The following is a 115,343-nucleotide window of genomic DNA, read 5'->3' as shown; positions in this document are numbered from 1 at the left end:
CGATCTCGGTGATGCCAGCCGGCGGCTGTCGCAGTACCCCGCCGATTTCCTCGGCGAGACCGAGATCGGCCGGCTCGAGATCGGTTGCCGTGCCGATGTCGTGGTCATGAATGCTCGACTCGAGATCGATGCCGTCTATGTCGGGGGCGAGCTCGCCCACCAGGCATCGGCAACGTCACGAGAACAGACGACAACACGGGCGGCCGGCGCGCCGCGGGAGAGCCACTGATGTCACTGATGCTGGAAGAGGCGCAGAGCGCCCCGGAATGCCTGCGAGCCCAATGGCAAGCCAACGCTGGCACGCTGGCCGAGTTCGGCCAGATTCTGCGCGAGGCGGATCTGCATGGCGCGCTGACGGTGGCGCGTGGCAGTTCCGACCATGCCGCTGCCTATTTCGGCTATCTCGGGATGAAGCATCTCGGGCTGCCGGTGGCGTCGGTGCCGCCCTCTCTGACGACCGTTGCCAATGCGCCATGGCGTGTTCAGGGGCAGTTGTCGGTGGCCATTTCGCAGTCCGGCGCCAGCCCCGACCTGGTCGCGACACAGAAGGCGCTGGCCGTGGGCGGGGCGCGTAGCCTGGCACTGGTCAACACGCCCGGTTCGCCGCTAGGGCAGGCTTCCGAGCGTGAAATCGCCCTGCATGCCGGAGTCGAGAAGAGCGTGGCGGCAACCAAGAGCTATCTCGCCACGCTTGCCGCCGGCGCGCATCTGGTGGGCGCCTGGGCCGATGACGAGGCGCTGCTGTCGGCACTGGAGGCGCTGCCGTCGAGACTCGAATCGGCAGCACGACAGGACTGGCAGCCGGCGATAGATGCACTGGTCGGCGTCGACAAACTGCTGGTGATCGGTCGCGGCGTAGGGCTCGCCATCGCTCAGGAAGCGGCGCTCAAGTTCAAGGAGACCTGCGCCATCCAGGCCGAGCCGTTCAGTGCTGCCGAGGTTCGCCACGGGCCGATGGCGCTGATCGGGCCGGGCTATCCGGTGCTGGTCTTCGCCCCGCCGGGGCCGGACCAGCCCGGTCTGCTGGAGTTGGCGAAATGGCTGGAGAGCATCGGCGCCAGGGTGCTGCTGGCGGCCGATGACAGTGTCGCCGAGCGTCATCTGCCGTTGATCGACGCCGGTCATGACGATCTGCAGCCGCTATCGGTGATCCAGAGCTTCTACGTGATGGCCGCGAAGCTGGCGGTGGCACGCGGTGGTGACCCGGATCAGCCGCGCCACCTGCAGAAGGTGACGCGCACGCTCTGAATCGCCAGCGGTTCGCTGGTCTCGGGTAGCAACTCAATACCGGGCGTTCGGCGAGTGCCGGATCGAAACAGGATCGAAATCGAAACAACAACAAGTCGGGAGTCTTCATGTCATCCACGTTACGGTTTCTCGGTGCCCCGATGCGCGGGGTCGTGGTCCCGCTGTCGGAAGTACCCGACCCGGTCTTTGGCGAAGGCGTCATGGGGCCGGGTATCGCGATCGACCCGCTGGGGGAAACGTTGCATGCCCCCTGCAACGGCGAGGTCATCCAGTGCGCCCGGACCGCCCATGCGATCACGCTGCGAGACGATGGCAACCACGAATGGCTACTGCACATCGGGCTCGATACCGTCGATCTGGGTGGCGAGGGGTTCGAACTGCTGGTCTCGGCCGGCGAGCGCGTCTCGGCCGGTGATCCGCTGTGCCGGTTCGACGCCGACCGGCTGGCGCAGCGCGCCACGGCGCTGGTCAGCCCCATCGTTCTGACCAATGGCGCCGAGATCCAGCTGGAAGCGCTGGTCACGCCGGGAACGGTCGTCGAGATGGGCGAAGCGCTTCTTCGCTGGCAGGTAGCCGTCGAGGCAGCAAGCGCAGGCCACGACGAGCCCGGGCGCGAGGAAACCGCGCATGACGAGGCAACGATCACTTCGGCCAGCGGCTTGCATGCCCGTCCGGCGGCACGGCTGCGAGCCATCGCCCAGACGCACGCGGTCGAGCTGACGCTGTCACGGGCTGGCGGTAGCCGCGTCGGCGAACCCCCTGTGGGGGAAGCCAGCGCTGCCAGCCTGAGCGCCCTGCTCAACCTGGGGCTGGCTCGGGGGGATCGGGTCCGGATCATGGCGCGAGGGGCGAGCGCGCAGGCCGCTGTCGAGGCGGCGGTGGCGCTGCTCGAAACACCCGAAGCCGCCGATGATGGTGGCCAGAATGAGCCGCTTCAGGCACGGCCTGGCGGGCAGCAACGGGCACCACAGGCAGCTGCCATCGAGTCCGCGCCAGGCGTTCTGACCGGTCTGGCGGCGAGCGCCGGCCTGGTGGTGGGGCCGCTGGTTCGTTACACGGTCGCGCTACCGCATGTGCCTGACATAGGGGAGAACCCCGAGCGGGAGCGCCAAGCGCTGTCGCAGGCCGTGGCCGATGCCGACGCTTCGCTGGCTCGAGCGATGGAAGTCGCCCGGGCGCGGGGCCGGGAAGACGAGACGGAAATCTTCGAAGCCCACCGCGCCTGGCTGGACGATCCCGATCTGCGCGCAGCGGCCGAGGCGGAAATCGCCAGCGGGCACAGCGCCGGGCGGGCCTGGTTCTTGGCGCTGGAGCGCGAGATCCAACGTCTGCAGACCGGCGATAATCCCTTGCTGGCGGCGCGGGCCGACGATCTGCGCGACCTGCAGCGCCGGGTCATGCAGCCTCTCGCGACCGAGGCGGCGACAACCGTTTCGGGAATCGACGGCGCGATCCTGACGGCACGGGAGCTCACGCCCTCGCAGTTCGTCGAGGTGGCGGATCGGATTGCCGGACTGTGTCTGGCAGCCGGCGGTTTGACCTCCCACGTCTCGATTCTGGCGCGAGCGCGGGGTCTGCCATGCCTGGTGGCAATGGGCGAGGCGCTGCTGGAAGCGGACAGCGACGAGGCCTGCCTGGATGTCCGTCGCGACAGACATCATGGCGTGCTCGAGCTCGCGCCCGACGAAAGCCGCCTGGCGGCGGTCGACGCCGAACTGGCCGGTCAGCGGCGGCAGGCGTCAGCGGAGCGCGCGGCTGCCTTCGACCCGGTATCGACCCGAGACGGGCGGCGCCTTCATGTCGCGGCGAATATCGCCTCCCCTATGGAAGCGCGGGAGGCTGCCGGGGCGGGCGCCGATGGCGCCGGGCTGATGCGCAGCGAATTCCTGTTTCTGGAGCGGCAGGCTGCGCCCACGCTGGCCGAGCAGCAGGCCGAGTATCGCGCCGCCGTCGAGGCGATGGGTGGCAAACCGGTCGTCGTACGGTTGCTGGATATCGGTGCCGACAAGCAGCTTCCCTATCTCCCGCTATCGGCGACGCCCAACCCGGCGCTGGGTGAGCGGGGCGTCAGACTCTGGCAGACACATCCCGATCTCTTCGAGACTCAGCTCGACGCGCTGCTCGAAGCGGGGCGCGGCCTGCCGCTTTGCGAAGATGGACTGCCGACGCTGCGGCTGATGGTGCCGATGGTGGCCGATGTCGGCGAATTGCGCTGGGTGCGGGAACGACTCGTATCACGGGCGACGGAGCTGGGCATCGAGCGGCTGCCGGCGCTGGGGGCGATGATCGAGGTGCCGACCGCGGCGCTGTGTGCGGCCAGTCTGGCTCGCGAAGCCGATTTTCTCTCCATCGGTACCAACGACCTGACCCAGTACGCCCTGGCCATGGATCGCGAGGTCGCGTCGCTGGCGCTGCGCAACGATGTGCTCCATCCCGGGGTGTTGCGACTCATCGCGCTGTGTCTCGAAGGGGCGGCGGGCCAATGCCCGGTCGCTGTCTGTGGCGCGGCGGCGGGGGACCCGCTGGCGGGAGCCTTGCTCGCGGCGATGGGCGTCGACGAGCTTTCCGTCGAACCCGGGCGTATCGCCGCGGTCAAGGCCGCGCTGCGTCGGCTGGACGCCGGCGCCCTGGCCAGCCGGCTCCCCTCGCTGTTGGCGCTGGAAGATGGCGCCGCCGTGAGACAGGCGCTGGGCGACCTGCCGAAAGCGATGCTCGACGCGGACGACGACGTACCAGACGACGGCACCCAGGGTATCGACGGCGTGTCCTCGAGCGTCGGCGAGGTCAAGTCCGGCATCGGCAACGCGACAGCAAAAGATAACGCGACAAGAGATAACACGACAACAAGAGATTGAGGAGCGCGTCATGACCACGACCTTCGGTTCCCGGCTCATGGCCGGTCTGCAGAAACTCGGGCGCTCGCTGATGCTGCCCATCGCGGTATTGCCGGTGGCGGGTTTGCTGCTGCGCCTGGGCCAGCCGGATCTGCTCGATATTGCCTTCATCGCCAATGCCGGCAATGCGATCTTTTCCAACCTGGCGCTGATCTTCGCTATCGGCGTGGCGGTCGGCTTTGCCGACGACGACAACGGTGCCGCCGGGCTGGCGGGGGTGATCGGCTATCTGGTGCTCAACGCGGTACTGGAAACGCTGAATCCCGATATCAACATGGGGGTGCTCTCGGGCATCATCATCGGCAGCGTGGCCGGGTTGCTCTACAACCGTTACAAGGCGATCAAGCTACCGGACTACCTGGCGTTCTTCGGCGGGCGGCGCTTCATTCCCATCGTCACCGGGCTTTCGGCGGTGGTGCTCGGCGGCATCTTCGGCCTGGTCTGGCCACCGGTCCAGCAGGGCATCGATCAACTGGGGCAGTGGCTGATCGACGCCGGCGATCTGGGGTTGTTCGTCTATGGCGTGCTCAACCGCATCTTGATCGTGACCGGGCTGCATCACGTGCTCAACAGCTTCGTGTGGTTCGTGTTCGGCAGCTTCGACGGCGCCACCGGCGATCTCAACCGCTTCTTCGCCGGTGATCCGACCGCGGGGAGCTTCATGGCGGGCTTCTTCCCGGTGATGATGTTCGGCCTGCCCGCGGCGGCGCTGGCGATGTATCACGCTGCACCGCGATCGCGTCGCGCCCAGGTCGGCGGCTTGTTGCTGTCGCTGGCGCTGACCGCTTTCCTGACTGGCGTCACCGAGCCGATCGAGTTCTCGTTCATGTTCCTGGCGCCTGCGCTGTATGCGATGCATGCGGTTCTCACCGGCATCTCGATGGCGCTGATGAACATGCTCGGCGTCAAGCTGGGCTTCACCTTCTCCGCCGGGGCCTTCGACTACGCGCTCTCCTACGGCTTGTCGACCAACGGCTGGATGATGATTCCGGTGGGGCTCTGCTACTTCGTGCTCTACTACGGCATCTTCCATTGGGCCATCGTGCGCTTCGATCTGCCTACGCCGGGCCGCGAGCCGGAAACCGCTGGGGCTGCCGGTGCCCCGGTCGAGGCCGGCGAACGGGGCCCGGCGTTCGTGCGCGCCTTGGGCGGCGCGGCCAATCTGACCAGCGTGGGGGCCTGTACGACGCGCCTGCGGCTGGTGCTGGCCGACGACAAGGCCATCGACGAGCCGGCCCTCAAGCAGCTCGGCGCGCGTGGCGTATTGCATCTGCGCGGTGGCGGGCTTCAGGTGATCCTGGGGCCGATCGCCGATGGTGTCGCCGACGAGATCCGTGCGGCGATGCGGGATCACGGCAAGACGCCGGACGTACCGGCGGCGTTGGAGAGCGACACGGCACTGGACGATGCCGAGCTGGATGCGGATTCGCGACGAGCGTGGCTGGCGGCGTTGGGCGGCGCGGAGAATATTCGCACCGTCGCGGCCGTGGCAACGACCCGGCTGCGGGTGGAACTGGGGGATTGCGAACGCATCGATGAATCTGCGCTCCTGGCGCTGGGAACTGCCGGCATGCAGAAAATCGGTCACGGCGTTCTGCATCTGGTGATGGGCCGGCAGGCCCGCGCGGTGGCCAATAGTCTCGAGGCCAGATGACAGACCGGAGTCGAGGGCTGCGATTCTGGGAGAGTGTAGAGAGCGGGAGAGAAGGAGAGTGAGAGAGCAGCGGGAGAGCGTACGGCGGCCAGCGGGCAATTGACGCCCGCCGGCCGGCCGTCGACACTGAATGCCCCGAGTTCGAAAACCGTGGCTGACATTTGGCCGCTGAAGTTCGACGCCGTCCATTCAAGGAAGACTCCATGGCCCAGCATCTGATCGCCAGCGATCTCGATAATACCCTGTTGAATGCCGAGCATCGCGTCGACGCCTTGACGCGAGACACCCTGCGGGCGTTGTCGGCGCAGGGGCATGTGATCGCGTTGGCCTCAGGGCGGCACTATCACGATATCGCGGCGATTCGACGACAGCTGGAGATCCCGGCCTGGATCATCAGCAGCAACGGCGCCCACGTTCACGATGCCGACGATCGGCTCGTCAACGAAACGCTGGTGCCGACCGAGCTGGTTCAGGCACTGGTGGCGCTGCCGCGTCCGGAGACGGTGCGGCTCAATCTCTACACCCATGACCGCTGGCTGATCGACGCCGAAGCGCCGGAACTGTTGCCGCTTCATGCGATGACAGGGTTCACCTATCAGGTCGACGACATGCGCGACCTGAAAGATGAACACGTCGGCAAGGTACTTTACATCGGCGAGCCGGCACTGCTCGAACCGCTGGAGCGCACCCTGCGGGAGGCGTACGGGGAAGCGCTGCATATCACCTACTCGGCGGCCAATTCACTGGAGGTCATGCATCGGGGCGTGAACAAGGCGACCGCGCTGAGTCGCGCGCTCAAGGCGCTCGATCTTCCCATCGAGCGGGCGCTGGCGTTCGGCGACAACTTCAACGACGTCGAAATGCTGACGCTGGTGGGCAATGCCTATGTCGTCTCCAACGCCCATCCCGAGGTCATCGATCAACTGCCACGGGCCAAGAGGATTGGTGCGCATCACGAATCTGCGGTGGCCCACACGCTGCGAGCGTTCTTTTCGCTCGATTGATGTCACGGTGTCGCTTCACCGCTCTCGATCGATGCGGCGGCTGACTTCCGTTCGCCGAGTCAACCCTTCCCCGCAGTGTCATCCAGCCGGCGCAGTTGCTGCCACACTTCACGCCGCAGGTCGGCGAGGCGCGGCTGTTCGCCGGACTCGAAGGCGATCGGCCGGGTAGTTCGCATGGCGCGCAGGCCCAGACGTGCCGTCAGCAGCCCGGCGCCCAGGCCCTGACCGGCGCGACTCGATAGCTTGGCTGCCAGGTTCATCGACAGCAGATCCATGCCGGCGTCGGTGATCATCTCGCTGGCACCGGCGAAGGCCATGTTGCGCAGCACTTCCCTGAACAGCCTGAGGCGGCTGGCGTAGCCGAGCTGCAGCCCATAGAGCGCGGCGATGCGATCGAGCATGGCAATGTTGCGCCAGGCCATCAGCGACATGTCCACCAGGGTCAACGGGCTGACGGCGACCATGACGGCGGTTTCTCCCGACATTCGCGTCACCAGCCGCCGTGCCGCCTGGTCGCGCGGCGCGAGGATGTGGTATGCGATCAGTTCGCGGGTCTCGTGCGCCGTATGATGCGACTGGTGGGCGCGCAGGAAGGATTGCCAGTGCGGATGATCCCGGGAGAGCCCCATCTGGCGACGGAGCTCGTCGGCCAGCGTGGCGGGATCCGTACGGGCATTGTCGGTGTCGTCGATCCACTCGTCATCCAGCTGCTGCCGCAGGCGCGCATGCCGACGCAACTTGCGTAGCCGCCACACCTCGCCAGCGAGCGCCTTGGCAGCCAGCCCGACGGCAAGCAGGCCGAGCATGCTCCAGGCGCCTGATAGCCAGTCGCCGCCGAGGGCCGAAGTATAGAGCGACTGCGCGGCCTCGATCGTGCCGAGCGCGAGCGTGCCGCCGAAGATGGCCAACAGCCCCCAGCGGCGCTTGCGCGGCGGTTCGATGGCGGCATCGAGCGCGGGCGAGTCGTCGTCCGCGGAGTAGGGATCGCTGGCCTGTGTGGGGGCGTAGACTTGCGCGCCGTTCAACGAGGCGTCGTCGGCAGGCTTCGGCGGTTCATCGAACGTGAAGCGCTGCCCGGGGCGGGGGTCGCTCATCGCAGTTTATCTCCCATCAGCCATTCCAGAGTCGCGTCCATGCGAATATGGGGTAGTGCGGCTGGCGTGAACGGTGGCGGCCGGAAGGCCGTGAAGGCAAATCCCTGGCGCTGCCAGAATTCTGGCTCCGGGAGCCGGGTCGGGACGTCGCCGGGATAGACCAGCAGCGGCTCGCCGTCGAGGCCATGTCCCCGCAGCGCCGGTTGACGTCTGCCGTCGCTTTCGACTTCGCGGGTCTCGGTGGCCCGAATCGAGGCCAGCGAGAAAGCCCGAACCGGGACATCGGCGTAGCGTAGATCCTTGATCGGTTCGGCCAGCAGTGATTCGAGCAGCGTGACCAGATTGGCATGCTGGTCCGGCGTGACGTGGTCCGCCTTGGTAGCGGCGATGGCGAGCCGGTCGATACGCGGCGAGAACAGCCGGTTCAGCAGGCTGCGTTTGCCGTAGTCGAAACTTCGCATCAAGGTCGTGAGCGCACGCGACAGATCCTCGAAGCGTTCGGGGCCGGCGTTGAGCGCGCCGAGTACGTCGACCAGCACGATCTGGCGGTCGAAGCGGCGGAAGTGCTCACGATAGAAAGGCTTGACCACATGCTGCTGATAGAAGCGAAATCGCTTTTTCAGCGTCTGGTAAAGGCTGGAGGCGGGCAGGGCTTCCAGCGTCTGACGATCCTTCTCGGTGACGCCCGGCAGCGGGAAGAACTGCAGCACCGGTGCGCCTTGCAAATCCCCGGGCAGCAGGAAGCGGCCCGGCTGCAGGTGAGAAAAGCCGGCTTCCCGGGCCTGGCGCAACGAGGCAGCGTAATGCTCGGCGAGCTCGGCCAGACGCGACTCGTCCACCGTCTCGTCGGCTGCATGGGTCGCAGCGGCGTCTTGCCAGGTCCTGGCGTAGCGTCCACGCTCCGGGCCCATGCTTTCGAGCTGGGCCTGGCTCCAGCTGAGGAAGTCATGCTCGAGCAACGGCAGGTCCAGCAGCCATTCGCCGGGGTAGTCGATCAGATCCAGCGTCAGCGTCGCCGTGTCACCCAGCAGGCCACGAGCGCGTCGCGTCTTGTAGCGTAGTTGCAGACGCAGCTCGCTGATACCACGAGTCGGCTCGGGCCAGTGGGGCGGTGTCGACTTGAGGGAGGCCATCGCTTCGTCGTAGGGGAAGCGCGGGATCCCGAGATCGGGCTGGGAGACGCGCTGCGCACCGAGCAGGCGCTCTTCACGGGCGGACTTGAGCAGGTCGAGACGGGCATCGATACCCGCATGGCGCAGCTGGTTGACCAGCGAGGTCAGGAACGCCGTCTTGCCGGCGCGGGAAAGCCCGGTCACCGCCAGGCGCAGCTGGCGATCCCGGCTGCGATCGATCAGGTTCTGAAATTCATGAGTCAGTTGTCGGCGCATCGCCTCGTTTCCGAAGAAAACCTGCCTGCATGGTAAACGATCTGAGCGGATATGCGGGCGTGGCGGCGAGGCCATGAAAGGATTTTGCCCCGAAAAGAGGCTGAAACGACGACGCCTCTCACGGTGGCGAGGCGTCGTCGGTGTTGTGCCGGGTATCTGTCGTCGCGATCAGCCGGCAAAGGCGAAGTAGATCGCGAAGACCAGGACCAGCAGTACGATGCCCACCGGCACGGCACCTTTCCAGGGCGTCAGGTCGACGGCCTTGACGTCTTCATGGACCCAGGCTTCGCGGCGCGGCGCGATCTTGCCGATCAGCAGCATCACGACGATGAGCAGCACGAAGACGCCGGCGACGAAGTGGTACTGATTGGTGATCTCGAGGATGCCGTTGAACGGCGGCACGAAGTAGCCCGCAGCGATCAGTATGATGCCCCCGACCAGGCCAAAGATGGCGGCCGACTCCGGCACTCGCTTGGTCAGCAGGCCAACGATCACCACCGCGAGGATCGGAATGAAATAGATGGCGTTCATGGTCTGCAGGTAGTCGAACAGGCTGTCCTGGCCGGCCAGCAGCGGGGCGATGGCCATCGACGCGACGGCCATGATCCAGCCAAAGACCTTGCCGGAGTTGACGACTTGCTGCTCGCTGGCGTCCTTCTTGAGCACGCCCTTGTAGATACCCAGGCTGAAGAGCGTCGTGGTGCTGTTCAGCGCCGAATTGAACGACGACAGGATGGCGCCGACCATGACGGCCGCGAAGAAGCCTGTCAGCCACGGTGGCAGCAGGTGGAAAACCAGGTAGCCGTAGGCCTGGTCGCCAGCGATGCCTTCATCGGCATAGAGCTGGTAGGCGATGATGCCCGGCAGCACCAGATAGAGTGGCCCGAGCAGCTTGAGGAAGCCGGTCAGCAGCACGCCTTTCTGACCCTCGGAAAGGCTCCTTGCCGCAAAGGTGCGCTGGATGATCTGCTGGTTGGTCGACCAGTAGAACAGGTTGATCAGGAAGACCCCGGTGAACAAGGTCGGCCAGGGCACTTGCTGGTCCGGGCGCCCTAGCGAGTTGAGACGCTCGGGCTGGGCCTCCTGGATTGCCTGCCAGCCGGCCGCGATGCCGTTGCCGTCTCCTACGGCATCGAGACCGAGATAGACGATGACGAACCCGCCGACCAGCAGCCCGATGGCATTGATGCTGTCGGAAACCGCGACCGTGCGCAGGCCGCCGAACAGGGCATAGACAGCGCCGATGATGCCGACGCCCCAGACCGTCAGCCACAGCAGCGTCGTGCTGGAATCGATGCCTGTCAGTACTGGCAAGTCCAGCATGCCCTGCAGGCCGACGGCGCCGGAGTAGAGGATGATCGGCAGCAGAATGACGGCGTAAGCGACCAGGAAGATGACGTTGCAGATCAATTGCGTCGTCGGGCCGAAGCGTTCCTGCAGCAGTTGCGGAACGGTGGCGATGCCGCTGCGCAGGAAACGCGGCAGGAAGAATAGCGCCAGCAATACCAGGGCGACGACGGCGACGACCTCCCAGGCCATGACGCTCAGCCCGTCCGAGAAGGCCGAGCCGTTCAATCCGACCATCTGCTCCGTCGAGAGGTTGGTCATCAGCAGGGAGCCGGCGATCAGCGGGAAACTGAGACTGCGTCCTGCGAGAAAGTAGCCGCGCGTGTTACTGAGATCGTCACGGTGAGTGATGCGCCAGGTAATCAAGGCGACCAACCCCGTGAAGAACAGAAACGAGATTAAAGTCCACGCATGCATAGGGGTATCCTTGTTGAATGCATCCCGAGGGTCGCACCAACGTAATTAACGTTGAGTTGCGCCACGTTACCCTGCGAATTGTTGGTCAACTAGCTGTAAACCGCCATTCGCCATTTGTCTGACATAACCAGCCCAATGTGTAGGTGTTTATTGAACGCCGGTTCACGAGGCAATGACAGAAAGCGTGGCAGAGCGCGGTCAGCAGCGGGAAGAGGCATGCCGGATCGGCTCAGTCATCGATCGGAAGTTCGGTCGTGGTCAATGCGTGATGGCACTTGCGATCGAAAGACACCACGTAATGCCCCTCGAACTGGTAGAGCGTATACCAGGCGCGCTGGGATAGCGGTGTCAGATGGTGGCACTGCGCCTCGAAACGTCGGCGTAGCGGTGGGTCGTCACCGAGTTCGAAGGCAGAGGAAAGCCCGCGACGGTAGAGATCCTGATAGCCCCACCAGTAGCCATCGTCGAGATAGGGATGGATCAGCTCGCCAATCAAGGGATGCACGGCGATCGCGTTACGTGTCGCACGCGTGAAGGGCAGCGTTCCATCGATGACCAACGGCGCGGCTGATGGCTGTATGGCGAGATCGTCGATCAGTTGCATCGACACCTCATCGGCGAAGAGCGCCTGTTGACGCTGTGCGTTGCCGTAGGCGTAAGCCAGGGTCAGTGGCGTGCCGAGTGCCAAGACGATCAGTGGCCAACCCAGCAGGGACCAGCCCTTGGACTGGCGTGGACGTCCCAGCCAATGAAGAACGCAGAACAGCAGGCCGGCATACAGCGCGCCGAAACCCATCATCACCCTGGGTTGCCAGATCGGATGGGCCAGGGCCGAGAGGAATCCCAGCCCGCCGAAGGGCAAGCAGACCAGCACCAGCACCATTACCGGCAGCCCGGGGACGCTGCGGCGACGACACGCGGCGACCAGCAAGCCTGTCGGTGTCACGATGGCCAGCGCCGTGAATAGCCACCAGGTGGGCGTGTCCACCATCGTTGCCGCGTAATGCCAGAATTGCCCGGTCTGGTCGAGCAGGTGGCCGGGCAACTGCCCGAGCGGCGCCAGCCTGCTGTGCTGCTCGCTGTAGTCGCCCTCGATCAATGCCGCGGAGACGAGCTTCGATATCACCAGTGCCAACACGCCCACCGCCAGTGCCCCCAGGTGCCGGTTCCAGTCCGGGCGGCCATGGTGCGAGATGGTCAAGGCAATATGAAATGCCAGCAGGATGAAGTAGACGTTGGCCGCCGGCTGGTAGAACAGCAGCGAAGCCAGTACGCCGGCCCCGCCCGTCAGCCAGCGAAACCGCGCTTTCCAGAGATGATTTTCGCGCGGGTCCAGGGCGCAGGCGATACCGGCAATGGCGCAGGCCAGGGCGAGCGCCATGGGCAACGCATCGAAGTGATAGGAGAGGTTTTGTAGGAAAAATGGCTGTACGACCAGTATCAGCATCGCGAGCCAGGCATAACCCGTGTCAAATGCAAGCAGGCGACGGCGCCACAGCAGAATCGCCGCGGTGATGGCAGCCAGCCCCAGCCATAGCGGCAGTGGCGCGAGATCGGCAAGACGTGGGCCACCATTGACAAGGAAGGCGATCAGGCTGGAGAGCGGACGCCCGTTGGAGACCCACCCCATTTCGCCATGGAAGCTGCGCCAGATATCGTCACGGTAGAGGTGGTCGGCGTGGACGAGGGGGTAGCTGAAAATGACCAGATACGCCATTATGCCCAGCCAGCGGCGTAATCCGGTTGTCATGTTCACCTGGTTGGGGTGCGAGTCGATACGCATTCATCGGCCTCATCCGTCGGTGAACCGGGGCGCGGGCTAATAAAGTGTGTGTGAATAGAACATGAGTCAAATAGCGCGGTCGCAGACCGGTATCGAGGTCTTTCCGTGTCCGCAGTGTAGCGTATGCTAGACTTCGGCCATACGAAGCACGGAGGCTTCGCTATCTCGTCGTCCTTCATCGTGAGTTGCGTCCGCGTCCTGAATACCGGCAGTGCGGCTACCGGCTGGGCTGACCGTTTACGATATGGCTATGTGCGGTCTTGAACATTTCGAGCTCGTTGATATCGGCCAAGATAGTTATGACAGGAGTATGAGTGTGAGTGCATCGATCCGGCGGAGTAACCTTGAAAAACGCAAGGCGCTTCTTCCGGTGGTAGCCCTGACAGGGTTGCTACTCAGCGGTATCGCCCAAAATGTATTGGCTTTTGGTTTCGATGATGTCGCGAAGAAAGCCGAAGACCTCTCGAAGCAGGGTTATAGCGAACCTGAGAAAAATCTGCCGGAAGCGCTGCGTAATCTGGACTACGGCCAGTATGAGCAGATCCAGTACAAGCGTGACCGCGATGTCTGGAGTGGAGACGGGGTGCCTTTCACTCTGAGCTTCTTCCATGAGGGCATGCATTACGACAGTGCCATTCAGCTTCATAGTGTCGATGATCAGGGCGTTCAGGATTTCGCCTACAATCCCGATGACTTTACCTACGGCAATCTCGATTTGCCGGACAGCGCCAAGAACGACGATGACTTGGGCATCGCGGGCTTCAAGGTCAATTACGCCCTCAACCAGGCGGATCGCAAGGACGAGACGATGGTATTCCTCGGCGCGAGCTACTTTCGCGTCGTCGGCAAGAACCAGGTCTATGGCGTTTCCGGTCGCGGCCTCGCCGTGGACACGGGGTTGCCTTCCGGCGAAGAATTCCCTCGTTTCAAGGAGTTCTGGATCGTCAAGCCGAGCAAGACGAGCCAGTATCTGACCATCTTCGCGTTGCTGGATTCTCCCAGCCTGACGGGCGCCTATCGCTTCGTTCTTCGCCCGGGTGCCGACACCGTGGTCGACGTCAAGTCGCGGCTTTTCTTGCGTCGCGCGGTCGAGAAGCTGGGTGTGGCGCCGCTCACCAGCATGTATCTCTATGGTCCGGAGCAGCCCTCATCGACGCTGAACTACCGTCCGGCCATTCATGACTCCAACGGCCTGCTGATCAGCGACTCTCAGAACGGCTGGACCTGGCGGCCGCTGGCCAATCCGGCGAAGCTGATGATCAACGAGCATGCGACACCGCGCCTGCGTGGTTATGGTCTGATGCAGCGTGATCACGAGTTCGACAGCTACCAGGATCTGGACAGCCGTTACGACCTGCGGCCGAGCGCCTGGATCGAACCCCAGAACGAGTGGGGCGCGGGCAAGATCGAGCTGATCCAGATCCCGACCCCCAATGAAACCAACGACAACATCGTGTCGATGTGGCTGCCGGAAACCGCTCCGCAACCGGGCACGCCGCTGGATTACGATTATCGCTTCACCGTGACCAAGGACGAGAGCCGTTACGTCGACCCATCGCTGGCCTGGGTCGAGCAGACCCGCCGCTCGCGTGGCGAAGTGCGTAAGGACAATCTGGTGCGTGAAGCAGACGGCTCGCTTGCCTTCGTGCTGGATTTCGAAGGCCCTTCGCTCTCCGGCCTTGGCGATGATGCCAACCTGAGCGTTCAGGCCAGTGTCGGCGACAATGGCGAACTGGTCGACGCCTCTACCGAGCGTAACCCGGCGACCGGCGGCTGGCGTGTTTTCGTCAAGATCAAGCGCAGCGACAACGCCCAACCGCTGGATATCCGCGCCTATCTGAATCAGGGCGACAAGCGGGTCTCCGAAACCTGGTACTACCGGCTGCCTGCCAATGGCTGAAGCGACGTCCAGCTCAAGGATGACGTCAGCCGAGCAATACCTGGAGCGGTTGGCACTGGAAACCCAGGATCGTGACGAGCGGCGCAAGCTGCTCGCCAGCGATCTGAACACTCACGATATGGCATCGCTGCATGCGGCGTTGGGCGGGCGAGAGGTCGACAGCGATGATCCTGCCGCCACATCGGTGGGGCGTCGCCTGGCGCTGGCTTATGCCGAGCCGCCGCTGGCGCCGCCGGACGTTCTGAGCACCGACGAGCATGGGATCACCCGCCTGCAGACAGCGCCGCCCATGCGGCGGACGCCACTGGCACCGGAGGCGTGGTCCACCAATCCCTTCGTGCGGTTTGGCCAGCGTCTGAAGAACTGGGCAGATCGTGGCTATCGGCGCAGACAGCGCGAGGCCAAGCCGACCCCGCGCTGGCAGTGGATCGCGAGCGCGCGGCGCTGGGTATTGCTGGTGCTGATTTTCGGCCAGAGCGTCGTAGCCGCCAACCAGATGCGAACGGTATTGCCCTATCAGGGCCAGCAATGGCTGGAAGTTGCCATTCTGGCGCTGTTCGTGCTGCTGTTTGCGTGGGTTTCCGCCGGCTTCTGGACCGCCCTGATGGGCTTCTTCCAGCTGTTGCGAGGCCGGGATCGCTACGCCATCGATTCCGAGGTCGGCGACGAGCCGATCCCGGACGATGCGCGCACGGCATTGCTGGTGCCGATCTGCAACGAGGACGTCCCGCGAGTTTTCGCCGGCGTTCGCGCGACGATCGAATCCCTGCGCCAGAGCGGCAACGGTCGCCATTTCGATGTCTTTATCCTGAGCGATACCTACGATCCCGACATCGCGATCCAGGAGACCCACGCCTGGCTGGCTCTGTGCCGCGATCTCGATGCCTTTGGCCAGGTGTTCTACCGTCGTCGTCAGCGCCGGGTGAAACGCAAGAGCGGCAACCTCGATGACTTCTGTCGTCGCTGGGGCGCGCTCTATCGCTACATGCTGGTACTGGACGCCGACAGCGTGATGAGCGGGGCCTGTCTCACACGTCTGGTTCAGATGATGGAGGCGCATCCGGATGCCGGTATCGTCCAGACGGCGCCCAGGGCTTCCGGGCGATTGAATCTCTATGCCCGCATGCAGCAGTTCGCTACGCGGGTATATGGGCCGCTGTTTACTGCCGGACTTCACTTCTGGCAACTGGGCGAATCGCATTACTGGGGGCACAACGCCATCATCCGCATGGCGCCATTCATGCAGCACTGCATGCTGGCACCGTTACCCGGCAAGGGCTCGATGTCCGGCGAGATCCTGTCTCATGATTTCGTCGAGGCGGCGCTGATGCGGCGTGCCGGCTGGGGCGTCTGGATCGCCTACGAGCTGGAGGGAAGCTATGAGGAGATGCCGCCCAACCTGCTCGACGAGCTCAACCGGGATCGACGCTGGTGCCACGGCAATCTGATGAATTTCAGGCTGTTTCTCTCCAAGGGGATCCATCCCGTTCACCGCGCGGTGTTCCTGACCGGCCTGATGTCCTATATCTCTGCGCCGTTGTGGTGTCTTTTCCTGGTCCTGTCGACGGCGCTGCTTGCCGTTCATACGCTGAGTACGCCCAACTATTTCCCGGAGCCGGGGATGATGTTCCCGGTATGGCCGCAGTGGAACCCCACGCTTGCCGTCGGGCTGTTCGGTGCCACCGCAACGCTGCTGTTCCTGCCCAAGGTGTTGAGCGTGATTCTGGTGTGGGTTCAGGGAAGTCGCCAGTTCGGCGGGCCGCTCAAGGTACTGGCGAGCATGGTGCTGGAATCGCTGTTCTCGATGGCGCTGGCACCGGTACGGATGCTGTTTCACACGCGTTTCGTGCTGACCTCGATCATGGGCTGGGCCATCCAGTGGCGGTCGCCGTCTCGTGAAAACAGCGACACGACCTGGGGAGATGCGATTCGCAATCACTGGAGTCAAACCGTGATCGGGGCGGTCTGGGCCGTGGGGGTCTATCTCATGGAACCGACCTTCCTGTGGTGGCTGTCGCCGATCGTGGGGGCGATGATGATATCGATACCGGTCTCGACGCTATCCAGTCGGGTATCGCTGGGAAGCGCCTGCTTCCGCGCGCGGCTGTTCCGGATCCCTGAAGAGACTCATCCTCCGCGTGTACTGCGCCGGATGGTGCGTCATCTGGGCAGAATGAATGCCGCTGCGCCCACGCCGACTTTTGTTCAAGTGGTCATGGACCCGATATCGAATGCCTTGGCAACGGCGCTGGGGACGGCTCGCCATGCACATGCCGAGCCGCTGAAACGGAGACGCCATGAGCGCGTCAGCCAAGCCGTCAAGCAGGGGCCGATGTCGATGGGCAATCTCGAGCGCCTGGCGTTTCTGGATGATCCGGTGATGCTTTCCCAGTTGCACTGGCGAGTGTGGGAGGATCCCGAGGCTCACGCTGCCTGGCGTCATTACGGATTGCCGCCAAAAGTATCGCTACGGGTGCCGGCATTCCATTGAATTGCGGCTGCCATGCGCCTGTCGACGCGAAAGCGGTTCCACACATGTGGGCCCGTTTTGGTCTCGAACTTCGAACAATTCGAGAATGCTGTCTATGCTTGGACTAGGCAATGAGAAGTTGCCCGATGAGCTGTTCATGCTGAAGGGAATCAAGGAGTAACACTATGGGCTTCATCCTGTGGCTGATTATTGGTGGCATTGCGGGCTGGATTGCTGGAAAAGTCATGCGAGGCGGTGGGTTCGGTATTCTTGGGAATATCGTCGTCGGCATCGTCGGTGCCGTGATCGGCGGCTTCCTGTTCAGTCTCCTGGGGCTATCGTCGAACGGGCTGATCGGGTCCCTGGTCGTGGCGACCATTGGTGCGATCATCCTGTTGTGGATCGTCGCCAAGGTGAAGAAAGCCTAGGCGGACTCCGTACCGTTGGGTCCAGGAGAGAAAGCCGCGCGTTGCGCGGCTTTCTTGGTTCTGGCTGACCGTCGCGCTCGCGGAAAGCAATTCAGGCCAAGTGTTTGCTGACAGGAATCGGGTACACTAGCGCCTTTGACGGACAGAGATCTGCAAGGATGCCCGATTCAACGACCGGCACGCGTAAAGAGCGCTTCATTGGGCTCGAATGGCTGCGCTTTCTGCTCGGCCTCTACATCGTCATTTTCCATACGCTTCACAACTATCCTTCCATTCGCGATTGGTCGCACTACGTGACCGATATCGGTTTCTTCTCGACCAGCGCCTTTTTCGTGCTATCCGGCTTTCTGTTGACGCACGTCTATCTCGATTCGTCATACCAGATGCGCGAGCCACCCAGAAGCTTCTGGCTCAAGCGCTTCTCGAATCTCTACCCGATCCACATCGGATCACTGCTTCTCGCCATGGCGGTATCGGCATTGGTCGGCTACCTGGCAATCGCACCGGGGGATAGCGATATCTCGCTGCGGTTCGTCGTGTATGACGTCAATAACGATATCGGCCAGCTCGACTGGAAGAGCCTGAACCACACCATGGGGCCGCTGGAAACCGGCATCAATCTGCTGCTCAATTTCACCTTGCTGCATGCCTGGAATCCGCTATATCTGACCTTCAATCCGCCGTCCTGGTCGATCTCGGCGTTGTTCTTCTTTTACCTGACGTTTCCCTGGCTGGCGCCTCGACTGCGCCGCGTTCTGCACCCGCGTCGCGCCATGCTGCTGGTCAATCTGATCTACTTGATTCCGCCTTTGTATGTCATTCTGACGACCGATTACGGCGTGCCCGAAACCGGCATCCTGCACCGCAACCCGCTGATTCGTCTGCCTGAGTTCGCCGCCGGCATCTTGCTTTGCACGTTCTATGCGCAACGCAAGGCGCAGGGGCGGCTGATGACGCTTCCCCAGTGCTGTCTGACGCTGTTGCTCGTTGCCGTCAGCGTGGTCGTCGCAGTGACGCTCCTGGGGCTGGGACATGCCTGGTACTACGCCCTGCATAATGGTCTGCTGCTGCCAGCGCAACTGGCGCTGATCTACGTCGCCGCGCATTGGGGGGAGCCTCGCAATCGCCGTCTGATGCGCTGGGCAACCCGACTGGGCGGCGCATCGTTGCCGATGTTCGCGCTGCATGTGCCGCTTTATGCCGTGTTCTCGCGAGTCGAGCGTGTGTTCTCCGGTGATCCGGGCTTGTGCTTGACGGATTTTCAGGGCTGTCTGGCGGCGGCGGGTGAGTTGCACCTCTGGCTGTACCCGTTATTTCTCGTTCTGACCGTGCTCTTCTGTGTGCTGTTCCAGGAGCAGTTCGTGGTGCGCGTCAGGAAGTTCCTGTTACGCCACCTGCTCGGCGAGTCCCCGCGTTCCCATACCGAGAAGTTGAACTAGGTCTCTGTCATGTCGTCGTGCGCCGTGCCATCGGCGCGCGAGCACCTTTCCGGTATACTGTGCCGCCGCATGCGCCCTGTCGGAATCCATTCGGCGTCCGGCGCAAGCCGTTTCTCGTAGCATGAGGTCTCTCTTGAGCGAACTTCTCGCCCCATGGTGGGCCCAGCAACTGACGCTTTGCGGTTGGCCCCTTGTCAGCGATCCTCGACTGGCACTCAGCGCCGAGCAGGCGTTCGAGCGCCTGACGTTGCTCGGGATCGATAGTCGGGACGAGTTTGCGTGGCGACTCTGGGAGAACGCGTCCGACACAGGCGAGCTTTCAATCGCACGGCTGGCCGCTCTGGAGTTGCTGGCGCTGGGAAGTACCGTGGGCTGGACCCATCCTCGAACGGATGAGGCTTGGCTGCTTGCCCTGGCGCGCGACATCGTGACCAGCATGCCGACGCTCAAGGCCTGGTTGCAGGCATTGGCACATCTGGGTGACCCGGCGCTGGATATGGCGGGGCAGGCGCTAGTGGCCCGGGAACGGCAGCAGCGAGGCGTTTCCTGGCTCAAGGTTCGACACAGCCTGAAATCGATCGATGCGCCAGCTCCGCTTTGGCCCGCCGATCTGTGGCGATCCAGAGCCGCCATCGCGCCGGTTCTTGCCTGGCCAATCCAGTGCTCCGCGGAAGAACAGCGGCAGCAACAGGCGTTGCTGTGTGAGCAGGGCGAGGTCCGTGGTCCGGATGAGCTCAAGTCCCTGTTGTTCTGGCTTGCGGGTCAGGGGCATCGCTACGGTTGGGAGATGGACGCGGTTCGACTCGCGCGCCAAGGGGCGGAAGCTCGCGTCGAGTGGTTATCCGGATTGGGCGACCAGCAGGATTACGGCCGGGTGCTGTTGCGGTTTCTGGCCGAAGAGGAGCCGCTGGACTGGGCCGCGTGGGACTGGCTGCGGCTCGTCGATCAGGCTTACCTTGGCTACTGCGCTGGCTGGCTTTCTGCCTCGGAGGCCGAAGTGTTCGCGGCCCATGCCATCGATCTCCTGCAGCAGCGCTACACCGACTGGGAAGCGGTTGCGCGTGCCTATCAACGAGGGCGCAGCCTGTTCGAAGGTCGGGATTTGCGGGAGACGTTTGACAGCGATTGGAGTGGGCTGCTGGTCGCCAGCCGAAGCCCGTGGGAGACGCCTCTTTCCCGCATTCTGGAAGAGGAACAGCGCCACCTGGCGCGAGCGTTCATCCAGCGCCAGCGTGGAGAAGCCGACAGCTGGGTGCTGGCCATTGCGGCGATACGGGACCCGGATCTGATTCATCGGCGGCATCTCGATGAGCCGCTGGGGCAGGCTCGGATTCAGGATGCCGAGCGCTACCTCGAAGAAGTTCTCGGTCTGCGCCGGGAAGAGGGAACCGCTGGGCTGGCGAGGTTCTGGATGCCTGCGCAGGCGCATCATCTCAATCAGCTGGCGGCGGACTCTCGCCATCGCGTTGGTCGAAAATCGTCTCAGAAGGCATCACGGCGTCTGGCTGCCTGTGCCGATCATGCAGCGACGATCGCCATGGCGGAAAAGTATGCGTTCTATCTGGTGATGGCCGCCGATAGCGGTCGCTATCCGACTTCCGAGATCAAGGCGCTGGCCCAGTCGCTATGTGATGTGTTGAGTCGGTTTTATAGCGACCCCTTGCGCATGCTCTCGGCCTGGCATGCCTGGGAGACCGTCCTGAGTCAGGATGAAGCGCCTGACGAAGTCTCGCTGGCGGATGATATTGCCTGGCATCGACATGATCCGGGGTCGCCGTTTCACTGGCTGACACCGTCGCGGTCACTGACCTGGCTCGAGCCAGGCGTGCGACCAACATTGACGCGCTTCACGGCGATATCGCTCGCTGGGCCGCTCAATGAAGCACTGTGGCAGGCGCCTCAGCCTCTGGCGCCACAGGATCGGCAGGCGTTGGGGGAGTGGATAGAGCACCAATATGCCTTGCAGGGTGCCTCCGGGCTCATCGACTTCCTGGATTTTCTGGTCGAAGCGGGTGACCGCCAGGATTACCAGGTCAATTATGCGCCCTACACGCTCAATCGGACTCGGCTCGAGGCGGAAATCGCGATTCTCGAGTCGGGAGAGTGTGCGGACGAGGAGCGAATTCATCTATTGCGTCTGAAGCACGTGCGGGACAATGCCTGCCATTGCAACGATCAGGACATGACCGCCTGGGATATCGCGCAGCTGGTGGATCTCGCCTTGGCGGGTAGGCAGCTCGATTGGCTCGACGAGGATCGGCTTTCCTACTATCTCGATGCCGCGATGCGCCTGGCAGGGCAGCATTACAGCAGTTGGCACGATTACGCCGAAGGGCTGTATAGCGGCTTCGGATTCTTCATGGACGACACGCCTGAACGCGAGGCCTTTCTGATGCGCTTTCGGGAGGCTCTCAACGCCTGGCTGGAAGCCAGGCCGCTGTTGGCCGGCGCCTGGGCGAGCCTCGATTTCCCCGGTAGCGCCATGACGCACTGGACATCGCTCCATGTCGATATCCTGCCGGGCGAGGCGCATCATCTGCATTGATGCCGTTCGTTGATCCGGAAGACTCGCCAAAGCGTTTTCAATGACATATGATCTCCGCTGTGCTACGCCCACTGGAAAGAGGGCGTGGCTTTTTTCTGTCCGATTGATCGATGATTCGAGCCGAATACAGGCCGTTTTGGCGGTGACACCTCGTCGAGGTGTGTCACCACCACAGCGACTCCATTTCGCCGGGCGACTCCTCACGAGTCGCCTATAGACAGGCGGTGCCCGTGACGGCTCACAGGCGAACGAGGTCGCGCTGAATGCTAAGACGCACAGCCATGGGGCTGGCACTGGTGATGGTCATGTCCGGTTGCTCGGCTCCTGTAAAACAACAACAGGTCAACGCGCAGTATTCACTTCCCCTGGTCAAATCCCCGACCGTTGCTGCCAGCGAAAACCGGAGTGTGGCACCTGTGCCTCGGACAATTCGGGACTTTCGTCCGCAGAATGTCTCTCCGGCAGTTATTCGCAAGGCGCTGCTGGACGAGCATGAGCGTTGGGTGGGAGCACCTTACGTGCTCGGCGGGACGACGCGAAACGGTATCGATTGCTCCGCATTGATGCAGCACGTGTTCGTAGAAGCCTTCGCTCTCGAGCTGCCGCGTACGACAGAAGAGCAGGTACTGGAAGGGAGTCGAGTGGCGGAGAGTAGCCTCAAGGCGGGGGATCTGGTCTTTTTCCGGCCGCCGGGACCCTACAACCATGTCGGCGTCTACGTGGGCGATGGTTATTTCCTCCACGCCTCGTCATCTCAGGGCGTGAAATTGTCTCGTCTCGATAACGTCTACTGGAAGCGCTACTACTGGCAGGCGCGGCGCCCCGTCGAGCGCACGCAACTGGCCCAGCGGGTCATGCTGGCCAGCGAAGGTTGAGATCGGTCGTGAGTGTCGGCGTCTCGATCGAGCATTCCGCGAGCATTAAAAAGGGCAGCCATGAGGCTGCCCTTTTACGTGGTGGCGGTGACACCGATAGTGGATCCCGTTAGGCGGGATCCGACACGATCAATGCTGGTGACCACCTTCGCCATGGACATGACCATGGGATACTTCTTCTTCGGTCGCTTCGCGAACTTCGGCGATCTCGACATCGAAGTTCAGCTTTTCACCGGCCAGCGGATGATTGCCATCGACCGTCACGGTATCGCCTTCTACCTTGGTGACGGTGACCATCAGCGGGCCTTCCTGAGTCTGCGCCTGGAACTGCATGCCGGGCTCAACGTTATCGACACCCTGAAAGGCATCGCGCGGAACTTCCTGAACCAGTGCCGGCTGGACTTCGCCATAACCTTCGCTCGGTGCGACGGCGACCTGAAGCTTATCACCGCTGCCGTGACCCTCGAGTTCCTTCTCGAGGCCCGGAATGATGTTGCCCGCACCGTGAAGATAGGTCAGCGGCTCACGACCTTCGGAACTGTCCAGCACCTCTCCCGCATCATTGGTCAGTGTGTAGTGGAACGCGACCACGGAGTTCTGGGCAATCTGCATCTCGAAACCTTTGCGTTTGTGCATGTCTTTCCCATCCTAACGTGCCACGGCCTTTCTGTCAGGTCGCAATGACGTTGGATATTGGTCTAGCCGGCTCGATGCGGCCCTCGGACCACCTCCATAGCAGTTGCGCCGTTTCATGGGTGTGGTTACCCTGATTCGAGGATAAACCACCGTGATCCTGCGGTTGAGGAGAAGTTCGTCATGACCGTTTTCGTCGTTTGGCTCATTGCCTTCGCCGTTTTGCTTTTTCTATTGCTCAAGGCTTGGGATGGTGCGCTTGGAGGGGCGGTCAAGCGCCGGCTGCCGGCACAGCTACAGGGAGACCCCGCCCAGGATCGCTGGATGATGGCGATCGCCCTGGCCGTGCTTGGGGCAACCTTCATCGTGAATCCCGTCTCCATGCTGTTGACGCTGATCCTGCTGGCAATCGGTCTCTGGGTGGGCAAGCGCGTCGTCTGCTGGGGAATGCGTAAAGCCAGATTGCACTGAATGGCCGCTGGCCTGTCATTCGGGCCAAGGTCATCATGTACGACGGGCGATGCTTGAAGCATCGCCCGTCGTGCGTTTGAGATGTAGATGCTTGAGATGCGCTTGCGGTGACGAGCACCGACGACGTTACAGCCAGGTCGACAGCGTGATCGAGCCAAACTGATCGCCGCTGTCCTGTGTTTCGAACTCGTGGGTACGCCAGACGGAGCTGTAGGTCAGCTGCCAGCGATTCCAGGAGAGCGCCAGGCCGGCCTGAGCATCGCCGACCCAGGGGCGTCGGTCGACGGAGTGACTGTCCTCGAACGTATTGCCGTCGAGCAGCATGTTATAGGCCATGAACCGACCTTCGACATTGGCAAAGACGTACCAGTTGAAGCCACTGTTGGCTTCGAAAAAGATCTGGCTGCCTTGGGCGGGTGCCACGGCCGGAACGCCGAAACTCTTGTTCAATCCTTGACCCAGGCGCAGCCCGAGCCCCGTTGCGGCATAGGTATAGAGATTGCCGGCCGCGAATCCGACCGAAGGACCGTATTCGGCTTCCAGTGCGCCCAGTTGGCTTTGCTTCCACCAGGCGGTGTTGTAGGCCACGTTGACGAACGGCTCGTTATGAAGCTGGTTGTGCCAGCCCTTGGGTTCATCGCTATTGATGAGATGGTGGAAATTCTGCTGTACGGTATGGCCGCCGGAGCCTGGTCCGACGAGGCCGACATCGAAATACAGGCCGCTGGTGTGACGCCATCCGACGAGCTGTTCGTCATCGAACAGGGAAAGTCCGGCATAGAGGACGCCAGCATAGGGGCGGTCGTCTTCGATCAAACGTCTCTCGTCGATATCTTCGGGAGTATAGATCTGTTGTCCGAAACGATAAGCGGCTCCATCGAGCGAGGCTGCGCTCCAGCCGGGCAGGGCCTCGGCAAGAGCGCGAGTCCAGTGATCCCGGTCGGGTTTGAAAGACCAGTCGATCTCCAGCCCGTTGGTATAGTGGCCGTCGTCACCACTGGCAAAAATATCGTTTTCCGATTTCAGTGTCAGGATGCCATCAGCCCAAACCGAGCCGGATATTCCAGCCAGGGCGATGGCAAAGCCGGTTCTTGTCCACGTGAGTCCCTTCATGAATCGTATTATTCCCTTGAACGAATGTGACCTACACAACATACAACAGTGTAGGTAAAGCGTCGATAATCTTTGGAATTAATACTACGCTAACGAAAACGGCGCCCCGAGGGCGCCGTTGACGTCTGCTATAGACGGCTTTCTACACCGGACACGCTTTTAGCCGTCCTGGTTGCCTGGATCCGTCGTTGCCTGAATCCGTCGTTGCTTGGATCAATAGGGGGCCACGCTCACGCTCGAGCCGCTGGCAACCAGCTTGACGCGCTGACCCACCTGCCAGTTGCGGTCGGCCTTCTGAACGACCACGACGTTCTGACCGCTGTCCTGACGAATTTCGAGCTCGTAACCGTCGACGCGGTCCGTCGCCTGCTGAATCTTGCTGCCGGCGACGGTGCCACCGATGGCGCCGGCGGCGGTCGCAATGGTACGCCCAGAGCCGCCACCGACCTGGTTGCCCAGCAGACCGCCGATCACGGCGCCGCCGAGGCTGCCGAGAACGCTTTCGCCGTTGCCGCCCTGGATCTGTACCGGACGAACCGACTGAATGGTGCCGTAGCTGACGGATTGTGCGGTACCCGCCTGATCGCCGCGGTAGACGTCACCTGAATACGTCGAGTTGTTGGTACAGCCAGCCAGGGCCAGCAGGCTCATGACCAGCGCGGGGGCGATGAGTCGTTTCATATCGATTCTCCTTAACATCCAGATTTGGCTTCGTGCCGGGTACACTGAATCAATACATTAAAACAGTGTTCTAAAATGCGTCCAGTACAGAATGTCTTCCACGACACTACGTCTCTCTACTCGGAGTGTAGGCATCGCTGCCACTGCCCCCGATGATCCTGATCACTGATCATCTTCCTCGGGTACGCTCAAGCTTCCGCTATCGACGAGAGCGGCGAGCAGGGATTCGCTATCCGGAAACTCGAGTACCTTCGCGTCGAGGCGAGGGTTAGCCGACAGATACTGCGCCAGCTCGAGATCGCAGACGATGGCGTCTCCATCGGCGAACAGCGTGGCCCGGGCGTCATCCAGCCGGCGCCAGGCAAAGCGCGAGCCGAGGGTGTGGGTCAACTCGCTGCCGCTCTCCAGGGCGGCTCGAAGATCGTTCGGATCGCTTGGGGACTCGGGCGGGATCAACTGATCCAGGTACTTGGGCTGGGTCATGGCGCGACCGAACCATTGCGCCATCTGTTCCGGCCTGTCGATGGCATCCAGCAGCAAGGCGCGGACACGGGCGATCGCCTGATCGTCCAGTTCGCCGATGGCGGCCGGCGGCTGCAGATCGGAATCGCCATAGCGCTGACTGTCGCCGAGTTGCTCGCCGATATAGTCGGCAAACGAGGTCACGACCTCGTCGCCGGAGGGCGCCCGGAAGCCGATCGAGAAGGTCAGGCAGTCGTCGGCGTCGCTGATGCCGTGATGAGCGACGCCGGGGGGCAGATAGAGCATGTCGCCCGGCTCCAGCACCCAGTCCTGGTCGGCTTCGACGGTGAAGTCTTCCAGAATCCGCAGATCGATACCGGGAATCAGCCTGGCGTCGTTACCGGGCGTGCCGCCCAGTTGCCAGCGACGCCGGCCGCTGGCCTGCAGCAGGAAGACATCGTACTGATCGACGTGCGCGCCCACGCTGCCGCCAGGCGGGGCGTAGCTGACCATGATGTCGTCGAGGCGCCAGCGCGGTATGAAGTCGAACGCTTCCAGCAGCTCGGCGACTTCGGGCACATAGTGATCGACTGCCTGCACCAGCAGCGACCAGCCGCTGACCGGCAGGCGCGAGAAAGTCTCCTCGTCGAACGGGCCATGGCTGACCTGCCACGCCTTGTCGGGGCCATGCTCCTCGACCAGCCTGGCTTCGATGCCTTCCTCGCAGGCCAGGCCCGCCAGATCGTCCGGCTCCAGTGGCGAGACGAAGCCGGGCAGTGCGCCGCGGATCAGCAGCGGCGATTTCTGCCAGTGCTGGCTGAGAAACTGGGCGGGCGTGAGGCCGCCGAGCAGGGTGCGGGGCGAGTTGGCCGACGTCATATCGATCTCCAGCTGGGTATCGTTGAGGGCTTAAAGCGCTTTGGCCTGATCGATGGCGTTACCGATGTAGCTTGCCGGTGATAGCGCCTTGAGCTCGATCTTGACTTCGTCCGGCAGGACGAGCGTGTCGATGAAGGCGGCAAAACCGGCCTGGTCGATGCGCTTGCCGCGGGTCAGTTCCTTGAGTTTCTCGTAGGGCTTTTCGATCCCGTAGCGGCGCATGACGGTCTGGATCGGCTCGGCCAGCACTTCCCAGCTCTGGTCCAGGTCGTCGTCGAGACGCTGCGGATTGGCCTCGAGCTTGCCGATACCCTTGAGCGAGGCTTCGTAGGCAATCAGCCCATAGGCCAGGCCGACGCCGAGATTGCGCAGCACGGTGGAGTCGGTCAGATCACGCTGCCAGCGGGAGATCGGCAACTTGCGGGCCAGGTGATCGAGCAGCGCGTTGGCCAGCCCCAGATTGCCTTCGGAGTTCTCGAAGTCGATCGGGTTGACCTTGTGCGGCATCGTGGAGGAGCCGATCTCCCCGGCAACGGTGCGTTGCTTGAAGTAGCCCAGCGAGATGTAGCCCCACACGTCGCGATCGAAGTCGATCAGGATGGTGTTGAAGCGGCTGATGGCATCGAACAGCTCCGCGATGTAGTCGTGGGGTTCGATCTGGGTGGTATAGGGGTTGAACGTGAGCCCGAGCGATTCGACGAACATGCGGGCGTTGTCGGCCCAGTCGATCTCCGGATAGGTCGCCAGGTGAGCGTTGTAGTTGCCCACGGCGCCGTTGATCTTGCCCAGCAGTTCCACCGACTCGATCTGCTTGAGCTGGCGCTGCAGGCGGTAGGCGACATTGGCCATCTCCTTGCCCAGCGTCGTGGGGCTGGCGGTCTGGCCATGGGTACGCGACAGCATCGGCTGTTCGGCATGCTCGTGTGCCAGCTTGGCGATGGCATCGTGAACCTGATGCATCGTCGGCAGCAGCGTGGCCAGGCCGTCGCGCATCATCAGGGCATAGGAAAGGTTGTTGATGTCCTCGCTGGTACACGCGAAGTGAACGAATTCGGTGATGGCGTGCAGCTCGGGCTGGTCGGCAATCGCTTCCTTGAGGAAGTACTCGACGGCCTTGACGTCGTGGTTGGTCGTGCGTTCGATGGTCTTGATGCGTTCGGCATCGGCGATGGAAAATTCCTTCACCAGCTTGTCCAGAAACGCCTGTGCCCCTGCGGAAAGTGGCGGCACTTCGGCGATACCGGGATGGGCCGCCAATCGTTCGAGCCAGCGCACCTCGACGGTGACGCGAGCCCGGATCAGGCCGAACTCGCTGAAATGTTCGCGTAGCGGCGCGGCTTTGGCTGCGTAGCGGCCATCGACGGGGGAGAGGGCGGTCAATGCGGAAAGTTCGATCATCTTGGGTTCCCGAAGGCTCGCACGAGCTCGAAGCTCGCGGTTAACGAATTCATGGGGCTCGACATCAGTGGGCGTCGAGCTCGCGCAGCGTGCGCCTGATGGCGCCGCGCTGGAAGATCAGACGCCAGCGGCGGCCGCCCTGCTGATGCCATAGCAGGGCGAAGCGCACGCCGGCGAGAAGGGCGGTGCGGATACGTTCCGGCATCATTCGGCTCTGCAGCAGGCTGGGCTCGCCCTGCACCACGATCCGGTAGCGAAAGGTGGAAAGCGTCTCCTGATACAGCTCGCCGAGACTGGCGATGACGTTCTCGTGCGTCTCGCCGAAATGTTCCGCCTGGCCCTGGATTCGGCCGAGACGCTGGCCGAGGGTGCTCATCATGGCATCGTCCTTGCGCAGCCGTTGCATCAGCAACACCATCGAGAAGCCGTAGCGCATCACCGCCGGCTGGGCATGCTGGCGGGACATCACCGCGAGCAGGGTATCGATGCCCAGGCGCAGGTTGTTGTGATGGCCGCCGTAGATCGATTCGAAACTCGGCGGGTTGGTATCCAGCGTCGCGCGGAGCAGCGTGTTCCAGGCGCGTTCGTCGCACTGGCCGGTACGGGCGAGCTGATCGACCACGGAAGCCGCTTGAAAGACACCGGCCAGGGCCAGCGCCTGCCGGCCATTGCTGTCGAGCGGTGCCGATTGAATGGGCGTTGGATTCATGCCGAACGCTGGCTCCCCGTCGTTGCGGTAAGGTTGGTGTCGGGCCGCGCTGCGCCGGTCAATTCGGCGACGGCCGCCGTATCGGCGGTCTCGGTGGCGCGGATGACAGCGCCACCGAGACACACGTCGCCATCGTAGAGCACCAGCGATTGGCCGGGCGTGACCGCCCGCTGAGGCTCATCGAAGCGAACCTCGATCTCGCCATCGGCCAGCAGTGTCACCTCGCAGGCGACGTCCTGCTGGCGATAGCGGGTCTTTGCACTGAGACGCGACTTCGCCGGCGGTTCGCCCGCCACCCAGGCTGCCGGCTCGCAGTACACGACATCGCTGTAAAGCAGCGGATGTTCGCCCTGGACGACGATCAGGACGTTGCGCTCGAGATCCTTGGCGGCGACGAACCACGGTTCTTCACTGTGATCCTTGAGACCACCGATACCCAGGCCGCGTCGCTGCCCCAGGGTGTAATACATCAGCCCCATGTGCTCGCCGACCAGATCGCCTTCCGGCGTCTCGATGCGGCCGGGCTGGGCGGGCAGGTACTGCTTGAGGAAGTCGCTGAAGCGGCGTTCACCGATGAAGCAGATGCCGGTGGAATCCTTCTTGCGCGCCGTGGCCAGGCCGTGACGTTCGGCCAGCGCCCTGACCTCGGGCTTTTCCAGTTCGCCTACGGGGAACAGCGTGCGTGCGATGGCATCGCCGGAAACGGCATGCAGGAAATAGCTCTGGTCCTTGTTGCCATCGAGACCCTTGAGCAGTTGCGCCCGGCCATCGGCATCGTCGGCACCTCGGCGAACGTAGTGGCCGGTGGCGATCAGATCCGCGCCGAGCATCTCGGCGTAGTCGAGGAAGACCTTGAACTTGATTTCACGGTTGCAAAGGATATCCGGATTCGGCGTGCGGCCTGCCTGATACTCCGCCAGGAAGTGCTCGAAGACGTTATCCCAGTATTCGGCGGCGAAATTGGCCGTGTGCAGCTTGATACCAAGCGTATCGCTGACCGCCTGGGCATCGGCCAGATCCGCCATCGCCGTACAGTACTCGGTGCCGTCGTCCTCGTCCCAGTTCTTCATGAACAGGCCTTCGACGTGATAGCCCTGCTGGATCAGCAGCAACGCAGTCACGGAGGAATCGACGCCCCCCGACATGCCGACGATGACCTTCTTGGCCTTCTCGTGGGACGGCAAGTCGCCTGCGTTGGGTGAGCGCACGCTATCGCTGGGCAAGCTGTCAGTGGTCATGGCGATTCCCGAGGACAGGTGAAGGCGGGCGATGACATCGGATGCGTCGGCGGCTGGGCGCGACGACGAAACGGGCGCCGCCCTGAATAAATGACCCGGGATTATAGCCGAAAGCGGGTCTGGGCATCGAGCCTGACAGTATTCCCGCCACGCGAGCGGCCCTCGACCGCACCTGGACGCGGGACCGGTCTCAGCGCTCGCGAATGAGATCGAGCGGGTAGCGGCGGCCGTCACGCGCGTCACGCAATCGCTGCATCACTACCGGGCTGCGCAGGCGGCGGCTGCGATCGAGATCGTCGATTTCGTCGTAGGTCAGCCAGTGAGCGCCGATGATCCCCTTGTCTAGCGGATTGCCCAGATGCGCCAGCGGCAGGCTGATGAAGGCGTGGCTATGGAACGTGAGGCCATCCGAAGTCTGGTGAACGTAGAGTCCCAGGTAATCGGTGATGGCGATCTGCCAGGCGGACTCTTCGCGAACTTCGCGTTCGGCCGCGGCGATCAGGCGCTCGCCGCGCTCCAGATGACCGGCAGGCTGGTTGAACAGACTGAACGGCCCGCCGCGATCCTCTTCCACCATCAGGTAACGACCGGCCCGTTCCACGATCACGGCAACGGTCACGCGGGGTGTCCAGCGATTCATTTCTTCATTCTCCCAACTCGGTGCGCGGCCCTCGACACCGGGCCACGGGGTTCAGCCGATCATACCCGGTCTGGGGCAATTCGAAAGCCCGCGGTCGGAAGAAGGGCTGCGCCGCGAGGGCCGGAACGGGAACGGTATGGCGGTCATCGAGTGCGCCGTGGCTTCGATCGCGGGTTCCGGTCCTGTCGCGGTGAGCGCTTGCGGGGGGCGTTCACGGTCTCGTCGCGCCAGTCTCCGGGCTGCAGATCGCCCAGTCGCCATGGACCGATGGCGGCGCGAATCAGGCGTAGCGTCGGGTGGCCGACATGCGCCGTCATGCGACGTACCTGTCGATTGCGCCCTTCGCGCAGCTCGATTTCCAGCCAGGTCGTGGGGATGGACTCCCGATAGCGAACCGACGGGACCCGTGGAGCGGGCTCTGGCCGGGTCAATCGTCGAACCCTGGCGGGCCGGGTCGGGCCGTCTTTCAGCGTGACGCCCTGTCGTAACGCCTCGAGCGCAGCGTCGTCAGGCGTTCCCTCGACCTGCACCCAGTACTGCTTCGGTAATTTGTGACGGGGGTCGCTGATATGGTGGATCAGGGCGCCATCGTCGGTCAGCAGCAGCAGGCCTTCGGAGTCGTAATCGAGGCGTCCGGCTGGATAGACGTCGGGAACCTGCAGATAGTCGGCCAGGGTGGATCGCCCTTGATCATCGGTAAACTGACAGAGCACATGATAGGGCTTGTGCAATAGATAGATTCGACTCATGCCGGGTCGCCAACGCTCCTCTTGAATAGCCGCGACGGTGATATCGCGGCCACGATGCCATGGCGGTAGCGGCCTGTCGCGACTATTTTCAGTGAAGGCTTGCATACGGGCTCTATCGGCCGCATCTTCAGGGAACCTCGGGCCTTCGATGGTATCCAATACCTGACCCAGTCCCAACTTGATGTACCCGACCCACTTGATGTACCCGAGCCGATGCATCCAGGGACTCATCCAGATCGTGCCAACAACCGTATGTCAGAGATCGTAGATAGAGTGTCGTTGTACCTTTCCAGGGAGCCGGCGCGCATGGGTATGACACGCCCTCCCGACCCTGATCACGAAGAGCAGGGCGATGTCGCCGAGCAGGTGTCCGACCCGCAACTGGCGCCGCCGCCGATGTACAAGGTCGTGCTGTACAACGATGACTACACGCCGATGGAGTTCGTCGTCGAGGTGCTGCAGCGGTTCTTCGCCATGGATAGCGAGAAGGCGGTTCAGATCATGCTGGCCGTCCATACCCAGGGAAAGGCGACCTGCGGCATCTTTACCCGCGATATCGCGGAGACCAAATGCCATCAGGTCAATGAATATGCAAGAGAGTGCGAGCATCCTCTCATGTGTGACGTGGATGCCGCAGAGTAGGACGCGGACACACATCGTCGACGCTTTTGTCTTCGAAGACTTGCGAAACCGCTGTTTGTGCCCGATTGTGAAAGTGCCGACCGACGCCCTCAGTGGCTAAAAGGGGACTGCCATGTTGAGTAAAGAACTTGAACTCACCCTGAACACGGCCTTCACCGTGGCGCGCTCCAAGCGACACGAGTTTATGACCGTGGAGCACCTGCTGCTGGCGCTTCTCGATAATGCCTCGGCAGCCGATGTGCTGAATGCCTGTGGGGCGAATCTGGAAAAGCTTCGTGCCGATCTGCAGGATTTCATCAATTCCACGACGCCGCTGATTCCCGAAGAGCAGGACGATCGGGAAACGCAGCCGACGCTGGGCTTTCAGCGCGTGCTTCAGCGTGCCGTTTTCCACGTCCAGTCTTCCGGCAAGAGCGAGGTGACCGGCGCCAACGTGCTGGTGGCGATCTTCTCCGAGCAGGAGAGTCAGGCCGTCTATTTCCTCAAGCAGCAGAGCGTGGCCCGGGTCGATGCGGTGAACTACATCGCCCACGGCATTTCCAAGGTGGCCGGTCATGGCCAGGCCCAGCAGCCTTCCCAGGAGTCCGAGGAGGGCGAAGAGGCGGCCACCGAAAACGGCCAGAGCCCGCTGAGCAACTACGCCACCAACCTCAACGATCAGGCCCGTCTGGGCAAGATCGATCCGTTGATTGGACGTGACCACGAACTCGAGCGTGTGGTGCAGATCCTGGCACGCCGACGCAAGAACAACCCGCTGCTGGTGGGTGAAGCGGGTGTCGGCAAGACCGCCATCGCCGAGGGGCTGGCCAAGCGTATCGTCGAGGAGGACGTGCCGGATGTCATTGCGGATGCGGTGGTCTATTCGCTCGACATGGGCGCATTGCTGGCCGGCACCAAGTATCGGGGCGACTTCGAGAAGCGCCTGAAAGGGCTGTTGGCCGAGCTTCGCAAGCAGGACAACTCGATCCTGTTCATCGACGAGATCCATACGGTGATCGGCGCGGGCGCCGCTTCCGGCGGGGTCATGGATGCGTCCAACCTGCTCAAGCCGCTGCTCTCTTCCGGTGAGCTGCGCTGCATCGGTTCGACCACGTTCCAGGAATTCCGCGGCATCTTCGAGAAGGATCGGGCACTGGCGCGTCGTTTCCAGAAGGTAGACGTGCCGGAACCGACCGTCGAGGACACCATCCGCATCCTCAAGGGGCTGCGCGGTCGCTTCGAAGAACATCATCAGTTGAAATACACCGACGGTGCGCTGGAAAGTGCCGCGCGGCTGGCTGACCGGTATATCAACGATCGTCATCTCCCCGACAAGGCGATCGACGTCATCGACGAAGCCGGCGCGCATCAGCGTCTGCTGCCGCCGGAGGCGCGGATTGCCACGATCGATGTCGATCAGGTCGAGGCCGTGGTGGCTTCCATCGCGCGGATTCCGCCCAAGAGCGTGTCCAGTTCGGATCGCAAGCTGCTCTCCAACCTGGAGCGCGATCTGAAGATGCTGGTCTTCGGCCAGGATGAGGCGATCACCAGCCTGTCCGCCGCGATCAAGCTGTCCCGTGCCGGACTCAAGTCGCCGGACAAACCGGTGGGCAGTTTCCTGTTCGCCGGGCCGACCGGCGTCGGCAAGACCGAAGTGGCACGGCAGCTGTCCCATCTGATGGGCATCGAGCTGGTTCGCTTCGACATGTCGGAGTACATGGAGCGTCACACGGTATCGCGCCTGATCGGCGCCCCGCCGGGATACGTGGGCTACGATCAGGGCGGTCTGTTGACCGAGGCGATCAACAAGCAGCCGCATTGCGTGCTGTTGCTCGACGAGATCGAGAAGGCGCACCCCGAGGTCTTCAATCTGCTGCTGCAGGTCATGGACCACGGTCGCCTGACCGACAACAACGGCCGCGAGGCGGACTTCCGCCATGTGATCATCATCATGACGTCCAACGCCGGAGCCGAGCAGATCTCGCGTCGTTCGATCGGGTTCCAGACGCAGGATCACTCTACCGATGGCATGGAAGTGATTCGCCGAACGTTTACGCCGGAGTTCCGTAACCGTCTCGATGGGATCATTCAGTTCCACGGCCTCGAGCCTTCCATCGTCCGCAACGTGGTCGACAAGTTCCTGGTCGAACTGCAGGCCCAACTGGACGAGAAGCGCGTGCAACTCGACGTCGACGAAGACGCTCGTGTCTGGCTTGCCCAGAAGGGTTACGATCCGGAGATGGGGGCGCGGCCGATGGCGCGCGTCATTCAGGAAAAGCTCAAGAAGCCATTGGCAGAGATGATCCTGTTCGGCGATCTGGCCGACAACGGCGGCATCGTGCACGTGCGGGTCGAAAACGACGAGCTGCAGCTGGAGACCGAGGCCGAAGTCGCCTGACGGCGCAACGTCTCGATCCCGCGGAAACGATAACGCCTCGCCATGGCAACATGGCGAGGCGTTTTTCGATTCGTGTCATCTCATCTCACCCGTCTGACGCAAGACTACGATGTCAGATGTTTTTTCAGGATGACGGGCAAGGCCGCCAAAGCAGGGCGGGAAGCGCGAGATGGGCTCGCGAATTAGCGCGAACGGTAGACGATGCGGCCTTTGGAGAGGTCGTAGGGAGTCAGCTCTACCTTGACCTTGTCACCGGTCAGGATGCGGATGTAGTTCTTGCGCATCTTGCCGGAAATGTGGGCGGTCACGACGTGGCCGTTTTCCAGTTCAACGCGGAACATGGTGTTGGGAAGCGTGTCGACGACCACGCCTTCCATTTCGATATGATCTTCTCGTGCCATATAGGCGATCCCTCTTGAACGTTGTGAGCATGGGCTTGGTATGAGGGCCTGGCATGGCGCCGCACGGTCGTCAATCGACGTGAGATAACGCGAATGGCAGTGTTGCCATCCACGTCGTCATCTATCAGCCGCGCTTGGGCCTCTGAAGTGCGCGATATTATGGGCCATCTCGTCAGGGAAGGCAAAAATCCCGCTTGAAATCGCGCTAAAAGGCCATTCGGGGAATGACGCTGTCGTTCGTCGACATGCAAAGTTGCCCGCGCCGGGTTCCCTGCGCTTCTAGGAAAATGCTGTTGCCGGGATCACGCGTTGCCAGCGGCCGCCGCTGAGATACTCGAGTGGCTGGTAATCCTGCTTGTAACGCATTTTCTGGCACGCCTGGATCCAGTAACCCAGGTAGACGTGGGGGAGGTGGCGCTTACGTGCCAGCTCGATCTGGCTGAGGATGGCAAAGCTGCCCAGCGAGCGCCGCTCGAAAAGCGGATCGGGATCGAAGAAGGTGTAGATCGCCGACAGGCCATGGCTGAGCATGTCCGTGGCAGCGACTGCCATAAGATGATCACCCAGTCGACATTCCAGCAGCTTGGCGAACGGATGGGTCTGGGCCAGAAACATCCGGTACTGCTCCCGGCTCGGCGGGAACATGTCGCCATCCGCATGCCGGGCGCGAATATAACGGGCGTAGAGAGCATAGTGCTGCTCGTCGAATTCGGCCGGTCGCAGCCTGAGTGTCAGATCCTGGTTGCGATTGATCAGCTTGCGCTGCGTCCGCGATGGGGTGAAGTCGTCGACCGGGATTCTGACCGAAGTGCACGCGCTGCAGCTCTCGCAGTGGGGGCGATAAAGGTTGCTGCCGCTGCGCCGAAAGCCCAGTAGCGTGAGCGCATCGTAAACCTCCGGGGCGACCGTCTCCTGAGGATCGAGAAATAGGGTCGTTGCCTCCCGCCCCTCCAGGTAGCTGCAGGGGTGGGGAACCGTCAGGAAAAAACGAAGATCGCGTGCCTGACGCTGCGGGTTGCTCGCATTGTCGCTGCTCACGTTGACTCCGTCGGCCAGAGGCTGGCCGGGTTGGGTGCGTTGACGTTCTTCTCAAGGTAGTCGAGGAATGTCTCCCGGGCGATGTCTCTGGCACCCATGCTGGCCAGATGGGGCGTATGCATCTGGCAGTCAATCAACGCGAAGTCGTGACGCTGAAGGTGTCGCGCCAAATGCACCAGCGCTACCTTCGAAGCATCGGCAACCTGGCTGAACATCGATTCGCCGAAAAAGACGCGCCCGATCGAAAGCCCGTACAACCCGCCGACCAGCGTCTGCGCCTGCCAGACTTCGACGCTGTGTGCATGCCCCAGGCGGTGAAGATCCACGTAGGCTTTCCGCATGGCGTCGTCGATCCAGGTTCCTTCGGCATCGGCGCGGGTTTCGGCGCAAGCGGCGATGACACGCGGGAAGGCACGGTCGAAGCTGACTTCGAAGCCTCCGTTGCGCAGTCGTTTGTCCAGACTTCGGCGGACGCGTATCTCCTCAGGGAACAGCACCATACGTGGATTTGGCGACCACCACAGAACTGGCTGGCCCTCGGCATACCAGGGGAAGATGCCCTGTCGATAGGCACACAACAGCCAGTCGGAGCTCAGCGCGCCTCCTGCGGCTAGCAGACCGTCGGGTTCATCGAGCGCCTGGGAGACTGGCGGGAAGGCGACGATATGTGGCGATAACCAGGGCAGCATGCGTTTGGCCGGACAAGAGAGCGGCCAACAGCATAGCAAACCTCGAAAGGTGTGATGCCTTTTGCATCTTTCGTCGCGAGTGTCATCAAGATTGTCTTCGCCGCCGCCGATAAGGGCCTTGATTCCTTCAATCTCGGAAACCACCATGGCTGCATTTCGACAGCGCCTTCGCCGTGCCGGCATCGGTACCAAACTGGCCCTTATCGTTGCCTTTCTTCAAGCCGCCGTGCTCATGGGGCTGGCCTTCGCCATGGCCCAGGCGAGTACGACGCAACTGCGCGAAGCCACGACGCATGAATTGAAAACCCAGCAGGATTCCATCGGCGGCATGTTGTCGCTTTTCAATTACAGCCTGCAGCAACAGGCAGATCGGTTTCTGAAGATTCTGTCGGATCAGTATTCGGGGCGCTTCGCATTGAGCCCTGACCAGCTCATCGAGGTCGCGGGGCGTCAGACGCCGACGCTCAAGGATGGTCTCGAAGTTCTCAACGACAACACCTGGAAGCTCGATCGCTTCACCAATCAGACGGGTACGCCAGCGACGATCTTCGCGCGCGACGGGGACGATTTCGTGCGCATTTCCACGTCTCTCAAGAACGAGAACGGCGAGAGAGCGATGGGAACGTTGCTCAGTCGGGGCTCGAAGAGCTACGCCAGGCTGATGGAGAATCGACCTTACACGGGTCTTACCACGCTTTTCGGCACTCCCTATATCACCAAGTATCAGCCCATTCAGGATAAAGATGGCAAGGTCGTCGGTGCGATGTTCGTGGGCGTGGATGTCAGTGCCGAGATGGCTCAGGTTCAGGATCGCATTCGTAAAACGGGCATCGGTGATGCTGGCTACACCATGCTGATCTCGGCAGCCGGTGACCAGCAGGGAGAGGTCATCGCCGGTGGGCCCTACGAGGGGCAGAACGTGTTGAATGGCGAGATGGGAGATCTTTTCGCACCGCTGTTCGAGGCGTCATCCGGCGAGGTCGAGTATACCGCCAGTAGTGGCGAAGGGCGGCTAGTGCTCTACTCGCGCTATCCCGAGTGGCAATGGGTCGTGGCCGGTTCGGTCTCGGTCGATGAAATGCAGGCAGGAGTGATGGCGGCGCGGGATCGCTTCCTGCTGATTTCGCTTGCGCTGGCCGCGGCGCTGAGTCTGGCGCTCTACTGGATCGTCAAGCGGCTGGTGACTCGGCCCATGAATCGTGCTGTCGGCCTGGCCCGGGCGCTGGCGGAGGGAGATCTGTCACAGCGTATCGAGACGCGACGGCATGATGAAATCGGACAACTGGTCGCTGCCATGAACGGTATCGGCAATGGGCTCGAGCGCATCGTGGGGCAAGTACGTACTGCGGTTGCGCAGACCGAGAGCCATACCCGAGAGCTGACGTCCGGCAATACCGAGCTGGCGTCGCGCACCGAATCCCAGGCGGCGAGCCTCGAGCAGACCGCCGCCAGTACCGAAGAGATCAACGCGACGGTTCGTCAGAATGCGCAACGGGCGCAGGAAGGCGATGAACAGGCACAGCGAACCGTGGCGGCAGCGGGTGAGGCGCAGAGCACCGTCGAAGCAACGGCAGAGGCAATGCAGCGCATCGTCGGCATGGCGACGCAGATATCCGAAGTGGTGGGCGTGATCGACGGCATCGCCTTCCAGACCAACCTGCTGGCGTTGAACGCCTCCGTCGAAGCCGCTCGGGCCGGCGAGCATGGCCGCGGTTTCGCCGTGGTGGCTCAGGAAGTCCGGAGTCTGGCGGAACGCTGCACGACCTCGGCGCAGGAGATCAAGGCGCTGATCGGCAAGACCGTCAGCGAGGTCGACAGTGGCAACCTGCGCGCCGCCGAGGCGGGGCAGCGGGTCACCGAGATCGTGTCCCAGGTCGAGCGCATCAGCACGCTGATCTCGGAGATCCGGCTGGCATCCGAAGAGCAATCCCACGGTATCGAACAGATCAATGTGGCGATTTCGCAGATCGACGAGACCACCCAGAGCAATGCCGCGCTGGTGCGTCAGTCCAGCGTATCGACCCGACAATTGAACGAGCAGAGTCGGCAGTTGGCAGAGACCGTTTCGCTGTTCCGGTTGCGTAGCACACCGCAGAGCCAGACAGAAACGCCTGCGGCTGTCTCGCGTTCGGCCGAGACAGGGCGGCGATTGACGGCCGACGAGCCTCTGCCGAGTTGATCTGGCGCCACGCAGATCATGAGTTCCATGACCTGCGTGCGCCCCCTGTGATGTCGGCGCGGCCCCCGGTATGATGGCGGGTTGAAGAGGTCGGGCCCATCAGCGGTTCGGCCGTTGATCGTCAATGCCGCGAGCGGAATGGAATGCCGCCAGCGGCGTGGCTGCCGATCGTGTTACGCCACGCCGGATCGGGCGCGAGGGGGTTGATCATTTGAGTGCCAAAAGTTCGGCCAAGAGTTCGGCCAAGAAAGGCCGTCGTCCACTAACGCAAGCGCAAGCCAAGGAGCAGGCCCGCCACGTGATCATGCGCCTACAGGGCGTGACTCGCGAAGGTGCCGTGATTCTGTTGCTTGCCATCTGCGTGTTCCTGCTGTTGGCGCTGTTCAGCTACACGCCGACGGACCCGGGCTGGTCCCATAGCGGGCCGGATCAGTCGGTTTCCAACTGGATGGGCAGGATCGGTGCCTGGCTATCCGATGTGCTCTATTCGCTGTTCGGCGCCAGTGCGCTGTGGTGGCCAGGCATGTTTGGCCTGGGCGCCTGGCGACTGATGCGCCAGACCCAGGTGCAGATCGCCTGGGACCCCATGGCGCTCGCCGTTCATACCGGCGGGCTCGTGCTGCTGTTGATGAGCACGACCACGCTGGGCGACCTGCATTTCTACAACGCTGCCAGCGATCTTCCCAACCAGGCGGGCGGCATTCTCGGCCGTGGTATCGCCGGTTCTCTCGGCTCGCTGGTCGGTGTGCGAGGCACCACGCTGATCGCCATCGCGGCATTCATGTGCGGCTTCACGCTGTTTTCCGGCATGTCCTGGTTGACGGTGATGGATGAGCTTGGTAGCTCGCTCAATCGGCTGTTCCATTGGACGAAAGCTCGCGCTGGCGAGCGTCGCGAGGCTCGGGAAACCCGTCGCCTCGACAAGGCCGAGGCACGCAGTGCGGCCGCCGATGACGCGGCAGCGGCGGACGATGCCCTGGACGAAGAAGACGCGCCGCGCCGGAGCGCGTGGTGGGCCAGGGTGCTGCCCTGGAACTGGCTGCCCTGGAACTGGCTGCCCTGGAACAGGGCGCCGGATCTGGAACAGTGGGAAGACGAAGACGCGTACGCCGATCGACCAGTCCGGCAGGAGCCTGCCTGGGAAAGCGCCGTTGGGGCGGCCACCGACGGAGGCGAGCGTCGCGACACCTCGATGTGGCGTCATGACGGTCGTACGGATATTCCGTGGGATGTTCCGGCGCGAACGCCGTCTGCCAAACGGCCTGAAGCTTCCTATACCGCTCGCCAGCAGCGTGACGAAGCCCGCGAGCCCACGCTGGGGCGGCTACCGGGCGAGGAGCCCGACGTACCGCAGCGAACGGCGCCGGCCCCTCGCCTTGGAGGCGAGGTCTCGGCACGGCAGCCATCTTTCGCCGAGCCAGTGCCGGGCAGAATATCGGCAACCGATGATTCGACGAGTGCCGTCGCTGCCTCGTCAGCGATCTCGGCCGCCGAGGCTCGGGACAAGCCGGATGCCGGGGAGGAATCCCGGCCGGAAAGCGCGCCGTTCCGTGCCGATGTCACCCGGCGACGCATTCCCGATGCCTTTCAAGCGCCAGCAGGCGAGCCTTCGCCCATGTCTCCGACTCTCCGGGAGGACACCGACGAGCGCCAGCACGGTGAGGCGTACCGGCACGGCGAAGCGTTCCGGTACGGTGAAGAGCCCCGAATTGACGACGAGAGCCGTCAGCCGCAGGAACCCGCGCAGAGCGAGCCTTCGCTCTCCGCAAGCGACGAGGACGCGCCGACCCAGCAGTGGGGAATTCGCGCGGAACGCCAGGAGCCGATGTCGAATTGGGGGTCCGTAACGGCCTCCCAGGCCGACGAACCGGCAATGGATACTGAAGCACCGGTCATCGACACCGAAAAATCGATAACCGATATCGAAGGATCGGCAATGGCGTCGGACGAGGCGTTCTCGTCCGAGCCGGCAGACGTTCAGCCGCGACACTCGGGCATCAATTGGCGGGAAGTCGAAGCGGACAGCGGCGAGATACCCTCGGAGCCGATGATCTCTTCATCGCCAACGCCATCACCATCATCAGTGCCAGCGCAGGAACCTAGCCGTTCAGTTGCCGAGCGAACACCGCAGCGTCAGGAACCGCGCTTCGATATCGAGGACGATCAGGTATCCGTGAGCGGCGGCGACAGGCGCGAGAGCAGAGGCGAGAGAGGCGAAAGCATGGCCGCCGGGCTCTCGGCGGCGCCGCAGCCTTCGCCAGCGCCGACGTCGACGCCCCCGAGCGAGGGGCGGCTGGCGACGGCGGCCCAAGCCAGGGCTGCCGCCGATGACCAGCCGACACTGTGGACCGTCGAGCACCTGCAGAGCCAGCGCCCGGTCATGGACGATCTGCCGGAGCCGAGCGGCGATCTGCCATCGATCCGCCTGACCACGCCCGCCGATCCGGAGCAGCCCAACTATACGCCGGAGCAGCTGGCCGACATGGCCGATCTGCTCGAGATGCGGCTGCGCGAATACGGCGTCAAGGCGGAAGTGGTCGAGACCTGGCCGGGGCCGGTCATCACCCGCTTCGAGATCCGCCCGGCGGCCGGCGTGAAGGTTTCCAAGATCAGCAACCTGGCCAAGGATCTGGCACGCTCGCTGATGGTGAAGAGCGTGCGCGTGGTCGAGATCATTCCCGGCAAGCCGACGGTGGGGATCGAGATTCCCAACCCCAACCGGGCCATGATTCGCATTCGCCAGGTGCTGGATTCCGACGTCTACCAGAACGCCGAGTCGCCGGTCACGCTGGCGCTGGGGCAGGATATCGGCGGCAAGCCGGTAGTCGCCAACCTCAACAAGATGCCTCATCTGCTGGTCGCCGGCACCACCGGTTCCGGTAAATCGGTGGGGATCAATACCATGCTCGTGTCGATGTTGCTCAAGGCAACGCCGGACGAGGTGCGCATGATCATGGTCGATCCCAAGATGCTCGAACTTTCCGTCTATGACGGTATTCCGCATCTGCTGGCGCCCGTCGTCACCGACATGAAGGAGGCAGCCAACGCCTTGCGCTGGTGCGTTGCCGAAATGGAGCGGCGCTACAAGCTGATGGCGGCCATGGGCGTGCGCAACATCGCCGGCTTCAATGCCAAGCTCGACGAAGCCGAAAGTCACGGCGCCCAGGTGCAGGACCCGCTGTGGGAGCCGCAGCCCTGGGAAATGCACGAGCAGCCGCCGGTGCTCGACAAGCTGCCGTACATCGTGGTGGTGATCGACGAATTCGCCGACATGTTCATGATCGTCGGCAAGAAGGTCGAAGAGTTGATCGCCCGCCTGGCCCAGAAGGCGCGTGCGGCCGGTATCCACCTGATCCTGGCTACACAGCGGCCTTCGGTCGACGTGGTGACCGGGCTGATCAAGGCCAATATCCCGACGCGCATGGCGTTCCAGGTGTCGTCCAAGATCGATTCGCGCACCATCCTCGATCAGGGCGGGGCCGAGAATCTGCTGGGCCACGGCGACATGCTCTACCTGCCGGCCGGTGCCGGCATGCCGCAGCGTGTGCATGGCGCCTTCGTCGATGACGACGAGGTGCATCGCATCGTCGAGGACTGGAAACGTCGTGGCGAGCCCGAGTACATCGAGGAGATCCTGTCCGGCGGTGTCTCCGCCGATGCCCTGGCCGGGCTCGAGGCCGATGGCGGCGGCGATGGCGAAGACGCCGAGCAGGATGCGCTCTACGACGAAGCCGTGCAGTTCGTCACCGAGACGCGCCGCGCCTCCATCTCCGCCGTCCAGCGTCGCTTCAAGATCGGCTACAACCGCGCTGCCCGACTGGTGGAAGCGATGGAGCAGGCCGGTGTCGTCTCCTCGATGGGCACCAATGGCTCGCGGGAGGTTCTCGCGCCACCGCCGGTCGGCCATTGATCGAGAGCTGACGGCCACGGGGAGAGGTAAACCCTGTGGCCGTTTTGCTGTCTCAGCAATGACCACGATGTTTTCACGTCATTACCACAATGATTCCACGCCATTGATCCACGATCGTCGATGAGAGTTCGACGATTCACGATAAGGAATGCCCATGCGCAAGATGAAGAGGTTGGCTTTCGCCGGATCGCTGTTGCTGGCGCCGGTGTTGATGACGCAGACCGCGCTGGCGGACCAGGCTTCCGCCGACCGCCTGACCCATCTGCTGGAGCCGCTGAAGACCTACTCCGCGGACTTCGAACAGCAGATCCTGGATGCCTCGGGTTCGAGCCTGCAGGACACCAGCGGGCACATGTGGTTGTCGCGTCCCGGGCATTTCCGCTGGGAAGTGAACGAGCCGTACCGCCAACTGGTGGTCTCCGACGGCAACGAAGTCTCGCTCTACGACCCGGATCTCGAGCAGGTCACCATTCAGCCGCTGGACGATCGCGTCACGCATACGCCGGCGCTGCTGCTCTCCGGAAGCGCCTCGGAGCTCTCCGACAATTATGACGTGTCCCGTCAGCAGCAGGGCGCCAGCGAGACCTTTACCCTGGTCCCGCAGGCCAACGATACCCTGTTCGAACAGCTCAAGCTGACCTTCTACAGCGAGAAGCTCGATGCGTTGCAGATGACCGACAGCACCGGCCAGCGCACGGCCATCGACTTCGACAACGCGCAGACCAATATCGATATCGATCCCGCCCAGTTCCAGTTCCAGGCGCCCGAAGATGCCGACGTGATCCGCGAGCAGGCGCCCGCGACGCCCTGACCCTATCGCTTTTCGGTCGACTCGCCCCCGTCGTGTCCGTCACGGCGGGGGCGAATGCGTTCGGGGAAGCGTCTGATTTGTCAATCAGGACTCGTTGTCCGCCTGCCGATCCAGTTCGGCACGCCATACCTGCATCTGCTGGAAGCGCTTTTCCTGGCCGTAGTCGCTGGGGTCGTAGAAACGCACGCGAGGCAGGTTCGACGGCCAGCAGTCATGTTCGGTGCCGGCGGGGTAACCATTGGGTTCGTTGTGGGCATATCGATAGCCGTCGCCGTAACCGAGCGACGACATCAGTTGGGTAGGCGCATTGCGCAGGTAGACCGGCACTTCCAGGTCGGGATGCTCGGCGACGAACGCCTTGGCCTGGCTCCAGGCCTGGTCGATCCGATTGCTCTTGGGGGCGATCGCCAGGTGGATCGCGGCATGGGCGATGGCGCGCTGCCCTTCGTAGTCGCCCAGTCGCAGATAGGCGTCCCATGCCGCCATGACCAGCGGTAGCGCGCGGGGATCGGCGTTGCCCACATCTTCCGAAGCAATCGCGGCCAGGCGCCGGACGATGTCCAGCGGATCGCCGCCGCCGCTGATGAACTGGGCGATGTACAGCAGTGCCGAATCGGGGCGCGAAGAACGCACCGACTTGTGAACGGCCGAGAGCAGGTCGTAGTAGTGCTCTCCCTGCTTGTCGAAGGCCGCGCCCTGATGGCCGATCACTTCGATCACGGCATCCCGATCGAGATGTTCGCCATGCTCGTCGGCCTTGGCGAAATCGCAGGCGGTTTCCAGCAGGCCCAGGGCGCGGCGGGCATCTCCGGACGCTGCGCGGGCGAGGATCGAGAGCGTTTCGTCGCTGGCGCGGATGTTGCGCGCACCCAGGCCCAGCGTCTCGTTGCCGAGCGCGCGCTTCAGGACCGTGATCAGCTCGCTCTCGTCGAGTGTCTTCAACACGTAGACCCGGGCGCGGGAGAGTAGTGCCGAATTGACCTCGAACGACGGATTCTCGGTAGTGGCGCCGATCAGCGTGAGCAGGCCGGATTCGACATGGGGCAGCAGGGCGTCCTGCTGGCTCTTGTTGAGACGGTGGATCTCGTCGAGAAAGAGCAGGGTCTGGCGTTCGCGCATCTGGCCTTCCCGCGCCCGCTCGACCGCTGCACGGATGTCCTTGACGCCGGCCATGACGGCAGACAACTGCTCGAGCCGGGCGCCGGAGGCTTCCGCCAGGATTTCGGCCAGCGTCGTCTTGCCGACGCCCGGCGGCCCCCACAGGATCATCGAGCGCACGCTGGCGGTTTCCGCCATGCGCCGCAGCGGCTTGCCGGGCCCGACCAGGGCCTGCTGCCCGACGTAGTCCTCCAGCCGGCGCGGCCGCATGCGGTAGGCGAGAGGGGCGTTGTCGGTGCGGGAGGCACCTCGAGAGGTGTCGTCGGCAAAAAGGTCCATGGCATCTTCCAGGCTGGCTGACGGCAGCGAAACGGTACATTTCGCTACAGCGATTCAGACGTTAGGCGTAGAGCGTTTATCGTAAAAACCGCTAGGGTATGAAATTCTAGCGTGTCGTCGATTGCCGACCCAACCGATCCTTGGCAGGCACAGGCGGCACGCTGACACTTGGACATTGGCACTTGGTGGCGAAGTCCAGGACAGTATGCGTTCCAGCGCAACCATGGCAACAAGCACTACACTAGGCTGACAAGGCGGTGTTAACCGACATCGCGCTTCACGGACAGGAGACACACCATGCCCATGCTGACCCAATTGCGTCAGGACCATGCCAACATGGCGCGCCTGCTGCATGTGTTGCAACTCAAGCACAAGACGCTGGCTGACGGTGATCGCCCCGACTTTCGTCTGATTCGGGAAGTCGTGGATTATATCCTCGACTACATGAACGGCTTCACGATCCCGCTGGAGCGTATCTGCAGCGATCGACTGGTGGCCCGGGAATCCAGGATCAACGAACTGACCGAGCGCCTGGCCAGCGATTATCAGCACCTTCATCAGCAGTTGATGCGGCTCTCCCAGGACATCGACATGATCCTCATGGATGGGGTGATGCCGATGGACAAGTTCGCCGACGATCTCAAGGTCTATCTCGAAGCGCACCGGGCCTACCTGCGGGCCGAACGCGAAGAGCTGTTCCCGCTGATCCGGGAGCATTTCGACGAAGACGACCTGGCACGGCTCGCCGCCGAACTGCCTGCACAGGCCGGCGCCGAACTGGCGCGGTTGCAGGAAGCCTACCCGGAGCTGTACACCGAATTTCGCGAGGCACCCTCACCGGTGTAGCTTCGGGGCTGTCCAATTCCCGCCGGTTTTCCGTCCTGCCCGATCTGCCTTTGCCCACGACGACGATCGCCACTGCGCGATCGTCGTCGCTTGCGTAGAATGATCCCCTGTAAACGGTGGCAGGGGGCAGGATGGATCGGCTGCAAGCGATGCAGGTTTTCCGTGCGGTGATCGAGTCTGGCAGCTTCGCTGGCGGTGCCCGGCGCCTGGGTGTTTCCAATGCCATGGTCAGCAAGCAGGTCTCGCGGCTCGAGGAGGCCCTTGGTGTACGCCTGCTGGTACGCACCACGCGCCGCCTGCAATTGACCGCGGAAGGAGAGCGCTACCTGACGACAGCGACCCGCCTGCTCGACGAGTTGCAGGAGCTGGAGGCGGGAATCGGGGAGCAGCGCGGCGAGGTGCGTGGCCGCCTGCGTCTTTCGGCGCCGGTGGACTTCGGCGCCCGCTCGCTGATGCCGGCGCTGCAGGCTTTCGAGGCGGCGCATCCTGCGGTGTCGCTGGATCTGGTGCTGGAAGACAGACGCGTCGACCCGCTGGCCGAGGATTTCGATCTGGTGGTGCGTATCGGCGAGCTGGAGGATTCCGGTCTGATCGCCCGTCCGCTGATGCGGATGCCGTTGCACCTCTACGCGTCGCCGGCCTATCTCCGCCGTCACGGGACACCGCAGCATCCCCGCGATCTCAAGAATCACCGGTGCCTGCACTACACCTTGTCGCGGCATGGGCTCTACTGGCCGTTCTGGGTCGATGGCGAGATCTATCGCTGGCGATTGCAGCCGGCGTTGTCCTGCAACAACGGGCGGGCGCTGGTAGAAGCCGCGGTGCTGGGCATGGGGCTGACATTGAAGCCGGCCTCCTTGGCGGCGTCGGAAGAGCGTACCGGCCAACTGGTTCGTGTGCTCGAGGCGTTCGAGATGCCGCCGCTCGATGTCCATCTGCTGTATGCCGAGCGCGACTACATGCCGGCCCGGTTGCGGGCCCTGATCGATGCCTTGCTCGACTACTTCGGAGACGATCGGCAATATGATTGATGCGCTGATTTTCGACTCGGGCGTCGGTGGCCTCTCGGTCAGCGCCGACATTCGGCGGCGGATGCCGTGGCTTTCGCTGGGCTACGTCTGTGACAATGCCGCATTGCCTTACGGCACCAAGGATGACGCCTGGCTGGTGGCTCGAATCGTCGCCGTGTGCGAAAGCGCCTGCCGGCAAGCCCGCCCTCGCGCGCTGGTGATCGCGTGCAATACCGCCAGCACCTTGGCGCTGGAGGCGCTGAGAGCGCGGCTATCGATGCCGGTCATCGGTACGGTCCCGGCGATCAAGCCGGCAGCCGAGACGACGCGAAGCCGCACGATCGGTCTGCTCGCCACCCGCGCCACCGTCCGCCGCCCTTATCTGGATCGACTGATCGACGACCATGCGCGGGGCTGTCGTGTCATACGGGTGGCGGCGGACACGCTGGTCATCGAAGCCGAACATCTGCTCAAGGGGCAGACGGTCGATCCAGCCAGGGTTCGCGAGGCCATCGCACCGCTCAGGGCGGTGGAGAATATCGACGTCGTCGTGCTGGGCTGTACCCATTTTCCCCTGCTGCGCGATTATCTCGAGCCCTTGTTGTCGCCGGGCGTTCGCTGGATCGATTCCGGGGCAGCCATCGCCAGGCGTCTCGAGTCCGTGCTCTCGGAGGCTCCGGCGCGAGCTGATCGATCGACGCCGGCCGCCGCTGTCGAGGCGGGAGGGCGCGCCACCCCTTCGCCGGATGCCAGCAGCTGGGCGACGGCCGCCTCGGCGCCGGGACTGGCACCGGCGCTGATGCGTTTCGGTCACGCGCCGCCCGCGATGCTCGAGATCGCCTCGCCAGCCGTTGCCGTTCACGTTTCATGAGTCATTGCGCTATTTCTGCCTGAGGATTTCTGGTTTGGTGATTTTCGATATCGACCCTTCCCGCTACGACGCTCAGCTCGAGGCCAAGCGTGAGCGCATCGAGCGCCAGTTCGCCCGCTTCTCGCCACCGCCGCTGGAGGTGTTCGCGTCGCTGCCGTCGCACTACCGCATGCGCGCCGAGTTCCGGGTTTGGCACGAGGGCGACGACCTCTACTATGCGATGTTCGAACCCGATCCGGAGGCGCCGCGTCATCGGGGCCGGGTCGCGCAGCGTGTCGTCCGGGTCGATCGCTTCCCGGTCGCCAGCGAGCGCATCAACGAACTGATGCCGCAGTTGCTGGACGCGATTCGCGACGAGCCATTGATGCGGCGCAAGCTGTTCCAGGTCGAGTTCCTCACCACTCTGAGCGGCGAGGCACTGGTCACGATGATCTACCACAAGGCGCTGAACGATGACTGGGAGGCACGCGCTCGCGAGCTTCAGGCGCAGCTCGGCGTGTCGTTGATCGGGCGCTCCCGCAAGCAGCGGCTGGTGCTGGATCGCGACCACGTCTGGGAACGGCTCGAAGTGGACGGCCGGGAACTTTGCTATCAGCAGGTCGAGAACAGCTTCACCCAGCCCAATGCCCAAATCTGCCGCTCGATGCTGCACTGGGCGCGCGACGTGACGTCGGACAGCCAGGGGGATCTGGTCGAGCTCTACTGCGGCAACGGCAACTTTACGGTGGCGCTGGCGGAGAACTTCCGCCGCGTGGTGGCCACCGAAATTTCCCGGACATCGGTCGCCTCCGCGCAGGCCAATCTCGAAGCCAACGGCATCGACAACGTGCACGTGGCGCGGATGTCGGCCGAGGAGTTCGCTCAGGCGCTGACCGGGGAAAAGCAGGGCCGTCGCGTCGCCGCCATGCAGCTCGACGAGTGCGAGTTCTCCACCGTGCTGGTGGACCCGCCGCGGGCCGGGCTGGATGCCGAGAGTTGCACGCCGCTGATGCGCTATCCCCGCATCGTCTATATTTCGTGCAACCCCGATACCTTGGCCGTCAACCTGGAACAGCTGAGCCAGACCCATCGCGTGGTTCGCATGGCGCTGTTTGACCAATTCCCCTGGACGGACCACTGTGAGTGCGGGGTTCTGCTGGAACGCCTGCCGGCAGCGTGATTCGAGCCACCGTTTGCCAGTGATCTGGCTGGAACGGCGAGCGTTGTCAACTGTCAGGGTGCGCATAGTAGTGCCGCCGATGATGCATAACCGACATGCGTCATGACGAAGCTTCACTTGTGTAGGGCGCCATGCGGCACTGGCGTAAGCTTCCAGTCTATTGAATGTGGCCGCCATGTTGACGGTCGATGCCAGCCGAGGTGATAGATGCAACACGTCGCGATCGAGGGAAAAACGGAATTCCTGGAACAGCTGCAGGAAAAGCTTTCCAAGCGTCTCCCCGAGGATAAGGTCAAGCGGATAACGGCGTTCGCCGAAGATCTCTACGCTACCGCGCCGTTCGAAGAGGCCGCGGATCGACAGCTGGACGATATCTATGGCGCGACATTGGCGGCATGGCATTTCATGCGCACCTTCGATCCCGACGAAGCCAAGGTGCGTGTTTTCAATCCCAACTTCGAAACCCACGGCTGGCAGTCTCCGCATACGGTGGTCGCCGTATTGCACGAGGACATGCCGTTTCTGGTCGATTCGGTCCGCATGGAGCTCAACCGCCGGGGGCTGACTCTGCACGCGATCCATAACGCCGTGCTGGCGGTCGAGCGCGATGCTCGCCACCATGCCACGCGAATTACCGGGACGCGCGCCCAGCAGGCGCCGGAAGCGCGCGAGTCGATCATTCTGATCGAGGTGGATCGTCATACCGATGGCGAGACGCTGTCCGACCTCGAGCAGGGGTTGCGCGACGTGCTGCTCGACGTGCGCACCGCCGTGGCCGATTTCGACCCGATGTGCGACAAGGTTCGCGACGTCATCGAGGCGCTGGAGAGCCAGCAGGCGGGCAGCGTCACGGCGGCGGATCGCAAAGAGACCGTGGCCTTTCTCAAGTGGCTGCTGGACGAGCATTTCACGTTTCTCGGCTACGCCGAAAGCCGCTTCGTCGGCAGCGGCAAGAACGTCCACAGCGAGCGGGTGGAAGGCAGTGCCCTCGGCGTGCTGAAGCTGGACCAGCCGCGCTACCAGGAGCCCGTGCGATTCGAGAAGGACGAAGAGTCGGCGCTGCTGCATTTTGCCAAGAGCGCCTACCATGCGCGCGTGCATCGCCCTACCTACCCCGATTACATCGCCATCACGCGCCACGACGGCAAGGGCAAGGCGATCGGTGAATGGCGCTTCTTTGGCCTGTTCACCTCGCTGGTCTACAACGAGTCGCCGCGAACCGTGCCGATCCTGCGGCGCAAGGTTCAGGCGGTGATCGACGCCGCCGGGGTCAATCCGAAAGGGCACAATGGCAAGCTGCTGTTGCAGGTGCTGGAAGTACACCCGCGGGACGATCTCTTCCAGAGCTCCACCGAAGAACTCAGCCGGACCGCGTTCGGCATTCTCAATATCCGCGAGCGTCGCCGGGTGCGCCTGTTCATCCGCGAGGACCGCGCCGGGCAGTTCTACTCCTGCCTGGTGTTCGTGCCGCGGGACATCTTCTCGACGGATCTGCGCCTGCGCATCCAGAAGCTGCTGTGCGAGGAGCTCGACGCGACCTTCGCCGACTTCAACCCGTATCTGTCCGAGTCGATTCTGGCGCGTATCCAGTTCACGCTGCGCTTCAACGGCGACAAGCCGGTGAACTTCGACAGCCGCGCACTGGAGAAAAAGGTCATCAATCTGGCGCGCAACTGGCGCGAGGACCTGCATGCGGCGCTGATCGAAAGTTTCGGAGAGGAAGCGGGCAATCGTCGGGCACAGGCTTTTCGCGATGCCTTCCCCAGCAGCTACCGGGACGACTTCTCGGCGCGTACCGCCGCCAACGACATTCGCCATCTCGAAGCGCTCGATGACGGTGCCCCGATCGGTGTCAGTCTCTATCATCTGGCCGAGAGCGCCGCGGAGAGCGTCAATCTCAAGCTCTACCACCAGGATACGCCGGTTCCGCTCTCCGACATGCTGCCGGTACTGGAAAATCTGGGCTTGCGTGTCATCAGCGAACGGCCCTACCGCATCGCGAGCGGGCAGCAGACCTACTGGATCCATGATTTCACCTTCGAATATCACGGCCAAGGCGAAGTCGATCTCGGCAAGATGCGCGACAACTTCATTGATGCCTTCACCAAGATCTGGGTGGGCGATGCGGAGAACGACAGCTACAACCGCCTGATCATCGGTGCCGATCTGGATTGGCGTCAGGTGGCAGTCCTGCGGGCGTATGCGCGCTACATGAAGCAGCTGCGCATCGGGCTTTCGCAGGCTTACATCGCCAATACCCTGGCGGCCCATGCCGATATCACCCGGGGGCTCTCGCGGCTGTTCACGCTGCGTTTCTCGCCGGAGGGCGATAAGCGTGACGAACAGTGCCAGCAATGCATCGACGAGCTCAATGCGATGCTCGATCAGGTCGCGAGTCTCAACGACGATCTGCTGCTGCGCCGCTATGTCGATCTGATCCAGGCGACCGTTCGCACCAACTATTTCCAGCCGCGCGAGGATGGCAGCGTCAAGGAGTACATCTCGTTCAAGCTGGAGCCCAGCAAGGTGCCGGGCATGCCCAAGCCGCGGCCGATGTTCGAGGTCTTCGTCTATTCGCCGCGGATGGAAGGCGTTCACCTGCGCGGCGGCAAGGTGGCCCGTGGCGGCCTGCGCTGGTCGGACCGCAACGAGGATTTCCGCACCGAGATCCTGGGCTTGATGAAGGCGCAGCAGGTCAAGAACTCGGTCATCGTCCCGGTCGGGGCCAAAGGCGGCTTCATCTGCAAGCGGATGCCGGAAAACGCCGATCGCGATGCGATCCAGGCCGAAGGGATCGAGTGCTACCGTACCCTGATCCGCGGCTTGCTGGACATCACCGACAATCTCGACGGCACCACCGTCGTGCCGCCGCGCTCGGTCGTGCGCCACGATCCGGACGATCCGTACCTGGTGGTCGCCGCCGACAAGGGCACGGCCACCTTCTCCGACTACGCCAACGCGATCTCGATCGAATACGACTTCTGGCTGCGGGATGCCTTCGCCTCCGGCGGTGCCCAGGGCTATGACCACAAGGGCATGGCGATCACCGCCCGTGGTGCCTGGGAATCGGTCAAGCGCCATTTCCGCGAGATGGGGCTGAATACCCAGAAGGACACGTTCAGCGTGCTGGGTATCGGCGACATGGCCGGCGATGTCTTCGGCAACGGTATGCTGCTCTCCGACAGGATTCTGCTGGTGGGCGCGTTCAACCACCGCCATATCTTCGTCGACCCCAGTCCCGATGCCGCGAAGTCGTTTGCCGAGCGGAAGCGTCTGTTCGCGTTGCCGCGTTCGAGCTGGTCGGACTACGACGAGAAGCTGATCTCGGAGGGCGGCGGCGTGTTCTCCCGGGATGCCAAGTCGATACCCATATCCGCAGCGATGAAGAAGGTCTTCGGCATCAAGGCGGACAAGCTCTCGCCCAACGACCTGATCAACGCGATGCTCAAGTCGCAGGTCGATCTGATCTGGAACGGCGGCATCGGCACCTACGTCAAGGCCTCCAGCGAGAGCCACGCGGATGTCGGCGACAAGGCCAACGATGGCCTTCGCATCGATGGCCGCGAACTCAACTGCCGCGTGGTGGGCGAGGGCGGCAACCTGGGGCTCACCCAGCGGGGCCGAATGGAAGCCGCGGAGAAGGGCATCCGGGTCAATACCGATTTCATCGACAATGCCGGCGGGGTCAACTGCTCGGATCACGAGGTCAACATCAAGATCCTGCTGGACGGTATCGTTCAGCGTGGCGACATGACCGAGAAGCAGCGCAATCAGCTGCTGGTCGAGATGACCGAGGAGGTCGGCGAGCTGGTGGTGCGTGACAACTACCGCCAGACCCAGGCGCTGTCGCTCTCCGAGTTGCAGTCGAAGGAGGGGCTCGGCCCGTACCGCCGATTCATCAACGAGCTGGAAGCGGCCGGCAGCCTCGACCGCGAGCTCGAGTTCCTGCCCACCGACGAACAGCTGATCGAACGCAGCAATGCCGACGGCGGCCTGACGCTGCCGGAGCTGAGCGTGTTGATCTCCTACGCCAAGAGCACGCTCAAGAGCGATCTGATCGCGGCCGGTCTGCCGGCGGACGGGCAACTGCAGCAGCATGTGACCAAGGCGTTCCCGACGACGCTGGCCGAACGGTATCCGGACGATCTTCATGAGCACCGTCTCAAGCGGGAGATCGTGGCGACCCAGATCGCCAACGATCTGGTCGACCACATGGGCATCACTTTCGTGCGCCAGTTGCGCGATTCCACCGGTGCTTCGCGAGTCGAGATCGCCCAGGCGTACGTCATCGCCCGTGACAGCTTCGGTCTCAACCCGCTGTGGGAGCAGATCGAGGCACTGGATTATCATGTCGACAGCCAGACGCAGTACGCGATGATGCTGGATCTGATGCGGCTGTTGCGTCGTGCGACGCGCTGGTTCCTGCGTCATCGCGGGTCGCTCGGGGTCAAGGAGTGCGTCGAGCAGTACGCGCCGCAGCTGGCGCAGTTGAAGGAGGATATCGGCAACCGTCTCAGCGGCGACGAGCGCGAGGCATGGAGTGCGCGGCGCGATGAGCTGGTCAAGGCGAAGGTGCCGGAAGCGCTGGCATCGGTCGTTGCGGCGGCCTCGAGCCTCTACGCCGGGCTGGGCATCATCCAGGCGGCGCGAACCAGCGGTGAAAAGATCCAGCGGGTCGCCGAGACCTACTATGCCATCGGTCAGCGTCTGGAACTGCCGCGGATGATGCAGCAGATCAATAGCCTGGAAGTCCGCGACAGCTGGCAGGCGCAGGCGCGGGAAACGTTCCGCGACGATCTCGATCGCCAGCAGCTGGCGCTGACGGTCAAGGTGCTGGGGATGACGGACGCCCCGCGCGAGATCGAGCCCAGAGTGGCGCATTGGCAGGAGCAGCACGCGCCGCTGTTCGAACGCTGGAATGCGCTGCTGGCGGAAATCGGAACGGGAACGCAGATCAGCTTTCCGCTGGTCGCCGTCGCGATCCGCGAACTGGTCGATCTTGCCGAGAGCGAAAGCGAGGGCTAAGGTGGCCTGCAGGCCGGGCGGCAGCCATGTCGCCCATGCCGGATGGAGGCGACCTGTCTGCCCGTAGCACCTTCGAGCGCAGATTCGCGTTCCATCGAGTCATGATTTATCTAGCTCGAGTCATGATTATCTAGCGCAAAGATGCTCTCCGGCAGCCTTTAAGGTGCGTCGGGGGGTGTCTCTGTTATGCTTGGCTCCGATTCGGTCGCAGAACGCAGAGAGGCCCCATGAAGTATCGCGTATTTTCCACCTTGTTCGTGGCATTGAGCCTAGCCGGTGCCAGTACTCAGGTCCTGGCACAGAGCGAGGCGCTGAAGGATGCCCAGGAAGCGGCCAGCAAGGTCGACCTGACCAAGTTCTTCAAGTCCAGTTCGGATGCACATAGCCGCAGCTTCTTCTTCGGCGGTCTCCATCAGCACCCGTTCACCGTCGACGAAGCGGGCCGTTACCAGTTCACCAGCTCGATCCTCCCGGGCGAGTCGGATGACTACAAGATTTCCGCCAAGCTGGTGGACAGCAACGGCAACGTGTTGGCCAGCGGTTCCGGACTGGGTAATACCGGTGGTCTCGAGATGACGGAAACGTTAGAGCCGGGCGATTACTCCCTGCAGGTCTCGGGCCAGAAGTTCGGCACCACCAAGACCGGTGGCAACAGCTTCAATATCGATGTCGCGCGACTCGATGCCAGCGGTAGGGTAGTGGCCAGCGACGCAGGTGGTATGGATGACGGCGGCGGCATCATGTTCGGCGGCCCTGGTGCCAGTGGCCGGACCACGGCCTTCGTCGACGAGAGCGACCAGGTGGCGACGTTGAGCGCACCGGGACGCAAATCCGCCGACGAAATCGCTGTGGCCGGCAACAAGAACGGGGCAGCCAGCGGGCCCGACTTTGGCACCGGCAATACCGGGGAAGCCTCAAGGCCGCCGGCCACTCGCAATGATAACGCCGGTGCGCCCGGCAACGGCGTGGCAATGGCGGCGGCTGCCGTCGACGACGCGACGTCCGATTCGCCGCGCGCAGGTCGCCCGCCGGAGCCGCAGATGCCGGACGCATTCGACGAGATCGTCGCCGATATCAAGGTGCTGCAGGAAGGCGAGGTGCTGAGTTTCGACGTCGCCGAAGCGGGCACGGTCTCGGTCACCAGCTCCACCTTCCCCGGCAACGAAGGCACGTATCGTCTGCAGGCGAAGGTCCTCGACGCCAACGGCAACACGGTCGCCAGCGACGAAGGTTCACTGGCGGTCGGCGATTTCGATATCGAAACCGTGCTGCAGCCCGGTCGTTACCGTGTCTGGGTCAAGGGGCAACGATTCGGTTCCGCCATGAACGCTGCCAACAACTACACGCTGCGGGTTCAGCAACTCGATACCCAGTAATCGTGTGGCACGGAATTGCCCGGCGTCTTGGCGCCGGGCTTTTCGTATCTGCTTGTGTGCATGACCGTTTTTCCCATTCTCTTTCTCGACGCGTCTAACCGCCTCGATGCTGCGAACTACCCCGGCGCTCGAAGCCGTCAAAGGTCGGGTTCGTCCCGAGAGGCGAAGTTGGGATATACTCGCCCGCCGCAAGCGACCCCTTTCGTTACCGACGAGACCTATCCATGTACGCCCTCGTTCGATCCCTGTTGTTCCGGCTGGAACCGGAAGCCGCCCACCGCCTGACATTGACCGCGCTGGACGTCACACACCGCGCCCATCTTTCCGGCATGCTCGGCGATACTTACGTGGCTTCGGCATCCGTGGATCTCATGGGGCTGACCTTTCCCAATCGGGTCGGGCTGGCGGCGGGGCTCGACAAGAATGCCGATCATCTCGATGCCCTGGGGGCGCTCGGCTTCGGTTTCGTCGAGATCGGCACGGTGACGCCCAAGCCGCAGCAGGGCAACCCCAAGCCACGTCTGTTCCGGCTGACCGGGCCGCAGGCGATCATCAATCGGATGGGGTTCAACAACGCGGGGGTCGATCATCTGGTCGCCAACGTGCGCAAAAGCCGCTACAACGGTGTCATCGGCATCAATATCGGCAAGAACCTGACCACGCCGGTCGAGCGCGCGGTGGACGATTACGTCGCCTGTCTGCGCAAGGCGCACAGTGCCGCCCACTACATCACGGTGAACATTTCCTCGCCCAACACGCCGGGGCTGCGCAACCTTCAGTTTGGCGATCATCTCGATGGCCTTTTGAGTGCGCTGAAGGCCGAGGTGGTCAGGCTTGACGCCGAACACGGCCGTCGCGTGCCCTTGGCGGTCAAGATCGCGCCGGACATGACGCGCGAGGAGATTGCGCTGGTCGCGAACACGCTCCAGGCCAATGAGATCGATGGTGTCATCGCGACCAATACCACGGTGTCTCGGGAGCATGTGGCGGGAACGCCTCATGCGCATGAAGCGGGAGGGCTGTCGGGCGCGCCCCTGTTCGCGAGTTCGACCGCCGTGGTGAGGGAGTTGCGGCAACTGATGCCGACGATGCCGATCATTGGCGCGGGCGGTATTGATAGCGGCGTTCGGGCCAGCGAAAAATGCCAGGCTGGCGCCAATCTGGTACAGCTCTACACCGGCTTCATCTATCGCGGGCCGGAGCTGATCGGAGAGTGTGTACGTGCGACTCAGCTCAATAACGGTCAGGCACCCGATTAAGCTGGCGGACGTAGCACGGTGAACTTACCGGACAGCGTGAGGCGACAGAAAAGGGGCAACGTAATGGGTTGGGTGCGAAGCGGCCCAGGCGAGAAAGGTAGGAAATCTGGCGAAATGCACGTCATAAAAAGGCCCGCCAGTAGCGAGCCTTGAGTGTACTGAGGTAAGTGTCAACTACGTCATTACCGCCGGGTTCTTGTGAATGCCCGAAACGCCTGTCATTCCGGCCCATTGGTCTCCGCGACCTTCACGCCAACCGCTCATCCAGTTTTCGCGCAGATTCACATCCTGGCTCGGGCACTCGTCGCGTGAGCGACCGCCGACCCCCGCTTTGTAACCGTGGAGAAATGCCCGCTGGTTGCGATCACGTTTCTGTCGTTTCATCGTGTAGTAGCCTCTTGTCAGAACAAGTGCATCTCCTAGGGAAAACCACAGTCTGTCGAGCGACCTTGGGCCAACTCCGACCGACTGCCCGCGAAAACGTCCGGACAGGCAAAACCGCATGCGTTGTTTCGTAGCTACACCTCCTAGCTTTAGTCGAAATGAGAAACGATGTCGATAGTCGTTTCGTCATAAAGTCTCTTTTTCACTGCACTCACGGGAATATGACCGCTTCATAACGGTCGGATGATGCCGCCATGAAAGACGATAACTCACTGTTAAGCCTCTATGTTACTTGCCCGTGGGGCATCGAGTCCCTGCTGGCCGAGGAGATCGCCGATCTCGGGGGCAAGGTACAAAAAACTACGGTCGCCGGCCTGCATGCGTCCGCCGACCGTCAAACGGCCTACCGCATCTGTCTCTGGTCTCGCCTGGCCAACCGGGTAATCCTGACCCTCGGCCGGGAAACCGGCTGCGAGGAGTCGACTGCGATCGTTGCCGCGGTCAAGGCCCTGCCGTGGGGGGAGGTGCTGAAGCCCGGCCAGACGCTGGCGGTGGACTTCCATGGCCAATCCGCAGCCATTCGACATACGCGATTCGGCGCTCAGGTGGTCAAGGATGGCGTGGTCGATGCGCTGCGCGACGCCGGGTGGGAACGACCAGGCATCGATCCGCGCGAGGCCGATGTTCGGCTGTATGCCCACCTGCACAAGGGGCAACTGCTGGTGGGGGTCGACCTGGTGGGGGCGAGTCTGCACCAGCGCGGCTATCGTCGCGATACCGGCCACGCGCCGCTCAAGGAGAACCTGGCGGCGGCGCTGTTGGTGCGTGCGGGCTGGCCGGCGCGGGCCAAGCGCGGTGAACCGCTGGTCGACCCGATGTGTGGTGCCGGCACGTTGTTGATCGAGGCCGCACTGATGGCGGCGGACGTGGCGCCTCAGTTGACCCGTGAGCACTTTGCCTTCGAGGCGCTGGCCGACTTCGATGCCGAGGCCTGGCGAGAGTTGCGTCGCGAGGCGCAGGCACGAGCCGATCTCGGCCGACGCCGGGCCAGGTCGCGCTTGTTCGGTCTGGACCAGAGCCCGCAGGCGATCTCGGCGGCAAGAAGCAACGCCATGCGTGCCGGCATCCCCGCGCTGATCACGCTATCCGGCGGCTCGGTGAAAGCGCTCGACTGCCCGGCCGAGCTTCGCGAGCACGGTGCCGAAGGCAGCGGAATGGTGATCACCAATCCGCCTTATGGCGAGCGGCTGGGGGAACTGCCGGAACTGGTCGCGCTCTACAGCGATCTCGGCGAGCGCATGCGCCGGCAGTTCCCGGGCTGGCAGCTGGCGCTATTCACCGGCAACCCGGACCTGGGCCATCGTCTCGGGCTGCGGGCGCACAAGCAGTATGCGTTCAAGAACGGCCCGCTCGACTGCAAGCTGCTGTTGATCGATATCGCCAGCCGGACAGACTCGGAAGGTGACAGCGAGCCAACTCGATCGGCGCAGAAAGAGACGACGCTGAACGAAGGCGCGCAGATGTTTGCCAATCGTCTGCAGAAAAATCGCAAGCGTCTCGGCAAGTGGCTCAAGAAATCCGGAGAATCCTGCTACCGGCTATACGATGCCGACATGCCGGAGTACGCCCTGGCCATCGATGTCTATGGCCATCAGGTTCATGTGCAGGAGTACGCGGCGCCGAAATCGGTCGACCCGGGCAAGGCGCAGCGTCGGCTGATGGATGCGCTGAGCGCGATTCCCGTCGCGCTGGACGTGCGGCCGGAGCAGATCCACTACAAGCAGCGCGAGCGTCAGAGCGGCAAGTCGCAGTACCACAAGCAGGCCGACAGCGGCGACCGTTTCGTGGTCGAAGAGGGGAGCACTAAACTGTGGGTCAATCTCAAGGACTATCTCGATACCGGGCTGTTTCTGGATCATCGCCCGGTAAGACGGCTGCTGGGCGAAATCGCCGGCGGCAAACGCTTTCTCAACCTGTTCTGCTATACCGCTACGGCCACGGTGCATGCCGCCCTGGGCGGGGCGAGCGACAGCGTCAGCGTGGATCTGTCGAATACGTATCTGGAGTGGGCGCGAGACAATTTCACGCTCAACAAGCTCGATCAGAGCCGGCACCGGGTCGTGCGCGACGACTGCCTGCGCTGGCTGGAAACCGCGGGCAGCGAGTTCGATCTGATCTTCATGGATCCGCCGACGTTCTCGAATTCCAAGCGCATGGAGGGCACGCTGGATATCCAGCGCGACCACGCGCGGCTGATCGAGCTGGCGATGGCACGTCTGGCGCCGGCGGGGGAGTTGATCTTCTCGAACAACCAGCAGCGGTTCAGCCTGGACGCTGTGGTGGCGTCCACCTACCAGGTCGAGGAGATCACCGCCCAGACCTACGATCCGGACTTCACCCGGCGCGCCAACCTGCATCACTGTTTCCGCATCCGGCACGCGAGCTAGCCGCTCGGGAACGGCCGGCTCGTACCTGACTCAGCGAGCGGGCAGCTTCGGACAGGGCCTAGTCCAGCAGCGACAGCTGGGCTACGGCCTGGCGCCCCTCGGGGCTGTCGTCGTCGGCCTCGAGCACCTTGCGGTAGCCGCGGGCCGTCTGGATGTGGGAGAGGTCATCGATCCACATCATGGCCTGATCGTAGCTGTCGGCGACGGCATGTTTCAGGCCGCCGTACTGGGTGCCGATCTGGCCCCAGGCACGGCTGTAGATCCAGTCGCCAAACATGTCCTGGTGCAGATGGACCAGAACATAGTCATGTTCACTTTCCCAACGGACGATCACGGGGACTCCTGCTGCTTGGTGCTCATCGCTTGTTCATCGCGAATGGCCGGCCTAATATGGCTGCGCCGAGCATCGCGGTTCTTCAACTCCGCGGCAAACCCGGCGTCAGGCGCCATTGTAAAGCAAGCCCCGCAGAAATCGACGCCGGTTTTGACGTGCCACGCTCGAAGCCGACGCATCGCCGGGCCCGGCCTGGCGCCGGGATGAACGAGACAAGAGGATAGTCATGCGCATCCTGGTGGATGAGAACATTCCGCTGGCGGAAGAATTCTTTGGTGAACTGGGGGAAATCACTCGCCAGCCCGGCCGCGAGATGACGGCGGCCAGCCTGCGGGGCCACGACATTCTGGTCGTCCGCTCGATCACCAAGGTGAATGCGGCGCTGCTGGAAGGCGCCGACAAGCTGAGATTCGTCGGCACCTGCACCATCGGCACCGACCATATCGATACGGACCTTTTGACCGAGCGCGGGATCGGCTTTGCCAGCGCTCCCGGCAGCAATGCCGAATCCGTGGTCGACTACGTGCTTTCCAGCCTGCTACTGCTCTCCGAGGAGGAGGGCTTTTCGCTCTCCGGCAAGACGGTGGGTATCGTCGGTGCCGGCAACGTCGGCGGGCGGCTGGCGACCCGGCTCGATAACCTGGACGTCGAATGCCTGATCTGCGATCCGCCGCGCGCCGAGGCCGAGAATCGGGACGATTTCCTTGACCTGGATGCGCTGATCGAGCGGGCCGACATCATCTGTCTGCACACGCCGCTGGTGGCCGAAGGCGAACATGCCACACTCCATCTCCTGAACCGCGAGCGCATCGAGGCCCTCAAGCCGGGCACGGTGCTGATCAACGCCGGACGCGGCGACTGCCTCGATGGCAACGCCCTGCGTGAACGGCTCGAGCGACAGGCCGATCTGCGCACGGTGCTCGATGTCTGGGAGCACGAGCCGGGAATCGACGAGGCGCTGTTCGAGCTGGTCGACATCGGCACGCCGCACATCGCGGGCTACAGTGTCGACGGCAAGATGCTGGGCACGGAAATGATCTATCAGGCGGCCATGCGGCACTTCGGCTTGCCGGCGCGCAAGAAGCTCGGCCAGCTCAAGCCCGACCCGTGGTTGCGCAAGATCGTCCTGCACAGCTGGACACCGCCGCTGGAGGCGCTGTCGCTATGTGCCCGGGCCTGTTATGACGTGCGCCGGGACATGCTGGCGTTCGATCGCTATCGCCGTCGCCTGGGCATGGCGGCAGGGTTCGATGCCTACCGCCGCGAATATCCGCCCCGGCGTGAATTCCAGACGCTGCGGGTCGAGCTGAAGAAGAACAAGGGCGGCCTTCGTGACGCTCTGGAAGGGTTCGGCTTCAGCGTCAAGCTCGGCAAATAGCCGAGCCGAAACGAGAGCGCCGCTCTTGCCAGCGTCTTGCCGGGCTAGGCGCTCTCGGCTTCTTCCCTGTCGGCATCCTCGCGCTTGACCACGCGATGACCGTCTTCGCTGGAACCCAGCTTCCAGTAGCTCGAAATATACATCTCCCGCTTGCCCACGCCGCGTTCATCGATCAGATGGCGGCGCAGCTTGCGCATGGCGGAAAACTCGCAGGCAACCCAGATCCCCGGGGTGCCCGGGCGCCAGTCGAATTCGCGCAGGGCGTCGACCAGGCGATCGCTGTCACTGCCGGGATGTGGGTTGATCAGCCAGTCGATCTGCACGCCGTCGGGCAGGTCCAGTTCCTGGATATCCGCTTCGCTGGTCACTTCGATGATGGCACGGCCTTGGGCGCTCGGCGGAAGTCTTCCCAGATTGGCGCCGATCGCCGGCAGCGACGTCATGTCGCCAACCAGTAGATACCAGTCGGCGTTTTCCGGCAGGCGTTTGACCGGTCCCGGGCCGCCGATCAGGATCGTGTCGCCAGGCGTTGCCGCTGCCGCCCAGGTCGCGGCAGGGCCGCCGTCTTCATGCAGCACGATATCCACATCGATTTCGCTGTCGCGCTGGTGACGCACGGTGTAGGTTCGCATCACGCTTGATGGGGTTTCCGGTATCGACTCATGGCCGGTGGGGATGACCAGCTTGATGTAGGCGCTTTCCTGGTCGGCAGGAAAGGCTGCCATGCCTTCACCGCCGAAGGTCAGGCGCAGCATGTGGGGCGTGACCAGCTGGCGGTTCAGCACGGTATAAGATCTGGGGGCGGGTTTGGGCATCGGGACTCCGGTCAATTCAGGTTGGAAATCATCAGCCGCGACAGCCGCAGGAATGCCTCGAGATCGGCCGGTGCCATCCCGCTCGACAACCGCGCATGCACCTGGCGCTCGCAGGTATCGACTTGTGCCAATACGGCTTGGCCATGGGCGGTCAGCGACAGCATCTGGCTGCGCCGGTCATCCGGATGTGGCGTCCTGACAATGATGTCGGCATCGAGCAGGTCGCGAAGCAGCCGGGTGATCTGGGCCTTGTCGCGCTGGGTGTGATGCGCGATGTGCTGGGCGGTGCAGGGTGCCTGGCGACGAATGGCCTTGAGCGTCCGAATGTGGGATACGGTGAGTGGCAGCTCGGCCTCGGCATAGGCCTGGCGCAAGGCTCGCTTGTAGGCATGCATGAGCTGATGCAGGGATTCACCCATTGTCGTATCGGACATGTCGCGCCTTGTCGGTTGATAATATCAACCAATTAAGCGCTCGACGAAGCCAAGTGTCAACCATTCTCATTATCGATTGGCGCGGATGTCAAACGATCGAGTGAGTTCGTGATGGCTGAAACGCAACGCCCCGCATGAAGCGGGGCGTTGCGTGAGCCAATGGGGCGGCCGGTAAGTGAACCGGCTTCGATCACGGCTCACTCCCGGTAGGCGGATTCCTTCAACGCACGGATACGGTCGTCCAGCGGCGGGTGGCTGGCGAACAGCTTCTCCATGATCTTGCGTGTCTGCCCGGTGGTGATGGCGAATGCCGTCAGCGAGTCCGGCATCTGGTCCGGCTGGTTGGTCTCGGCTTTCAGACGGGCCAATGCGTTGATCATGGCGCCGCTTCCGGCATATTTGGCGCCAGCGGCGTCGGCACGATATTCACGGAAGCGCGAGAACCAGGCGACGATGATCGACGCCACCAGCCCGAACACGATCTCGGCGACGATCACCACCACGAAGTAGCCCATGAAGCCCAGACCGCCCTCGTTGTCACGGCTACGCAGGAAGCTGTCGACGACCTGGGCAACCACGCGCGCGAAGAACATCACGAAGGTGTTCAGCACGCCCTGGATCAGCGCCAGCGTGACCATGTCGCCATTGGCGACGTGACCGATCTCGTGCGCCAGAACGGCGCGAATTTCCTCGGGGCGCATACGCTCCAGCAGGCCCTGGGATACCGCCACCAGTGCATCGTTCTTGTTCCAGCCGGTGGCGAAGGCATTGGATTGCTGAGCGGGAAAGATCGCGACTTCCGGCATCTGAATATTGGCCTGCTGGGCCAGTTCGCGAACCGTATCGAGCAACCATTGCTCGGTCGAGTTGCTCGGCTGCTCGATCACCCTGGCCCTGGTGCTCATCTTCGCCATCCATTTGGAGATGAACAGCGATACCAGCGAGCCGGCCATGCCGAACACGAAACAGAAGATCAGCAGGCTGTTCATGTTCAGCCCGTTGGCATTGAGATAGGGCTCGACGCCCAGTAATCGCAACGTGACGCTGGCGACGAGCACCACCGCCAGGTTGGTTGCCAGAAACAGGATGATTCGCATCATCGGTCTTTACCCTCAGTCGTGGAAAAGCGCTACCACCGCCTTGCGCGATGGCTTTAGTTAGCCTGTTATGCGTTATCATCGGATAATCAGGCGGTTATGACCCGTTAGATACGATTTTCGCGAATAGGTTTCAAGAGGGAGGGAGCGGCCGCGCAGCGATGCGCGGCCCCTGAATCATTGGCGGTAGCGCGACAGGAAGCGGGCGAAGCGGTCGATGGCGTCGCTCAACTGATCTGCCCACGGCAGGGTCACGATGCGGACATGATCCGGCGTCGGCCAGTTGAAGGCCGTACCCTGCACCAGCAGGATGCGCTCCTGCAACAGCAGATCGAGCACCATCTGGGCGTCGTCGTGAATCGGGTAGATCTCCGGGTCGAGCCGCGGGAAGGCGTAGAGCGCGCCCTTGGGCTTGACGCAGGAGACACCGGGAATGGCATTGAGCTTCTCGTAAACGACATCGCGCTGGGCCAGCAGGCGCCCGCCGGGCAGGATCAGGTCGTTGATCGACTGATAGCCGCCAAGCCCGGTCTGGATCGCGTGCTGCGCCGGCACATTCGCGCACAGGCGCATCGACGCCAGCATGTTCAGCCCCTGAATGAAGTCCTCGGCATTCTGCTTGCCCTGGCCGCCGGACAGAATCATCCAGCCCGAGCGGAAACCGGCACAGCGGTAGCTCTTGGAAAGGCCGTTCATGGTCACGACCAGTTGATCGTCTTCGGCCAGGGCGCCGGTGGAAACGTGCTCGGTGCCATCGTAGAGGATCTTGTCGTAGATCTCGTCGGAGAACACCACCAGGCCATGCTGGCGGGCGATCGTCAGGATCTCCTTGACCACGGTCGGCGGATAGACGGCGCCGGTGGGGTTGTTGGGGTTGATCAGCACGATCGCACGGGTACGCGCGGTGATCTTGTCGCGAATATCCGCGATATCCGGCGACCAGTCGGCAGCCTCGTCGCACAGGTAGTGAACCGGGTGACCGCCGGACAGATTGGCGGCAGCCGTCCACAGCGGATAGTCGGGGGCGGGAATCAGCACCTCGTCGCCATCGTTCAGCAGAGCCTGCATCGCCATCACGATCAGCTCGGAAACCCCGTTGCCGATGAACACGTCCTCGACACCGACGCCGGCAATCCCCTTGCGCTGGCATTCCTGCATGATCGCCTTGCGCGCCGAGTAAAGCCCCTTGGAGTCGCAGTAACCCTGTGCCGTCGGCAGGTTGCGCATCACGTCCTGAAGAATCTCTTCAGGCGCTTCGAAACCGAAGGGCGCCGGGTTGCCGATGTTCAGTTTGAGAATGCGATGACCTTCGTCCTCGAGCCGTTTGGCATGATCGAGAACGGGCCCGCGAATGTCGTAGCAGACATTGTCGAGCTTGTGCGATTTCCGAATGGGGCTGTTCATGGGGCTTCCGTATGCTGCACAGCCTAAAAAGTCAGGCGGGTGGATAAGGTTAGGGGGTCAGGGAAGTACTGGATGAAGCCTCATGGGCCGATTTGAGGGCATTCAGGCAGTACTTCTCGGCGGGCTGCGTCGCCGATGTTCCAGCATAACGCCGCGCGGGCGCGGCGCAAGGGGCAGAAGCGGCAGGATTTCACCCGTTGCAGGGGATCAGCCTTCGGACTCGTCGAGAGTTTCCTCGATGGGCTCGGGAATGTCTTCGGGCAGTTCCAGGGTGAGCCTGCCCAGCTTTCCGTCGCGCAGCTCGTGCAGCAGCACTTCCGCACCGCGATGCAGGTTGATCACGCCGCCGGCCTTCAGTCCGCCGCGCTTGCGGGCGATCTCGTTCATGATCGCGTGGCCGTCGAAGCCGGCCCTGGCCTGAAGATCGACCAGCCTGGGGCCGTCGGCGTCCACGGCGTCGGCGTTGGTTGGTGGTACGTAAATGGGAAGTTCGCTGAGCTTGTAGCGTTCGCGCAGGCTTTCGGGATAGCGCTTGGCCAGCTCGGCGGCGCAGACGATGGCGACATCGACGTACTCGATCGCGGTGTCTCGAATCGCGCCGCTGGCGGCGAGTCGATAGGCGCTGGCCTGGTTCTCGATCTTGGGCCACAGCACGCCTGGCGTGTCGATCAGCGAGACGCGGCCGTCGATTCGAATCTTCTGCTGGCGCTTGGTGACTGCCGGCTCGTTGCCGGTCTTGGCGATCTTGCGACCGGCCAGCCCGTTGATCAGGGTCGATTTTCCGACGTTGGGTATGCCCATCACCATCACGCGGACATCGCGGTCGGCGCGCACCTGGCCTGCCAGTTCATGGCAAAGCGCCGGGATCTGCTTGAGCTCGCGAGCCTGGGTGGTGGTGACGGCAATGGCGCGGCTGTCCGGCTGCGCGTCGAAGAACGCGATCCATTGTTTCGTGGCTTCGGGATCTGCCAGATCGGCGCGGGAAAGAATCTTGAGGACCGGCTTGTGCTCGGTGAGCTCGGCCAGCATCGGGTTGCCGCTGGAGTAGGGCAGGCGGGCGTCGAGCACTTCGATCACCACGTCGATTTCCGGCAGCGCCTCGGTGATCTGGCGCCGCGCCTTGTTCATGTGTCCGGGATACCAGCCGAGCATACCTGTCTCCTGCCTACTTTAATGCCTGCAATGACTGCGTCGTGCCTGTCGGGTGAGCCCAACGAAAAGCGGGCAGCCATTCTACCAGAATGGCTGCCCGCTCGGCGTGGACCGACGGCGCGGATTATTCGCCGGCGTGGAACGTGATCGCCACGGAATTGATGCAGTACCGCTGGCCGGTGGTTTCCGCCGGGCCATCCGGGAAAACGTGGCCAAGATGCGCATCGCAGCGCCGGCAGGTCACCTCGATCCGGCGCATGCCATGGCTGTCGTCCTGATGCTCCTCGACTGCTGCCGCTGCCAAGGGGCGGTCGAAGCTCGGCCAACCGCAGTGTGCTTCGAACTTGTGCTCGTTCTCGAACAGCGGGGCGCCGCAGCAGATGCAATGATAGATGCCCTGGACCGGCTCGACCTGATAGTCGCCGGTGAAAGGCCGCTCGGTGCCTTTTTCGCGGGTGACGTGGTACTGCTCGGGAGTCAGCTGCTCGCGCCACTCGGCTTCTGTCTTCTGTACCTTGCTCATGTTCGCTCTCCTCATCGCTTTGGCACTATTCGCTTCGGCTGCTTGTCCTGCATTACAGGCCATTTGTCGGCCGCTGACCAGCCTTGATTGGGTTGTGGCGAAAATCGGTGAAATCAATCGCTTGACACCTCAAAACCGGCTCAGTAACATACGCGCCACTTCGACGGAGCCGAGACATTACGTCCCATTCGTCTAGTGGTCCAGGACACCGCCCTTTCACGGCGGTAACAGGGGTTCGAACCCCCTATGGGACGCCACTCGGTTCAGGCGAAGTACGGTGCGGGAATAGCTCAGTGGTAGAGCATCGCCTTGCCAAGGCGAGGGTCGGGAGTTCGAATCTCCTTTCCCGCTCCAATTTTTTGGTAGCGCAAGATAGGCAGTTTGGGTCGTGAGCTGGAACGCCAGCCCGGTCGATCTCCTTTTCCGCTCCAAATTTGAAGTACCGGAACGGTCTAGGCCGCTCCAATATGCGTCCCATTCGTCTAGTGGTCCAGGACACCGCCCTTTCACGGCGGTAACAGGGGTTCGAACCCCCTATGGGACGCCACTTCATGATCGTCAGATCATGGCGTCGTCACCGGGAGGTGTCGGCAGCGATAAGCGGGAATAGCTCAGTGGTAGAGCATCGCCTTGCCAAGGCGAGGGTCGGGAGTTCGAATCTCCTTTCCCGCTCCATATCGCATCTCTTCTTTTGCGTCCCATTCGTCTAGTGGTCCAGGACACCGCCCTTTCACGGCGGTAACAGGGGTTCGAACCCCCTATGGGACGCCACTTCATGATCGCCAGGTCATGACGTCGCCGCCGAAGGTGTCGACATCGATAAGCGGGAATAGCTCAGTGGTAGAGCATCGCCTTGCCAAGGCGAGGGTCGGGAGTTCGAATCTCCTTTCCCGCTCCAGTTTCTGTGATATCTGAAGCGTGATCGAGGGTCGTGAGCCGGAACGCCGGTCCGATCGATCTCCTTTCCCGCTCCATATCGCAAGCGTAGGAACGGTAGGCGAGGGTCGTGAGCTGGAACGCCAGCCCGACGGATGGGCCGCCCCATCAATCTCCTTTCCCGCTCCATATCGCATCTCTTCTTTTGCGTCCCATTCGTCTAGTGGTCCAGGACACCGCCCTTTCACGGCGGTAACAGGGGTTCGAACCCCCTATGGGACGCCACTCTCTTCGGTTTCTCTCGGATCAGGCTGGCGGCTGTGGGGCGCAATCGGTATTTCCGGCGCTGTCATAACGAGCCATCCATTCGTCTGCTAAAGATTGAACCCGGCGGGATTGCCCCCATATTGGCTGGCACCTTGTATCGCTTGATCTTGCAAACCTTGATTTCATAAACATGGCAGGAAACCCTGATGGCAGAACCGGCACTGTCCATCCGCGGGCTGACCAAAGTCTACGGTAATGGTTTTGAGGCCCTGAAAGGCATCGATCTCGATGTCGCTCAGGGCGATTTTTTTGCGTTGCTTGGCCCCAACGGGGCAGGCAAATCCACCACGCTCGGCATCGTCTGCTCGCTCGTTCAGAAAACGGCGGGGCAGGTGAAGATCCTCGGCATCGATATCGACCAGGACTTTGCCAAGGCCAAGTATGCTCTCGGCGTCGTGCCGCAGGAGTTCAACTTCAGCCAGTTCGAGAAGGTCGGGGACATCATCCTCACCCAGGCCGGCTACTACGGCATGCCGATGAAGGAAGCCAAGCCGCGTTGCGAACGCCTGCTCAAGGATCTTGGCCTGTGGGACAAGCGCAACGGCGCCGCCCGCATGCTCTCCGGCGGCATGAAGCGCCGGCTGATGATCGCCCGCGCCCTGATCCATCGCCCCCGTCTGCTGATTCTCGACGAGCCCACCGCTGGCGTGGATATCGAACTGCGCCGCAGCATGTGGGAGTACATGCGACGGATCAACGAGGAAGAGGGCACCTCGATCATCCTGACGACGCACTATCTCGAAGAAGCCGAGAGCCTGTGTCGCAACATCGCGATCATCAACCGCGGCGAGATCATCAAGAACACCTCGATGCGCGGACTGCTGACCGAGCTGGATACCGAGACCTTCCTGATGGATCTCGCCGAGCCGCTGGAAACGACGCCGCTGATCAAGGGCTTCGAGATCGAGCGTGTCGACTCGCACCAGCTGGCGCTATCGGTACGGAAGGGCACCGATCTCAACGACGCCTTTCAGCAACTGACGGAGCAGGGCGTACGCGTTCTCTCGATGCGTAACCGCGCCAATCGGCTGGAAGAACTGTTCGTGTCGATGACCTCGCAACCGGAGGCCGCGACCGGTATCGACACTCAATCCGAAACATCCTCACAGGCCAAGGAGACGGCGTCTTGAATACCCGGCAGCTGCTGATTTCTCTCTGGACCATGGTGGTCAAGGAAGTACGCCGTTTCCTGCGGATCTGGCCGCAGACGCTGGTGCCGCCCTCCATCACCATGACGATGTACTTCATCATCTTCGGCAACCTGATCGGCTCCCGTGTCGGCGAGATGCACGGCATCTCGTATATGTCCTACATCGTGCCCGGACTGATCATGATGTCCGTGATCACCAACAGCTACTCCAACGTGGCCTCGTCGTTCTTCTCCAACAAGTTCCAGCGCAGCGTGGAAGAGATGATGGTCTCGCCGATGCCCAACTGGGTCATCCTTGCCGGGTTCGTCATTGGCGGAGCGGCGCGCGGGCTGGGCGTGGGGCTGATCGTGACGGTGGTGTCGCTGTTCTTTACCCATCTCGACCTTCACCATCCGCTGCTGACCCTGATGGTGGTGATCATGACCGCCTTGCTGTTCTCGATCGGCGGTTTCGTCAACGCCCTGCTGGCGAAGAAGTTCGACGACATTTCGATCATTCCGATCTTCGTGCTGACACCGCTGACCTATCTGGGCGGCGTGTTCTACTCGATCGACCTGCTGCCGGAATTCTGGCAGAACGTGACGATGATCAACCCGATCCTCTACATGGTGAACGCCTTCCGCTATGGCATTCTCGGCATCTCCGACATTCCCGTCGGCGGCGCGCTGATAGCCATCGCCGTCTTCATCGTCGCGTTCTGGTTCCTGGCGTTGTGGATGCTCAATCGCGGCAAGGGGATTCGCTCATGAATCAGGATCGCCCTCAGACCCTGATCGACGCGCCGCTCGGCGAGGTCTCCAGCTATCCCGAGCGCTACGACGCTTCATTGCTGTTTCCCATCGAGCGCGCGGCCAACCGTGCGCCGCTGGGCATCGAGGCATCGTCGCTGCCTTTCGTGGGCGGCGACGAGTGGTGGGCGTTCGAGCTCTCCTGGCTCGATCTGCGCGGCAAGCCGGTCGTGGCCGTCGCACGCTTCCGGTTGCCGGCAGACTCGCCCCGGCTGATCGAATCCAAGTCATGGAAGCTCTACCTCAACAGCTTCAACCAGACGACGTTCGCCGGCCGCGAGGCAGTGATCGAATTCCTGGTGCGGGACCTGAGCGCGGCAGCCGGTGCGCCGGTCACCGTGGAGCTGTTTGGTGTCGATGACGCCGCGCTGGCGCCCCGGCCGATGGCGGGGAAGTGCATCGACGAGATCGAGGTCGATATCGACCGCTACACGCCGTCACCGGAACTGCTCGCCTGTGATGACAGCGATATCGTCGAGGAGACGCTGCATTCGCACCTGCTCAAATCCAACTGTCCGGTCACCGGCCAGCCGGACTGGGGAAGCGTACTGATCGCCTACCGTGGCCCGCGGCTCGACCGCGCCGCCCTGTTGCGATACATCGTTTCCTACCGCCAGCATCAGGACTTTCACGAGCACTGCGTCGAGCATATCTTCGTCGACCTGATGGCGCGCTGCCGCCCGCAGGCGCTGCTGGTGATGGCACGCTACGTGCGTCGCGGCGGGCTGGATATCAACCCGTGGCGAGCCACGCCGGGTTGGGCGCCGGAACTGCCCGCACGGTTGCTGCGGCAGTGACGCTTTTGACGTAGAGTCAGGCGACCACGCATTGAGTCTCATTACCGGTATCGTCGAAGGAGCTACACATGGATGCCATGACACTGCTGCACGAGCGCCGCTCGATGGGCAAGCTGGCCGGTCCGGCACCGACCGCGGAGCAGCTGGACGCGCTCTATCGCGCGGCGCTGCGAGCGCCGGATCACAAGGAAATGACGCCATACCGGTTCATCGAGATCAGCGGGGAAGGGCTCGATCGTCTGGGTGAACTCTTTGCCCAGTCCGATTATCAGGCCAATCCGCATATCGACGACGGTAGCCTCGACGCCGCCCGAAAGAAGCCCAAGCGCGCCCCGATGATCATCGCCGTGATCGCCAGGATCACCCCGGATCTGCCCAAGGTGCCGCCGGTGGAGCAGATCATCTCGGCCGGCTGTGCCGCCCACGCCATGCTTTACGCCGCTTACGCGCAGGGACTCGGCGCCATGTGGCGCACCGGCACCTACGCGCACGACAAGATCGTGTGGCGTGGTCTCGGCCTCGGCGAGCATGAGGAGCTGATCGGCTACCTCTATCTGGGCCAGGCAGGAGGGCGCTACCCCAGCGCGCCAGCGCGCAATCCGGACGAATACGTGGAGCGCTGGACCTGACTCGGTGGCCGGGTTCTCAACGAATAACGTAAAAGGTCGCCGGAAAAGGAAAAATGGCTTGCGATCACAGGTTTAGCTCGATACTATGTGCGCCGTTCTGAACGCAGCGGCACAGCCATTGCGAACGGAATGACAATGCGGAGGGGTGTCCGAGTGGTCGAAGGAGCACGCCTGGAAAGTGTGTAAGTCGAAAGGCTTCGAGGGTTCGAATCCCTCCCCCTCCGCCACGAATTCCGAATTAGCCGGCTCCCGTAGCCGGCTTTTTCATGTCTGGAATAAAGCTCGAGACGGGGGAGGCGATGAGAACCCTCCGGTTCGCACCGAGGCGCTCGCGATTTTGCTTTTCGAGCGCCGACAAGCGTAGCAATCCCTCCCCCTCCGCCACCGAATTAGAATCAGCCGGCTCATGTACAGTACCTACCCGCGATTCGCTCCCGCGTCGGTGAGCTTCGCGTCCACGATGCGCCCACGCCACGCTACAACGTGGCGCCAGGGACGTGGATCTCGTCGATACGTCGGGAGGCGGACTATCCGCAGCTGACGTTCGATAGCGTCTGGTGGGGCTACAAGCCGAAATGGGCAGGGGAGAGGGCGCTGCAGCCGAGCGCGCCGATGGCAAGCCGGGCGTCGCGATACTGACCGAACCCGCCCGCGGCTCAGCCGTAACAAATCTTTTTCACGTTCGTGAGTGACGCACGCTATTCGCACGGAGGCTATGGTGATGGGCGTAATGATCAGCCAGGCGCGGCGGTATGTGGCGTGACGTGATCACTGCGTAAAATGACAACGGCCCGGCGATACCGGGACCGTTATCTTTACCATTTCGATCAGCGCGATTCGTTCATTTCGTGCTGGGCAGCCATCGCCAGAAAGGCGGAGCGGCTGAGGTGACGTGCTTTTGCCGCGCTGTCGATCTTGGCCACCAGTGATTCGGGCAGGCTGATATTGACGCGCACCGCCTTGGTGCTGACCTTTGACAGGTCGATGTCGATCAACATCCAGTAGCCCCCCTGAAAGTCCTCGTGACCTTCCCAGTCTTCTGGCGTTGAGGGCGCAGGGATTGCCATATCTTCCCCTTCGAAATGCACCTCGACAGCTTCCTGAGCCATGCGAGGCAGGTCCGCCATTTCATCGGCTGCCGAGAAGCAGCCGGGGAAGTCAGGGAAGGTGACGCCGTAGGCAGTGTCGGCATCTTTGTGAATGTAGACGGGGTAGAGCATGTGTTACCTCCAGGCCCAACCGGCTTGACGATAGATGTTGCGCAGGGTGCCGGTGGCGATGTCTTTTCGGGGGTGTGGCACGACCACGTGCCCCGGCTTCTCCGGGTGTTTGTACTTCATGTGGTCGCCCTTGCCGCCGACGTGTCGCCAGCCTTCGGCTTCCAACCGTTTAATGACGTCTGCGCTTTTTATGTTGTGTATTTTTGCGCAACATATAGCGTGAGTCAATTCCTGGTTTCACACCGCACCCGCGTGCCGTAACCGTTGTCATGGAGGTTGTCTTCGACTTGGCGTCGGGTAAGTGGATCCTGTCGATCGGACGATCCGCAATTGGCGTTCGATAGGGTGGGGATAGAAGCCAAAGTAGGTATCGGATATCGGGATAGTGTCTCGTTGGCATGGATGGCAACGCTGGCTACAGAGTGATGAGTATGCCGCCACCGGCAAGGATGATGACCACTGCCCAGGCGGGCAGCTTCCAGACGCTGAGCAAGAGGAACCCGGTCAACGCGAGGGCAAACTCGTAGGGGCCAAGAATGGCGCTGGTCCAAACCGGCTGGTAGAGGGCGGCGCCCAGAATGCCCACGACTGCCGCTTTGGCCCCGCGCATCAGTGCGGCGCGAAGCGCATGAAGACCACGGTGATCGTTCGGGTAGCCTACGACGAGGCGTCCCCCGGCGTTCCTGCGAGTGTCGATACTGGAGACTTGGCGCGTCCGGGGTGACTGGGCGTCTATGCGGCGTTCGTCAACGGGTGCGCCGCACTGACGGAACTTTTAAAGTCTGGTAATGTCATGGCCCCTTCATGCGGCGGACGGCATCCTCTGTCGAGCATCCGTGACGCAAGTTGGCTACTGGACACACGCACGTTTCAACGCCTCAGAAAAAAGAACACGGCTATGGCTAACGCACCTCAATACGATGCGGCTCCGTCGCGTCCGCTGTCACGCGGTGACATCAAGATCCTGTCGCTGTCCGCCCTGGGCGGCGCGCTGGAGTTCTACGACTTCATCATCTTCGTCTATTTCGCCACGGTGATCGGCCACCTGTTCTTTCCCGCCGACATGCCGGAATGGCTGCGGATGGTACAGACCTACGGCATTTTCGCGGCGGGTTATCTGGCGCGCCCGCTGGGCGGCATCATCATGGCGCACTTCGGCGACCTGCTGGGTCGCAAGCGGATGTTCACGCTGTCGATCTTTCTGATGTCGGTGCCGACGCTGCTGATCGGCTGCCTGCCGACCTACGAAACCATCGGTTACCTGGCGCCGCTGCTGCTGGTGTTGATGCGTATCCTGCAGGGCGCGGCGGTGGGCGGTGAAGTCCCGGGTGCCTGGGTCTTCGTCACCGAGCACGTCTCGCGCAAGGATGTCGGTCTCGCCTGCGGCACGCTGGCCTCCGGGCTGGTGGCCGGCATCCTGATCGGCTCGATCATCTCGGCGTTTCTGAAGTCGCACTATACCCCCGAGGAGATGACTGCCTACGGCTGGCGCGTGCCGTTTCTGATCGGCGGCGTGTTCGGGTTTCTGGCCGTCTATCTGCGCCGCTATCTGGAAGAGACGCCGGTGTTCGCCGAGATGCGTGCCAAGAAAGCGTTGTCCGAAGGGCTGCCGGTCAAGCGGGTGCTCAGCCGTCATCTGGACAGCGTGGTGCTGTCGATGGCGGTGACCTGGATCCTTACCGGGGCGGTCGTCGTGGTCGTGCTGATGACGCCGAGCCTACTGCAGACGCTCTACGGCATCGATGCCTCGCTGGCCAACGTGTGGGCGATCGTCTGCGTGATCATCGGCTGCGTGGTCTCGGGCTGGTGCTGCGATCGTATCGGTAGCGGCATCACCATCATTCTGTGGAGCCTGCTGCTGGGGATCGCCTACTGGATCATGATGCACACGGTGCCGTCCCATCCCGACCAGCTGATGCTGCTCTACTGCCTGGCCGGTTTCGGCGTGGGGATCGTCGGCGTCGTGCCCACCGTCGCCGTCAAGTCGTTTCCGGCCGCGGTGCGCTTTTCCGGGTTGTCGTTCTCCTATAACGTCGCCTACGCCATCTTCGGCGGCTTCACCCCCGTCGTCGTCTCGACGCTGATGGCCAGTCATCCCGCCGCGCCGGCGTACTATATCGCTGCGCTGGCGGTCCTCGGCGTGGTGATCGGCATCTTCCTGCTGCGGGCGCCGAGTGGCCAGCGTCTGGCGGTGATGCAGCACTGAAACGGCGTCTCGAGGTCCGTGCCACGCCGACGCGCGGGGTTCGGGCCTCGGCCGCTTCGTCCGGAATGACCGTGACGGCGCCCTGGGCGTCATTCTCCTGGAACACCGATATGGCTCACGATCCCACCACGACCTCGTCGCGCCCGCTCTCCCGCAACGATGTCCGAACGCTCTCGCTGTCGGCCCTCGGCGGCGCGCTGGAATTCTACGACTTCATCATCTTCGTCTATTTCGCCACGGTCATCGGCCAGCTCTTCTTTCCACCCGACATGCCGGAGTGGCTGCGCCAGATCCAGACCTTCGGCATCTTTGCCGCCGGCTATCTGGTTAGGCCGCTGGGCGGCATCGTCATGGCGCACTTCGGCGACCTGCTGGGTCGCAAGCGGATGTTCACGCTGTCGATCCTGCTGATGGCGCTGCCGACGCTGGCGATCGGCTGCCTGCCGACCTATCACGCCATCGGTTATCTGGCGCCGCTAGTGCTGGTGCTGCTGCGCATGCTGCAGGGCGCGGCGGTGGGCGGCGAGGTGCCTGGTGCCTGGGTGTTCGTCACCGAGCACGTCCAGCGTCGCCACGTCGGCCTTGCCTGCGGCACGCTATCGGCGGGACTGGCGGCCGGCATCCTGATCGGCTCGCTGGTAGCGGCGATCATGAAGTCCCACTTCTCGCCGGCGGAGCTGGCCGACGGCGCCTGGCGGATCCCGTTCCTGCTCGGCGGCATCTTCGGCCTGGTGGCGGTCTATCTGCGCCGCTGGCTGAGCGAAACCCCGGTCTTCGCCGAAATGCGCGAGCGCCGTGCGCTGGCGGCGGAACTGCCGGTCAAGGCGGTGCTTCGCGATCACCTGGGCGGCGTGCTGCTGGCCATGGCGGTGAGCTGGATCCTGACCGCGGCGATCGTCGTGGTGATGCTGATGACGCCGCCGCTGCTGGCGGCGCAGTACGCCGGGCTGGATGCCTCGCTGGCCAACGTGGTGGCGATCCTGTGCCTGATCGTGGGCTGCGTGATCGCCGGCTGGTGCGCCGACCGGTTCGGCAGCGGCGCGACGCTGGTGGGATGGAGCGCGCTGCTGGGGGCGAGCTACTGGTTGATGATGAGCGTCGTCGGTCAGCGTCCCGAGCAACTGATGCCGCTCTATGCGCTGGCCGGCTTCGCGGTGGGAATTACCGGCGCCATTCCGGCGATCGCGGTCAAGGCCTTTCCGGCCGCGGTTCGCTTCAGCGGGCTCTCGTTCTCCTACAACGTCGCCTATGCGATCTTCGGCGGCTTCACGCCGATCATCGTCACCACGCTGATGCGCTGGTATCCGATGTCGCCGGCGATCTACGTCGCTGCGCTGTCGGTCATGGGCGTCATCATCGGCCTGTTCCTGCTGCGCTCGCCGGCAGGGCGGCGGCTGGCCGTGATGCCCTCCTGAACGTCGGCATCGTGGCCGGTGTTTCGCGTGCCGGGGCACACATGACAAATCGCACAATGACAAGACGAAAAGGGGTGTGGCGTGGACGTCTCCCTCGAGCAGAAGACACTCAAGCTATCCATCGCCACGACGCTGGTCGTGGCGGGGCTCGGCGTCGGATTCGGGTTGCTGTCGGGATCGCATTCGATCCTGTTCGACGGCGTCTTTTCGTCGATCGATGCGGCGATGTCGCTACTGGCGCTGCTGGTATCGAAACTGGTCGCCCGTGAATCGACGCGACGCTTCCAGTTGGGGTACTGGCATTTCGAGCCGATGGCGGCGGCGCTCAACGGCGCGATACTGCTGCTGCTGTGCTTCTACGCCTTCCTCAATGCGCTCAGCACGCTGCTCCAGGGCGGCAACCCGCTGGCTGTCGACATGGCGATCGGCTACTCGCTGATCGTCTGCGTGATCTGCTACGTGATGGTATTCGTCGAACGTCGGCTCAATCGTCAGGCCCGGTCCGACTTCGTGAAGATCGACATTCAGAACTGGCTGATGGCGGCCCTGATCACCAGCGCCTTGCTGGTGGCGTTTGCCGCGGCACTGGTGATGCAGGGGACGGCTCTCGCGCCCTGGATACCCTACGTGGATTCGACGCTGCTGGTGGTGCTGACGCTTGGCTTCATGCCGGTGCCGGCAGGCATCGTGTATCGCGCCATGCGGGAGGTACTGATGATGGCGCCATCGCGGCTCGACCGCGAGGTTCGCGAGGCGATGGCGCCAGTCATGCAGCGGCCGGGGCTGGAGCGCTTCGAGAGCTATGTCGCCAAGACCGGACGGGTGCACAACATCGAGATCCACATCGTTACCACACCGGATTTCGCCAGCGGTAGCGGGATCGCCGAACTCGACCGGATCCGGGAAGAGATCGCCGAAGGGCTCTCCATTCCCGCCGAACAGCGCTGGTTTACCGTCTCCTTCACGGCGGATCCGCGCTGGCTTTGACCTCGCTGACTGTGGCCTCGCTGGCCTCGACGTCGCTGATTTTGACCTCGCTGGCTGTGGCCTCTCTGGATTCAGCCTCGCGGTGCCTCGAGGCTTCCACCAGCGCCCGGATCAGTCGCTGCTGGGAACGGCTGAAGAGCAGGAATTCCGGGTGCCACTGCACGCCGATGAGAAACGGGTGGCTTTCGCTCTCGATCGCCTGCACGAGGTCGTCGCGGTCCTGGGCGACCACCTTGAGGCCGTCCCCGGGGCGATCCACCGCCTGATGATGCAGGCTGTTCACGTGGCAGTAGCGGCGATTGAGAATGTCGGCCAGTTGGCTGAACGGTTCGATCTCGATTCGCTTGCGGGGCAGCACCGTGCGCCGGTTCTTGATGTGGCTATAAGTCGTCTGGATGTCTTCGATCAGGCTGCCGCCGCAGTGGATGTTGATCATCTGGGCGCCACGGCAGATACCCAGGATCGGCACGCGGGTCGGCAGGTAGTCGGCCAGCAGGTCGAGCTCGAGCTCGTCGCGGGCGGGGTCGACGCGGACATTCAACTGAACCTCGCCCCCGTAGCGTTGGGCACCGATATCGTCGCCGCCACCGATGATCAGGCCATCCACCGCCTGCTGTAGCGGGCGCGCCGGAGAGATTCGCACTGGCCTGCCGCCGGCGCGCCACACCGAGATCCAGTCGCACCACCAGGCCAGAAGGCTCTTGTGATCCGAGGTGGTGATGCCGATCAGCGGACGTTTCCTGTCGTTTCCCGGGGCTTCCCCCGAGACTGTCGTAGCGTGCTTCGGTGAAGCCATCAATGACGCATCCAGTGACGCAGGGAGTCGAGCCAGCGGCTCAGGGTCGGCTGGGCGAGATGCTCGCGATAGGCCGCGCTGCGCTCCGCCAGGCGATCCGGATCGGCGGCAAGACGTTCGACCTCCGCCCAGCGGTTCCACTCCACGCTCACGCCCCATTCCGGGTCGGAGAGCGCGGCGTTGGGCAGGCGGTAGTGATAGGTCGGCCGTGGCTTGACCAGCGTTTCCCGTAGCAGCGCGTTGGGATGATCCGGCATCAGCCAGGCGAACAGCGGCAGCAGGTCCAGCTCCCGGTTGCGGGTCGGGTTGGCGATCAGGTAGTCGTCGATCAGAGCCTGCAGGGTGGGGCGGTAGTCCGGTGCCAGTATCTTGCGGGTGTAGTCGCTGTGAAACGGCCGCGTATGGGGCAGCATGTCCCGGGTCACGTCGACGACGATCTCGTCGCGCAGCCAGTCGGCCAGGATCAGATAGGCTCGCAGATAGGCCAGTATGCTCTCCACCTCGGGAGAAGGGATTTCCGGATTGAGATGGAGGCCGAAGCCGTAGAGCAGGCTGGCATCGGTGCCTTCCGCGCCGTGGCGGCGCAGCGCCGCGAACAGCTCGTCCAGGCGCGCCAGCTCGTCCCAGGGAATCGGCGGGCAGACGATCTCCGTCGGCACCAGGCCGGCGACCATATCGCCCAGCCATTCGCGGGTACGGCTGTGCACGCTGGCGCGCAGGTGCTCGCCGAAACCCGGCGGCTGACCATCAGTGGTACGAGCGCGATCGAGCAGCTGTTCGTCCGGGTGGACATACTTGCTGTCCAGCTCGATGTGGAACGTGCCCCATGGTGTTCCGGTGACCTGCAGTCGATGCGCGCTGTGCTGTTCGACACGACCACCGAAGGTCATTTCGACCAGACGCGCCGCCTGGATCGGCCCGATGCCGGCGAACTCGAGCTCGACGCCGACCCGGCGCGGTTGGCCGTCGGTGTTGGTGGCGTGCGGTGGAGCGGTGAGAGGCAAAATGGGCTCCTTGCCGATCGCTGTCGTGGTGATGGCTGTCGCCTCGATGGCTCGAGTCCGGATATGGGGCGAATGCGCGCCGGAAGCGGGTGAAGCGGCATTGGCAGAGCGAGAAGTCATTACTCCTAGCCTAGCAGTCCTGACGCAGGATGACAGTCGACGATCAACCCCAGTGCGCCAGGATGACGCCACCCAGAATCAGGCCGCCGGCCAGCAAGCGTTCGCGGCGCAACGGCTCCTTCAGCCAGACGATACCGATGGCAATGGCGAACAGCACGCTGGTTTCCCGCAGCGCCGCCACCAGCGCGATCGGCGCCTGGGTCATGGCCCAGATCGTGATGCCGTAGGCACCGATGGAGAGGGCGCCGCCGAGCAGGCCGACCCGCCAGTAGCGGGTCAGCTCGGGCAGGGCGCGGACGCCACGCATGGCGACCAGCGCCAGCAGCATGCCGAAGCCATCGAACAGAAACAGCCAGACCACGTAACCGATCGCATCGCCGTTGGCGCGGGCACCGCTGCCGTCGGCCAGCGTATAGCCGGCGATGAAGACGGAGGTCGTCAGCGCGTTGATCAGCGAGGCGCGCTCCAGCCGCGGCCCCTTGCCGCCGCGAAAAGCCATGCACAGAATGCCGAGCACCAGCACCGCGATACCCAGATAGCCGATCCATGACGGATGTTCGCTGAGCGCGAAGACGCTGATCAGCGTGACCAGCAGGGGCGCGCAACCGCGAGCGATCGGGTAGATCTGGCCGAGATCACCGACCCGATAGGCGCGGGCCAGGAACACGTTGTACCCGATATGCAAAAGCGTCGATACGGCCAGCCACGGCCAGGCGGCCGGCTGAGGCAGTGGCACGAAGGCCACGCCGGCGAGCGCGATCACGGCGCAGGCGGCCTGGATCAGCGAGATGCTCAGCAGTCGGTCCAGGCCGACCTTGACCAGAGCGTTCCAACTGGCATGCATCAGAGCACCGGCCAGCACGGCGAGGAAGACGGATGTCGTCAATGGAAGTCCTTGTTGCTACGTATATTGTTATTAGTCACTGCGGAGGTCGTCATGGCTACCGTGAACGTTGTCATTGGCTGCCACGCATTGGCTGCCACGAATGCCGTGATGGCGGCGACGACATGGTTGACACGAGAACGTCACATCCTGCCACAGGCATCGGGTGATCGTCGCCCCACACCACGGTAGGATGGCGTCTTTATCGAAGCCTCATCGACCCTCGATCCAAGAACCCGGGAGAGCGGATGTTCAGCGTCCTGCATGCCAATCACCTCGAAGACCTGCACGATCTGGCACTGGCGTTGATCAAGCGCCACCGGTTGCCGCCGCTGACCCCGGAAACCTTCCTGGTGCAGTCCAACGGCATGGCCCAGTGGCTGCGCCTCTCGCTGGCCGAGGCCGACGGCATCGCCGCCTCGGTGGATTTCCCGCTGCCGTCGAGCTTCGTCTGGCGTGCCTATCGTGCGGTGCTCGAACAGGCCGGAGAAGACGGCGAAAGCCGGCCGATTCCGCTGCATTCGCCGTTCGACAAGCGCCCGCTGGCATGGCGCATCCTGCGGCTGCTGGAAGGCGAGATCGCCAGCGACCCGGTCACCTTCGCGCCGCTCGCCCACTACCTGAGCGCCGGGCTGGAAAATGCCACGGCGGGCCGGTCGCACGACGACGAGAGCGTCGAATCGTCTGCGGCGATGGAGGAGAGCGCACAGCGCCGGGCCGTCGAACAGGCCGAGCGCAAGCGCTGGCAACTGGCAGTCCGCCTGGCGGATCTGTTCGATCAGTACCTCAACTACCGCCCCGACTGGCTGGCCGCCTGGGAAGCGGGGGAGGACGCCCCGGCCGATCTGCCCGCCGACCAGCGCTGGCAGCCGGCGTTATGGCGAGCGCTCATCGCCGATGCCGACCCGGCCGAGAGGGCGTTTCACCGCGCCAGCCTGCACGGGCGATTCCTGCGCGCCGCCAGACAGCTGGAGAGCTGCCCGCCAGGATTGCCGCCCCGGCTCTTCGTGTTCGGCATCTCGGCGCTGCCGTCCCAGACGCTGGAGGCGCTGCACGCGCTTTCCGGCGTCATCGACGTCTTCCTGATGATCGCCAATCCGTGTCGACATTACTGGGGCGATATCGTCTCCGACCGGGAAGCGATCAAGCGCGCCGGACGGCTTTCCGCCGAGGCGGTGGCGAGACAGCAGTCCCGCCATCCGGAAGCGCCGTGGCTCGAGACGCTGGACGAGGAAGCGCTGCACCTTCAGGCCAATCCGCTGTTGGCTGCCTGGGGCGCGCAAGGGCGGGATTTCATCGTCGGCCTCTACGAGTTCGAAAGCCAGGACGGCGGCTTCGACGTCGAGACCGATCTGTTCCGCGATCCGGCGACGGTCGATGAGGCGCATCCCGAACGGGCCCCGCTACTCAACCAGCTGCAGCAGGACATTCTCGATCTCAGACATCCCGGAGAACGGACCCGGGAAAGCGGCAAACGGCTGATCGCCCCGGACGACGCCTCGCTGTCACTCATCAGCGTGCACTCGCCACTGCGCGAGGTGGAGGTACTGCACGATCGGCTGCTGGCAGCGTTCGAGGAGGCCAGCAGCCAGGGTACGCCGCTGCGGCCCCGGGACATTCTGGTGATGGTGCCGGAGATCGACGTCTACGCGCCCTACATCGAGGCGGTCTTCGGTCAATTGCCGCCGAACGATCCCCGCCATATTCCGTTCACCATCGCCGATCAGGTCGCCAGTGAAGCGCATCCGATGATGGTGCTGATCCTGTCGCTGCTGGAGCTTCCCGAACGCCGGCTGGGCGTGAGCGAGCTGCTCGATGCGCTGGACGTTCCGGCGTTTCGGGCGCGCTTCGCCATCGAGGAAGCGGAGCTGCCACGCCTTCGCCAATGGCTGGCGGAGAGTGGCGTGCGCTGGGGGCTGTCCGGCGCCCACCGCCGATCGCTCGGCTTTCCCGCGCTGCATGAAAACAGCTGGGCGTTCGGGCTCGAGCGCATGCTGCTGGGGTACGCTACCGGCCCGCTGCCGCCGGGACGATCTACCGGCCCATTGCCGCCGGGACGATCTACCGGCCCGCTACCCGACAGCACCGCGTGGCAGTTCGACGAGATCGTGCCCTACGACGAGGTGGGCGGGCTGGAAGCGGATCTGGCCGGGCGGCTGGCCGAGCTGATACGCGTAATGGCTGCCCAGTGCGAGGCATTGAACAGCGCCGCCACGCCGGAGGACTGGCTGGCGCGCTTGCGGCAGCTGATCGACACGCTGTTCGCCCCCACCTCGCTGGACGAGCATGACGTGCTGGCGCGGGTGGATCAGGCGCTGGGCCGCTGGCAGCAGAGTTGCGAGCTGGCCGCCTTTACCCAGCCGATCGGCCTCGCCGTGGTGCGCGACGCGCTCAGGGCGGAGCTCGACGAGGGTGGCCTGGCCCAGCGTTTTCTGGCCGGCAAGGTCAACTTCGCCACGCTGATGCCGATGCGCGCCATTCCGTTCCGGCAGGTCTACCTGTTGGGGATGAACGACGGCGCCTATCCCCGCACGCGCCAACCGCAGGACTTCGACCTGATGGCGCAGCGTCCGCGTCCGGGGGATCGCTCCCGCCGCGACGACGACCGCTACCTGCTGCTCGAGGCGCTGCTCTCCGCCCGCGAACGGCTGACGTTCTCCTGGGTCGGCTTCGATCAGCGCGACAACACCCCACGACCGCCCTCGGTGCTGATCGGCGAGCTGCTCGACACGCTGGAGCAGGGTTGGCGGCCGGACCCGGGCGACGCTTCGATACAGGACGACGAAGCGGCGCTGGCGGCGAGACTGATCGAGGCGCATCCGTTGCAGCCGTTCTCGCGGCGCTATTTCCACGCCGACGATCCGCGTTACACCTTCGATACCAGCTGGGAGCCGCTGCATCTGCTGGCTGAGAATCCGGATACCGAGACGGCGCAGCCTGCGGCGCCGGATGCCGTGCCCGCGCCAGCGGAAGCGCTCGGGCTTGCCGATCTGCAGCGGCTGTTGCGCCGGCCTTGGAGCGTCTACCTTGGCCGCCTGGGCGTGCGCTTCCAGGATCCCGACGTGCCCGACGAGGACAGCGAGCCGTTCATTCTCGATGCCCTCGAGGATCACACGCTCAAGCGCGAGCTGCTGGATGCCGGCCGTCGCCACGAGCCGCTGGCGCAGGTCGCCGACCGGCTGCGTCTGGCGGGGCGGCTGCCGGCGGCGGGTTTCGGCCTGGCGACGATCGAGCCGCCGCTCAGGCGCCTGCAGACCCAACTGGAGAGCTGGCATCGCCGGGTCGACGGCGCCGAAGCGCTGACGCCGCCCATGCTGCGGTTCGCGATCGACGCGACGACCGACTGTCCCGCGCTGGCGCTGGAGGCCCGAGTCGACGGTCTTTATCTCGATAAAAGCGATGACCGCGACAAAAACGATGAGGGTGACAAAAACGATGAGGGTGACAAAAACGATGACGGCGGGAAGGCAGGCAGTCTTGGCCTGGTGACGCTGGAGACCAGCCACTTCGGCCATTTCAAGCCCGATGGTAAGGGCTCGGGAGACGGCCCGTGGAAGAAGCTCGGCAAGCCGCATCGACTCTACGCGGGCTACGTTCGTTGGCTGCTGGTCAACGCCAGCGGAGAGTCACCCTGCCGGTGGACGGCGATTTTCGAGGACCGCTGGCTGGAGTTCCCGACGCTGGAGAGGGCGCAAGCGCGGGCGAGTCTCGGCCACTGGCTTCGCACCTGGTGGCGCGCCTGGTGCGCGCCGCTGCCCGCCAGCGATGCGCTGGTCAAGACGCTGTGGAGCCTGGCCGATCGCGAGGCGCTCGGCGGGCTGGCGGCGGGAGAATCGCTCGATCCCGGCTGGCGCGACCGGCTGGCGGAAACGTACGACGAGGGCGGCTTCGGCATGCCGTCGCTGGTTCAGCGCGAAGGCGGTCTCGGCCAGCTGTGGCCGGATTTCGAGGCGTTCGAGGCGGCCGGCGGCGTTCGCGAGAGCGTGGCCCACTATCAACCGATACTGGAGGTCCTGTTGCGAGCGTCCCAGCAGACCCATTCCCATTTCCATTCCCAGGCGGTGGCAACGCCAGCGTCATCGAAGCCGTTATCGAAACCCTCGTCGACCCGGTCTCGAGGGGGAGCGAGCGAATGAGCGGTGTCACGAATGAAAACCGGGAAGAAACCGTCCCGCTCGAGCTCGTCGGCCTGCCGTTGATCGGCCATCATCTGATCGAGGCCAGCGCCGGCACCGGCAAGACCTTCACCCTGGCCGCGCTCTACGTGCGGTTGGTGCTGGGGCCGCTGCCCGGCCGCGAGACGGTGGATTTCCCCCGGCCGTTGACGCCGCCCGAGATCCTGGTCGTGACCTTCACCGAAGCCGCCACCGCCGAGCTGCGCGGGCGCATTCGGGCGCGTCTCAAGCAGGCCCGCGACTGGCTGCTGGCAAGCGCCGAGGATCGCCACGATCCGGTACTGGCCGAACTGCTGGAACCGCTGGCCACGGCGGGCGAGACGGCCTGCCGCAGCGGCGCCCGGCGGCTGGACCAGGCGGCGCGGCTGATGGACGAGGCGGCGATCTTCACCATTCACGGCTTCTGCCAGCGCATGCTGACCCGCCACGCCTTCGACGCCGGCGCACGCTTCTCCGCCGAGCTGCTGCAGGATGGTCAGGCGCTGCTGGCTCGGGCGGTGGAGGATTACTGGCGGTGCGAGTTCTATCCGCTCGACGAGCGCTGGCAGCGCCAGATCCGTTCGCAGTGGAGCGGGCCGGAAGCGCTGGCGGCCGCGTTGCGGCCATTGTTGAAGGATGGCGAACCCCAGCCGCTGTGGGTCGCCGGCGAGGCGGTAAAAGCGCCGGACTCCCTGACCGCGCTGTTCGCCGAGCTGGAAAGCGGGCTGCACGAACGGGAGTCCATCGAAGCGGCGCTGGCGGCGGCCTGGGATCGCGATGCCATCGGCGCCTTGATGGCCGAGGCATTCCACGATGGCGTGCTCAACAAGAGCCGGTTCAAGCCCGACGAGCTGGCCGATCGGCTGGCGGCGTTCGAAAGCTGGCTGGCCCGGGGCGAGTTCGAGGCCGCCGAGGAGATCACCGACAGCAGCGGGCGCTTCTGGCTGAGTCAGGAGAAGCTCGCGGGGGCGTTGCTGAAGAGCGCGGCCCAGAAAGGGCTGACAGCGCCAACGCACCCGTTCTTTGCCCATCTCGATCGCCTCGCCGCCCACGGCCGGCCCTTCGACGCGGTCGCCCGACAGGTGCTGGCCCACGCCCGCGACCGCATCGCGGTGAGCTTCGCTGCCGACAAGCGCCGCCAGGGGCTGTGGGAGTTCTCGGACCTGCTTAACGATCTCGATGCCGCCCTGGCACGGCCGGCCCCGTCATCGGACGGGCCAGCGGGCATAGTGGCTACAGAGAGCGAAACGAGAGCCGACGACAGCGCGGCGCTGCGGCTGGCGGCGCGCATCCGCCACGAGCTGCCGGTGGCGCTGATCGACGAATTTCAGGATACCGATCCGGTCCAGTATCGGATCTTCTCGAACATCTACCGTGCGCCGGAGAGCGATCCGGCCACGACAGCGCTTTTAATGATCGGCGACCCCAAGCAGGCGATCTACGCCTTTCGCGGGGCCGATATCCATACCTACCTGCGCGCGCGCCGGGCGACGCCGAGTCGCTTCACGCTGATGCGCAATTTCCGCTCGACCCAGGCCATGGTCGAGGCCACCAATGCGCTGTTCCGGGGTCATCCGCAACCCTTCGGCAGCGACGAGATTCCGTTCGTCGCCGTCGAGTCGAACCCCAAGTCGACGCGGCTGGTCGACCGGGGCGGCCAGCCGGTAGCGGCGCTGGGCGTCTGGTGGCCGGATACCGAGCGCCATTCCCGCGGTGAATACCAGAACGTGATGGCGGCGGCGACGCGGGCGGAGGTGCAGCGGCTGCTGGAAGGCGCATGGCGGTTCGAGGGGGCGAAGGGCGAGCGCCCGGTGCAGCCCGCCGACATTGCCATTCTGGTCCGCCATGGCGGCGAGGCGCTCAAGGTTCGCGCGGCGCTCGCCGAAGGCGGTATCCGCAGCGTCTACCTGAGCGAGCGCTCGAGCGTGTTCGATACGCCCCAGGCGTTCGAGCTGCTGCAGCTGTTCGAAGCCGTGGCCCAGCCGCGTCAGGACGCCAGGCTCAAGGCGGCGCTGGCGACCAAGCTCCTCAACGACTCGCCGCAGGCGCTGGAGCCGCTGCTGGCCGACGAACTGGCGTGGGAGCGCGAGGTCGAGCGCTTCAGCGACTACCACCGCCAGTGGCAGCGGCGCGGCGTGCTGCCCATGCTACGCACCGTCATGCGGGACTTCCGTATCGCCGAGCGGCTTGCCCAGCGTACCGACGGCGAGCGGGCGCTGACCGATCTGCTGCATCTCGGCGAACTGGCGCAGAACGCCCAGCAGCGGCTCGACGGTGAGCAGGCGCTGCTGCGCTGGTGGCATCGCGCGTTGCAGGAAGGCGTCGAGACGCTGGACAGCCAGGCGCTCAGCCAGCGTCTGGAGAGTGACGAGGATCTGGTCCGGGTGATCACGGTGCACAAGTCCAAGGGACTCGAATATCCCATCGTGCTGCTGCCGTTCATCTGCTCGCACCGCCCGGCGGAGCCGGACCGCCAGACCGGGCTGCTGGCGTTGAAGTCGCCGGAGGGCGAAGGCAGCGTGATGGTGGCGTCGCCGGACGACGCCCAGCAGCGCGAGGCCGATCTGGCCCGTCTCGACGAGGATGTAAGGCTGCTCTATGTCGCCCTGACCCGCGCCGCCTACGCCTGCCGATTGGGCGTGGCGCATGTCGGCCGCGGTCGTGGCAAGAGCGGCTGCCTGCACGAGACGGCGCTGGGGCGGCTGCTGGGCAGCGACAAGGAAGACGACGGCGCGGCGCTGCTGGGACGGTTGAAAGAAGGCCAGCAAGCCGGGTGGCTGGCGATCGAGCCCCCGCCCGAGGCGCCGGTTCACCGGCTGCGAATCGATGCGTTCGCACCGCAGACCAAGCCGGCACGCGTCTTTCGGGGGCAGATCGATGACGACTGGTGGATCGCCTCCTATACCTCGCTGATTGCCGACGCGCGCCGGGCCCTGGGCGATACCGACCGGGGAGAGGAGGCGTGGCACCGCGATACGGCCGGCGAAGGCGGCGGAGAGGATGCGGCGGCAGCCAGCGAGGATCTGCCGGCGACGCTGGACATCGAGGTCAGCCGCGAGCGCGATCCGGTACCGCGGCCCAGCATCCGTTCGCTGCTCGACTTCCCGCGAGGCCCGCGGCCGGGCACCTTCCTGCACGGCTTGCTGGAAAGGCTCGATTTCGATCGCCTGGAAGACCCTGCCTATGCCGTGGCGTTGCGCCGCGATATCGAACGGCGCCTGGCGATGAGCGGCTTCGACGCCGATTGGGCGTCGCTGCTGCACGCCTGGCTGATCGAACGGCTGCGACTGCCGCTGATGCATGTCGATGGCCACCCGGTGCGTCTCGACCGGCTCGAGGCGTGGCGCACCGAGCTGGAATTCTGGCTGCCGGCCTCGGACGCGTGGAGCGAACCGCTGGACCGGCTCGTCACCCGGCTCGAACCGCTGCCCGGGCTGCGGCCCCGGCTGGCGCCGCGCAAGCTCAACGGCATGCTCAAGGGGTATATCGACCTGACCTTCGAAGCGGGCGGGCGCTGGTACGTGCTCGACTGGAAGTCCAACCATCTGGGCGACGATCCGGCGGATTATCAGGGCGAGCGGCTGGCCGCGGCGATGGTGGATCACCGTTACGACCTGCAGTACGTGCTCTACGTGCTGGCGCTGCATCGCCTGCTCAAGTCGCGGCTGGAGGATTATGACTACGACCGGCATGTGGGCGGTGCCTGTTACGTCTTTCTTCGGGGGCTTTCTGAGGTCGCGCCCGGAGACGCGCCAGCGCCTTCCACCACGCTCGCCGCGGCGACGGCGAACGGCGTGTTCCATCGCCGCCCCGACCGGGCGCTGATCGAGGCGCTGGATGCCTGGCTCGAAGGGGACACTAAGCCGGCGAGAGCCTTGTTGCGTCAGTCCAGGGAGACTCATTCATGAACCGCCGACCCCTGTCGCAGAAACCCGACCGACAGCCGGATCCGCGTTCCCGCGAGGCGGATCAGTTCACCCTGGCGCTCGATGTCGACGAGCCGGCGCTGACGCGAGAGGCGCTGTTCGAGGCGCTGGCGCTATGGGTGGAGCTCGGCTGGCTGCGCCAGCTCGACCGCCACTTCGCGATCTTTCTCGCCGAGCGCGATCCGGGCGACGATCCGTTGCTGTGGCTGGCGGCCGCGCTCGCCAGCCACCAGGTGGGGCGCGGTCACGTCTGCCTGTCGCTATCCCGCGTGCTGGAGGCGCCGCGTTCCGCGCTGTCGTTGCCGCCGCTGGAGGAGGGGAACGACGCCGCGCAGGCCGTGGTGCTGCCGGAATCCCTGCTCGAGGGCGTCACGCCACAGCGGTGGGCGGCGGTGCTGGCGGCGTCCTCCATCGTCGCGCTGGCCGGGGAGGCCTCGGGGCTCGCCACGCCGCTGGTGCTCGATGGCGAACGACTCTATCTGCGCCGCTACTGGCAGGCCGAGAGCGGCGTCGCGGCGCACCTGCGTCAGCGCCTGGGCCAGCCGCTGGCCGTCGCCGACGAACTGGCGGAGCAGCTGGCGGCACTGTTCGCCGGCAACCAGCGCGAGGGAGACGACCCTGACTGGCAGCGCGTGGCGTGCGCACTGGCGCTGCGCCAGCGGTTGACGATCATCTCCGGCGGCCCCGGCACCGGCAAGACCACTACCGTGACGCGACTGCTGGCGCTGCTGCAGCAGCAGTCGCTGGCGCGGGACGGCGAGGCGCTGCGTATCCGGCTGGCGGCACCCACCGGCAAGGCGGCAGCCCGCTTGTCCGAGTCGATCGCCGGGGCGGTGGGTCGCCTGGAGGTCCCGGCGACCGTGCGCGACGCGATTCCGCAGGAGGCGCAGACGCTTCACCGGCTGCTGGGGGCGCGTCCGGACACGCGCCATTTTCGCCATCACGCCGAGGCGCCGTTGAGCCTGGATCTGCTGGTGGTGGACGAGGCCTCGATGGTCGACCTGGAGATGATGGCGGCGCTGCTCGAGGCGATGCCGGCGGACGCCCGACTGATTCTGCTCGGTGACAAGGACCAGCTGGCCTCGGTGGAGGCGGGCTCGGTCCTGGGGGATCTGTGCGCGGGAGCCGGCGTCGGTGACGGCGTGGGATATTCCGAGCCCCTGCGTGACTATCTGCAGGCGGTGGCCGGCGAGCCGCTGCCCGCCGCCACCCAGACCAATCCGCTGGCGGACCATGTCGCCATGCTGCGCAAGAGCTTTCGATTCCGGGCGGACAGCGGCATCGGGGCGCTCGCCAGAGCCGCCAATGCCGGCGATGGCCGCGGCTTCGTCCAGGCGCTGAAAGGCGGCTTCGAGGACCTGGCGACGCTGGATATCGACGCCACGGCGTTCGAGCGGGCGATAGTGGCGGGTTACCGGGAACTGTTCGAGGCGCTGCGGGCCGGGGCTTCGCCGTCAGCGATCCTCGCGCTGCAGAGCCGCTTTCAGGTGCTGTGCGCGCTGCGACGCGGGCCGTGGGGCGTCGAGGGATTGAACGAGCGGATTGCGCGGGCACTGTGGCAGCAGGGCTGGATCTCGCGCACCGACGGCTGGTTCGCCGGACGGCCGGTGATGGTGACGCACAACGACCCGCAGCTCGGGCTCTACAATGGCGATCTGGGGCTGACGCTGCCCGACGAGGGAGGGCGGCTGCGGGTCTGCTTCCCGCAGGGCGACGGCGTGCGTCAGGTGCTGCCGTCGCGGCTCGATGCGGCGGCGACTGCCTTCGCCATGACCGTCCACAAGTCCCAGGGTTCGGAATTCGAGCATGTGCTGTTCGCGCTGCCGGCGCGGGCCAACCCCATCGTCACGCGGGAGTTGATCTACACCGGTATCACCCGAGCGCGCTCACGGCTGACGTTGGCTCTGGCCCAGCCTCAGTCCCGCGGCGGCAGCGACGAGCGGATGCTGCGCGACGCCGTGGCGCGACGGGTGGTCAGGGACAGTGCCATCGCGGAGCGGTTGCTGAAGACCTCGGCGGCATCCACCGCAACCGACTCGTCAGGGAGGGAAGCATGAGTCTTCATCAGTGGCAGGAGCTGACCAGCACCGAGCTTGCCGGGCTGGTCGACGAGACGACGGTGGCGGTGTTGCCGCTGGCGGCGATCGAGCAGCACGGCGCACATCTGCCGCTTTCGACCGATCTGGATATCGGGCTGGGGCTGCTCGACGTGGCAGCGGGGCAGCTCGAGTCGACCCGGGGCGTGATCGCGCTGCCACCGCTGGCGCTGGGCTCGAGTCTGGAACATGCCGATTTTGCGGGAACGCTGAGCCTGATGCCGGAGACGGCGATGACCGTGATCGAGGCGCTGGGCGAGGCGGTGCATCGCGCCGGCATCCGGCGCCTGGTGCTGTTCAACAGCCACGGCGGCAACAAGGCGGTCATCGATCTGGCGGCACTCAAGCTGCGTGCCGCCCATGGCATGCTGGTGGTCAAGGCCAACTACTTTCGCTTCGCGCCCCCGGAGCAGGCGCTTCCCGCCGAGGAGCTGCGCCATGGCTTGCATGGCGGCGCGCTGGAAACGTCGATGATGCTGCACCTCGCGCCGCACAAGGTTCGTGTCGATCATCTGGCGGATGCCGTATCGCAGGGCCGGCTTCAAGAACAAGCCGGCTCCACGCTAGGCCCTGAAGGCGATGCCGGCTACGCCTGGATGGCCCAGGATCTGCACCCGAGCGGCGTCACCGGCAATGCGACGCTGGCCGATGCCGATACCGGGCGACGACTGGTCGAGCATTTCGGTGCCCGCCTGGCGCGGGTGGTCGAGGAAGCGGGGCGCTTCGATTTGACCACACTGCGCAATCGGAATCCGGGCGACGCCTGAAGATCGGCGTCGTCCGGACGTCGGTCTTCGTCCGACGTAGGTCTTCGTCCGAGGCGCCTGTCAGCGGGCCATGGGGCGCTTGAGCGGCGTCACCGGCCCGCTTTCGCCCTCGTTGAGCACCTCTTCCAGCCAGTGGCCGGCGCGCTTGGCCTTGGCGTCCAGGTAGCGCCGGTTCTGCTTGGTCAGCTTGCCGTAGACGCCGCGGCGGTTGACGACCTCGACGCCGCCCTGGTCCATGGCGGCGATCTTCTCCGGATTGTTGGTCAACAGCTCGATGCGGGTGATGTCGAGCTGTTCCAGCATCTCCAGCGCGACGCCGTAGGTGCGCTCGTCTTCGCCGAATCCGAGTACCTGGTCGGCGTCCACCGTATCCAGGCCGCCGTCCTGCAATGTGTAGGCGCGCAGCTTGTTGGCCAGGCCGATGCCGCGTCCTTCCTGGGCGAGATAGAGCAGCACGCCGCCGCCGCGTTCGTCGATGGTGCGCACGCTCTCGCGGAGCTGTTCGCCGCAGTCACAGCGCAGGCTGCCGAAGAGATCGCCGGTCAGACAGGCGGAGTGCAGCCGCACCGGCACGGCATCGTTCCACGCATCGGGATCGCCGATGACGATGGCAATGTGCTCGCGCATGCCGTCGGCCTCCCGGAACATCACGAATCTGGCGCGTTCGGCGTGGGATAGCGGGATTTCCGCGTCGCTGGTGCGTTTGAGGAAATGCGATCGCGTCTCCGAATAGACAGCAATCTGCTCGGCGGCGACGGCTAGCACGGTGCCTTCGGCGACGAGGGCTTCTACCTGGGCGCGCTTGCCATCGCTGACGCTGGCGACGATCGCGGCGGGTATGAGCAGGCCGATGCGCATCAGGTCCAGCGCCGCCACGCTGCCGTCGTTGGCGTTCAGCGGCTGGCTTCCCGGCGAGAAGCGCTGCTCCTCGGCGCTGGCCCAGGCAATGATCTCTTCTGCCCGGTCGGCGGGACCGATCGGCACTAGCCCGACCCTGGGCTCGAAGTCGATGCCCAACCGCGAGAGCCGATGCCGGGTTAGCGCCAGCGCGGGCTGATTGCCGCTGAAGGCGTGCAGTGCTGCCAGGGCTTCGTCGTCGCAGCCCTCGAGCGGGTGAACCATCACGTCGCCATGGCTGGCGCGTACGAGAACCGGAAGGCCGCGTCGCAGATCGAAAATCGCGCGTTCTACCTGTCGCATGCTCGTCTCCTTATCCTGTCATCCATGATCCGCCTCTGCATGATCGAGAGCCGTGATCGTCATCCGTGATCAAAGGTGCGTGTCGTTGGCGGTCATGATGTTCATCATCGAACCGCCTCCGCCCGAGGGGCGATATTTGCTACGCTGTGGTGCCGTCTGGCCAAGGAATGACCATGACTTTTTCCTCTCGTACTCCTTCTTCTCGTACTGCTTCTGCTCGTATACCTCCTGTACATACTCCGCAGGCCTGGAATTGGATTCGTCGTGCGGCGGATCTGAACCGTGACGGTATCTTCGAGGGAGCTGTCGTCGATGGGCGCTACCGGCTCGATATCGATGCCCGGGGCGATTGGCGCTGTAGCCACGAGGTCGACGAGGAGGCGGCGCAGTTGCTGTCGATCTGGCTGCCGTGGTGCATGGCGGACATCACCCGGGGCCCGCGCGTCATCGCGCAGATCGGGCAGAGCCTGGACGGTCGAATCGCGACGGCGAGCGGGGCTTCCCACTATGTCACCGGCACGCAGAGTCTGGTTCATCTTCACCGGCTGCGGGCGCTGGTGGATGCCGTGGTCGTGGGTGCCGGTACGGTCGATGCCGACGACCCGCAACTGACCGTGCGCCATGTCGAGGGCGACAGCCCGCTGCGCGTGGTGCTCGATCCGCGAGGCCGGGTGCCGGCGGATCGCGGTGTGTTTCGGCAGCCGGCGGCGCCGACCTGGCATCTCGTCGGCGAGGGTGTTGCCGGTCACGGTGGCGCCGATCATGTCAGCGTCAAGCCGGTGACGCCGGGGCCGGCGGGGATCGATCCCGCGCAGGTCATCTCGCTGCTGGCCGAGCACGGCCATCGCCGGATTCTGATCGAGGGCGGCGGGCTGACGATCTCGCGCTTTCTCGAAGCTGACTGCCTCGATCGAATGCACAGCGTGGTCGCGCCCATGCTGATCGGCTCCGGCCGTCCGGCGCTGACGCTGCCGGAAATCGAGACGCTGGACGGGGCGCTGCGGCCGGCTTGCCGGCACTTCTGCCTGGGCCAGGACATGTTGTTCGATCTGGATCTGCGCGATCGCGGCGTGACGTGATCGAGGTTTCATCCGGGGTGCCCTCCCGGAGCGGACTCGCCCCGCGTGGGCGTTCGAACCGGCCGCGTGGCCTGCCGGTTCGGCCGGCGACCCCACAGCAGCACCGCCAGGCCTGGCAGGCTGGCGGCGAGAATCAGCAGGCCGTAGGTCACCGACAGTGCCACGCCTTCCTGTGCCGGCAGGCCGGCCAATGGCCAGATCACGGCGGCGGCGCCTTCCCGCAACCCCCAGCCGGCGACGGTCAGCGGAATCGCCATCGCCATCAGCAGCGGCGGGATCAACGGCAGCCATTCCGACACCGATCGTGACAGCCCCAGCGCCTGGGCGGCGCAGAGGAACACGGCCATGTAGGTGGCGACGATCAGCAGCGAGCCGGCCAACTGGGCCGGCCAGACGGAGAGCGCCAGCAGCGCCCGCCTGGCGTCCCGGCCGAAGCTTGCCAGCGGCGGCCAGGGCCGATGTCGCAGGCGTTGGATGATGGCGGCGGATGCGAGCAGGATCGCCAGTAGCAGCCACAGCGCCATGTTGCCGTGCACTTCCCACCATCCGCCGATGCCGCCGCGCAGCGCCGGCGAGAGCAGAATGGCGGCGACCGCGACCAGCAGCAGCGCGAGCTGTCCGGAGGCGCGCTCGATGATGACGGCACGGATCGCTGCCCCGGATGGCGAGCTGGCGCGGGCATTCGGTCGTTCACGGGTGCTGCCGTGCCGCCAGGCGCGCGCCGCGTCTCCCATCACCCCGCCCGGCAAGACCTGATTGAGAAAAGTCGCCAGATAGTATTCGCGGATGGCGGTCGGCCACGGCAGCGCGATCCCGATCTGGTGAGCCGTCATGCGCCAGCGCCAGGCCGACAGCACGACCTGGGGAACGCCGATCAGCACGGCCAGCAGAACCCAGCCCGGCGACAGGTCGGCGAGCCGCGACAGCAACTGGTCGGTATCCAGTTGCCAGGCGAGCATCCCCAGCAGCGCCAGCGTCGCGGCCAGGCGCAGCGCAGGCGACAGCCAGCGGTTCACGCTGGCGCTCCCGGGGCGGCGTCCGCGATGGGCGCGGCGAAGAGGTCCCGATGCCCGACGGTCACCGTCAGTTGCTCGCGCATCAACCCTTCCAGCCGTTGGGCATGCCAGCGGTCGACGCGGCTGTGCTGCTGCGGCAGTTGTTCGTGGAGGGCGGTGCGCCAGCCGGCCAGCAGGGCCTCGGCGAGCGCCAGCGATTCCGGCCCGAGACGCCAGGGCGTCGTGGCCTCGCGGATGTGGTAGCCACGGCGATGAAAGCTCTCGCGGAGATGGCGCGGCGCCTGGGTGCCCATGGCGGGACCGCCGCCCTTGTTGCGCTGCTGATGGGCCGCGAGTGCGGCCAGCATGAAACGGTCGTCGTCACTGTAAAGCGGCGTACCGCTGGAATCGTGAAAGCGTATCTGACCATCGACGCTGAGCGCGAACAGCACGGCGCAATCGTTGGCCCGGCAGGCATCGGACAGAGCTTCGATATCGGCGGCTGTCAGCAGATCGAACAGCGCTGAGGCGGTGACCAGGTCCGCCCCCTGCAGGCCGTGCTTCCAGGCATCGGCGAGGCTCAGATTGCGGGTCTCCAGGTGAATCGGCTGGCCGTCGGCGCTGACCAGCGGCTCGCAGCGCAGTCGGGCCTGGGTCAGCAGTTCGGCGTCGTGATCGATCAGACGCCAGTGCTGGGCACCGTGAAGCCGTGGCGCCAGATAGCGCGGGTTCGAACCGCTGCCGCATCCCAGATCGACCAGCGTCCGTTGCGTCTCGAGCGGTCGGGTCGGCGTGGCGCGCTGCGTCAGCCAGCGGTCGGCGGCGTGGGCGAGCTGGGCATCGCGCGCCAGATGGTCGGCGGGCTCCCGCAGTGTCAGCCACTGGTCGCTGAACAAGGCATCGCTGAACAGAGCGTCGGCGGCGGGCGTGGACGGCTTCGACATCAGGACGTCGCCTCCGCGGCCCTGGTGCGTTTCAACGCCTGACCGAAGGCCTCGGCGGCGCGGTTCCAGTCGCCGAGCGTGTCGCGAATCTTCCGCGCACCTGCCTGATAGCGCCGATAGGTTTGCGGCTCTTCGAGCATGCGTTTCAGCGCGTCGCGAAGTGCGGTCACGTCCCCCGGCGGCACCTTGATACCGGCTGCGTCCGGCAGCGTGTGGGCGAGGGCGCCGCCCGTAGTGGTAACGACGGGAAGACCATGGGCGAGGGCTTCGGTAATCACCATGCCGTAGCCTTCATAGTGCGACGGCAGCACGAACAGGTCTGCCTGCCGATAATGCTCGCTCAGACGATCGGTGGGTTGAGAACCCAGCAGCCGGATACGCTCGTTCAACTGGTGTGCGTCGATGGCCTCGCGCACCTCCTCGACGTAGGCGTCGGCTCGATCGAGAGCGCCGATCAGGTCGCACTGCCACGACAGCGATGTGAGGCCCGACAGCGCCTCGACCAGCAGATCCTGGCCCTTGCGCGGGGTGATCGTGGCAATGCAGAGCAGGCGAGGCGTTCCGCTGCCGTCGCCGCTCGCCAGTTGACCGAGCTCGACGCCGGGTTCGATGACGGCGATCTTCTCCGCCGGCACGGCGAAGTCGGCCAGCCGGCGGGCGGTGTAGACACTGGTGACGATCACGTGGCCGACGGCGGCCAGAGCGCGGGTTTCGCTGATGCGAAAACGTTGCTGCTCAGGCGCCCCCAGGCCGGTTTCGTCGGCGAGCGGGTGATGGACCAGTGCCGTGATCGCCAGACGCGAGGCGTGACGCTCGACGATCGCCGGCAGGCCGCCCATGGCGAGCCCGTCGATCACGGCCTGACTGCCGTCGGGCAGGGCGGTCAAGGCGCTGTCCAGGGCGTGGGAGGCGACGGCATCCGGCTCCGGGAAGCGCCCGTCGAGCCCGACGATGTCGATCTCCCAGCCGCTGGCGCGCAGTGCCTCGACGATTCTGGCGTCATAGACGTAGCCGCCGGTCAACTGGCCGGGGTCGCCGGCAACGATAAGCGTGAAGTCGCTCATAGGCCCCCTTCGTAACTTGCCCAGGCGATGTGGGATTCATGGAGCGTGACGGTCATGGCGGTGAGGTGGCGGCCGCCGTCGCCCAGAGCGCCTTCTCGAATGGCGTGGGACAGGCGGTCGAAAACGACCCGGGCCATGAATTCGGTGGTGGTATTGCGGCCCTTGAACTCCTCGACCTCGTCGAGGTTGTTCAGCGTGAACTCGCCGAGAACGCGCTTCAGGGTCTCGCTGGCGAGGCCGATGTCGACCACGAGATCGTCATGATCCAGCTCGGGGCGCTTGAAGGTGACATCGACCACGTACGTCGCGCCGTGCAGCTTCTGTGCCGGGCCGAAGGTTTCGCTGTGGAAGCTGTGAGCGATCATCATGTGATCGCGGACGGTCAGGCTGAACATTCCTTTCGCTCCTTGAGGCATGAGTCCTTTGATGCGTGTGCCCTTGGATGTCAATGCCAAGGCGGTTACGCGGCTTCAGCCGTAGCGGATTCGCTGACAGAGCGTATCGTCATCCGACTGGCTCAACCGTTTCAATGTCTCGGGCAGATCCCGGAAGTGGCTTTCGCCGCTGATCAGCACGTCCAGGCAGTCGTGGTTGAGCAGCGACAGCGCGAGCGAGAGCCGCCGCTTGTGATCCCAGCGCGGGCGATGCCCCGGGGAGACGCTGCCGACCTGGCTCGACCGCAGCGTCAGGCGGCGCGCGTGAAACGCCTCGCCGAGCGGCAGGTTCACTTCGCGACTGCCGTACCAGCTCATTTCGAGCACGGTCGCCTCGAACCCGGCCAGCGAAAGGGCGGTCTGCAGGCCGCCATCCGAGGCGCTGGCGTGGATGACCAGGTCCTGCTCGGCAACGGCGGTTTCCGGGGTATGAAAGTCGACGCTCAGCGCCTCTCCCAGGAAGCGCTTGCGCTCGTCGATATCGATCAACTGGACGTGGGCACCGGGCAGGCGCGCGCAGAGCCAGGCCACCAGGGCACCGACCACGCCAGCGCCGACGACGCTGATTCGGTCGCCGATTCCCGGGGCGGCATCCCACAGGGCGTTGAGCGCCGTCTCCATGTTGGCGCCGAGGATCGCGCGTTGCGGAGGCACGTCCGGCGGCAGCGGAACGACATCGTCGGCTCCGACGCGGTAGTGGGTCTGGTGTGGATGCAGGCAATAGACGTACCGGCCGTGCCAGTCGTGGGCTCCCTGCTCGACGACGCCGACGTTGGAGTAGCCGTATTTGACCGGCCCCGGAAACTCGCCGCTCTGGAACGGCGCGCGCATTCGCTGGTATTCGCTGACCGGCACCTGGCCCTTGAAGACCAGGGTTTCGCTGCCACGGCTGATGGCCGAGTAGCAGGTTCTTATCATCAGATCGCCGCTGACACTCAGCTCGGCCTGGCGAATTTCGCCGGTGCCGTCGCCGAGCGACCAGAAAGCATGGGCGTAAGGCGTCGTCATTGAGATATCCGCTCCTTGATACAGATCTGGATGTCCGGCTTGCTGTCGCTCTGAATGGCAGTATGGCAGAGTATGACGATTTAGTATTTTACAATCCTTGTACAATAAAAGGGCGGCAAGCAAGAGTCATCGAACCCGGGTTGGATATTCGCTTTCTATCGAGGGCTTGGCGGAATGATGCTGGGCGGGATAGGGTGCCGTCCGCTTCTGGTAATGAAGCGGCCAGGAAGTCGCTTCTCGCAAATCGATCAAAGTGCATCCAGACTTGTACGAGGTGCGTAACGATGCCTGACCACCAACGCCTTGGACGCAATGAGGCGGCGTGGGAGAGGGCGATCATGGCAACCAGGGAGAGACCGACGATGCGACATTCATCGGCACGCATGCGGGTAGCACCGCCTTCACGGCGATTTCGGTCCGTGCGGGGCTGGGTGGAGTTGGCGGCCGGTCTGGCCCTGGTGGCGTTGCTGGTCGAGTGGGTGCAGTGGGCGTTTTCCGCCCCGTCGGGCCTGCGGTTCACCGCCGGTGGCGTTTATTTGGCGATCGCGACGGCCGTGCTGTGGGTCTGGCCCGCCGCCCGTCATGGCCTGGGTTGGGCCAATCGCATCACGTTGCTGCGCGCCGCGTTGATCGCGGTCATCGCTGGCGTGGTGGTCTATCCGGATTTCATCCAGCGCCACGCCGAAGGTATCGCTTCGCTCTGTTTGCTGGCGCTGTCGCTCGACGGTATCGATGGCTGGGTGGCGCGCCGCACCGGTTCGTCGAGCGCTTTCGGTGCCCGTTTCGACATGGAGCTGGATGCCTTCTTCATCGTCGTGCTGTGTACGGCGCTGATCGCGCTGGAGAAGGTCGGCCCGTGGGTGCTGGTCATCGGCCTGGCTCGCTACGCGTTCGTGATCGCCGGAATGTACTCGCCCTGGCTCAATCGGGCGCTGCCCGAGAGCTACTTTCGCAAGACGATCTGCGTATGGCAGGTGGCGACGTTGATGGTCTGTCTGCTGCCTTTCGTCGAGCCGGTGTGGGTCACCGATTTTGCGCTTCTGGCGGCGGCGCTGCTGCTGCTCTCCTTCGGCCGCGACATCATCTGGCTCTGGCGGCACCGCCCGGTCGACGATGCCGAATTCTGACGCTGCGTCGTTGTCGATGTCTCGCGCAGCCGTGATCCGCTTTCGAAGCGAGGAGAGGGGGAGGCGCCGCGCCTATCGAGCGGGAAGTCGGGCAGTAACATGACTCGCCTTGATCGCGCGATGGCTTTACGATCATAAGATCTTCAATTACCAAGGGTTGTCATGGCGCAGGAAGCTTTCACGCTTGCGGGCGAACGAATCGAGCCCGGCACGCGTCGCCAGATCGATGTACCGGTCGCCAAGCTCTATACGCACGCTCCGATGCATATTCCGGTCGAAGTGGTTCACGGGCGCCAGCCCGGGCCGGTGCTGCTGGTTTGCAGTGCGATTCATGGCGACGAGCTCAATGGTGTCGAGATTGTCCGCCGACTGTTGAAGTTGCCGAACCTGTCGAGACTGCGGGGAACATTGATCGCCGTTCCGGTCGTCAACGTCTTCGGCTTCGTGCAGCAGTCGCGCTACCTGCCGGATCGGCGCGATCTCAACCGCTGCTTTCCGGGAAGCGAGAACGGGTCGTTGGGTTCACGAATCGCGGCGCTGCTGCGCGAGGAGATGGTCGATCGGGCCACGCATATCATCGACCTGCATACCGGGGCCATTCACCGTACCAACCTGCCGCAGATCCGATCCCAACTGCGCCAGAATCGGGAAACCCAGGCCATGGCCGAGGCGTTCGGGGTGCCGGTGATCCTGAATGCCGAGCTGCGCGAGGGGAGTCTGCGCGAATATGCCCAGAATCGCGGCGTGCCGGTGCTGACCTACGAGGCCGGCGAGGCGCTGCGATTCGATGAGTGGGCGATAGCGCCCGGCGTCAGAGGGATTCGGCGTGTCATGCGGCTGATCGGCATGCTGCCGGTGGACAGCCGGCGACGGGCGCCGCCGGCGGCCGAGATCGCCAACGGTTCCAGCTGGGCACGGGCGCCGATCGATGGCATTTTCCGACCGCGCGTGAGGCTGGGCGCGCGGGTCGCCAAGCAGCAGGTGCTGGGGGTGGTCGCTGATCCGTTCGGCAACGATGAAGCGCCGATCGTCGCGAGTGCCGATGGTATCGTCATCGGGATGAGCAACCTGCCGCTGGTCAACGAAGGCGAGGCGCTGCTTCACGTTGCCCGCTACCAGGAAATCGACGACGTCGAGAACGCGGTGGAGGACTTCCAGTCGCGCTACGAGACGACCGGCTTCTAGGTTTGATATTCAACAGTCGGCGAGCAGTTACCGGTCACCGGTCTTTGGCCCATTGCTTACGGCCCGTTGCTTACGGGCCGTTCTCCTGCGGCAGTCAGGCCGTCTGTGCCAGCCGGCTTTCGTCCACCAGGCCAACGGCATCGTCGTAGATGCTGATGCCGGCGCCTTCCCGATGGGCATGCTCCGATAGATGACGACGGAAGCGTCTTCCGCCCGCGCAGCCCTGGAACAGTCCCAGTAGATGTCGGGTCACGTGGTTGAGCCTGGCGCCCTCGGCGAGTCGCTCGATCACGTAGGGGCGGAAGGCGCGCGCCACGTCGTGGCGGCTGGATGCCGGCGGTGTCTGGCCATAGAGCTGGCTATCGACCTCGGCCAGCAGCCAGGGATTCTGATACGCCTCGCGACCGACCATCACGCTATCCACGCCGGCGTCCAGGTGCGCCCGGCACGCCTCCAGCGTCTTGATACCGCCGTTGATGCCAATATGCAGCTCGGGGTGGGCGGCCTTGAGACGATAGATCCTTTCGTAGTTCAGCGGCGGCACGTCCCGGTTCTCCTTGGGAGAGAGCCCCTGCAGCCAGGCCTTGCGGGCATGCACGATGAAGGTATCGCAGCCGGCGGCTGCCACCCGCTCGATGAAGCGCTCGAGATCGGCATCTTCGTCCTGGTTGTCGATGCCGATACGACACTTCACCGTGACCGGGATCGATACCGCGCCACGCATCGCCGCCACGGCATCGGCAACCTTGTCGGGATAACCCATCAGGCAGGCGCCGATCAGGTTGTTCTGGACCCGATCGCTGGGGCAGCCCACGTTCAGGTTGACCTCGTCGTAGCCCCACGCCTCGGCGATGGCCGCGCATTCGGCCAATTCCCCGGGATCGCTGCCCCCCAATTGCAGCGCCAGCGGATGTTCGACGGCGCTGTAACCCAGAAAACGCTCTCGCGGCGAGCCGTGCAGGATCGCGCCCGTGGTCACCATTTCCGTATACAGCAGCGCACGCCGCGTGAGACATCGCGCCAGCGCGCGGTAATCGCGGGTCGTCCATTCCATCATCGGGGCCACGGAAAAGGTGCGGTCGAGCTGTGGCGCTGTGGTATTGGTTTGAAGGTCGGTCATGGCATCGAGATCGAGTTGGCAGGGTGTCTTGGCAGCGGGATCCGAATAGCGGGATGACTGATTCGGCGGGCCACAGGGCGCGAGAGTGTCGCATATTTTCGAGCAGGTCGCATGACTCGAGACGAATGCAAGGGGCGGGCTAAAGTCGCCTGGTTGTCTGCCGATAGAGTATTCGTCCAACGGCCTGATGCGCGCATGAGCGCCAGTAGCCGGGTATGTGTTCGGCGTCTTTGGCCGAATTCGCCTATCACTTTGTGTCGCTTCCCTGCGACTGCTTCGACCCGGCGCACATGGCAACCATCCTTGTGTGCGATCGGGTCGCTTTTTCTCGCCGATTCCGCATCGAACATTTCACTGATTGACTTCAAAAGCCGATTTTTTACCGCGGCTTCTCGTCATGCCGGACCGCGATATTGCTTGGAGAACGTGTCATTCCGGAAAGACGGAAGAGAATTATCATACAGCCGGTATTCGGCCTGAGAAGACGATCGATTCGGGAACGGAAATGCCAATTGATCAGGAAAATGGTGCCCGGAGTCGGACTTGAACCGACACGACCTAACGGTCGAGGGATTTTAAGTCCCTTGCGTCTACCAATTTCGCCATCCGGGCCAACGACATCCGGTCAAACTATCCGGTAACCTTTTGAAAGGCAAGGTGCCGGTGACCAAGGAAGCGACCAAATCACGCAGATTCGATGCTGAGAAGAAGTGGAGGCTGGAGTCGGAATCGAACCGGCGTACACGGAGTTGCAGTCCGCTGCATAACCACTCTGCCATCCAGCCTTTCATCGATTTACCAAGGACTGCCGCTCGAACTGGTCTGGCCAGTAAAACCTGCGTCAATTCAGTAGGATCGAAAATCGTGTTGGAGCGGGAAAGGAGATCGATGGGGCGGCCATCCGTCGGGCGGCGTTCCAACTTTTTATCTCGCTAACCATTTCCATCACACTGTGTTTTGGAGCGGGAAAGGAGATTCGAACTCCCGACCCTCGCCTTGGCAAGGCGATGCTCTACCACTGAGCTATTCCCGCTGAACACGCCGTCGCATTATAAGGATAACTTCGTAAGTGTCAAACGCTTATGGCGATTTTTAGTCACAGCGAGCGAGTCAATTCCGGCCAGGCCGCCTTGAGGTACTGGATCATCGACCACAGTGTCAGGCCGGCCGCGGCGTAGAGCAGAACGATGGCGAGATGGGCGATCGGAGAACCGGGAGGAAAGCCCAGCAGCAGCAGCAGGGAGATCATCTGCAGCGTCGTCTTGGACTTGCCGATCCAGGAGACAGCGACGCGCTTGCGCTGGCCTATCTCCGCCATCCATTCGCGCAGCGCGGAGATCACGATCTCGCGACCGATGATGACCAGGGCGGGAAGCGTCAGCCAGATCGCCTCGTAGCGCTCTATCAATAGTGCCAGGGCAACGGCGACCATGACCTTGTCCGCCACGGGATCGAGAAAGGCGCCGAAGGGGGTGCTCTGATTCCAGCGTCTGGCCAGGTAGCCATCCAGCCAATCGGTGATCGCGGCCAGCCCGAAAAGCGCTGCGGTCAGCGGAAGACTCCAGGCATAGGGGAGATAGAACAGCACCACCATGAGCGGAATGAACACGATTCTTGCCAGAGTGAGCATGTTGGGTATGTTCATCGTGCCGCTAGCGTCCTTACTGGGGGTTGGGAATCGGGCATTTTACGCCTGCTGCTTGCGCTCATCCATGGAGCGCCTGGTGAATGGTAGCCGCCATCTGTTCATTGATCCCGGGAACGCGCGAAAGATCGTCTCTGGTTGCCTTGCGCACGCCCTGCAGACCGCCGAAGAAGCGTAACAGTTCTCGACGGCGTTTCGGCCCGATACCGGGAATATCCTGCAGCGAAGACGTTCGACGCTGCTTGTCGCGGCGCTGACGGTGGCCGGTGATCGCGAAGCGGTGGGCTTCGTCGCGTATATGCTGGATCAGATGCAGTGCCGGCGAGCTAGTGTCGAGATTCAGCGTGCGGTCCACGGTTTCGATGAACAGCGTTTCCAGGCCGGCCTTGCGTGTCGTGCCCTTGGCGACGCCGATCAGCGCAACGCCGACGACTTCCAGCTCGACCAGCACTTCCCGGGCCATGTTCAACTGGCCTTTGCCGCCGTCGACGATCAGGATATCAGGCAGTTTGCCTTCGCCTTTCTGCAGTCGTTTGAAACGGCGGGTCAGGGCCTGTCGCATGGCCGCGTAATCGTCACCGGCGGCCACGCCCTCGATATTGAAACGCCGATAGTCGGACTTGGCCGGGCCGTTCTGGTCGAACACGACGCAGGAGGCCACTGTCGCCTCGCCATGACTGTGGCTGATATCGAAACACTCCAGCCGTGCGGGCGCTGTCGGCATGTCCAGGGCTTCTCGCAGAGATTCGAAGCGCTTGCCCAACTGGCTGCGGTTGGCGAGCTGGGTGGCCAGATGCTGCTCGGCGTTGGTGATCGCCAGCCGACGCCACTGGGCACGATGGCCACGGACTTGCGAGGTCACCCGGACCCGGCGGCCGGCGTGCTCGCTCAGCGCCGACTGGAGGAGTTCGCTGTCCATCAGCGGATGCGAGGCGATGATCTCGAGCGGGATCTCCTTGGACTGGCCGAGGTAGAACTGGCTGACGAACTCGCTGAGCAGTTCGTTGGCGCCAAGATCCAGGCCGTTGTCGGGCTGATAGTGCCGCGCCCCCAGCATGCGTCCCTGACGAATGGCCAGCACGCTGATGCACAGCCCGCCCGGTTGCTCCGCCAGGGCAAAGACATCGGCATCGCCATCGGTATTGTCGACGTACTGCTTCTCCTGCAGCCGTCGCAGCTGCTGTATCTGATCCCGTAGCCGGGCGGCTTCCTCGAAATCGAGAGAATCGCTCGCGCGCTCCATGCTGGCGGTCAACTGCTGCGTGACCTGCTCGCTGCGCCCTTCGAGACACATCACGGCGTGCTCGACATCCTGGCGGTAGTCGGCTTCGCTGATGTTGTCGACGCAGGGCGCGCTGCAGCGCTTGATCTGATACTGCAGGCAGGGGCGCTGACGATGGGCGAACACGCTGTCTTCGCAGTTGCGGATACGAAAGATCTTCTGCATCAGCGAAAGGCTCTCGCGTACCGCGGTGGAGCTGGGATAGGGGCCCAGGTAACGGCCGTCGCGTCGCTTCTGCCGAACGCGCTTGAACTCGAGCGCGGGGTAGGGGTGCCGATCGGTGACGAAGACGTAGGGATACGACTTGTCGTCTCGAAGCAGAATGTTGTAAGGAGGGCGCAACTCCTTGATCAGGGTCTGCTCAAGCAGCAGCGCCTCGGTTTCGCTCCGGGTAATCGTGACCTGGATGTCCTGGATCCGCGCGACCAGCGCCTGGGTCTTGGCATTCAACGCGCCACGGAAGTAGCTGGCCAGTCGTGGCTTGAGTCGCTTGGCCTTGCCGACATAGAGCACGTTGGCCTGCTCGTCGAGCATGCGGTACACGCCCGGAGACTCCGAGACCGACTTCAGGAAGTGCTTGGCGTCGAAGCGCGATGGGGTATCGATCGAGGATTCACTCATCCTCGCAGTATATCAAAAACCCGGGCGGGCACTGCGAGGATCGAACATTTCCACCGGGCTCATCGCGCATGGCCGAGGTTCAGGTCCGGGGGCCGAGGTTGTCCAGTAAACCGTGGCGCAGACCGAGATGGGTCAGCTCGACATCGGACTGCACCTGCAGCTTGTCGAAGATTCGGTAGCGGTAGGTATTCACGGTCTTCGGGCTAAGTGCGAGCTGCTCCGAAATGCGACTCACCTTGTAGCAATGGATGATCATCGTCGCGATCTGCAGTTCCCGGTGCGAGAGCTGATCGAACGGATTGTGACGGCCTTCGCTACGAGCCAGCACGACGCGCTGGGCAATGTCGGCGCTGATGAAGCGCTCGCCGTCCGCTATTCGGCGCACCGCGTCGATCATCAGATCCAGCTCGGTGCCCTTGCTGATGAATCCCGTCACGCCAGCGTTGATCAGGCGTTGCGCCGTTCCTTCGTCGACCTGTCCCGTCAGCGCGATGATTCGAATGCCGGGCTGCGTCTTGAGGAGCTTCAGGATGGTCTCCAGGCCCCCGATTCCCGGCATGCGAATGTCGATCATCGCAATATCCGGCGCCTGAATCCGGCAGCTCTCCAAGGCGCTTTCACCACTGTCGGCTTCGGCAATGACCTCGATGTCAGGCTCGCTGTCCAATACGCGAGCGATACTCGTGCGCACCAGATGGTGATCGTCGGCTACCAATACCTTGATCAAGATAACTCCTGGATTCCTGCTGTCCTTGAAACCTGCCTGTGGCAAATGTGCAGCAATCGGCGCGATGGAGCGCCCTGGGCCTTTATCGGGTCGATACGCGCCGATGTTGGCTTCTTTACGGAAAGCCGATGTTGGCTTTGTTACGAAAAAGAGTATGAGCAAATCGTGAAACCGGCACCGTTGGCGCTGTCGTCTCCCGTTCCCTCTGTTACGTAGTGTGACATGTTATTGGACCAAATACTCCCATCCGACCTCGAGATTTGCGCTCGGAAAATCGCTTCGATCGGTCTTCCCGACGCGGTTTTGACCATGCTTTTCCCATTGGGGGTTGACCTTGGCCTGTCAGGCTTTTATAGTGCGTCGCGTCCTTCGGGGCAGCAGCTATTCGGGGCCTTAGCTCAGCTGGGAGAGCGCAACACTGGCAGTGTTGAGGTCAGCGGTTCGATCCCGCTAGGCTCCACCAAGAATACCTATTGAATTAGCCGCTTCGCGCTTCATGTGCCTGGCGGCTTTTTCATGTCTGAATGCCTGTCCTTGTCATCATTCCCTCGAGCCGGATCATTCGATTGGGAGCTCCAGCCGTAGCGCTTGCGCTACGCCATGCAGCGGGCTGTCGCAATTCGGCTGCGGCAATGAATTAGCCTATTTATCTGCAGATACTTATCTCTTTGCCACATCGAGCGACTCACACAATGCAGAGATTCGCCACGATGAACCAGCGGTTGACCTTGAGGTAGCCAAACGCATTGCGAGGGGCCGTATGCAAGAGTTCGTATTCGACGTCGCGATCAGACCGGCAGCAGGTTCGTCCCGGCAACGCTGGGAGGCGTTGGTGCCGGCCTTGCCCGGCCTGACGGCAGAAGCCTCGACCGATATGGAGGCCTTCGAACGTCTCCAGGACGTGGTCATTCCTTTTCTGGCTCAGCGGCTCGCAAAGGGGGAGGGCGTTCCCCTGCAATCCCGAATCGGCCATTACATGAGCCGCTACGGGCTGGTCTTCTGGCAGTTTCTCTGTATCCGCCTGGGCCCCTTGAGGTCTGGCCAGCTGGCGATCGAACCCATCTTTCCCGATATCGACGAACTGTTGACACGCCTCGACGGAAATGGCGTCGACGAGTAGCCAGCTCCCGAAGCGTGAACCACACTTCATGGACGAGACAGGCGTTTTAATCATATGAACAGAGATACTGAGGCAGCAGCTTCATTTCTTTGGGAAGCAAAGGTGCAAAACCATGGTATCAGGCGTTCACTTTTCCAATCGTCTTTCTCCCAACGACCTGATGATTCGGAAGCTGGAGAGCATCTTCAGGCTTTCCGACGATGAGAGGCAGGTGCTACGAGACCTTCCGGTGCAAGTGGAGTCGCTCAATCCCGGGCAGGATATCATCCGCATCGGCGAGCACGCTTCCCGGAGCTGTCTGCTGCTGGAGGGGTTTACCTGCGTCTACAAGCTGACCTCGGACGGGAAGCGTCAGATCATGGCGGTGCATGTTCCTGGCGACATGCCGGATCTGCAGAGCCTGCATCTCAAGGTCATGGACATGAGTCTCGCGTCGATCAGTTCCAGCATGGTCGGATTCATCCAGCATGACGCCTTGAAGCGGGCCTGCGAACGTTCCCCCCGCCTCGCCGCTGCCTTCTGGCGCGAGACACTGGTCGATGCGTCGATATACCGGGACTGGATCCTCAATATCGGGCAGCGGGGCGCCTATCCGCGGGTGGCGCACCTTCTCTGCGAGCTATTGATGCGGCTGAAAGCCGTAGGGTTTGCCGAGAATGACTCTTTCCGCCTGCCAATTACGCAGGCCGAATTGGCAGATGCGATAGGTATCACCCCGGTCCACATGAATCGCGTCTTTCAGGCGCTGCGCGCGGATGGTCTGATCGAAGCCAAGCGTGGCAGGATAACCGTTCTGGATGAGGAGCGGCTGAAGGAGGAGGGAGACTTCGACCCGCTCTATCTTCACCAAATCAAGAGCGTCTCGAATTGAGCGGCGTTGGCCCGATTCCTTTTGGAAGACAGGCGATAACGCCGTTGACACCCTGCGTGACGACGCGGCACTATATTTCCCATGATCACGAACCGAATACGCAAGCATAACCAGGGGTGGTGGCGCCTTTGATCCAAGGGTGGCACGCCTACGTCTGTCTGACGTTTGAAAAGAATGCCGCCCCACGGGGCGGCATTTTTGTGTGTTCGTTTCGCTTCGTGAGGTCGGCATAGAGGCAGCGATCGACTTGGGTCGCACTCGGGTAAATCTCGAGCCAAGAGTCGATTTAATCGATATATCAGGAGTTTATTCCCATGTCAGTCCTCATGATCGACAATTACGATAGCTTCACCTTCAATATCGTTCAGTATCTGGGCGAGCTGGGGGCCGATGTCGTCACCGTGCGCAACGACGACGTGGACCTTGCCGAGCTGGAGCGCCACGAACCGACCCACCTGGTGGTCTCGCCCGGGCCGTGTACGCCCAACGAAGCGGGTATCTCGATGGAGGCGATTCGCCACTTCGCCGGCAGGATCCCGATACTCGGCGTCTGTCTCGGTCACCAGGCCATCGGCCAGGTCTATGGTGGCGACGTGATCCGCGCGCCTCAGGTGATGCACGGCAAGACATCTCGCATTCGTCACCGCGGTGAAGGGGTTTTCGAAGGGCTCGAAGACCCGCTCGAGGTCACCCGTTACCATTCGCTGGTGGTCGATGCCGCTACCCTGCCGGAGTGCCTCGAGATCACGGCCTGGGCCGATGACGACGACCCGACCCCAGGGCTGATCATGGGTTTGAAGCACAAGACGCTGGATATCGAAGGGGTCCAGTTTCACCCCGAATCGATTCTGTCTCGCCAAGGCCACGAGCTGCTGGCGAACTTCCTGAAACGGCGCGGCTAACGGAACAGGCGAGGAACCAACATGCAGATGCGGGATGCCATTGGCGCGGTCATGCGCCGTCAGGATCTCAGTTACGAGGACACCCACGCCGTCATGAAGGCGATCATGACGGGCGAAGCGACCGAGGCCCAGATCGGCGGTTTTCTGATCGGGCTGGCGATGAAGGGGGAAACCGCCGACGAGATCACGGCGGCAGCGCAGGTCATGCGCGAACTGATGCAGCCGGTATCGATCGACTGCGACAACATCGTCGACATCGTCGGCACTGGCGGCGATGGCGCCAACCTTTTCAACGTTTCCACGGCTTCGAGCTTCGTGGTCGCGGCCGCGGGCGGCCATGTCGCCAAGCACGGCAACCGGGGCGTTTCCTCCGCCGCCGGTAGCGCGGATCTGTTCGATGTGGCGGGGATCTATCTCGATCTCGACGCGGCGACCATCGCGCGCTGTATAGAACAGGTCGGGGTCGGTTTCATGTTCGCGCCGCGCCACCACCAGGCGATGCGCCACGCCATCGGCCCGCGACGGGAAATGGGCGTTCGTACGGTCTTCAACATCCTTGGTCCGCTGACCAATCCGGCGGGGGCGCCCAATCAGCTGCTGGGCGTCTACGCACCGCATCTCGTGCCGCTGGTGGCAGAGTCGCTGCGCAAGCTGGGCAGCCGGCACGTGCTGGTGGTTCACGCCGAGGATGGCCTGGACGAAATCTCTGTGGCGGCGCCGACGCGGGTTGCCGAGCTTCGCGACGGCGAGATTCGTGAATACACGATCACGCCCGAGGAGCTGGGCATCGAGCGTCAGTCCCTCGATCCGCTGAAGGTCGTGACCGCCGAAGACAGTCTCCAGCTGGTCAAGGAAGCGCTGGTCGGCAAGGGTGTGGCTGGCGATATCGTCGCGCTCAACGCCGGAGCGGCGCTGTTCGCTGCCGATGTGGCGGATTCGCTCAAGGAAGGCGTGCTGATGGCGCAGGACGCCCAGGCCTCCAAGCTGCCGCTGGAAAAGCTCAAGGAGCTTTCCGACTTTACCCGGGTCTTCGCCAACTGACCGCCCGCGACAAAACTGGCGTCTTCGCCGAACCAGCGTCTTCGCTGAATCAGAACCAGCTCAACAGGAATCTCCACGATGACCGATGCCGCCGATAGTGAACTGCCTACCATTCTGGCCAAGATCCTGGCACGCAAGCGCGAGGAGATCGCCGAACGCCGCGCGGTCGACAGCGAGCAGACCTGGCTGGAGCGGGCGAAGGCGCAGAGCGCGCCGCGAGGCTTCGTCTCGGCGCTCAATGCCTGTATCGATGGCGGCGACCCCGCGGTCATCGCCGAGATCAAGAAGGCGTCGCCCTCCAAGGGAATCATCCGGGAAGACTTCCGGCCCGCCGAGATTGCGGCCGACTACGCCGCGGCCGGCGCCAGCTGTCTCTCGGTACTGACGGACGCCGACTACTTCCAGGGGCACGAGGACTATCTGATCGCCGCCCGGAATGTCTGCGACCTGCCGGTGATTCGCAAGGATTTCATCATCGACGGCTATCAGGTGGCGGAAGCCAGAGGCATCGGCGCGGACTGCATTCTGCTGATCGTGGCAGCGCTGAGCGACGAGCAGCTCAAGGATCTCTACCAGCAGGCGACGGCACTGGGCATGGACGTGCTGGTCGAGGTGCACGATATCTTCGAGCTCGAACGGGCGCTGATGCTCGATTTGCCACTGGTGGGGATCAACAACCGCGACCTGCGCACGTTCGAAACCTCGCTGGACACCACTTTCGACCTGCTCAAGCGAATCCCCCAGGGCGTGACGGTCGTCACCGAGTCCGGCATTCATGGCCGGGACGACGTTGAGCGCATGCGCGAATTCGACGTCAATGCCTTTCTGGTCGGCGAAGCTTTCATGCGCGAGAAAGAACCCGGTAGCGCGCTTCGCCGGATGTTCTTTTAACCCGGACCGCGTCACGCGTCCACGCCGGGCTGACGAACGCTCAGCGCCAATGTAAGAACCCCGCTTACCGAGTCGAAGATCGGGAAGCGGGGTTCGTCATTGCGTGGCCTAACCAGAGCTCATAATCCAGAGCCCCAAATCCGGAACCTGGAATTCAGAACTCGGGCGAATCCGGGAATATCAGGCTGATCAGCGTATCGCCCGCCTTCGGGTTGAGCGGCTTGTCGGCCGTGGCGATACGGATCCGGCCGCTGGTCGAGAGCGTGAACAGCGTCAGCAGGCGATCGTGGTGAATGCGACGATAATCGTCGATATCGAAGTTGTCGCTAATGTTGGCCTGACGAACCACGGCGCCCTGGCCGATCAGGCTTGAAAGACGGGTGAAAGTGGTATGACCGTCGAACAGCAGCGGCAGGTGCGCCAGCGCCTGTTGATGGTGGCGCCGGGCATTGCGGGAGGACTCCACCGCCAGCCGGAAGACCTTGCCGTGGCCGAGGATATGCTCGAAGTGCAGCGCGGCCAGGTTGTTGAGCTCGCGGTAGGGCGAGAGCGGCAACAGGTGGCCGATGCCGGTCAGCCCCAAATGCTGGGCGGCGTGCTCCGACAGCGGGTTGCCGTAGTAGGTCGGGATGTTGGCCATCCGCGCTTCCTGGATGGCGTCCCAGTTGTGGTCGCATAGCCGCACCGCGAAACCGGCTTCCTGGAGCGCGCTGCCGAATGCCCGCGAGACGGGGTTGGCGCCGATGATCAGGAATCCCGATGCGGTTGGGGCGTTCACTTTCAGCAGCCTCGCCAGCGGGCGCGAGAACAGGCTCTGGACGACGACGGTGCTGATGATCACCAGAAACGTGACCGGCACCAGCAGCTCGGCGCCGGGAACCTCCAGCGCCTCGAGGCGAATCGCGAACAGCGAGGCCACGGCCGCCGCGACGATCCCGCGAGGAGAGAGCCAGGCCAGCAGCGCCTTTTCCCGCCAGTTGAGCGAGCTGCCCCAGGTGCACAGCCACACCGCCAGCGGCCGCGCGACCCACACCAGAATGACCAGGAACGCCCACGCTTCCCACGACAGCAGGCCCAACTGGGCCAGGCTCAGGCGCGCAGCCAGCAGGATGAACAGCCCCGAGATCAGCAGGATCGATAGCGTCTCCTTGAACTCCAGGATCGGCTGGGTCGGCACGCCGCGCATGTTTGCCATCCATACCCCCATGACGGTGACGGTCAGCAGGCCGGACTCGTGGAACAGCAGGTTCGACGCGGTGAATAGCGTCAGCATGATCATCAGGGTGCCGAAGCTGTGCAGCCGCTGGGGCAGCCAGTAGTGACGCAGCACGCTGCCCCATAGATAGCCGCCGGCCGTGCCCAGGCCGAAGCCGATCACCGCGGTCTGGGCGAAGCTCAGCAGGGTATGCGCTGCCGCACCGTTGGAGAGCCCCAGGGCGACGAACTCGTAGACCAGTACCGCGCCGATGGCGCCGATCGGATCGATCAGGATGCCTTCCCAGCGCAGGATCTGGCTGACGTGTTCCCGGGCGCGCAGGGTTTGCAGCAGCGGCAATACTACCGTCGGCCCGGTCACCACCAGTAGCGCCCCCAGCACGCTGGCCATCTCCCAGGAAAGGCCCAGTACCAGATGCGCGGCGGCAATGGCGATCAGCGCCGTGATCAGCGCGCCCCAGGTCACCAGCCGGCTGACCGTGCGGCCATGGCCGCGAAGCTCGCGGAAATCCAGCGTCAAGGCGCCCTCGAACAGGATCACCGCCACCGCCAGGGAAACCAGCGGGAACAGCAGGTCGCCCAGCACCGCGTCGGGATCGAGGATGCCGGTCACCGGGCCGGCGGCGATGCCGGCGATCAGTAGCGGAAGAATGGCGGGCACCCGGAGCTGCCAGGCAAGCCATTGGCAGATCAGTGCCAGCAGGCCGATGCCGGTGAGGGCAAGGGCAGCGTTTTCCATGGCAGTCTCTCCAGGAGGTGGCAAAAGGCGCGCAGACTAGCGGCGGCATTGCATTGATGCAATGCCGAATCGAAGGCAAAGGAGGCTTCAGGGTGTGGCGAGTTGTCGCTGGGTCCAGTTGACGATATCCGCGGAGCCCATGGCACCGGCCTGGCGCGCGATCTCTCGCCCGCCGCGGAACAGGATCAGCGTCGGGATGCTGCGAATACCGAATCGCGAGGCGATATCCGTCGCGGCTTCGGTATCCAGCTTGCCCAGGATGACGTTCGGCGACAACGCCCTGGCGGCTTGGGCGAACCCTGGCGCCATCGCCTTGCAGGGGCCGCACCAGTCGGCCCAGAAGTCGATCAGAATCGGCAGATCGCTACGCGACACGAAACGATCGAAGTTGGCCGAATCCAGCGTCAGCGGCTGGTCGCCGAACAGGGCGTTGTGGCAGCGCCCGCACTGGGGGCCGTCCCGCAGGCGCTCGTTGGCGACTCGGTTGACGGCATGACAGTGCGGACAAACGACATGCTTCGCGGCGGACATGGGGTTGGCTCCTGGTTGGCGAAGGGGGAGGGTCGGTCAATGGATGCAGATGGCGCCGGGGCTCGTCTTCGAACCCCCCGTTTCTTCTCGACGGCTCAGAGGGTGTTTACAAAAGGGCTGCACTCGACAATCCAGCGTTAAAATCGGCCTCGAATACTCATTTACCCCATGTAAACTCCGTGTTTTCGGCCAATTTTGCCTTGTCTTGCCTTCGTTCGCCTGTTTTGTAAACACCCTCTCATATGGCTCAATTAATAGACCGATCCGCGATCTTGATCCATTTCAATAGCGCCTGTAGCGGGTGCGGCAGTGTCTGGTTCGACAGTCGCTTGACCTGGCTGCGGCAGGAGTAGCCCGTGGCGAGCAGACGACCGGCATTGGCGTCATCTTCCACCGGGGCACGCCAGGAAAGATCGTAGATTTTTTCCGAGGTGTCGCGGTTGCGCGCTTCGTGCCCGTAGGTGCCGGACATGCCGCAGCAGCCGGTGGCGACCAGATCCAGCTGAAGCCCGAAGTGCGCGAACAACTGCTGCCAGCCCCTGGGGCTGCCCGGCGCGTTGGTCTTCTCGGTGCAGTGACTCAGCAGGCGGTAGCCGGGATCGGCACCGGTTGCCTCGTCGCGCCAGCCTCGCGGCAGAATCGACTGCCCCAGCGACAGTAGCCACTCCTGCAGCAACAGTACCTCGGGCACGGCCTGCGGGCCGAGCGTCTTGACGTACTCCTGACGGTAGGTGAGCGTCATCGCCGGATCGATGCCCACCAGCGGTACGCCGAAGCCGGAAAGCGCCCGGAGCCTGGCCGCCTGTCTTTCCGCCACTCGCTCGAAGCGACCGAGGAAGCCCTGCACATGCAGCGGCTTGCCGTTGGGGTGGAAGGGCGCCACGAAAACGCGAATATCGAGGCGTCCCAGCAGCTCGACCACATCCATGACCAGCCGCGATTCGAAGTGGCTGGTAAAGGCGTCCTGCACCAGCACCACGCTGCGGCTTTTCTGAGACTCGGTGAGTCGGCCCAGCGTCAGCGGCGTGGCTTCGGCGACGCCCCAGGCGGCGAGCGTCTTCCCGAGGCTGGCGCGGGAGAGTTTCGGGCTGTCGACGATGCCGAGGCCTTTCGCCAGGAAGCGGTCGACCAGGCGGTTGTCGAGCAGCGCGTTGTAGAGCGGCGTCACCGGACGAAGATGCGGCACGACGAACTCGAGCCCGCCGATCAGATAGTCGCGCAGCGGGCGCGCGTAGCGGCTGTGGTAACTCTCGAGGAAACGCGAGCGGAAATCCGGCACGTCGACCTTGATCGGACACTGGCCAGCGCAGGACTTGCACGCCAGACACCCGGCCATGGCGTCATGGACTTCATGCGAGAAGTCCGCCTCGCCGCGCCGCCGGGCGACCGACCGCCCGATCTTGCCGGGCTGGGCCAGGAGCCAGGCGCCGAGGCCGCCGCGGCGCTGGGCTCGACTTACCTCGGTTACATCGACACCGGCGTTGCCCTGGCGGCGCAGCCACTCGCGCATCAGGCTGGCGCGCCCCTTGGGCGAATGAATGCGCTCACGCGTCGCCTTCCAGGAAGGGCACATGGCATCGGCCGGGTCGTAGTTGTAGCAGGCGCCGTTACCGTTGCAGTAGACGGCACTGGCGTTCTCCTGCCAGACCCGCTCGTCGATCTGACGGTCCAGCTCGCCGCGGGTGGTAACGCTGTCGATCGCCAGCAGCCCCGGGTCGTGTCCGTCGACGATGCCGATCTCGTCTGACCTATCTCCCGACGCTGCGGAATGCGTGGTTGTACCTTCCGCGCTGCCCGCGGCTTCGGGCGGGATGGAAAGACCCGCGTCTTCGGGCGGGCTAGAGAGCGGTGTCGCGATCTTGCCCGGGTTGAACTGGTTGTGCGGGTCGAAGGCGGCCTTCACCCGTTGCAGCGCGGGGTAGAGCTCGCCGAAGAAGCGCGGCGTATATTCGGAGCGCACCCCCTTGCCGTGTTCGCCCCACAGCAGCCCGCCGTAGCGCTGGGTCAATGCTGCCACCTCATCGGAAATCTCGCGAATCAGGCGTGCCTGCGCCGGATCCTTCATGTCGATGGCGGGGCGGACGTGCAGCACGCCGGCGTCGACGTGGCCGAACATGCCGTATTCGAGATCGCGCGCGTCCAGCAGTTGGCGAAACTCGGCGATGTAGTCGGCCAGCCGCTCGGGGGGTACCGCGGTGTCCTCGACGAACGGAATCGGGCGTTTCTCGCCCTTGGCATCGACCTTGGCGTTGCCGAGCAGACCCACGGCGCGCTTGCGCATGGCATAGACCCGGGCAATCTGCGGGCGGCCCTCGGCCAGGGTGTAGCCGAGCCGTTCGACGCCGGCATCCGAGCCGAGATGCGCGACGAACGCCTGAACGCGCTCGGTCAGCCGCGCCGGATCGTCATCGTTGAACTCGACCAGGTTGATGCCGCGAATCGGTGTCCCGCGCTCGCCATTGTCACCAACGACGGCGGGGAAGAATTCCGCCACGCTGTCCCAGACGAAATCCTCCATCGCCAGTGTCAGCACACGGTCGTCGATGGTTTCGATCGACGTCGGACTGCCTTCTGCCACCAGCGCCTTGGCGTCGCGCAGCGCATCCATGAAACCGGCGTAGCGCACGTTGACCAGGGTCGAGTGCCTGGGCAGCGGCAATACGTTGAGCGTGGCCTCGTTGAGCAGTGCCAGCGAGCCCTCCGAGCCGCACAGCACGCTGTTGAGGTCGAAGCGGCCCTGGTCGTCGGTCAGGTGCGCCAGATCGTAGCCGGTCAGGCAGCGGTTGAGTGGCGGAAAGACCTCCGCGATGCGCGCCCGCTCGGTGGTCGCGATGTCGCTCACCGCGCGGTAGATCTCGCCGACCCGGTCGTCGCGCTGGCAGGCGGCCGCCAGCGCCGTTTCGTCCAGCGGCCGGCTCTCGAGCCGCTCGCCGCCGGGCAGCACGACATCGAGCTCGAGCACATGGTTGCGCGTCTTGCCGTATTCGCAGCTGCCCTGGCCGC

89 protein-coding genes, 12 tRNA genes and 1 pseudogene (2 of these 102 cut by a window edge) are annotated in these 115,343 nt (G+C 63.7%); 55 read left to right on the top strand and 47 right to left on the bottom strand.

All coding sequences use genetic code 11. The annotated features are described in order from the left end of the window. The 5 genes from nagA to R5R73_RS13075 all read left to right on the top strand — a co-directional run. Nucleotides 1-229, top strand: partial view of an N-acetylglucosamine-6-phosphate deacetylase gene (gene nagA / locus R5R73_RS13095; RefSeq protein ID WP_110634738.1) — the final stretch only. Its footprint begins 932 nt before the window's first position; 229 of the gene's 1,161 nt are visible here — the last part of the coding sequence; its start codon lies off the left edge, out of view; its stop codon occupies nt 227-229. Further along, nucleotides 229-1,248: an SIS domain-containing protein gene (locus tag R5R73_RS13090; protein WP_322527746.1), complete on the top strand. Its 1,020-nt coding sequence runs from the start codon at nt 229-231 to the stop codon at nt 1,246-1,248. Before nagA ends, R5R73_RS13090 begins: the two co-directional genes overlap by 1 nt. Nucleotides 1,249-1,355: 107 nt before the next feature. Further along, nucleotides 1,356-4,103, top strand: a complete 2,748-nt coding sequence (locus R5R73_RS13085) for a glucose PTS transporter subunit IIA (protein ID WP_322527745.1) — start codon at nt 1,356-1,358, stop codon at nt 4,101-4,103. A gap of 10 nt (nt 4,104-4,113) precedes the next feature. Continuing rightward, nucleotides 4,114-5,796, top strand: coding sequence for an N-acetylglucosamine-specific PTS transporter subunit IIBC (gene nagE / locus R5R73_RS13080; protein ID WP_322527744.1), 1,683 nt, complete (start codon nt 4,114-4,116; stop codon nt 5,794-5,796). 203 nt (nt 5,797-5,999) lie between these two features. Next, a complete protein-coding gene (locus tag R5R73_RS13075; protein WP_071233205.1) occupies nt 6,000-6,800 on the top strand; it encodes a Cof-type HAD-IIB family hydrolase in 801 nt (266 codons plus the stop codon). A 59-nt stretch (nt 6,801-6,859) separates the two neighbouring features. Here R5R73_RS13075 and R5R73_RS13070 read toward each other — a convergent pair whose 3' ends face one another. The 4 genes from R5R73_RS13070 to R5R73_RS13055 all read right to left on the bottom strand — a co-directional run bounded on the left by R5R73_RS13070 (nt 6,860) and on the right by R5R73_RS13055 (nt 12,829). Then, a complete protein-coding gene (locus R5R73_RS13070) occupies nt 6,860-7,894 on the bottom strand; it encodes a TIGR01620 family protein (RefSeq protein ID WP_322527743.1) in 1,035 nt (344 codons plus the stop codon). Then, nucleotides 7,891-9,282 (bottom strand): YcjX family protein, encoded by a 1,392-nt coding sequence (locus tag R5R73_RS13065; RefSeq protein WP_322527742.1) that lies wholly within the window; start codon nt 9,280-9,282, stop codon nt 7,891-7,893. The genes R5R73_RS13070 and R5R73_RS13065 overlap by 4 nt, the downstream gene beginning before the upstream one ends. A 168-nt stretch (nt 9,283-9,450) precedes the next feature. Beyond that, nucleotides 9,451-11,046 carry a solute:sodium symporter family transporter gene (locus R5R73_RS13060; RefSeq protein WP_071233202.1) on the bottom strand — a complete coding sequence of 532 codons (1,596 nt, stop codon included), beginning with the start codon at nt 11,044-11,046 and terminating at the stop codon, nt 9,451-9,453. Nucleotides 11,047-11,275: 229 nt separating this feature from the next. Then, nucleotides 11,276-12,829 (bottom strand): glucosyltransferase domain-containing protein, encoded by a 1,554-nt coding sequence (locus R5R73_RS13055; RefSeq protein ID WP_322527741.1) that lies wholly within the window; start codon nt 12,827-12,829, stop codon nt 11,276-11,278. Nucleotides 12,830-13,145: 316 nt separating this feature from the next. Between R5R73_RS13055 and R5R73_RS13050 the strand changes: the two genes are divergently transcribed. The 6 genes from R5R73_RS13050 (at nt 13,146) to R5R73_RS13025 (ending at nt 22,486) form a co-directional block, all read left to right on the top strand. Continuing rightward, on the top strand, nt 13,146-14,729 hold the full coding sequence (locus R5R73_RS13050) for a glucan biosynthesis protein G (RefSeq protein WP_244179904.1): 1,584 nt from the start codon (nt 13,146-13,148) through the stop codon (nt 14,727-14,729). Nucleotides 14,730-14,748: 19 nt separating this feature from the next. Further along, entirely contained in the window at nt 14,749-17,220 is a 2,472-nt protein-coding gene (gene mdoH, locus R5R73_RS13045) for a glucans biosynthesis glucosyltransferase MdoH (RefSeq protein ID WP_110634759.1), read from the top strand. A gap of 164 nt (nt 17,221-17,384) precedes the next feature. Next, on the top strand, nt 17,385-17,627 hold the full coding sequence (locus tag R5R73_RS13040; protein WP_071233199.1) for a GlsB/YeaQ/YmgE family stress response membrane protein: 243 nt from the start codon (nt 17,385-17,387) through the stop codon (nt 17,625-17,627). A gap of 158 nt (nt 17,628-17,785) precedes the next feature. Next, on the top strand, nt 17,786-19,066 hold the full coding sequence (locus R5R73_RS13035; RefSeq protein ID WP_322527740.1) for an acyltransferase: 1,281 nt from the start codon (nt 17,786-17,788) through the stop codon (nt 19,064-19,066). Between the two features lie 133 nt (nt 19,067-19,199). Beyond that, nucleotides 19,200-21,611 carry a DUF1266 domain-containing protein gene (locus R5R73_RS13030; protein ID WP_322527739.1) on the top strand — a complete coding sequence of 804 codons (2,412 nt, stop codon included), beginning with the start codon at nt 19,200-19,202 and terminating at the stop codon, nt 21,609-21,611. A 263-nt stretch (nt 21,612-21,874) separates the two neighbouring features. Continuing rightward, nucleotides 21,875-22,486 (top strand): C40 family peptidase, encoded by a 612-nt coding sequence (locus R5R73_RS13025; protein ID WP_322527738.1) that lies wholly within the window; start codon nt 21,875-21,877, stop codon nt 22,484-22,486. Nucleotides 22,487-22,615: 129 nt separating this feature from the next. Here R5R73_RS13025 and slyD read toward each other — a convergent pair whose 3' ends face one another. Next, complete coding sequence (slyD, locus tag R5R73_RS13020) at nt 22,616-23,098, bottom strand: peptidylprolyl isomerase (RefSeq protein ID WP_071233268.1); 483 nt, start codon at nt 23,096-23,098, stop codon at nt 22,616-22,618. 204 nt (nt 23,099-23,302) lie between these two features. Between slyD and R5R73_RS13015 the strand changes: the two genes are divergently transcribed. Next, nucleotides 23,303-23,590 (top strand): hypothetical protein, encoded by a 288-nt coding sequence (locus tag R5R73_RS13015; protein ID WP_071233195.1) that lies wholly within the window; start codon nt 23,303-23,305, stop codon nt 23,588-23,590. 126 nt (nt 23,591-23,716) lie between these two features. On the opposite strand, the gene R5R73_RS13010 is transcribed toward R5R73_RS13015, so the two are convergent. The 8 genes from R5R73_RS13010 to R5R73_RS12975 all read right to left on the bottom strand — a co-directional run bounded on the left by R5R73_RS13010 (nt 23,717) and on the right by R5R73_RS12975 (nt 31,459). Next, nucleotides 23,717-24,703: a lipid A deacylase LpxR family protein gene (locus tag R5R73_RS13010; RefSeq protein ID WP_110634767.1), complete on the bottom strand. Its 987-nt coding sequence runs from the start codon at nt 24,701-24,703 to the stop codon at nt 23,717-23,719. A 213-nt stretch (nt 24,704-24,916) separates the two neighbouring features. Then, entirely contained in the window at nt 24,917-25,384 is a 468-nt protein-coding gene (locus R5R73_RS13005) for a glycine zipper 2TM domain-containing protein (protein ID WP_071233193.1), read from the bottom strand. 162 nt (nt 25,385-25,546) lie between these two features. After that, entirely contained in the window at nt 25,547-26,725 is a 1,179-nt protein-coding gene (locus tag R5R73_RS13000) for a cupin domain-containing protein (protein ID WP_322527737.1), read from the bottom strand. Between the two features lie 30 nt (nt 26,726-26,755). Then, entirely contained in the window at nt 26,756-28,120 is a 1,365-nt protein-coding gene (purB, locus tag R5R73_RS12995) for an adenylosuccinate lyase (protein WP_322529600.1), read from the bottom strand. 67 nt (nt 28,121-28,187) lie between these two features. Next, nucleotides 28,188-28,832, bottom strand: coding sequence for a high frequency lysogenization protein HflD (gene hflD / locus R5R73_RS12990; RefSeq protein ID WP_071233191.1), 645 nt, complete (start codon nt 28,830-28,832; stop codon nt 28,188-28,190). Further along, nucleotides 28,829-30,070, bottom strand: a complete 1,242-nt coding sequence (mnmA, locus tag R5R73_RS12985; RefSeq protein ID WP_322527736.1) for a tRNA 2-thiouridine(34) synthase MnmA — start codon at nt 30,068-30,070, stop codon at nt 28,829-28,831. The genes hflD and mnmA overlap by 4 nt, the downstream gene beginning before the upstream one ends. Before the next feature lie 190 nt (nt 30,071-30,260). Continuing rightward, complete coding sequence (locus tag R5R73_RS12980) at nt 30,261-30,710, bottom strand: NUDIX domain-containing protein (protein ID WP_071233190.1); 450 nt, start codon at nt 30,708-30,710, stop codon at nt 30,261-30,263. A gap of 143 nt (nt 30,711-30,853) precedes the next feature. Beyond that, entirely contained in the window at nt 30,854-31,459 is a 606-nt protein-coding gene (locus R5R73_RS12975; RefSeq protein WP_322529599.1) for a pseudouridine synthase, read from the bottom strand. Nucleotides 31,460-31,771: 312 nt separating this feature from the next. Between R5R73_RS12975 and clpS the strand changes: the two genes are divergently transcribed. After that, complete coding sequence (gene clpS / locus R5R73_RS12970) at nt 31,772-32,101, top strand: ATP-dependent Clp protease adapter ClpS (protein WP_071233266.1); 330 nt, start codon at nt 31,772-31,774, stop codon at nt 32,099-32,101. A gap of 112 nt (nt 32,102-32,213) precedes the next feature. Further along, nucleotides 32,214-34,478: an ATP-dependent Clp protease ATP-binding subunit ClpA gene (gene clpA, locus R5R73_RS12965; RefSeq protein ID WP_071233187.1), complete on the top strand. Its 2,265-nt coding sequence runs from the start codon at nt 32,214-32,216 to the stop codon at nt 34,476-34,478. A gap of 182 nt (nt 34,479-34,660) precedes the next feature. Here the strand turns inward: clpA and infA are convergent, their stop codons facing one another. From infA to aat, 3 genes are all read right to left on the bottom strand, one after another. Continuing rightward, nucleotides 34,661-34,879: a translation initiation factor IF-1 gene (infA, locus tag R5R73_RS12960; protein ID WP_013332816.1), complete on the bottom strand. Its 219-nt coding sequence runs from the start codon at nt 34,877-34,879 to the stop codon at nt 34,661-34,663. Between the two features lie 279 nt (nt 34,880-35,158). Next, nucleotides 35,159-35,917: an arginyltransferase gene (locus R5R73_RS12955; RefSeq protein ID WP_071233186.1), complete on the bottom strand. Its 759-nt coding sequence runs from the start codon at nt 35,915-35,917 to the stop codon at nt 35,159-35,161. Beyond that, on the bottom strand, nt 35,914-36,606 hold the full coding sequence (gene aat, locus R5R73_RS12950) for a leucyl/phenylalanyl-tRNA--protein transferase (RefSeq protein ID WP_071233265.1): 693 nt from the start codon (nt 36,604-36,606) through the stop codon (nt 35,914-35,916). Before aat ends, R5R73_RS12955 begins: the two co-directional genes overlap by 4 nt. Nucleotides 36,607-36,751: 145 nt before the next feature. Here aat and R5R73_RS12945 point away from each other — a divergent pair, with 145 nt between their 5' ends. The 3 genes from R5R73_RS12945 (at nt 36,752) to lolA (ending at nt 43,506) form a co-directional block, all read left to right on the top strand. Next, entirely contained in the window at nt 36,752-38,785 is a 2,034-nt protein-coding gene (locus R5R73_RS12945) for a methyl-accepting chemotaxis protein (protein WP_322527735.1), read from the top strand. 211 nt (nt 38,786-38,996) lie between these two features. Then, nucleotides 38,997-42,695, top strand: a complete 3,699-nt coding sequence (locus R5R73_RS12940; protein WP_416221192.1) for a DNA translocase FtsK 4TM domain-containing protein — start codon at nt 38,997-38,999, stop codon at nt 42,693-42,695. A gap of 154 nt (nt 42,696-42,849) precedes the next feature. Beyond that, nucleotides 42,850-43,506 carry an outer membrane lipoprotein chaperone LolA gene (gene lolA, locus R5R73_RS12935; protein ID WP_071233184.1) on the top strand — a complete coding sequence of 219 codons (657 nt, stop codon included), beginning with the start codon at nt 42,850-42,852 and terminating at the stop codon, nt 43,504-43,506. Between the two features lie 84 nt (nt 43,507-43,590). On the opposite strand, the gene R5R73_RS12930 is transcribed toward lolA, so the two are convergent. Continuing rightward, nucleotides 43,591-44,943, bottom strand: coding sequence for a replication-associated recombination protein A (locus tag R5R73_RS12930; protein ID WP_322527734.1), 1,353 nt, complete (start codon nt 44,941-44,943; stop codon nt 43,591-43,593). 303 nt (nt 44,944-45,246) lie between these two features. On the opposite strand from R5R73_RS12930, the gene R5R73_RS12925 reads away from it, so the two are divergent. The 7 genes from R5R73_RS12925 to R5R73_RS12895 all read left to right on the top strand — a co-directional run bounded on the left by R5R73_RS12925 (nt 45,247) and on the right by R5R73_RS12895 (nt 56,489). Next, nucleotides 45,247-45,789: a hemerythrin domain-containing protein gene (locus tag R5R73_RS12925; RefSeq protein ID WP_322529597.1), complete on the top strand. Its 543-nt coding sequence runs from the start codon at nt 45,247-45,249 to the stop codon at nt 45,787-45,789. Between the two features lie 131 nt (nt 45,790-45,920). Beyond that, nucleotides 45,921-46,820: a LysR family transcriptional regulator gene (locus tag R5R73_RS12920; protein ID WP_322527733.1), complete on the top strand. Its 900-nt coding sequence runs from the start codon at nt 45,921-45,923 to the stop codon at nt 46,818-46,820. Further along, a complete protein-coding gene (gene murI / locus R5R73_RS12915; RefSeq protein WP_322527732.1) occupies nt 46,813-47,670 on the top strand; it encodes a glutamate racemase in 858 nt (285 codons plus the stop codon). Before R5R73_RS12920 ends, murI begins: the two co-directional genes overlap by 8 nt. Nucleotides 47,671-47,704: 34 nt before the next feature. Next, a complete protein-coding gene (trmA, locus tag R5R73_RS12910; protein ID WP_322527731.1) occupies nt 47,705-48,829 on the top strand; it encodes a tRNA (uridine(54)-C5)-methyltransferase TrmA in 1,125 nt (374 codons plus the stop codon). A 207-nt stretch (nt 48,830-49,036) separates the two neighbouring features. Beyond that, nucleotides 49,037-53,854: an NAD-glutamate dehydrogenase gene (locus R5R73_RS12905; protein ID WP_071233179.1), complete on the top strand. Its 4,818-nt coding sequence runs from the start codon at nt 49,037-49,039 to the stop codon at nt 53,852-53,854. A gap of 227 nt (nt 53,855-54,081) precedes the next feature. Beyond that, nucleotides 54,082-55,230, top strand: a complete 1,149-nt coding sequence (locus R5R73_RS12900; RefSeq protein WP_322527730.1) for a hypothetical protein — start codon at nt 54,082-54,084, stop codon at nt 55,228-55,230. Nucleotides 55,231-55,454: 224 nt separating this feature from the next. Further along, a complete protein-coding gene (locus R5R73_RS12895; RefSeq protein WP_322527729.1) occupies nt 55,455-56,489 on the top strand; it encodes a quinone-dependent dihydroorotate dehydrogenase in 1,035 nt (344 codons plus the stop codon). A gap of 174 nt (nt 56,490-56,663) precedes the next feature. Here the strand turns inward: R5R73_RS12895 and rmf are convergent, their stop codons facing one another. Continuing rightward, nucleotides 56,664-56,873, bottom strand: a complete 210-nt coding sequence (gene rmf / locus R5R73_RS12890; protein WP_083387499.1) for a ribosome modulation factor — start codon at nt 56,871-56,873, stop codon at nt 56,664-56,666. Between the two features lie 254 nt (nt 56,874-57,127). Here rmf and rlmKL point away from each other — a divergent pair, with 254 nt between their 5' ends. Further along, nucleotides 57,128-59,320, top strand: coding sequence for a bifunctional 23S rRNA (guanine(2069)-N(7))-methyltransferase RlmK/23S rRNA (guanine(2445)-N(2))-methyltransferase RlmL (gene rlmKL / locus R5R73_RS12885; protein WP_322527728.1), 2,193 nt, complete (start codon nt 57,128-57,130; stop codon nt 59,318-59,320). Between the two features lie 58 nt (nt 59,321-59,378). Here rlmKL and R5R73_RS12880 read toward each other — a convergent pair whose 3' ends face one another. Further along, on the bottom strand, nt 59,379-59,654 hold the full coding sequence (locus R5R73_RS12880) for a WGR domain-containing protein (protein ID WP_071233175.1): 276 nt from the start codon (nt 59,652-59,654) through the stop codon (nt 59,379-59,381). 226 nt (nt 59,655-59,880) lie between these two features. On the opposite strand from R5R73_RS12880, the gene pdxB reads away from it, so the two are divergent. Continuing rightward, nucleotides 59,881-61,032: a 4-phosphoerythronate dehydrogenase PdxB gene (gene pdxB, locus R5R73_RS12875; protein WP_322527727.1), complete on the top strand. Its 1,152-nt coding sequence runs from the start codon at nt 59,881-59,883 to the stop codon at nt 61,030-61,032. A 44-nt stretch (nt 61,033-61,076) separates the two neighbouring features. Here pdxB and R5R73_RS12870 read toward each other — a convergent pair whose 3' ends face one another. The 6 genes from R5R73_RS12870 to msrB all read right to left on the bottom strand — a co-directional run bounded on the left by R5R73_RS12870 (nt 61,077) and on the right by msrB (nt 66,457). Beyond that, the gene (locus tag R5R73_RS12870) at nt 61,077-61,847 is read right to left on the bottom strand and encodes a siderophore-interacting protein (RefSeq protein ID WP_322527726.1); all 771 of its coding nucleotides are present in this window, start codon (nt 61,845-61,847) and stop codon (nt 61,077-61,079) included. Nucleotides 61,848-61,858: 11 nt separating this feature from the next. Further along, nucleotides 61,859-62,281, bottom strand: a complete 423-nt coding sequence (locus tag R5R73_RS12865; protein WP_322527725.1) for a MarR family winged helix-turn-helix transcriptional regulator — start codon at nt 62,279-62,281, stop codon at nt 61,859-61,861. A gap of 197 nt (nt 62,282-62,478) precedes the next feature. Beyond that, the gene (gene htpX, locus R5R73_RS12860) at nt 62,479-63,381 is read right to left on the bottom strand and encodes a protease HtpX (RefSeq protein ID WP_071233171.1); all 903 of its coding nucleotides are present in this window, start codon (nt 63,379-63,381) and stop codon (nt 62,479-62,481) included. Nucleotides 63,382-63,555: 174 nt separating this feature from the next. Further along, nucleotides 63,556-64,782, bottom strand: coding sequence for a pyridoxal phosphate-dependent aminotransferase (locus R5R73_RS12855; protein ID WP_071233170.1), 1,227 nt, complete (start codon nt 64,780-64,782; stop codon nt 63,556-63,558). Between the two features lie 207 nt (nt 64,783-64,989). Then, complete coding sequence (ylqF, locus tag R5R73_RS12850; protein ID WP_276232841.1) at nt 64,990-65,934, bottom strand: ribosome biogenesis GTPase YlqF; 945 nt, start codon at nt 65,932-65,934, stop codon at nt 64,990-64,992. 124 nt (nt 65,935-66,058) lie between these two features. Then, nucleotides 66,059-66,457 carry a peptide-methionine (R)-S-oxide reductase MsrB gene (msrB, locus tag R5R73_RS12845; RefSeq protein WP_087719581.1) on the bottom strand — a complete coding sequence of 133 codons (399 nt, stop codon included), beginning with the start codon at nt 66,455-66,457 and terminating at the stop codon, nt 66,059-66,061. 181 nt (nt 66,458-66,638) lie between these two features. On the opposite strand from msrB, the gene R5R73_RS12840 reads away from it, so the two are divergent. From R5R73_RS12840 to R5R73_RS19300, 13 genes are all read left to right on the top strand, one after another. Then, nucleotides 66,639-66,714: transfer RNA gene (locus R5R73_RS12840), tRNA-Glu, on the top strand. Between the two features lie 22 nt (nt 66,715-66,736). Then, a tRNA-Gly gene (locus R5R73_RS12835) sits at nt 66,737-66,811 on the top strand. Nucleotides 66,812-66,928: 117 nt separating this feature from the next. Continuing rightward, a tRNA-Glu gene (locus R5R73_RS12830) sits at nt 66,929-67,004 on the top strand. A 53-nt stretch (nt 67,005-67,057) separates the two neighbouring features. Further along, nucleotides 67,058-67,132: transfer RNA gene (locus R5R73_RS12825), tRNA-Gly, on the top strand. A gap of 20 nt (nt 67,133-67,152) precedes the next feature. Continuing rightward, nucleotides 67,153-67,228 (top strand) — tRNA-Glu (locus R5R73_RS12820). 52 nt (nt 67,229-67,280) lie between these two features. After that, nucleotides 67,281-67,355, top strand: a tRNA-Gly gene (locus tag R5R73_RS12815). 187 nt (nt 67,356-67,542) lie between these two features. Continuing rightward, nucleotides 67,543-67,618, top strand: a tRNA-Glu gene (locus tag R5R73_RS12810). A gap of 188 nt (nt 67,619-67,806) precedes the next feature. Beyond that, entirely contained in the window at nt 67,807-68,790 is a 984-nt protein-coding gene (locus R5R73_RS12805; protein ID WP_110634820.1) for an ABC transporter ATP-binding protein, read from the top strand. Continuing rightward, nucleotides 68,787-69,560, top strand: coding sequence for an ABC transporter permease (locus R5R73_RS12800; RefSeq protein ID WP_071231331.1), 774 nt, complete (start codon nt 68,787-68,789; stop codon nt 69,558-69,560). Before R5R73_RS12805 ends, R5R73_RS12800 begins: the two co-directional genes overlap by 4 nt. Further along, nucleotides 69,557-70,396 (top strand): NADPH-dependent 7-cyano-7-deazaguanine reductase QueF, encoded by an 840-nt coding sequence (gene queF, locus R5R73_RS12795; RefSeq protein WP_322527724.1) that lies wholly within the window; start codon nt 69,557-69,559, stop codon nt 70,394-70,396. The genes R5R73_RS12800 and queF overlap by 4 nt, the downstream gene beginning before the upstream one ends. A gap of 68 nt (nt 70,397-70,464) precedes the next feature. Continuing rightward, entirely contained in the window at nt 70,465-71,025 is a 561-nt protein-coding gene (locus tag R5R73_RS12790; protein ID WP_322527723.1) for a nitroreductase family protein, read from the top strand. A 139-nt stretch (nt 71,026-71,164) separates the two neighbouring features. After that, nucleotides 71,165-71,252: transfer RNA gene (locus tag R5R73_RS12785), tRNA-Ser, on the top strand. Between the two features lie 199 nt (nt 71,253-71,451). Further along, on the top strand, nt 71,452-71,664 hold the full coding sequence (locus R5R73_RS19300) for an SOS response-associated peptidase family protein (RefSeq protein ID WP_416221241.1): 213 nt from the start codon (nt 71,452-71,454) through the stop codon (nt 71,662-71,664). 188 nt (nt 71,665-71,852) lie between these two features. Here R5R73_RS19300 and R5R73_RS12780 read toward each other — a convergent pair whose 3' ends face one another. From R5R73_RS12780 to R5R73_RS12770, 3 genes and pseudogenes are all read right to left on the bottom strand, one after another. Next, the gene (locus R5R73_RS12780) at nt 71,853-72,245 is read right to left on the bottom strand and encodes a type II toxin-antitoxin system HicB family antitoxin (RefSeq protein WP_071231328.1); all 393 of its coding nucleotides are present in this window, start codon (nt 72,243-72,245) and stop codon (nt 71,853-71,855) included. 3 nt (nt 72,246-72,248) lie between these two features. Next, a complete protein-coding gene (locus tag R5R73_RS12775; protein WP_322527722.1) occupies nt 72,249-72,473 on the bottom strand; it encodes a type II toxin-antitoxin system HicA family toxin in 225 nt (74 codons plus the stop codon). Nucleotides 72,474-72,660: 187 nt separating this feature from the next. After that, nucleotides 72,661-72,861 (bottom strand): annotated as a pseudogene (locus R5R73_RS12770) (chromate transporter); the annotation flags it as partial. A 282-nt stretch (nt 72,862-73,143) separates the two neighbouring features. On the opposite strand from R5R73_RS12770, the gene R5R73_RS12765 reads away from it, so the two are divergent. The 3 genes from R5R73_RS12765 to R5R73_RS12755 all read left to right on the top strand — a co-directional run bounded on the left by R5R73_RS12765 (nt 73,144) and on the right by R5R73_RS12755 (nt 76,853). After that, nucleotides 73,144-74,451, top strand: a complete 1,308-nt coding sequence (locus R5R73_RS12765) for an MFS transporter (protein WP_322527721.1) — start codon at nt 73,144-73,146, stop codon at nt 74,449-74,451. Between the two features lie 110 nt (nt 74,452-74,561). Then, the gene (locus R5R73_RS12760; protein WP_110635649.1) at nt 74,562-75,866 is read left to right on the top strand and encodes an MFS transporter; all 1,305 of its coding nucleotides are present in this window, start codon (nt 74,562-74,564) and stop codon (nt 75,864-75,866) included. Between the two features lie 81 nt (nt 75,867-75,947). Further along, on the top strand, nt 75,948-76,853 hold the full coding sequence (locus R5R73_RS12755) for a cation diffusion facilitator family transporter (protein ID WP_110635646.1): 906 nt from the start codon (nt 75,948-75,950) through the stop codon (nt 76,851-76,853). Here R5R73_RS12755 and R5R73_RS12750 read toward each other — a convergent pair. From R5R73_RS12750 to R5R73_RS12740, 3 genes are all read right to left on the bottom strand, one after another. Beyond that, entirely contained in the window at nt 76,828-77,649 is an 822-nt protein-coding gene (locus R5R73_RS12750) for a type 1 glutamine amidotransferase (protein WP_322527720.1), read from the bottom strand. The genes R5R73_RS12755 and R5R73_RS12750 overlap by 26 nt on opposite strands. Continuing rightward, nucleotides 77,649-78,653, bottom strand: a complete 1,005-nt coding sequence (locus tag R5R73_RS12745; RefSeq protein WP_276232565.1) for an amidoligase family protein — start codon at nt 78,651-78,653, stop codon at nt 77,649-77,651. Before R5R73_RS12745 ends, R5R73_RS12750 begins: the two co-directional genes overlap by 1 nt. 163 nt (nt 78,654-78,816) lie before the next feature. Beyond that, the gene (locus R5R73_RS12740) at nt 78,817-79,659 is read right to left on the bottom strand and encodes an EamA family transporter (RefSeq protein ID WP_071231322.1); all 843 of its coding nucleotides are present in this window, start codon (nt 79,657-79,659) and stop codon (nt 78,817-78,819) included. A 245-nt stretch (nt 79,660-79,904) separates the two neighbouring features. Here R5R73_RS12740 and recC point away from each other — a divergent pair, with 245 nt between their 5' ends. Genes recC through R5R73_RS12720 form a run of 4 tightly spaced genes read left to right on the top strand, consistent with a single transcriptional unit; the run spans nt 79,905 to nt 90,599 of the window. Further along, nucleotides 79,905-83,792: an exodeoxyribonuclease V subunit gamma gene (gene recC / locus R5R73_RS12735; RefSeq protein ID WP_322527719.1), complete on the top strand. Its 3,888-nt coding sequence runs from the start codon at nt 79,905-79,907 to the stop codon at nt 83,790-83,792. Continuing rightward, nucleotides 83,789-87,718, top strand: a complete 3,930-nt coding sequence (gene recB / locus R5R73_RS12730; protein WP_322527718.1) for an exodeoxyribonuclease V subunit beta — start codon at nt 83,789-83,791, stop codon at nt 87,716-87,718. The genes recC and recB overlap by 4 nt, the downstream gene beginning before the upstream one ends. Then, the gene (gene recD / locus R5R73_RS12725) at nt 87,715-89,793 is read left to right on the top strand and encodes an exodeoxyribonuclease V subunit alpha (protein WP_322527717.1); all 2,079 of its coding nucleotides are present in this window, start codon (nt 87,715-87,717) and stop codon (nt 89,791-89,793) included. The genes recB and recD overlap by 4 nt, the downstream gene beginning before the upstream one ends. Then, nucleotides 89,790-90,599 carry a creatininase family protein gene (locus R5R73_RS12720; protein ID WP_322527716.1) on the top strand — a complete coding sequence of 270 codons (810 nt, stop codon included), beginning with the start codon at nt 89,790-89,792 and terminating at the stop codon, nt 90,597-90,599. The genes recD and R5R73_RS12720 overlap by 4 nt, the downstream gene beginning before the upstream one ends. 60 nt (nt 90,600-90,659) lie before the next feature. On the opposite strand, the gene ribA is transcribed toward R5R73_RS12720, so the two are convergent. Further along, the gene (ribA, locus tag R5R73_RS12715) at nt 90,660-91,799 is read right to left on the bottom strand and encodes a GTP cyclohydrolase II RibA (RefSeq protein ID WP_110635627.1); all 1,140 of its coding nucleotides are present in this window, start codon (nt 91,797-91,799) and stop codon (nt 90,660-90,662) included. Nucleotides 91,800-91,972: 173 nt separating this feature from the next. On the opposite strand from ribA, the gene R5R73_RS12710 reads away from it, so the two are divergent. Continuing rightward, nucleotides 91,973-92,878 (top strand): RibD family protein, encoded by a 906-nt coding sequence (locus R5R73_RS12710; RefSeq protein WP_244179938.1) that lies wholly within the window; start codon nt 91,973-91,975, stop codon nt 92,876-92,878. Between the two features lie 8 nt (nt 92,879-92,886). Here the strand turns inward: R5R73_RS12710 and R5R73_RS12705 are convergent, their stop codons facing one another. The 5 genes from R5R73_RS12705 to R5R73_RS12685 form a co-directional block, all read right to left on the bottom strand. Beyond that, the gene (locus R5R73_RS12705; RefSeq protein ID WP_322527715.1) at nt 92,887-93,894 is read right to left on the bottom strand and encodes a lysylphosphatidylglycerol synthase transmembrane domain-containing protein; all 1,008 of its coding nucleotides are present in this window, start codon (nt 93,892-93,894) and stop codon (nt 92,887-92,889) included. Beyond that, entirely contained in the window at nt 93,891-94,817 is a 927-nt protein-coding gene (locus R5R73_RS12700) for a class I SAM-dependent methyltransferase (RefSeq protein ID WP_110635621.1), read from the bottom strand. The genes R5R73_RS12705 and R5R73_RS12700 overlap by 4 nt, the downstream gene beginning before the upstream one ends. Then, complete coding sequence (locus tag R5R73_RS12695; protein ID WP_110635618.1) at nt 94,817-95,881, bottom strand: glycosyltransferase family 4 protein; 1,065 nt, start codon at nt 95,879-95,881, stop codon at nt 94,817-94,819. Before R5R73_RS12695 ends, R5R73_RS12700 begins: the two co-directional genes overlap by 1 nt. Beyond that, nucleotides 95,878-96,276 carry a 6-pyruvoyl trahydropterin synthase family protein gene (locus tag R5R73_RS12690; protein WP_071231314.1) on the bottom strand — a complete coding sequence of 133 codons (399 nt, stop codon included), beginning with the start codon at nt 96,274-96,276 and terminating at the stop codon, nt 95,878-95,880. The genes R5R73_RS12695 and R5R73_RS12690 overlap by 4 nt, the downstream gene beginning before the upstream one ends. Before the next feature lie 75 nt (nt 96,277-96,351). Next, nucleotides 96,352-97,323: a zinc-binding alcohol dehydrogenase gene (locus R5R73_RS12685; RefSeq protein ID WP_322527714.1), complete on the bottom strand. Its 972-nt coding sequence runs from the start codon at nt 97,321-97,323 to the stop codon at nt 96,352-96,354. Nucleotides 97,324-97,685: 362 nt separating this feature from the next. Here R5R73_RS12685 and R5R73_RS12680 point away from each other — a divergent pair, with 362 nt between their 5' ends. Both R5R73_RS12680 and R5R73_RS12675 read left to right on the top strand, forming a co-directional pair. Beyond that, nucleotides 97,686-98,450, top strand: a complete 765-nt coding sequence (locus R5R73_RS12680) for a CDP-alcohol phosphatidyltransferase family protein (protein ID WP_322527713.1) — start codon at nt 97,686-97,688, stop codon at nt 98,448-98,450. A gap of 162 nt (nt 98,451-98,612) precedes the next feature. Beyond that, nucleotides 98,613-99,635 carry a succinylglutamate desuccinylase/aspartoacylase family protein gene (locus R5R73_RS12675; protein ID WP_071231312.1) on the top strand — a complete coding sequence of 341 codons (1,023 nt, stop codon included), beginning with the start codon at nt 98,613-98,615 and terminating at the stop codon, nt 99,633-99,635. Between the two features lie 94 nt (nt 99,636-99,729). Here the strand turns inward: R5R73_RS12675 and dusA are convergent, their stop codons facing one another. From dusA to R5R73_RS12640, 7 genes are all read right to left on the bottom strand, one after another. Further along, nucleotides 99,730-100,755, bottom strand: a complete 1,026-nt coding sequence (dusA, locus tag R5R73_RS12670) for a tRNA dihydrouridine(20/20a) synthase DusA (protein WP_322527712.1) — start codon at nt 100,753-100,755, stop codon at nt 99,730-99,732. 525 nt (nt 100,756-101,280) lie between these two features. Further along, a tRNA-Leu gene (locus tag R5R73_RS12665) sits at nt 101,281-101,367 on the bottom strand. Nucleotides 101,368-101,466: 99 nt separating this feature from the next. Further along, nucleotides 101,467-101,540, bottom strand: a tRNA-Cys gene (locus R5R73_RS12660). A 173-nt stretch (nt 101,541-101,713) separates the two neighbouring features. Then, nucleotides 101,714-101,788 (bottom strand) — tRNA-Gly (locus R5R73_RS12655). A 63-nt stretch (nt 101,789-101,851) separates the two neighbouring features. Further along, a complete protein-coding gene (pgsA, locus tag R5R73_RS12650) occupies nt 101,852-102,400 on the bottom strand; it encodes a CDP-diacylglycerol--glycerol-3-phosphate 3-phosphatidyltransferase (RefSeq protein WP_071231310.1) in 549 nt (182 codons plus the stop codon). A 61-nt stretch (nt 102,401-102,461) separates the two neighbouring features. Next, nucleotides 102,462-104,303, bottom strand: a complete 1,842-nt coding sequence (uvrC, locus tag R5R73_RS12645; RefSeq protein WP_322527711.1) for an excinuclease ABC subunit UvrC — start codon at nt 104,301-104,303, stop codon at nt 102,462-102,464. A gap of 79 nt (nt 104,304-104,382) precedes the next feature. Then, nucleotides 104,383-105,192, bottom strand: a complete 810-nt coding sequence (locus tag R5R73_RS12640; protein WP_322527710.1) for a response regulator — start codon at nt 105,190-105,192, stop codon at nt 104,383-104,385. 225 nt (nt 105,193-105,417) lie between these two features. On the opposite strand from R5R73_RS12640, the gene R5R73_RS12635 reads away from it, so the two are divergent. The 6 genes from R5R73_RS12635 (at nt 105,418) to trpC (ending at nt 109,855) form a co-directional block, all read left to right on the top strand. Then, nucleotides 105,418-105,493, top strand: a tRNA-Ala gene (locus R5R73_RS12635). 297 nt (nt 105,494-105,790) lie between these two features. Continuing rightward, entirely contained in the window at nt 105,791-106,150 is a 360-nt protein-coding gene (locus R5R73_RS12630) for a hypothetical protein (RefSeq protein ID WP_322527709.1), read from the top strand. A 112-nt stretch (nt 106,151-106,262) separates the two neighbouring features. Continuing rightward, nucleotides 106,263-107,021: a Crp/Fnr family transcriptional regulator gene (locus R5R73_RS12625; protein WP_322527708.1), complete on the top strand. Its 759-nt coding sequence runs from the start codon at nt 106,263-106,265 to the stop codon at nt 107,019-107,021. A gap of 314 nt (nt 107,022-107,335) precedes the next feature. Beyond that, nucleotides 107,336-107,923 carry an anthranilate synthase component II gene (locus tag R5R73_RS12620; protein ID WP_071231306.1) on the top strand — a complete coding sequence of 196 codons (588 nt, stop codon included), beginning with the start codon at nt 107,336-107,338 and terminating at the stop codon, nt 107,921-107,923. A gap of 21 nt (nt 107,924-107,944) precedes the next feature. Next, nucleotides 107,945-108,964 (top strand): anthranilate phosphoribosyltransferase, encoded by a 1,020-nt coding sequence (gene trpD / locus R5R73_RS12615; protein ID WP_071231305.1) that lies wholly within the window; start codon nt 107,945-107,947, stop codon nt 108,962-108,964. A gap of 78 nt (nt 108,965-109,042) precedes the next feature. Continuing rightward, a complete protein-coding gene (trpC, locus tag R5R73_RS12610) occupies nt 109,043-109,855 on the top strand; it encodes an indole-3-glycerol phosphate synthase TrpC (RefSeq protein WP_071231304.1) in 813 nt (270 codons plus the stop codon). Nucleotides 109,856-110,009: 154 nt separating this feature from the next. Here trpC and R5R73_RS12605 read toward each other — a convergent pair whose 3' ends face one another. The 3 genes from R5R73_RS12605 to R5R73_RS12595 form a co-directional block, all read right to left on the bottom strand. Then, complete coding sequence (locus R5R73_RS12605) at nt 110,010-111,809, bottom strand: cation:proton antiporter (RefSeq protein ID WP_071231303.1); 1,800 nt, start codon at nt 111,807-111,809, stop codon at nt 110,010-110,012. A gap of 87 nt (nt 111,810-111,896) precedes the next feature. Then, nucleotides 111,897-112,340 carry a thioredoxin TrxC gene (gene trxC / locus R5R73_RS12600; protein ID WP_322527707.1) on the bottom strand — a complete coding sequence of 148 codons (444 nt, stop codon included), beginning with the start codon at nt 112,338-112,340 and terminating at the stop codon, nt 111,897-111,899. Between the two features lie 247 nt (nt 112,341-112,587). Beyond that, a protein-coding gene (locus R5R73_RS12595) for an FAD-binding and (Fe-S)-binding domain-containing protein (protein WP_322529596.1) crosses the window boundary here: on the bottom strand, nt 112,588-115,343 show its 3' portion. Its footprint extends 496 nt past the window's final position; only the last 2,756 of its 3,252 coding nucleotides appear in the window; its start codon lies beyond the right edge, outside the window; its stop codon occupies nt 112,588-112,590.

The sequence above is a fragment of the Salinicola sp. LHM genome, from assembly GCF_034479735.1.
In the GTDB taxonomy this organism is placed as follows: Bacteria; Pseudomonadota; Gammaproteobacteria; order Pseudomonadales; family Halomonadaceae; genus Salinicola; species Salinicola salarius.
The sequence above is the reverse complement of the archived record's forward strand: the minus strand, read 5'-3'. Positions and strand labels throughout refer to the sequence as shown.

Excerpts from the sequence above, each read along its gene's own strand:
- R5R73_RS13090 (WP_322527746.1), top strand. The coding sequence starts at position 229 with ATGTCACTGATGCTGGAAGAGGCGCAGAGCGCCCCGGAATGCCTGCGA.
- R5R73_RS13085 (WP_322527745.1), top strand. The coding sequence starts at position 1,356 with ATGTCATCCACGTTACGGTTTCTCGGTGCCCCGATGCGCGGGGTCGTG.
- nagE (WP_322527744.1), top strand. The coding sequence starts at position 4,114 with ATGACCACGACCTTCGGTTCCCGGCTCATGGCCGGTCTGCAGAAACTC.
- R5R73_RS13075 (WP_071233205.1), top strand. The coding sequence starts at position 6,000 with ATGGCCCAGCATCTGATCGCCAGCGATCTCGATAATACCCTGTTGAAT.
- R5R73_RS13070 (WP_322527743.1), bottom strand. The coding sequence starts at position 7,894 with ATGAGCGACCCCCGCCCCGGGCAGCGCTTCACGTTCGATGAACCGCCG.
- R5R73_RS13065 (WP_322527742.1), bottom strand. The coding sequence starts at position 9,282 with ATGCGCCGACAACTGACTCATGAATTTCAGAACCTGATCGATCGCAGC.
- R5R73_RS13060 (WP_071233202.1), bottom strand. The coding sequence starts at position 11,046 with ATGCATGCGTGGACTTTAATCTCGTTTCTGTTCTTCACGGGGTTGGTC.
- R5R73_RS13055 (WP_322527741.1), bottom strand. The coding sequence starts at position 12,829 with ATGCGTATCGACTCGCACCCCAACCAGGTGAACATGACAACCGGATTA.
- mdoH (WP_110634759.1), top strand. The coding sequence starts at position 14,749 with ATGACGTCAGCCGAGCAATACCTGGAGCGGTTGGCACTGGAAACCCAG.
- R5R73_RS13040 (WP_071233199.1), top strand. The coding sequence starts at position 17,385 with ATGGGCTTCATCCTGTGGCTGATTATTGGTGGCATTGCGGGCTGGATT.
- R5R73_RS13035 (WP_322527740.1), top strand. The coding sequence starts at position 17,786 with ATGCCCGATTCAACGACCGGCACGCGTAAAGAGCGCTTCATTGGGCTC.
- R5R73_RS13025 (WP_322527738.1), top strand. The coding sequence starts at position 21,875 with ATGCTAAGACGCACAGCCATGGGGCTGGCACTGGTGATGGTCATGTCC.
- slyD (WP_071233268.1), bottom strand. The coding sequence starts at position 23,098 with ATGCAGATTGCCCAGAACTCCGTGGTCGCGTTCCACTACACACTGACC.
- R5R73_RS13015 (WP_071233195.1), top strand. The coding sequence starts at position 23,303 with ATGACCGTTTTCGTCGTTTGGCTCATTGCCTTCGCCGTTTTGCTTTTT.
- R5R73_RS13010 (WP_110634767.1), bottom strand. The coding sequence starts at position 24,703 with ATGAAGGGACTCACGTGGACAAGAACCGGCTTTGCCATCGCCCTGGCT.
- R5R73_RS13005 (WP_071233193.1), bottom strand. The coding sequence starts at position 25,384 with ATGAAACGACTCATCGCCCCCGCGCTGGTCATGAGCCTGCTGGCCCTG.
- R5R73_RS13000 (WP_322527737.1), bottom strand. The coding sequence starts at position 26,725 with ATGACGTCGGCCAACTCGCCCCGCACCCTGCTCGGCGGCCTCACGCCC.
- hflD (WP_071233191.1), bottom strand. The coding sequence starts at position 28,832 with ATGAATCCAACGCCCATTCAATCGGCACCGCTCGACAGCAATGGCCGG.
- mnmA (WP_322527736.1), bottom strand. The coding sequence starts at position 30,070 with ATGACCACTGACAGCTTGCCCAGCGATAGCGTGCGCTCACCCAACGCA.
- R5R73_RS12980 (WP_071233190.1), bottom strand. The coding sequence starts at position 30,710 with ATGAATCGCTGGACACCCCGCGTGACCGTTGCCGTGATCGTGGAACGG.
- R5R73_RS12975 (WP_322529599.1), bottom strand. The coding sequence starts at position 31,459 with ATGAGTCGAATCTATCTATTGCACAAGCCCTATCATGTGCTCTGTCAG.
- clpS (WP_071233266.1), top strand. The coding sequence starts at position 31,772 with ATGACACGCCCTCCCGACCCTGATCACGAAGAGCAGGGCGATGTCGCC.
- clpA (WP_071233187.1), top strand. The coding sequence starts at position 32,214 with ATGTTGAGTAAAGAACTTGAACTCACCCTGAACACGGCCTTCACCGTG.
- infA (WP_013332816.1), bottom strand. The coding sequence starts at position 34,879 with ATGGCACGAGAAGATCATATCGAAATGGAAGGCGTGGTCGTCGACACG.
- aat (WP_071233265.1), bottom strand. The coding sequence starts at position 36,606 with ATGCTGCCCTGGTTATCGCCACATATCGTCGCCTTCCCGCCAGTCTCC.
- R5R73_RS12945 (WP_322527735.1), top strand. The coding sequence starts at position 36,752 with ATGGCTGCATTTCGACAGCGCCTTCGCCGTGCCGGCATCGGTACCAAA.
- lolA (WP_071233184.1), top strand. The coding sequence starts at position 42,850 with ATGCGCAAGATGAAGAGGTTGGCTTTCGCCGGATCGCTGTTGCTGGCG.
- R5R73_RS12930 (WP_322527734.1), bottom strand. The coding sequence starts at position 44,943 with ATGGACCTTTTTGCCGACGACACCTCTCGAGGTGCCTCCCGCACCGAC.
- R5R73_RS12925 (WP_322529597.1), top strand. The coding sequence starts at position 45,247 with ATGCTGACCCAATTGCGTCAGGACCATGCCAACATGGCGCGCCTGCTG.
- R5R73_RS12920 (WP_322527733.1), top strand. The coding sequence starts at position 45,921 with ATGGATCGGCTGCAAGCGATGCAGGTTTTCCGTGCGGTGATCGAGTCT.
- murI (WP_322527732.1), top strand. The coding sequence starts at position 46,813 with ATGATTGATGCGCTGATTTTCGACTCGGGCGTCGGTGGCCTCTCGGTC.
- R5R73_RS12905 (WP_071233179.1), top strand. The coding sequence starts at position 49,037 with ATGCAACACGTCGCGATCGAGGGAAAAACGGAATTCCTGGAACAGCTG.
- R5R73_RS12900 (WP_322527730.1), top strand. The coding sequence starts at position 54,082 with ATGAAGTATCGCGTATTTTCCACCTTGTTCGTGGCATTGAGCCTAGCC.
- R5R73_RS12895 (WP_322527729.1), top strand. The coding sequence starts at position 55,455 with ATGTACGCCCTCGTTCGATCCCTGTTGTTCCGGCTGGAACCGGAAGCC.
- rmf (WP_083387499.1), bottom strand. The coding sequence starts at position 56,873 with ATGAAACGACAGAAACGTGATCGCAACCAGCGGGCATTTCTCCACGGT.
- rlmKL (WP_322527728.1), top strand. The coding sequence starts at position 57,128 with ATGAAAGACGATAACTCACTGTTAAGCCTCTATGTTACTTGCCCGTGG.
- pdxB (WP_322527727.1), top strand. The coding sequence starts at position 59,881 with ATGCGCATCCTGGTGGATGAGAACATTCCGCTGGCGGAAGAATTCTTT.
- R5R73_RS12870 (WP_322527726.1), bottom strand. The coding sequence starts at position 61,847 with ATGCCCAAACCCGCCCCCAGATCTTATACCGTGCTGAACCGCCAGCTG.
- R5R73_RS12865 (WP_322527725.1), bottom strand. The coding sequence starts at position 62,281 with ATGTCCGATACGACAATGGGTGAATCCCTGCATCAGCTCATGCATGCC.
- htpX (WP_071233171.1), bottom strand. The coding sequence starts at position 63,381 with ATGATGCGAATCATCCTGTTTCTGGCAACCAACCTGGCGGTGGTGCTC.
- R5R73_RS12855 (WP_071233170.1), bottom strand. The coding sequence starts at position 64,782 with ATGAACAGCCCCATTCGGAAATCGCACAAGCTCGACAATGTCTGCTAC.
- ylqF (WP_276232841.1), bottom strand. The coding sequence starts at position 65,934 with ATGCTCGGCTGGTATCCCGGACACATGAACAAGGCGCGGCGCCAGATC.
- msrB (WP_087719581.1), bottom strand. The coding sequence starts at position 66,457 with ATGAGCAAGGTACAGAAGACAGAAGCCGAGTGGCGCGAGCAGCTGACT.
- R5R73_RS12805 (WP_110634820.1), top strand. The coding sequence starts at position 67,807 with ATGGCAGAACCGGCACTGTCCATCCGCGGGCTGACCAAAGTCTACGGT.
- queF (WP_322527724.1), top strand. The coding sequence starts at position 69,557 with ATGAATCAGGATCGCCCTCAGACCCTGATCGACGCGCCGCTCGGCGAG.
- R5R73_RS12790 (WP_322527723.1), top strand. The coding sequence starts at position 70,465 with ATGGATGCCATGACACTGCTGCACGAGCGCCGCTCGATGGGCAAGCTG.
- R5R73_RS12780 (WP_071231328.1), bottom strand. The coding sequence starts at position 72,245 with ATGCTCTACCCCGTCTACATTCACAAAGATGCCGACACTGCCTACGGC.
- R5R73_RS12765 (WP_322527721.1), top strand. The coding sequence starts at position 73,144 with ATGGCTAACGCACCTCAATACGATGCGGCTCCGTCGCGTCCGCTGTCA.
- R5R73_RS12760 (WP_110635649.1), top strand. The coding sequence starts at position 74,562 with ATGGCTCACGATCCCACCACGACCTCGTCGCGCCCGCTCTCCCGCAAC.
- R5R73_RS12750 (WP_322527720.1), bottom strand. The coding sequence starts at position 77,649 with ATGGCTTCACCGAAGCACGCTACGACAGTCTCGGGGGAAGCCCCGGGA.
- recC (WP_322527719.1), top strand. The coding sequence starts at position 79,905 with ATGTTCAGCGTCCTGCATGCCAATCACCTCGAAGACCTGCACGATCTG.
- recB (WP_322527718.1), top strand. The coding sequence starts at position 83,789 with ATGAGCGGTGTCACGAATGAAAACCGGGAAGAAACCGTCCCGCTCGAG.
- recD (WP_322527717.1), top strand. The coding sequence starts at position 87,715 with ATGAACCGCCGACCCCTGTCGCAGAAACCCGACCGACAGCCGGATCCG.
- R5R73_RS12720 (WP_322527716.1), top strand. The coding sequence starts at position 89,790 with ATGAGTCTTCATCAGTGGCAGGAGCTGACCAGCACCGAGCTTGCCGGG.
- ribA (WP_110635627.1), bottom strand. The coding sequence starts at position 91,799 with ATGCGACAGGTAGAACGCGCGATTTTCGATCTGCGACGCGGCCTTCCG.
- R5R73_RS12710 (WP_244179938.1), top strand. The coding sequence starts at position 91,973 with ATGACTTTTTCCTCTCGTACTCCTTCTTCTCGTACTGCTTCTGCTCGT.
- R5R73_RS12700 (WP_110635621.1), bottom strand. The coding sequence starts at position 94,817 with ATGTCGAAGCCGTCCACGCCCGCCGCCGACGCTCTGTTCAGCGATGCC.
- R5R73_RS12695 (WP_110635618.1), bottom strand. The coding sequence starts at position 95,881 with ATGAGCGACTTCACGCTTATCGTTGCCGGCGACCCCGGCCAGTTGACC.
- R5R73_RS12690 (WP_071231314.1), bottom strand. The coding sequence starts at position 96,276 with ATGTTCAGCCTGACCGTCCGCGATCACATGATGATCGCTCACAGCTTC.
- R5R73_RS12685 (WP_322527714.1), bottom strand. The coding sequence starts at position 97,323 with ATGACGACGCCTTACGCCCATGCTTTCTGGTCGCTCGGCGACGGCACC.
- R5R73_RS12680 (WP_322527713.1), top strand. The coding sequence starts at position 97,686 with ATGCGACATTCATCGGCACGCATGCGGGTAGCACCGCCTTCACGGCGA.
- R5R73_RS12675 (WP_071231312.1), top strand. The coding sequence starts at position 98,613 with ATGGCGCAGGAAGCTTTCACGCTTGCGGGCGAACGAATCGAGCCCGGC.
- dusA (WP_322527712.1), bottom strand. The coding sequence starts at position 100,755 with ATGACCGACCTTCAAACCAATACCACAGCGCCACAGCTCGACCGCACC.
- pgsA (WP_071231310.1), bottom strand. The coding sequence starts at position 102,400 with ATGAACATACCCAACATGCTCACTCTGGCAAGAATCGTGTTCATTCCG.
- uvrC (WP_322527711.1), bottom strand. The coding sequence starts at position 104,303 with ATGAGTGAATCCTCGATCGATACCCCATCGCGCTTCGACGCCAAGCAC.
- R5R73_RS12630 (WP_322527709.1), top strand. The coding sequence starts at position 105,791 with ATGCAAGAGTTCGTATTCGACGTCGCGATCAGACCGGCAGCAGGTTCG.
- R5R73_RS12625 (WP_322527708.1), top strand. The coding sequence starts at position 106,263 with ATGGTATCAGGCGTTCACTTTTCCAATCGTCTTTCTCCCAACGACCTG.
- R5R73_RS12620 (WP_071231306.1), top strand. The coding sequence starts at position 107,336 with ATGTCAGTCCTCATGATCGACAATTACGATAGCTTCACCTTCAATATC.
- trpD (WP_071231305.1), top strand. The coding sequence starts at position 107,945 with ATGCAGATGCGGGATGCCATTGGCGCGGTCATGCGCCGTCAGGATCTC.
- trpC (WP_071231304.1), top strand. The coding sequence starts at position 109,043 with ATGACCGATGCCGCCGATAGTGAACTGCCTACCATTCTGGCCAAGATC.
- R5R73_RS12605 (WP_071231303.1), bottom strand. The coding sequence starts at position 111,809 with ATGGAAAACGCTGCCCTTGCCCTCACCGGCATCGGCCTGCTGGCACTG.
- trxC (WP_322527707.1), bottom strand. The coding sequence starts at position 112,340 with ATGTCCGCCGCGAAGCATGTCGTTTGTCCGCACTGTCATGCCGTCAAC.